Below are 114,498 nucleotides of genomic sequence, written 5' to 3'. Positions count from 1 at the left end.
CACGAACATCTGTTTTCCACCGCCTTCGCGTCGCGCACGACCGTGCTTGCACTGGATGAAGCACTGTCGCTGCTTGCATGAGGGCAACGGCAGCCTGACAGGGCCCGGCGCCGAGCGCCGGGCCTGCCCTCATTCAATATCCGGATGGCGGTCCGCCAAGCGTTGGCGTCGCACCCGCAGCGCCTCCAGCTTTTCTTCCAGCGCAGCGATCTCGGCATCGACGTCCTGCACGCTTTGTTCGATGTGCTCGTAGGCCTGTTGCAGCAGCACCTTGGCCTCGCGCCGGCTGGAGGCCGTGGGCGTTTCGCCGCGCAGCGGCCGGTTGGCAGTCTCGGGCAGGAACATCGACGTGACAAGGCCGATGACCGACGCCCCCATCAGGTAGTACGCCGGCATCATCAGGTTTTCGGTTTCTTCCACCAGCCACGCGGCCACTGTCGGCGTAAGCCCCGCGAAGATGATGGCCACGTTGAACGAGCTGGCCAGCGCGCTGTAGCGGATGCGCGTGGGAAACAGCGCGGGCAGCGTGGACGCCATGATGCCGATCAGGCAGTTCAGGAAAATGGCGATCAGCAGCAGCCCCAGGAAGATCAGCGCCGTGTTGTCGCTGGCGATGAGGAAGAACGCGGGGATGGCCGACACCAGCAGACCCAGGCTGCCCACCAGCAGGAACGGCTTGCGACCGATCTTGTCGCTGAAAAAACCCACCACCGGCTGCACGAACAACATGCCCACCATCACGACCACGATGATGAGTACGCCGTGGCCCTCGGTGTAACCCAGGCTGCCCGACAGATAGGTGGGCATGTACGTCAACAGCATGTAGTAGGTGATGTTGGTCACCAGCACCACGCCAATGCTGACGAGCAGCGCGCGGCGGTATTTGGAAAAGATTTCGCGTATGGAGACGGTCGGCTTTTCCTGCAGGGCGTCGCGGTCTTCCTTTTCCATCCGTTCAAGCTGTTGCGTGAACGCCGGCGTTTCCTCGGCCGCATGGCGCAGGTACAGGCCCAGCAGGCCCAGCGGCCCGGCCACGAAGAACGGAATGCGCCAGCCCCAGTCCAGGAAGGTCTGGTCGCCCAACATCGTCTGCAGCAGCACGACCATGCCCGCGCCCACCACGAAGCCCGCGATGGACCCGAAATCCAGCCAGCTGCCCAGGAAGCCGCGCTGCCGGTCGGGCGCGTATTCGGCCACGAAGACCGCGGCGCCGGTGTATTCGCCACCCACGGAAAAGCCCTGCGCCAGCTTGCACGCCAGCAGCAGAATCGGCGCCCACAGGCCGATCGTGGCATAGGAAGGGATCAGCCCGATGCAGAACGTGCTGATGGCCATGATGATGATGGTGAGCGACAGGACCTTTTGCCGCCCGAAACGGTCGCCCATCACGCCAAAGAAGATGCCGCCCAGCGGCCTTACCAGGAACGGCACGGAAAACGTGCCCAATGCGGCGATGGTCTGCACGGCGGGCGAGGCGTCGGGGAAGAACACCTTGCCCAGCGCAAACGCGACAAAGCCATAGACCCCGAAATCGAACCATTCCATCGCGTTGCCAAGCGCGGCGGCCGTGACGGCTTTTTTCAGCTTGGTGTTGTCGATGACGGTGATGTCGCCGATCTCCAGCGGCCGGATCTCCTGCGACGATGTGGTGGTTTCTGCCATGTTCGCTGTCCTCTGAAACTAGACATGCCGATTATGGACCCGATTTTGATGATGGTCACCGCCCCCTGCGCGGGCAGGTCCCGTCGCGGCCCACGTTGCACGGCCATGTGCGCGCGCACATAATCCTTGCTGGCAGACCCACGTCCGGAGCCCTGGAATGCAAGAGAACGCGAGCCCACCGCCCATTTACCTGGAAGACCTGTCCGTCGGCGATGTCTTCGTCAGCAAGACCCATGCCCTGGATGCGGCGCAGATCATTGCCTTCGCATCCCAGTTCGACCCCCAGCCATTTCACCTGGACGCCGACGCGGCGCGCGACACGCTTTTCCAGGGCCTGGCCGCAAGCGGCTGGCACACGGCAGCGCTGACCATGAAGCTGCTGGTTGAAAGCTTTCCCGTGGCGCGCGGCGTGATCGGGGCGGGCGCCGACATCGCCTGGCCGCAGCCCACCCGCCCCGACGACGTGGTCAAGGCCACCAGCACGGTGCTTGCCATTACGCCGTCGCGCTCCAAGCCCGACCGCGCCATTGTCGTCGTGGAAACCATCACGTCGAACCAGCGCGACGAGACGCTGCAAAAGCTGACCAGCAAGGTGGTGGTCTTCCGCAGGCCATAACCCGAACGCCCTGCGGCAAGCACGGCGTTGGGCGGGTCAGCCCACCGCGCGCTCGGGCAGCTTCGCGATGACCTTGATCTCGAACTGGAAGCCGTAGAGCCAGGTCACGCCCACCGCCGTGATGTTCGGATACGGCGCCGAGCCCCAGAATTCCGGCACCACCTCCCACATGGTCTCGAACTGCGATTGCGGGTCGACCATGAAGACGGTCACGTCGACGACGTCGTCGAACGAACCGCCGGCCGCCTCCAGGATCGCGTTCAGGTTCTGGAACGCCAGCCGGACCTGCTGCCGCAGATCGGGCTCGGGCGAGCCGTCTTCACGGCTGCCGACCTGGCCCGACACAAAAAGGAAGCCATTGGACCGGACGGCCGGCGAATAGCGGTTGCGCTCGTAAAGCGCATGACGGTTAGGGGGGAAAACAACGTCGCGGGTATTCATCAGCATCTCCGTTTGTGGGCTGGATCCGGCCCGTATTGACGATAGAGAGACTGTAAAGACGCCAGCCAGGCGGATAAACGGCCCAGTTCACCCATCACTATTTGTAGAATCCAAACAATCATCCGACCTACGGGAGCAGGCAATGGACCGTTTCGACGCAATGAACGCGTTCGCGCGCGTGGTGGAGACCGGCAGCTTCACCAAGGCGGCCGAGACCCTGCGCATGAGCAAGACCACCGTGACGCAGCTGGTCCAGCAACTGGAGGCGCGGCTGCGCGTGAGGCTGCTGAACCGGACCACCCGCAAGGTCAACGTCACCGCCGACGGCGCCGCCTACTACGACCGCGTGATCCGGTTGCTGGCCGACATGGACGACGCCGAGACCAGCCTGTCCAGCGCCTCCGAGGCGCCGCGGGGCCGCCTGCGCGTGGACGTTCCCAGTCCCTTGGCCCGCATGGTGCTGGTGCCCGCCCTGCCGGCGTTCCATGCTCGCTATCCGGACATCCAGCTCGACATGGGCGTCAGCGATCGCATCGTCGACCTGATCGGCGAAAACGTGGACTGCGTGGTGCGCGGCGGGGAACTTGCCGACCAGTCGCTGATGGCGCGCCGCGTCGGCGACCTTCAGTTGGGCGTCTACGCATCGCCCGCCTACCTGGAACGCGCGGGGACGCCCAAGCACCCGCGCGAACTGGAAGACTCGCACCACCGCATCGTGGGCTTTCTATGGGCGCGCACCGGCCGCGCCCTGCCCTACGCCATGCGCCGCGGCGACGAAAACGTCAACGTGCACGGCCGCTACATCCTGGCGGTGGACGACGGCAACGCCTATCTGGCGGCCGGCCTGGCGGGCATGGGCGTGATGTGGCTGCCCGACTACATGTCCGCGCCACACGTCGCGCAAGGCGACCTGGTTCCGATCTTCCAGGACTGGCGGCTGGACCCGATGCCGATGTACGTGGCGTTTCCGCCCAACCGCCACGTCAGCGCCAAGCTGCGGGCGTTCATCGACTGGATCGTCGAGCTGATGGGCGGCTACGCGCCGGCCAGCGGGAGGTAGCTGACGCGCGTAGCTGACGCGCGTAGCAGGAGGACGCCGGCGCCGCCCTCTCTGCGTCCGCTGCGCGCTTACCTCAGCCCGGCAAGCGCATCGCCTGCGTTCAGCGCGGCAACCGTTGCGGGAAGCTGCGTTCGAAAACCCCTTCCGCGATGCGGTTCTTCAGGATCTCGATGGATCCGCCTGCAATCATCCACCCGCGGCAGCGGCGCACGCAGTATTCGACCAGCGACTCGCGGCTGTAGCCCAGCCCTCCCAATACCTGCAAGGCATCGTTCGCCACGTCGAAACCCACCTGGTTGCAGTAGGCCTTGGCGATCGCCGTCTCGGTGGCCGACGGAAAGCCCGTGTCCGCGCCGATGGCGGCCCGATACAACAGGAGCTGCGCCGCGTCCAGCTTGATCCGCATGTCCGCGAACTTCCATTGCAGCCCCTGGAATTCGCACAGCAGTCGGCCGAACTGCTTGCGCTGCATCGCCCAGTTGCGCGCCTCTTCGTAGGCATAGCGTCCCAACGCGAGCGAGCGGGCCGTGTTGCCGATGCGCTCGACATTGAAGCCCGCGATCTGCTTCTTGAAGCCGCCCTCGCCCAGCACCACCATGTCGTCCGGCACGAAGACGTTGTCGAAGAAGATCTCGACCCATTCCTCGCCCGACATGAAGGCGGACCGCTTGCCCAGCTTGACGCCTTCGTCCCGCGTGCCGATCAGCACCGATCCAATGCCGGCCGTGCCGGGCCCGAAACGCACGTACGCCAGGATGACGCTGGCGTGCGGGCCGTGCGTGGTGAAGATCTTGGTGCCGTTGATGCGCCAGCCCCCGTCGGCGCGTGTCGCGCTGGTCTTGAGTTCGGTGACGGCCGAGCCGGCGTCCGGCTCGGTCATGCCCACCGAGATCAGCCCTTCGCCGGCCAGCAGGCCTGTCAGGTACTTCTGCTTCTGCAAGGGGCTGCCGTATTCGGCCAGCACGCGGATGGCGCCGAAGTTGCCCGCCTGCACCACATCGGCGCTGCGCGGACACACGGACGCCACCGTCTCGATGGCGATGACCGCGTCCATCAGCGATCCACCGACGCCGCCGTCCTCTTGCGCGACCGTGATGCCCAGCAGCCCCTGGCCCGACATCATCCGGGCGATATCCCACGGGTAGTCGTCCGAATGGGCACGCTCGACGGCGCCGCCGCGCAATTCGCGCTCGGCAAAGCGGCGCACGGCCGTCTGGAAATCCTGTTGTTCCGGGGTCAGTGTGAAGTCCATCTTGGGGTTCCTGAAGCAAGGGTGAAATGGGAACGGTGTGTCAGGCCAGGCGCACCAAGCCGTCCACGGCGACCACGCCATCGGCGCGGACGAACAAAGGGTTGATCTCGGCTTCCTCGACGTGCGCGCCAGCGGTCAACGCCAGCCGCGAAAAGGCGACGATCGTCGCGGCCAGGGCTTCGCAATCGCCTTCGGGCAGGCCGCGAAAGCCACGCACCAGCCGGGTCTGGCGCACCTCGAGGATCATGCGCCGCGCCTCATCCAGGCCGACCGGCGCCAGCCGCAGCGCATAGTCCGGCGCCAGCTCGGCGGCGATGCCGCCCGCGCCCAGCAACACGGTGGGGCCCACCAGCGGATCGTGGCGGTAGCCCAGGATCAGTTCGATAAGCCGGTGTTCCATGGGCTGCACCAGGACGCCGTCCACCGCGGCTTGCGGCGCGTGCTGCCGGACTGCATCCAGCATCTCGCGCACGGCCGTTTCAAAGGCCTGCGCGTCGCGGATGCCGACGCGCACCGCGCCCAGTTCGGTCTTGTGCGCCAGGTCGCGCGAGCATACCTTGGCGACAACCGGATACGGCACGTCGTGATCTAGCCGCCCGGGCGCCAGCAGCCGTCCCTGCACGACCGGCACGCCCAGGCTGCGGAACAGCGCGCCTGCCTGGTATTCGCTGAGCATGCCGCTGCGCGGCAAGCCATCGGGCCACGGCGCCGGTTCGCCCGGCGCAGGCGGCAAGCTTTCCGGGGCGAAGAACACCGCCAGCGCGTCGGCGCAGGCTTCGGGCGTTCGAAAGGCTGCAATCCCGCCCTGCTGCAACAGGGCCAGGGACTCCGGCGCCTCGGGCGCCAGGAAAACCGCCAGCGGCTTGCCGGCCGGCTTGCCGGCCTCCAGCAGCGGCTGGACGGCCAGCCCCGGGTGGAATTGCGCGGACGAGCCGACCACGCTCAGGACGGCATCGCACCAATCCGCTTGCAGCAGCGCTTCCAGCAGCATCTTGTACTGCGCGCTGGTGGCCGCCAGCGTCAGGTCGATGACGGGCGTTTCGCGGATCTTCAGCCCGTGTTCGGCGATTTCGCGGACGAATTCGGGCGGCGGCGCAACGGCTGCCAGGCCGCGCAAGCCCAGATTGTCGACCACCGTGGCGGCGCCGCCGCCGGTCGTGGTGATGACGGCGACGCGCGCAACGGCTTCGTCCGGCGCCACGGCCCTGCGCGGACCGCGCGCATAGCGCGCCGCCAGCGGCGCGATCTCGAACAGCGTCTCCAGATGCTGCACGCGCATGACGCCATGGGCCTGCATGAAGGCGTCGACCGCGGCGTCGTTGCCCGCCAGGGCGCCCGTGTGGGACTGCGCCAGCGCGTCGCCCAGTTCCGACCGGCCCAGCTTGTAGGCGATGACCGGCTTGCCGGCGGCGCGGGCCCGTCCCAGCGCGCGGGCCAGCGTGGGCGCCTGCCGCAGCGTCTCCAGGAACAGCAGGATGACCTTGGTGTCCGGATCATCCACCAGCGCGTCCAGCACCTCGCCCACCGAGATGTCGCTTTCGTTGCCGACCGAGACCGACTTGGCGAACCCGAAGCCGCGTGCAGCGGCGCGCGACAGCAGCGAGCCCATCATCGAACCGCTCTGGGACACCAGGCTGATGCTGCCGGGCAGCAAGGTATCGGCTTCGAAGGCCGCGTTGACGGACAGGATGCCGCCGCTGTGCAGGTCCGCCAGGCCGATGCTGTTGGGCCCCAGCAGGCGCAGGCCCAGCTCGTGCGCCTGGCGCACCAGTTCCGCCTGCCGGGCCAGGCCGTCAGGTCCGGTCTCGCCAAACCCGTCCGAATAGACCGTCACCACGCGCGCCCCAGCCTGCGCGCACTCGGGCAGCAAGGCGGCGACGCCGTCGCCCGGGATCATGATGAAGACATGGTCCACCGGCCCGGGCAGCGCGGCCAGCGACGGATAGGCGCGCTCGCCCAGGATGTCGGCGCGGACGGCGTTGATGGAATAGATGGCGCCGGTGTAGCCGTGCTTGCGCATGAACCGCAGCGGGCGCGCGGTGTTCTTGCGCGCATCGCCCGATGCGCCGACCAGCGCGATGGCGCGAGGCGACAGCAGCGCGTCGGCAAAGGAAGAAGAAGACATGGATGAGGCAGTCGTCATGGAGGCCAGGGAAAGTGGGAATTCAGGGTTGAGGCATGTCGGCGGCCAGGCGCAGCGCGCGCACGGGCATGTCGTCCAGCCGCCATACGGCGTCGCGCAATTCGCGCATGCGCGCGCCGCCCAGCACGGGACCGGCGAGCTCGGCGAATTTGTCGTTCAAGTCCGCGTCCGACAGCGGCGATTCGGGATCGCCCTTGCGGTATGGGGCGTGATGCGCCAGCACCCCGCCGCCATGCGTCGTCGCGGTCAACCGGGCGGCGCGCATTTTGGGAAACCCCGCGGTCAGTTCGGGATCGGCTCGCAGGTCCAGGCGCTGCATCAGGGCGCGCACGCGCGGATCGCGCAGGCGGTCTTCGCCAAAGGCATCCAACCGCACCGACCCGTGCACCAGCGCGTGGGCCACTACGTAAGGCAGGCTGAACTTGGCCTCGAACGCCGTCTCGGGCTGGAAGTTGCCCGTGACGTCCAGACTGGTCTGGTAGGCGTCCACGCGCAGCGACGCGATGTCCTCGGGCTTGAGTCCCTGGTCGCGCAAGGCCAGCGCGGCGTCGATGGCGGCGAACGTGTGGCCGCAGCAGCCGTGGTTCTTCTGCGTGATGGACAGGATGTTGTAGCGCTCGCCCAGCGCGTCCACCGCCGCTGACCAGTCCGGCTCGTCGGCCAGGGCCTTGCCGAAGCCGACCTCGCCCTCCAGGATGTCCGGCACGCCGGTGATGCCGTGCGAGGCGCCCTGCCCGGCCCGCACGCCGACCTCGGCCGCGTGGCCCGCGTGCAGCGCCTTGCTCATGGCGTCCGACCGGAACGCCTGCTGCAGGCCGCTGGCCAGGGTGCCGGCGGTGGCCAGCGCGTGCAGCATGACCCGCGAGTCCCCGGGCGCGCACAAGGCCGCCGCCGCCGCTGCGCCGCCGAAGCAGCCCACCGTGCCCGTCGTATGGAAATACCGGTAGTGCGCGGGCTGCACCGCCGCGCCTATGCGGGTGGAGATCTCGTACCCCACCACGATCGCCTGCAACATGGCCAGGCCGTCCGCATCGAGCTCTTCCGCCAGCGCCAGCCCCGCCGCAATCGTCGGACAGCCCGGGTGGTAGATCGCATCGCGGAAGATGTCGTCGAACTCCACCGCGTGCGACACGCTGCCGTTGATCCATGCCGCCGTTGCGGCAAACGCCGTGGTGGCGCAGCCCGGCAGGCTGGATGCGCCCGAGCCCAGTTCGGCCCCATGCGCGCCCAGCAGTTGCTGGCACGGCGCCGTCCGCGTGCCGGGATACAGCGCCGACAGCCAGTCCAGGAAGGCGCGCTTAGCGTAATGGATGACCTCATCCGGCAATCGGCCTAGTGCGTCTTTCGCGCCGTAGGCGGCGATGGTGTCCAGCAGCATTCGTCTCTCCGTGTGTTATTGCGACGCAGCACGCACGCCGATCCGTTCTGCCGTCCACTCTAGGCGGCCCCGCCGCGCGAGGATTGAAAAAAGGGAAAACGAGCGTTCTTGATCGGAAGGGGCCGGATTTGGAGAAAGTTGCTTTGCCAATTTTTCATACCGCCGCGCCGGCGCGGTCCGTAAGCTGCATGGCAAGACGAGAAAAACAACGCATGACCAAGGAGGAAGTAATGAGCGAGACCAAGACCCCGTTGGGCTTCATCGGCCTGGGAGTGATGGGAGAACCCATGTGCGCCAATCTGGTTCGTAAGTCCGGGCATCCGGTGTACGTGACGGATATCAGCGCCGACCCCGTGGCCCGCCTGGGCGAATTGGGCGCGCATGCCTGCGCGTCGGTGGTGGAAGTGGCGCAAAGCGCCGAAATCGTGTTCCTGTCGCTGCCCAGCATCGTGCAGGTGGAACAGGTATGCACCGGCCCCGGTGGCATCGTCGAAGCCGCGGGCCGCGTCCGCATCGTGGTGGACATGAGCACCAGCGACGTCACGCGCACCCGCCAGCTTGCCGAGGTGTTGCGCGGCCACGGCATCCTGCTGATCGATGCGCCCGTGGCGCGCATGCGCGAGGCCGCCCGGCTGGGCACCCTGATGATCACCGTGGGCGCCACCCAAAAGGACTACGACACCGTCCTGCCCTACCTGTCGTGCATGGGAACGGACGTGCTGCTGTGCGGCGGCGTCGGCAACGGCCAGGTGGTCAAGATCATGAACAACATGGTGGTCTTCATGACGGTCCATGCGCTGGCCGAGGCCGTCACCATCGGCCGCAGCGCCGGCGTCGACGGCGCCCTGCTGATGGACGCGCTGAGCAAGGGGTCGGCCGACAGCTTCGTGCTGCGCAACCCGGGCCAGAAGGCCCTGGCGCCGCAGAACTTCCCCGAAAAGACCTTCCCGACCGAATACGCCATCAAGGACATCCTGCTGGCGCTGGAACTGGCGAACCAGGGAGACGTGGACGCGCGCGCCGCCAAGCTGACGCACGACCTGCTGGAGCGCACGCGCGCCGCCGGCTACGTCAAGGAGTACTACCCGGTCATGGTCAAGCTGATCGAGCGCGGCTACGCCTGAGCGCGCCCCCCGGCGCGTTGCGCCGCCCCTCTTCCATTGCGAGACCAATCATGACTCCCATGCTGCGCAGGTGGGCATTGCCCCTGCTCGCCGCCGCGATCGGCTTTAACGCCGCCGCGGCGGACTATCCCGTCAAGCCCATCACGCTGGTGATCGGCTTCACCGCCGGCGGGCCCACGGACGCCGTCGGCCGCTACTTGGCGCGCCAGCTTGAAACCGAGCTGGGCCAGACCGTCGTCGTCGAAAACCGCGCCGGCGCCAACGGCGTCGTGGCCGTGCAGGCCGTCAAGCGCGCGCCCGCCGACGGCTACACCCTGATGCTGGGCAGCAGCGGCACGCTGTCCATCGAGCCCGTCTACAAGCAGAAGGTCGATTACCAGGTGCTCAAGGATTTCCAGCCGGTCGCCCTGGTGGCCAGCTACCCGTACCTGCTGGTCGTGCCGGCCGGCTCGCCGTTCAAGAGCGTGCAAGAACTGATCGCCGGGGCCCGCAACAAGCCCGGCGCGCTGACCTTCGCGTCGGCGGGCAGCGGCGCGGTCAACCACCTGGCCGGCGAATGGTTCAAGAGCGCGACCCGGGTCGACATCACGCATGTGCCCTACAAGGGCGATTCGGCGGCCATTGCCGACCTGGTGGCCGGGCGCGTGGACATGGCGTTCCTGAGCGCGATCGCCGCCATGCCGCAAGTGCAGGCCGGCAAACTGCGCGCGCTGGGCATTGCCGCCGCCCAGCCCTCTTCCGTGGCGCCCGGCGTGCCGACGGTGGCGCAGGCGGCGAACATCCCCGGCTTCACGGCCGAGCCCTGGAACGGCGTGCTGGCCCCGGCCGGCGTACCGCCCGCGGTGACGCAGCGCCTGAACGCCGCCATCAACAAAGTGATGAGCACGGGCGAGGCGCGCGACGCGCTGCTCAAGCTGGGCCAGTACCCGATGACAGGCAGCCCCGAGGACTTCGCGCGGCACATCGGGGCGCAGACCGAACGCTGGGCGCAAGTCATGCAGACCAGCCACATTGCAAAGGCGGACTAGATGGACTATCCCGAACTGACCCTGCTCATCGGCGGCCGCGCCGTGCCCGCCGGCCATCGTCCCGGCATCGAAGTGATCGACCCCGCGACCCAGGCGGTGCTGGGCCGCCTGCCGGTGGCGTCGACCGAAGACATCGACGAAGCCCTGGACGCCGCGCGCCGCAGCTTCCCGGGCTGGCGCGACACGCCGGCGGTGGAACGCGCGGCCATCCTGCGCCGCGCCGCGTCGCTGATGCGCGAACGCACGCCGCGGCTGGCGTGGCTGATCACACGGGAACTGGGCAAGCCCCTGGCCGAATCCGAAAAGGAAGTGGCGACAGCCGCCGAGATGTTCGAATGGGGCGCCGAGGAAGCGCGCCGCACCTACGGCCGCCTGATCCCCGGTCGCGTCGGCGGCATCCGGCAGATGGCGATACCCGAGCCCATCGGTCCGGTCGCCGCATTTTCGGGCTGGAATGCGCCGGCCATCACCCCATCGCGCAAGATCGCCGGCGCCCTGGCCGCGGGCTGCTCCATCGTGATCAAGCCGTCCGAGGAAACGCCCGCCATCGCCCTGGAGATCGGCCGCGCGCTCGCCGACGCCGGCCTGCCCGCGGGCGTCATGAACATGGTGTTCGGCGACCCCGGCGCCATCTCCGCCCGCCTGATCGAATCGCCGGCCATCCGCATGGTGACGTTCACCGGGTCCACGTCCATCGGGCGCGAACTTGCCGTGATGGCCGCCCGCGGACTGAAGCGCGCCACGCTCGAACTGGGCGGCCATGCGCCCGTCCTGGTGTTCGACGACGCCGATCCCGTCAGTGCGGCCGACGCGGTGCTGGCCGCCAAGCTGCGCAATTCCGGCCAGATCTGCACGTCGCCCACCCGCATGTACGTGCAGGAAGGCGTGTACGAACGTTTTGTCGACCGCCTTGCCGAGCGCGCGCGCGGCTGGCGCGTGGGCAACGGCCTGGACGCCGGCGTGCAGATGGGCCCGATGGCCAATCCGCGGCGCCTCGCCGCGATGGAATCCATGGTCGCGGACGCGCTCCAGCATGGCGCGCAGCTGGCGGCGGGCGGCCAGCGCCTGGACCTGCCCGGCTGGTTCTGGGCGCCCACCGTGCTGCGCGACGCGGGCCAGGAATGCCTGGCCGCCAACACGGAACCCTTTGGCCCGCTGGCGCTGGTGCAACCCTTTCGCGATGCCGACGAGGCGTTGGGGCTGGCCAACCGCCTGCCCTTCGGGCTGGCCTCATACGTGTTCACACGCGATGCCGCGACGGCGCGCATCGCGTCCGAACGCATCGAAAGCGGCGTCGTCTGCATCAACCACTGCCAGGCCTCGCTGCCCGAGACGCCGTTCGGCGGCTTCAAGGACAGCGGGCTGGGCAAGGAAGGCGGCGTGGAAGGCCTGCAGGAATTCATGCAGGTCAAGTACGTGAGCCAGATGTAGACCGCCGGCGGCCCGACCGGGCCGCCTTCGTCACGCGAGCGGCGTGGCGACAGACCGCGCCGCCATCCCATCCAAAGGAGAAGACCATGCATAAGACATTCACCGCCGCGATTGCGGCTGCCGCCCTGGCCGGCGCGGCGCACGCGTCCGACGGCATATCCGACGGCGTCGTGCGCATCGGCGTGCTGACCGACATGTCCGGCGCGTATTCCGGCAACGTCGGACCGGGGTCGGTCCTGGCGACGAAGCTTGCCATCGAGGAGTTCGGCGGCAAGGTGCTGGGCAAGCCGGTGGAGATGCTGTCGGCCGACCATCTGAACAAGACCGACGTGGCCGCCAGCCGCGCCCGCGAGTGGATAGACCGCGAGAAGGTGGACGTCGTGACGGAATTGGGCAACAGCGCCGTCGCCCTGGCCGTCATGAACATCGCCCGGGAAAAAGGCCGCATGACCATGGTGACCGGCGCGGGCGCCACGCGCATCACGGGGGAAGACTGCTCGCCCAACAACGTCCAGTGGGTCTACGACACCTACGCGCTTGCCAAGGTGGGCACCCTGCCGCTGGTCGAGGCCGGCGCGAAGAAATGGTTCTTCGTGACCGCGGACTACGCCTTCGGCCATTCCCTGGAAAGCGACGGCATGCGCTTCGTGAAGGAAGGCGGCGGCGCCGTGGCCGGATCCGCACGCTACCCGTTCCCCGGCAATGACTTCGCCTCATTCCTGCTGTCGGCGCAGTCCAGCAAGGCCGACGCCGTGGCGTTCGCGAGCGCGGGCGCCGATCTGCAGAACGAGATCAAGCAGGCGCGCGAATTCGGACTGGCCGGCCGCCAGAAGCTGGTGGCGATGCTGATGAGCATCACGGACGTGCATGGCGTGGGCCTGGACGCCGGGCAAGGCATGACCTTCGCCGAAACGTTCTATTGGGACATGGACGACGAAACACGGGCGTTCGCCCAGCGCTTCTTCAAGGCGTCCGGCAAGATGCCCACGGCCCTGCAGGCCGGCCAGTACTCCGCCGTGCTGAACTATCTGCGCGCGGTCGAGAAATCCGGTTCAGACAACGTGGATACCGTGATGAAGACACTGCGCGGCATGCCGATCCACGACGCCTTTGCCCGCAACGCCCGCCTGCGCGAAGATGGCAAGCTCATCCACGACACCTATGTCGTCGAGGTCAAGGCTCCCAAAGAATCCAAGGCCCCGTGGGATTACTACAAGATCGTGCGCACTGTGCCCGGCGACCAGGCCTTCATGCCCCTGTCCGAAAGCCAATGCAAGCTGGTCAAGCCCCTGTGACAAGGACAACCGATGCAAGAAGACGACTACCTGCTTGACCGCCTGGCCGATGCCGTGAACCGGCAGGAGCGCCTGGTGTGGCGCGGCCGGCACCTGAACACGGTGTTCCTCCTGGAATGCGGCGACACCGCCTATCTGATCGCCATCGAAGCCGGCCGCATCCAGTCCGTGCGCCGCGGCCCCTTCGTCATGCCCCGCTGGCAATTTGCGCTGCGTGCCGCGGCGGCGGACTGGGCGCAGTTCTGGAGCCCCAAGCCGCCGCCCGGATTCCACGATCTGATGGCGCTGGTGAAGTTCCGCCGCCTGCGCGCGGAAGGCGACCTCTATCCCCTGATGTCCAACCTGCTGTATTTCAAGGACGTGCTGGCCTGCCCGCGCGCCGAAGGAGCGCCCCTGTGAATCCCAGCCCAGCCGTCTTCGAGCCGATCGTCGGCCGCTACCTGCAATTGCCGCTGGGCGGCCGCCAGCACCGCGTATACGTCGAGGAGGCGGGCAGCGGCACGCCTTTGCTGTGCCTGCACACGGCGGGCGCGGACTCGCGGCAATACCGCGCCGTCATGAACGATCCCGCCATCCTGGAATCGTTCCGGGTCATTGCCTTCGACCTGCCCTGGCACGGCAAATCGTCCCCGCCGGAAGGCTGGCAACAGGAAACCTACCGGCTCACATCGCACGACTACGCCCAGGCGATCGTCGCGGTGGCCGACGCGCTGGAACTGGACCGGCCGCTGGTCATGGGTTGTTCCATCGGCGGACGCATCGTGCTGCACCTGGCGCTGGAACACGCGGACCGCTTTGGCGGCGCCATCGGATTGCAGTCGGGCGCGCACGTGGATCCGTACTACGACCTGGAATGGCTGAACCGGCCGGACGTGCACGGCGGCGAAGTCTGCGCCGGCATCGTCTCGGGGCTCGTCGGGCCGGGCAGCCCGGACAAGCACCGCTGGGAAACCCTGTGGCACTACATGCAAGGCGGCCCCGGCGTCTTCAAGGGCGACCTGCACTTCTATACGGCCGATGGCGACATCCGCGACCGCGTGGCCGCCATCGACACCCGGCGCTGCCCGCTGTGGCTGCTGACCGGCGAATACGACTATTCCTGCACGCCGGAGGACACCGAGTTCCTGGCGGGACGCATTGCAGGCTCGCACTGGCAGATCATGGAAGGCATGGGCCACTTCCCCATGAGCGAAGACCCGGAGCGGTTCCTGGCCTACCTGCGGCCGGTGCTGGACCAGGCGGCGCGAGCCCGGACCTTGCCGCCGGCCCGCTAGCTGCGTTGCGACGCCCGGGCCGCAATCACTCCGGTTGCGGCTCTGGCGCCGTCAACGCCTTCAGCAGTTCATCCACGGGCCGCGCAAGCTGGCTCGTGTCGCGCACGCACACATAGAACTGGCGCTCGGCCCAGTCGTCGCGCAAGCGCAGCAGCGCAAGCCCCATTGACGACAGGTAATGGCGCGCAATGCCTTCCGGCACCACGCCGATGCCCAGGCCCTCGCGGATCATGCGGCAACGCGTCTCGAAGTTCGACACCTGCAACTTGACGTTGGGCGGCCGCGACAGCGTCTGCCCCGCGTAGGCCAGGAACTGGTCCAGCGAATGCCGCGGGAAGTATCCCAGCAGGTCGTAGTCCAGCGCCTCTTCCAGGTACAGCTCGGACCGATCCGCCAGCGCATGCCCGACCGGCACCACCAGGCCCACGCGGTCGCGCCGGAACGGAAACGACGCGACGCCCGGCACGGGATGGTCCGCGTGATAGATGCCGATATCCACCGACGCCTCGGCGACCATGCGGGGGATGTCGTAGCTGTGCCCTTCCAGCAGATCCACGCTGACGTCGCTGCGGCCCGCCAGGAACCGGCCCATCACGCCGGGCAGGAATTGCAGCACCGTCGACGGATTGGACGCCAGGCGGATCTTCGCCTGGCCGTTCAGCGAATAGCCGTTGATCGCTTGCTCGGTAAGCTGGACGCTGCGCAGGATGGCCTTGGCGCGCTGATACAGCAACGCCCCGGCGGGCGTGGGCTCGACGCCGCGGCCGTGGCGATGCAGCAGCGTGCGCCCCAGGTGCCGCTCCAGCTCGGCCACGCGCTTGCTGGCCGCGGAAGTCACCAGGTTCTCTCGTTCGGCCGCTTTGGACAGGCTCTTTTCCTCGACGGCCGCGACGAAGATTTCCAGCGCTGGGATGTCTAGTTTTTTCATGCGGGCAATATACCGTGGCGGGCGTCGTCCGGACGGCAGGAGCATCGACAGCACGCCCGCCCGCCGCCCGCTTACCCTTTCGCCAATTCTCCGGCCAGCTCAAGCGCCCGCGCCAGGAACTCCGACGCGTCGTCCTTGCGATAGCTGACGATCACCGGCGACACGAACGCGTCGGCATCGATCCGCACGTGCGCCACGTCCTGCCGTTGCAGGCGTTGCACCGACGCCGGCACCACGGTCACCCCCAGCCCCGCCGCGACCAGTCCGATGGCGGTCTGCAGTTCGTTGGCTTCCTGCACCACCTGCAGCGAATGTCCCGCGGCGCGGAACAGGCCGATCACGTGGTCCGCATAGTTCGGCCGCGGCCGCGCTGGATAGAGAACAAAGGGTTCGCGGGCCAGCCGCTGGACCGAGACGCTGCCCTGGCCGGCCAGCGGATGGTGCAGCGGCACGGCGGCCAGCAAGGGTTCGGTCATCAGCACCCGGCGCTCGATGGCCGGATCGTCCAGCAGGATGCGTCCGATACCCAGGTCGATGCGTCCCGCCTTCAGGGCTTCGATCTGCGGGGACGTATTCATTTCCGTCAGGCCGACCTCCACCTGCGCATCGGCGCTGCGCAAGAGGCGGATCAGTTCGGGCACGAACCCATACAACGTGGAGGGCACGAAGCCGATGCCGAACCAGCGGCGTTGCGTCTGGCCCAGGCGGCGGGTGCCCTCAAGCACCTCTTCCAGCCGGGCCGTCAAGAGGCGCGATTGCTCCAGCAGGAAGCGCCCCGCCTCGGTCAGGCGCAGCGCCCGGGTGGTGCGTTCGAAAAGCACGACGCCCAGCTCGTCTTCCAGTTGCCGGATCTGGCGGCTGAGCGGCGGCTGGGCGATGTGCAGGCGAGAGGCGGCCAAGGTGAAGCTGCCCGCTTCGGCCACGGCCTGGAAATAGCGCAGATGCCGGAGTTCCATGACGTATTCAGACCTAATGGGTATCAATCGGAACCCATATGGTCTTGGACGCCCACAGAAAACGCAAGCGATACTGCAAACATTGTTCGAGCCCCGACAATCAAAGTATGAATCCGGCAGACGTTGCCCACGCAACGGACATGCCGGCGGCCTCGCCCGCCAAGAATGGAGACAACCATGCGCATGCGCCACGTAATCAAACCTTTTGCCCAAGCCCTGCTGGCCCTCTCGCTGCTGGGCGGCGCTGCCGCCGCGCAGGCCGACGCCTATCCCGATCATCCGGTGAAGTGGATCGTCCCCTTCCCGCCCGGCGGCGCCATGGACAGCATCGCCCGCACGCTGGGCGAATCCATGGGCAAGCAGCTCAATACGTCGTTCATCGTGGAGAACCGCGCGGGCGCGGGCGGCAACATCGGCGCGGCGGCGGTGGCGCGGTCCAAGCCCGACGGCTACACCATTCTGATCGTCGCCAACGGCATGGCGGTCAACCCCGCGCTGTATGCCGACTTGAACTACGACCCCATCAAGGATTTCGCCCCGATCTCGCTGCTGGCGGTGGTGCCCAACGTGCTGGTCACCAATCCGTCCCGCACCGGCGCAACCAGCGTTCAGGACGTGATCGCCAAGGCCAAGGCCCAACCCAATCACTACACCTACGCTTCGGCGGGCGTGGGCACGTCGATCCACCTGGCGGGCGAGCTGTTCGTTTCCATGACGGGCGTGGACATGCTGCACGTGCCCTACAAGGGCAGCGGCCCGGCCGTGGCCGACCTGCTGGGCGGCCAGGTGGACTACATGTTCGACAGCATCACGTCGGCCAAGCCGCACATCGCCACCGGCAAGCTGCGCGCGCTGGGCGTCACCACCGCCAAGCGCTCGGCCGCCCTGCCCGACGTGCCGACCATGCAGGAAGCGGGCGTACCCGGCTACGAGCTGATGCCGTGGTTCGCCGCGTTCGCGCCCGGGGGCACGCCGCCTGAAGTCGTGGCCAAGCTGAACGAAGTCATGCGCAACGCGCTGGCCGACGCCAAGGTCAAGGCCACGCTGGATTCGATCGGCGCCGAGCCCATCGGCAGCACGCCCGACGCCCTGCGCGACCATCTGGCCAAGGAGACGGCCCAATGGAAGGACCTGGTCAAGGAACGCGGCATCAAGATCAATTGAGGCCGCGTTGCATGGAGCCCGGATGAGGCATCGTCTGCTCATCCCCCCTTCGCGAAGGAAGCTCCATCATGGCCTTGAAACATGCGGATCCCGGGCAGGTCATCGACCTCACTCCCTACGGCGCCGCGCTTGCCCAGAAGCAATCGATCGCGCTCTTCAAGTCCGAAGACCTGGAGGTCATGCGGCTGGTGCTGCTGGCGGGCAGTGCCATGCCGTCCCATGACGTCGCCGGGGAAATCACCATCCAGTGTCTGGAAGGCAGCATCGAAATCAGCGCCGATGGCGCCACGCATGTCCTGTACCCCGGCCATTTGATGTATCTGGCGGGGCGCGCGCCGCACGCGCTGTTCGCGCTGGAAGATGCGTCGGTGCTGGTCACCGTGGCGCTGAAGCGAAGCTAGCGCCGCAGCGCATCATCACTTGCCCAGGCCCTGCAGCGCCTTGACGAATGCGCGGCTGAACGCCGGAATGTCGTCAGGCTTGCGGCTGGAAATCAGCGCGCCGTCGATCACCACTTCTTCGTCCACCCAGTTCACCCCGGCATTGCGCAGATCGTCCTGCAGCGATGGCCAACTGGTCATCTTGCGCCCTTTCACCCCGCCGGAAGAAATCAACAGCCACGCGCCGTGGCAGATGACTGCCACGGGCTTGCCCGCGTCAAGGAATGCACGCGCGATTTCCTGCGCCTTGGGCTGCATCCGGATTTCGTCGGCGTTCACCACCCCGCCGGGCAGCAGCAGCGCGTCGAACTTTTCCGTCTCGGACGCCGCCTGCAAGAACGTCAAATCCACCGGGAATCTGTCTCCCGGCTTGTCGTGGTGCATGCCCAGAATCGGATCCGTGCGCGCCGACACCAGCACCGTGCGCGCGCCTTCGTCCTGTAGCGCCTGACGTGGGCCGGTCAATTCCACCTGCTCGAATCCGTCCACCGCCAGAATCGCTACGTTCACATTTTCAAGTGTTGCCATGGTTGCTCCTGTTGCGCAGCCCTGACGTTGCGGCGCGCCGGGAATTGGGCTGCTGGCGCGCTTTGGCTGCGCAGCAAGTGTCATGCCGCCTCCAGGGCGGGGGACAGTAAGATAGCGCCCACGTCCGCTGCCATGCACCCGCCATCCCGGGGGACCAGGACCATCCCTTGCTTGCTTTTCAGGAAACGACGATGCGCTTATTGATGCTGGTGGCGATGATGCTTATTTCGGTGGCCGCCGCCGCGGCGAACACCCCTTGCTCAGGAAAGAAAGGCGGCATCGAGCGCTGCGTGGGCGAACAATTTTTATGCCGCGACGGTTCCATCAGCGCGTCCAAGCGCAGTTGCTCGGTGTCGGACGCCGGCGCGGCTTCCCTCGCGACAAAGCCCGCGGCCGCCCGTGGAAATGGCACATGCAACTGCCGCGACGGCTTTTTCTGCAGACCGCCGTCCCGGTGCAGCCCCTACCCTCTTTCAACGCTGTCCGCAAGCGCGCGCAGCAAGCCCGCGCCATCGCCGTGCCACGCGCTGCCGTGCATGCAGGCCAGCGTCGACGGCTGCAACGCCGCCAGGCGCTCCAGCATCGCACGGGCGTTGCGGGTGTGCGAAAAGTAGTCCATCTGGCGGCGGAACGCTTCGCTGGGTTCGAGGATGTCGCTCTCGGTAAGCGCGGGGTTGTCCGAGCCGCCCTGCGTGAACAGGTCGCCACATAGCAAGGTGGCCGATTTGGTCTCCATCAGGAACCCGCATTCCCACGCGTGCGGCAGATGCGGTGTGTCCAGCCAGAGCACCTGGTGCTGCCCCAACGACAGGGTCTCGCCGTCATTCAGCGCACGCGGCGGCCGATCGGCAAAATCGCCCACAGACACCATGGCTGCGACCTGCCCGCACAAGGCCTCCGCCTGCGGCGCGACAGCAAGAAAGTCGTTCAGCGCGCCGCACTCGTCGGATTCAAAATGCGAAAAGCCCACATAGCGCAGCCGCTCGATAGGCATCACCCGCGCGATGGCGGCGCTGACCGTCGGGAAGAGCTTGCGCAAACCGGTATGGAACAGCAGCGGTGCGTCGTCGTCGATGAGGTACTGGTTGAAAGAGAACCCGCCCCCGCCGGGAATCTCGACGGGCGTCGAGATTCGGTAAATGCGGTCTGCGATTTCCCCGATGGTTGTACCGCTTGAAAGGGTTTGAGTCGCCATGGCGCGCTCCTTTCCTGGGTCACTGACGGGGTCCGGAACCGGCCGGCGGCCGGGTGGACGTTCGACGATTGTCGAGCGTTGCGCCGTTTATGTCCATCAGGCCGACGGGCCGCGAAATGGCGCCCGAAAGGGTTCGTTCGTCCCGTCGCGATGGCGTGTTACGCCGTTTATGTCCATCAAGCTTTCGGGCCCCAAATGGCCCGCGAGATTCGTTCGTTCTGGCGCGATGCAACGCATGCGGGGTCGGCGAATGGCCCGCCAGCCAGTATTTCTGCACCGGCTACTTCGTGCCGACAATGGTTGCCGAGGTGCTCAGGCCCGCAGACCGTCATCGCTTCGCTTTCGACGTCAAGAAGTATCGCGAGCCACCTTCGGCTTCGCATCCTTTTGGCTCAAACGCCCGGCCGCCGCGGCCTTCAGCAGCCGCTGGAACGTCGGACATGCGGCGTGGTTTTCGACGGGGCATGCGGCGGCATGGCGCAGGCTCTGGCTCATGGCGCGCAGCCGCTTGATGGTTGCGTCGATCTCGTCCGCCTTGGACAGCAACAGCGCCCTGTCCACGCGCGGCGCGCCCTCGGGCGACAGCATGGCGTGGATCTCATCCAGCGACAGGCCGCCCGCCTGCCCCAGCGCGATCAGCGCCAGCTGATCCAGCACGCCGGGTGCAAACCGCCGCCGGCCGCCCGCTGCGCGCGTTGCGCATATCAGTCCTTTGCTTTCATAAAACCGTAGCGTCGAAGCGGGCACGCCCGTGCGCCGGGCGACTTCGGAAATGTCCATCACAGCCCTGTTGACTTAAAGTTGACTTCAACTTTTACCATGCCTTCGACATCAGCTGAACGCATCGATAAAAGGAGCCGACATGGCATGGATGGATGTAATACGAGTGGCGCTGGTCGGGGTGGGCGCTACGGCAATCATGGACGTGTGGTCGCTGACGCTGCGGCGCCTGGGCGTGCCCACGCTTGACTATGCACTGGTGGGTCGCTGGGCGGGACACCTCTGCCGGGGACGGTTCGCGCACGCCAGTATTGGCCGGGCGCCCCCGGTGCCCGGCGAGCGGCCGGTGGGTTGGGCGATTCACTACGGGACCGGGCTTGCCTTCGCCGGGCTGCTGATCGCCGTTCAAGGTGGGGCTTGGCTGCACGATCCCGCCTTCCTGCCCGCCGTGGCGGTGGGCGTGGCGACCGTCGTCGTACCGTGGTTCGTCATTCAGCCGGCGATGGGAGCGGGATTCATGTCGGCAAAGACGCCGACGCCGCTGAAGAACTGCCTGCGCAGTCTGGCGACTCACGGTGTCTTCGGGGCGGGCCTATATCTTTCCGCTGCGGCATTGCAACTATTGGAGGCTATGAAATGAATGAAATCCGCTTCAAGGATGGCGCCGGGTACGAGCGATACATGGGAAAGTGGAGCCAGCTTGCCGGCGACGTTTTCCTGGATTGGCTAGCGCCGCTCCCAGCGTGGGACTGGCTGGACGTCGGCTGCGGAAATGGCGCTTTCACCGACATGCTGATGCTGCGTTGCGCGCCGGCGTCGATGCACGGCGTGGATCCGTCGGACGAGCAGTTGGCCTACGCAAGCGCGCGCCCTGCATTGCGGGCGGCCCGCTTTCGCAAAGGCGACGCCATGGCCCTGCCCTATGCAGCCGCCGCGTTCGATGCCGCGGTGATGCCGCTGGTGCTTTTCTTTGTTCCGGACCCGGCCAAAGGCGTCGCCGAGATGGCGCGCGTCGTCCGCCCGGGCGGCGTCGTCGCGGCGTACGCCTGGGACATGCCGGGCGGAGGCTTTCCGTATGAGGCCTTGCTCGCCGAAATACGCGGGATGGGCATTACCGTTCCCTCGCCCCCCAGCCCGTGGGCATCCCGATTGGAGGCAATGCAGGAATTATGGGTCGGCGCCGGCCTCGGGGCGGTCGAAACGCGGGTGATCGAGGTGCAGCGCGCATTTGGTGATTTCGAGGACTACTGGTCGACAGCCCTGGGAGCGCCAAGCGTGGGATCGACGCTATCGGCCATGGCGGCCGATGATCTGGCACGGATCAAAATGCGGCTGCGCACCCTTCAGCCGGCCGATGCCCAAGGCCGCATTACGTACAGCGCCCGCGCCAATGCGGTGAAAGGCCGCGTATCCGAGTAGGGAGACCAGAAGGTCGAGCGCGTTGCTCCGCGGGTGCGTTGCGACGGGTCGAAGGCTGTTTTGCGCCGATATGAAAATGATCTGCTCGAGCCACGACTGCGCGCCCCCAGGCGCCCGCTCGCTCTCATGTGACGTAGTGTTACTACGTCCCCAATATACACTGTTAATAAAATCGGCGGCACGCTGCGCGGCGTCGGCACCGTCGGCGCGACCACGGTCCGCGCAGGCGGCGTCGTCGCCCCCGGGAACAGCATCGGCACCCTGAACGTGAACGGCGCCTACGTGCAGCAAAAAGGCGGTGTCTATCAAGTCGAAGTCGATCCCACCTCCTCCGCCTCGGATCGCATTGCCGTGATGGGTACGGCCACCATCGAGCAAGGCGCGATCCTCAATGTCACGAAGACCACGGCGGCGCCGTATGTCCTGGGCGCCAAGTACACGGTGCTGACGGCGACCGATGGCGTGACGGGGACTTTCGATGTCACCGGCGACTCGCAGCTTACGGCCTTCTACGGCCTGGCTTCGGCTTCCGACGGCAGCGACTCGTACCTGGAAGTCAAACAGACGAAGACGATCACCGACATTGCCGCGTCTGGCAATCAGCAAGCCGTCGCGCAGGGCCTGGAGTCGACCGGCGCCGGCAGCGCCGCCGCCACGCCCGTGCTGAACCAGCAGACCGCCGATGACGCCCGCATGGCGCTCAATCAGCTGTCCGGCGAACTTTACGCCTCGGTGCAAAGCGCAATGCTGGAAAGCAGCCGCGTCACCCGCGATGCGATGAGCGACCGCCTGACCGACACCTTGGCATGTTCGGCCTCCGATGCCGCCCCCGCGGGCAACGGCGCCTCGAACGGACAGGCGGCCTCTGGTTGCGGCGCCACGCGCGGCTGGGCTCGCTTCTTCGGCAACTGGGGCCACCTGGACGGCGACGGCAACGCCAGCCGACTGGACACCTCGCTGAGCGGCTTATTCATCGGCGCCGACATGCCCGTCTTCAACGACTGGCGCATGGGCGTGCTGGCCGGCTATAGCCATGGCCGGTACGACATGCGCGGCAGCAACGCGTCCGCCAAGAGCGATGACTGGAACCTGGGCGTGTATGGCGGCAAGCAATGGGGCGCGCTCGGTTTCCGTTCGGCCTGTCCTACACCTGGCACGACATCAAGGCCGATCGCAACCTGGCCGTGCCGGGCTTCTCAGATCGCATGAGCTCCAGCTACGACGCCGGCACCGCCCAGATCTTCGGAGAACTGGGCTACCGCTTCGACCTGGGCCGCTCGTCCGTCGAACCGTTCCTGAACCTCGCCTACGTCAACCAGCGTGCCGACGGCTTCAAGGAAAGCGGCGGCGCCGATGCGCTGCGCGTGCGCAGCCAGGACATGGACACCGCCTTCAGCACCCTGGGCCTGCGCGGCAAGACCAGCTTCACGGTGAACGGCATGGACATGGTCGCCAAGGGCACCCTTGGATGGCGCTACGCCGCGGGCGACGTGCGCCCCACCGTCACGCAGTCGTTCGCGGGCGGCTTGGCGTTCGATATCTCGGGCGCACCGATTGCCCGCAATCAAGCGGTGGTTGATCTGGGCATCGGCGCGCGCATCACCCGCAACACCACCATCAGCCTGTCGTACAACGGCCAGTTCGCCTCCAGCGCCACTGACCAGGGCGTGCTGGGCTCGGTGAACATCGCGTTCTGATCCGTAAGCGCAAACGGCGCCTCGCAATAGCCTGACGCCAAATGCAAAAAGCCCCGACCGGGATTCCGGGTCGGGGCTTTGATTTGTGCGCGCCACATTCAGCGTCAGACTTGGGCCGCGACTTTACGCCTGGATCTTTGGTCATCGTTCGTTCCATCGGTCCATAGGGCGGCGAATGTCGCAAAGTGCTAGATCTCGATCGAGCGGCAACGTTGGGATTCATCCGGAATAGTCGCGCCTGACGCAATGCCATCCACGCGGTACAGGCGTTCGGCTAGCGCCTTACGCACGTTCACCCTGTCCGAACGGCCCACAACGCCCCTGCCCGTTCTAAGCACGTAGGCGTCCGCCGCCTGCCGGATTTGCCGCGTGGCCTCCCTCGCCAACAATAAGCTCCATGACTGGTAGTAATTACGCATAGTCCCAACCTTCACGTTCGGAATATCGAGCGTGGAATGCGAGGAGGATTACGCATGACTTGCCACACCAGGTTATCGGATGTCATCGTCAAGCTGCCCGACCGTTCCACCTGCCGCGTGGAGCGCCGGCTTGTCGCAATGCCCAATCGCGGCGGCGCTTTGCATACCCAATTCATATGCACGCTGCCTACCGGCGAGCTCGTGACCTGGCTTGCCGGCAAGAAGTACCGTCTGCCGGACGGCACGGTTGGGATCGAGGTGGCGCACGGGTCTGCTCCATCCTGAAAGCGGCCCTGGGTAATCAGCGAATCAGCGAGTGGCGATGGATGCCGTACGCTCCGTCGGCAATGCGGATTGCGCCCTTCGCTTGCGCCGCCATACCGTAGCCGCGCCCCCTCGTCAGTGCTCTTCCCCCGCGACGGCTTGGTATTGACAGCCAACCGACCAACTAGTAGATTGGCTGCCACCCAACCGACCTGGACGGCGCTCCTTCCCAGTGCGTCTGTGCCGCGGTTCCCCTCGGCGACCATCAAGGTCACTGCTTTTCCAATGTCAGCCAATCAAGGTCCATCCCAATGAGTCTGGAGCTTTCCCCCAGAGCCGCCGAAATCGTCGAACAGGCCAAGCTGCTGCTGGCCGCCGGGGGGTATCACGGGTTCAGCTATGCCGACATATCCGAACGGGTTCGTATCGGCAAGCCCAGCATCCACCACCACTTTCCCACCAAGGCGGACCTGGTCCTGACCGTGGTTGCCCAGCATCGGGGTCAGTCGCGCGCAGGATTGGCGGCGCTGGACGAACAGGTGCAAGACCCGCTGGGCCGATTGACGGCGTACACCGACTACTGGGCCAACTGCGTCCGCGAGGGCTCGATGCCGATATGCATCTGCGCGATGCTGGCTGCGGAATTGCCCATGATTCCCCAGGCCATCGCGGACGAGGTGCGGGCGTACTTCGGCGAGCTGGCGGCCTGGATTGCGGCAGTGCTTGAAAGCGGCGCGGCCAAAGGGCAATTCCAGCTTCGTGATGACGTGAAGGCGGAAGCGCAGGCGTTTATGTCAACGGTGTACGGCGCGATGCTGACCGCGCGGGCTTGCGGAGATCCTCAGGCGTTCGCGTCGATTTCCCGGGCGGCTCTTCGCCAGTTGACCGGACCGGCCTGAAGCCGGCCTGCGCGCGCACGGCAGTGCGCTTTTTTTGACATTACCAACCGACCAACTAGTTGGTCGCACAAGTAACCAGACGATCCCATCTCGCTTACCCGCCCGCAGCGTCGCGATCCCCATTCGACCGAGGGCAATCTCAAGGAAACATCGCCATGCCACACCCTGTTTCCACCCTCCCGCAGCAGCACCGATAACGCGCACGGCGGTGATCCCCTGCGGGCTGCGAAAGCCGCGCCTCGATCCCCTAAAATGCGCTTCAGTCTTTCTCCTCCCGGCAGCCGCGGCTGACGCCATGAACATCGCAGAACGCCTCAAGCACTGGGCCAAGCAGATCAAGCGCGACGGAATGACCCTGTGGTTTGCCGGCAAGCATCCGCGCACGCCCTGGTATGCGAAGGCACTGGGCGTCTTCGTCGTCGCCTATGCGCTGAGCCCCATCGACCTGATTCCCGACTTCATCCCCGTGCTGGGTTTTGTCGATGACGTGCTGTTGTTGCCCGGTCTGATCTGGCTGGCCATCAAGCTCCTGCCGCCCGACGTGCTTCTGGAATGCCGGGGCCAGGCGGAAGCATGGATTGCCGCGCGGCATGCCAAGCCTCGCAGCCGAAGCGGCGCCGTGCTGATCGTGACGCTGTGGCTGGCGGTGGCGGCAGCCGCGGGGATGTGGTTGATATCCCGTTCGTGAATGGCCGGGTTTCGGCGCATGCGCAGGCGACGCAGCCAAGCCTGGTCAGCGCCGCGGCAAGCACGGCTTTGGCGGCCTCGGTCATGGACGGCTCGCCGCGTCCCGGTGGTGGGCAAGAAGGTTCACAGGTCGCGCGCCCAGTACTGTCCGACCAGGTCTTTGCCGAAGCTGTGATGCTTTTCCTCTTCGACAAGCTGAAAGCCCGCCATCTCGTAGATGCGACGGGCGTCCGTCAGCACACTGTTCGTCCACAGCACCATGCGTTGATACCCGGCCTGCCTGGCGAATCGCAGGCATTCGTCGACCAGACGCCGGCCGATGCCAAGCCCCCGCGCCGATGCATCGACATACAGCAGCCGAAGCTTTGCCGTGGTTTCGTCCTGGCGCACGACAAACACGGAACCCACCAGCTTGCCGTCCTTTTCCGCGATCCAGCAGCGTTCGCGCGCGGGGTCGAATTCCCGGATGAACTTGGCCACGATCTCGGCCGCCAGGGCTTCGTACTCGGCCGACCAGCCGAATTCGCGGGCATACACGACGGCCTGGTTGGCCACCACAAGACCCATGTCGCCCGGACGCGGATCGCGCAGCAGGTAGCCCACCGGAGCCTGATCGCCAAGCAGGTTCTGGATTTCATTCATGGCATTCCTGGATCGGCCCGCGGTTCTGCCCTAATCCGAATGCGGTTGAGGCGGCGGATCCTCGGACGGGTCCACCTCGGAAATGGCCTCGCCCGGGTACACGACCCGAGCCGCGGCGGCGGCGGCGTCGCGCGACGGATACATCCCGGGGTCTTCCTGGACGCCCAGCAACGCAATGCGCCGAAAGCTCCACATGCCGTCCCCGCGCTGAAAGACTTCAATGATCATTGTTCGGGCTCCTCGGGTGGCGGCGCCGGCCGGTTTTCACTGCTGCCGGACAGTGTGCCGCTGCGCGCCTCGGCCTCTTCTTCGGCAACGGCGCGGTCGAAACCGGGCTGGTCGTGGCTGCGCGCGGGCGGCGGATGATCGATGTCGGGCACCCTGTCTTCCGGCGACGGCGCCGCACCGGACGGGCGCAATGCGCCCGCATTGACGTCGGGCTGGCCGGGGATGGATGTCCTGGCGGTGTCGGGTTTAGGCTGCGGCATGGCGATGTTCCTTAACAACGGACAAGATGGGTTCCGAAAGGCGAGCAAACGGCGTTCCCGAAGGCTGCGGCCGTTCAAGGGAAACGACTTGCCGGTCGTCAGCGACTTTCCGACAACGTCTGCAGGAACGCCGCGATGTCCTGCGCGTCCTGTTCCGACACCCCAAGGTTCGGCATCGCGGTGCCGGGTTTGATCTCGTCCGGCGACATCAGCCACCGCTTCATGTTTTCGGGGGTATGGGGCAACGTCCCGGCGATCGCGGGGCGGTCCGCAATCCCGGCAAGCGACGGGCCGACATAGTTCCACGCGCCCGGGACGCCGGGAATGGCGTGACAGGCGACGCACATGTACTGATGCAGCGCGTCGCGTCCCGCGTTCGCGTTGCCGGCGCGCAGGTTGCCGCCGGGCGCCGGGGCGCGGGTCGCCGGAGCCTGCCCATCTTCGCCACGCCGGTATTCGTCGGCCGTCAACGCCGGCAGCACGCGCATGAAGGCCACCACGTCCCAGATTTCTTCGTCCGCCAGTCGATGCCGCCAAGCCGGCATGCCCGTCATCTTGATGCCCTGACGGGTGATCCAGAAGATCTCGGCAGCCGAGCGTGTCCGGGCGGTCCCCACCAGCGCGGCCGGCGTCGGATTCAAGCCCAGCGCATACGGCTGCGGGGCAACGCCCGGCCCGCCATGGCACTGCGCGCAATGGGCGCGGTACAGACGGGATCCATTCTGAATGCGTTCCGCGCCCTGAAGATCCGGCACCTCCACGTCCGCCGAGCGCATCTTCACTCCCCGGGACAGCGCGGTGTCCATCAGATGATGGACCGCGATGGTGTGCGGGGATGTGGCGCTGATGTCGTACCAGCCGAAATAGACGACGGCGCCGCCCGCAACACCGGCGGCGGCGCCTGTGACGGCAAGCGTTATCGCGGCGGTGCGCATCCAGCGCTTCATGGCGCGCTCCCCCGCGTGGCGGGCCCCAGCAGGAACGCGGCGATGTCCTCGGCCTGCGATCGTTGCAGGCCCGTGTCCGGCATGGCGGTCCGGGGATTGATGGCGGGTGGGTCCACCAGCCAGCGCACCAGGTTGTCGGGCGTGTTGGGCAGTAAACCAGCCACGTAAGCCTGCCGGCCCATGTTGTCCAGCCGCGGGCCGACGCGCGACGGCGGTGCGCTAACCCCAGGCACGACGTGGCAGGCAATGCACCCTCTTTCGGCGATCAGGGCGCGACCGCGAGCCGGGTCCGCCTGCTTGGGCAAGCCCCCGGCCGCATCCGCGGCAAAGAGCGGCGGCCTGTCGTCTCCGCACCCGGCCAGCAAGGCCAACACGGCAAGGGCCAGCGGCAGGCGGTTGGGTCGAGCGATCCGGCGCAAGGGCTGTCTCCTGAATCAAGCCCGGCCAGCAAGCAGCATGCCCGGCCCGCCGGCGACGCCGGCGGGCACGACACGTGCTGACGAGCCCGTTCGCGGGGACGGCGACTCCCGTCCGCCATCAAGCCGGATCGACCCAATCAAGAGATCGACCCTTACAACAAACAATATGGCGCCCTTCATCTCGTTCGTGCTCATCACCGCGACGCCGCTTGCGTCGTCGGCCCAGCCCCGGGCCATCACGCAGCCCAGCGGCGAAGAAGCCGCACGCATCGCGGAGATCGGCTGGGTGCTGTTCATCGGCGCGGCCGTGATCTTCGCGGCGGTGGCCGCCATGATGGCGCTGGCCCTGTTCGGGCCGGCGTCTGTGCGGCGGGCGCTGGCCAGGCCCATGACGATTGTGGGCGCCGGCATCGTTTTTCCTGTGCTGGCGCTGACGGCGCTGCTGCTCTATGTGCTGGGCCCCGCCTTCTCGGCCACACGCGAACCCGAGTCGCTGGCGGCGCGCATCGAAGTCACGGGCGAACTCTGGTGGTGGCGGGTGCGCTACCTGGACGCATCGGGCGAACTGCTGTTCGAAACCGCCAACGACATCCGCGTTCCGGCCGGCCAACCCGTGGAGTTCCTGCTCAAGTCCGACAATGTGATCCACAGTTTCTGGATCCCCGAGCTGGGGGGCAAGCTGGACATGATTCCCGGACGCGTGAACCGGATGCGCGCTTTGGCGCGCACGCCCGGCGTGTTCCGCGGCCAGTGCGCCGAGTTCTGCGGCGCACAGCATGCGCGGATGCTGTTCGATGTGCAGGCCCTTGAGCAGCAGGAATTCCAGGCCTGGGCGCAAGCGCAGCGTCAGCCGGCCCGCGTGGCCGGGCCAGCGTTGCGGGCCGGCGAGCAGTTGTTCCAGCGCGCCTGTGCGCAATGCCATGCCGTACGGGGCACGGCGGCCGGCGGCACGCTGGGCCCCGATCTGACTCATATAGGCAGCCGTCCTTCGCTGGCGGCCGGCGTGCTGCCCAATAACGTGGGCGCGCTGGGCGGCTGGATCGCCGGCAGCCAGCAGATCAAGCCCGGCAACGGCATGCCCTCTTTCAACGACTGGCCGGGCGAGGACGTGCGCGCCGTGGCCCGCTACCTGGAAAATCTGAAGTGACCGCCCAGACCGACGCGCCCTCCGTGCCGCCCGCGCTTCCCAACGGGTTGCCGCGCCCCGCCGGCGAGATCGAGCAGCTCGAGCGCGCCTGGAAGCGGCCGACAGGCTGGCGGGCGCTCACCGTGGTCAACAACACGTCCATCGGCCTTTTGTACATTGCCACCGCCCTGCTCTTTTTCATCCTGGCGGGCGTGCTGGCCCTGATGATGCGCACGCAGCTTGCCGCGCCCGAGGCCGGCCTGATCGGCCATGAACTGTACAACCAGCTTTTCACCATGCACGGCACGGTGATGATGTTCCTGTTTGCGGTGCCGGCGGTGGAAGCGGTGGCCGTGCTGTTGCTGCCCAACATGCTGGGCGCGCGCGACCTGCCGTTCCCGCGGCTGTCGGCCTATGCGTACTGGGCGTATGCGATCGGCGGGCTGGTGTTTTTCTGCAGCATTTTCGTGGGGCTGGCGCCCGACGGCGGCTGGTTCATGTATCCGCCGCTGACCGGAACCCGATATTCGCCCGCGGTGAACGCAGACCTGTGGCTGCTGGGTATCGGGTTCATCGAAATCTCGGCGATCGCCGGGGCCATCGAGCTTGCCGTGGGCATCCTGCGCACGCGCGCGCCCGGCATGACACTGGAAAAGATTCCCGTGTTCGCCTGGGTGATGCTGGTCTTCTGCGGCATGGTGATCATCGCCTTCCCGGCCGTCATCGTGGCTACGATGCTGCTTGAACTGGAACGCGCTTTCGACATGCCGTTCTTCATCGCGGATCGGGGCGGAGATCCGCTGCTGTGGCAGCACCTGTTCTGGTTCTTTGGCCACCCCGAGGTCTACATCATCTTCCTGCCGGCCGCCGGCATGGTGTCCATGATCATTCCGGCCATGGCGGGCAGGCCCCTGGTGGGCTATCGCCTGGTGGTGCTGGCGGTGGTGTCCACCGGTTTTCTCAGCTTCGGCCTGTGGGTGCACCACATGTTCGCCACCGGCATCCCGCAACTGTCGCTCAGTTTCGCGTCGGCGGCGAGCATGGCGGTCTCGGTGCCCACCGCCATCCAGATATTCGCCTGGATCGCGACCATCGCCGGGGCGGCGCGCTTGCGGCCGATCAAGACGCCCACCCTGTACATCCTGGGGTTCTTCTTCGTGTTCGTGATTGGCGGATTGACGGGTGTCATGGTCGCGGTGATCCCGTTCGATCTGCAGGCGCACGATACCTATTTCATCGTTGCGCACCTGCACTACGTGCTGTTCGGCGGCATGGTCTTTCCGCTATTCGCGGCGTTCTATTACTGGGCGCCGTTCATCAGTGCGCGCGCCCTGTCCGAACGACTGGGCCGATGGGCGTTCTGGTTGATGTTCGCCGGCTTCAACATCGCCTTCTTCCCGATGCACTTCACCGGCCTGGCGGGCATGCCGCGCCGCGTCTATACCTATGCGGAAAGCCAGGGGTTCGGGCCGCTGAACCTGGTGTCGACCGTCGGCGCGTATCTCATTGCAGCCGGGGTGTTGGTGTTCCTGGTCGACCTGGCGCGCAATTTCCGGCCCAGCGTGGAAAACAACGCCGGCAACGTCTGGCGCGCCGGCACCCTGGAATGGCTGCCCAGCGGCAGCTACGGGCTGCGCAGCGTGCCCGCAGTCACCAGCCGCGAACCCCTCTGGGACCAGCCGGGCATTGAGCAGGCAGTGGCCGATGGACAGCATTTTCTGCCCCACGCGCCGGCCGGCCTGCGCTCCACGCTGGTGACGAGCGCGCTGGACGCCCGCCCGGACTACGTGCTGGCCCTGCCCGGCCCGGGGTGGTCGCCCCTGCTGGCCGCGGTGGGCACCGCCGGATTCTTCTTGCTGCTGACATTCAAGCTGCTGCCGCTGGCGGCGGCGTTCGGCCTGCTGGCCGTCGTGGCGTTGTGGCGCTGGCTTTGGGACGCGGATACGGGCCCCGACCATCCGCCGGTGGATATCGGCGGCGGCGTGCGCCTGCCGATGATGTGCTCCGGCAGCGCCTCTCATTCGTCGTGGGCCATGGTGCTGCTGGTCATCGTCTGCGCCAGTATTTTCGGATCATTGATGTTCGCCTATCTTTTTTTGTGGACCACGGGCCCCGGAGAGTGGCCGCGGCCCGAGGCGCTGCCGTCTGTCACCCAGCCGCTCGTGTCCGCCGCCCTGCTGCTGGTCGCGGCGGCGTTGGCGGCGGGCTGCGCAGGCCCATTGGGCCAGGGCGGCCATCGGGCGCTGAGATGGGGTCTGCCCGTGGCGGCCGGGCTGGTGGCCCTGTCGGCGGGACACGACATCCACACGCACTGGCAAGCCGGCCTGTGTCCTCAGGCCAGCGCGTACGCCGCCGCCGTCTACGCGGTGGCGGGCTTGCAGGCCATCTTCGCGGGGTTGACTGCCTTGATGGCGACATTCACCGTCGCGCGGTCCGTGGCGGGAAGATTGCGCGCCACGCGGCGCGCGGCTTACGACACCACCAAGATGATGTTTCTCTACACGGCGGCGCAGGGCCTGCTTGCCCTGGCGCTGCTTCACGCATTTCCGCGGTTGACGGGATAAGCATGAGAGCGCCCTTCGGAATCGAACTGCTGTTCCTCATCGCCGGCCCGGGCATATGGCTGGTGCATTTCCTGTTCATCTATACGGTCAACGCCATCGCCTGCGCGCGGCCAGGGCTGACGGGCCCGTGGCTGGGATTGCCCGCATCGTCGTGGGTGATCGTCGCCGGCGGCGTGCTGGCGTTGGGCGGGATGGCAATGGCGGCCTGGCGCCAGCACGAGCGCGTGCGTGCAAGCGGCGCCCTCCCGTTTCGCGCCTGGCTCACCGCGGCGCTCTGCGCGCTGTCTGCACTGGCCGTCGTGTGGGAAACGCTGCCCGTCTTCCTGATGCCGTCCTGCCACTGAGCCGCGCCGATTCCGCATTGCGTCGCGTCGGCCGCCCTATTCAGCCCATTCGGTGTCCCCGGTGAAGACGATCGTCAACCATCGGTCCGGGCTGTCGGCGCCCAGCGCGACGCCGATTTCGTCTCGCAGCCGGTCCCATACCGCGATGGCGCGCGCCGGCATGTCGGGCGGCACGATGAAATTAAGCTCGATCTCGTGCGACCGGCCTACCCTGGCCACATAGGCGCGATAAGACTCAAATCCGTGGCGGTCGACAAAGGTCTGCGCCACCGTGTCCACGTGATGCTTCAGGTCCGCCGGCGTCACCAGCAGCATCTCGGACAGCGCCTGCCGGATCACCGACAGCGGCAAGGGGATGATCACCACGCACACCACCGCCAGCACGGCCGGGTCGATGTAGGGCGAGATCCACTCCCACGTCGTGCCCTGCACCGCGATGCCGATGCAAAAGGCCACCAGCAGCGCGGCCGTAATGCTGGCCGACATGATCCAACCCTTCAGGTCCATGTGCAGGAAGGCGGATCGGATTCGCCGGTTGGCGCGCGCCTCGGCAATCGCGATGGCCACGCAGGCGCTCAGGGTCAGCACGGCATAGATCAGCGCCAACCCGAATTCCAGTTCGCGGCCGCCTTGCAGCAAGCTGCTGACCGCGTTGATCAGCGCATAGATCGCCACGCCGCTCAACAGGATGCCGTTGAGCGCCAGCACCATGGGCTCCAGGTGCCAGAACCCCATCGTGAATCGGTCGCGGAGCTTGCGGGGCAACTGCCTGGCCATGGCGTACGACGTGATCAGCCTTACGACCACCAGGGAGAGCGCGCTCATGCTGGCGTCCACCAGCGAATACACGCCGTCGAACACGATCGAGAACGAGCCCGATGCCACGCCGAACCCGATTCCGATGGCGGCGATGCAGAGCGTGACCGCGATGGAAATCCTCAAGACGCCCTGCTCCGAGCGCAGATCGAACCATGCCGTGCGTGTAGTCATGTCGAATCCAAAGGGCCAGCCCTGGCGACACGATAACAAAGGCGCGGCTGCCGGACGTTGCTTACTTCGCCACGATCATGTGCGCCTGGATCTTGCCGGCCACGGGCCCGGCCCCGTGCCGCCGGGCAATGGCCTGGGCGGCGCAATGCGTGGCGCGCTGCAGCATGCCGGCCTCGCGCGCCTCGATCTCATTGCGCAGCGGCGTGCCCTGGCAGTAGGCAGCCGCGGCGTCATCGGGCGTCGCCGCTCGGCTGGTTTCCTCGCGAGTCTCGATCTCTACGTCGGCAAAGCCCGCCCGGCGCAGGTCTTCGCGTATGCGCGAGACGTCGTGATAGCCGTGCGGCGTGCGGGCCAGGAACCGCGGCGGATCCCGCGGAAACACCGTGGCCAGCGCATTGGTGACGTCTTCGGCAAATTCGTTCTCTTCGATGCGGTCCCACACGCTGAACACAAAGCGCCCGCCCGGCTTGAGGACGCGGCGCGCCTCCAGATAGCCGGCGACGCGGTCGGAAAAGAACATGGCGCCGAACTGACAGCACACGACGTCGAAGGAGTCGGTCTCGAACGGCAAATCCAACGCGTCCGCCCATCGCCATTCGACGCGGCAGCCCGGTCCCTGGCGGCGGGCGGCGTAATCCAGCATCGGCTGGTTCAGATCCGTCGCGACGTAGCGCGCATCGGGGTCCAGCCTGGGCGCAAGCGCGCGCGCCACCGCGCCGCTGCCCGCCGCGGTTTCCAGCACCGCGCCGGGCGAGAATCCCGCAACCCGTTCGGCCATGACGTCGGCATAGGCCTGGAAGATCAAAGGAACCATCAGCGTGTCATAGAGCTTGGGAATCGAGCCCGCGAACACTTTGTCGCTCTCAGCCATGGGGACTCTCCTTGAAATCGCCTGCTAGCCAGGTCCTGTCAATAGCTTAGCGCCGGCCGCGGCTGGTCGCCTACACTAGCCGCAATTCCCCCTTTCTCCTTGACCATGTCGTACTGCGACAACCAGGACGCCCAACCGCCAGGCGCTTTGCAGGACGTCGCGCTGCTGCGCCGCCTGCTGCGCGCCAAGGACCGCATGGACGCCGCGTCTCACGAGGCCTGGCCGGTGAGCCGCCTGGCCGAAATCAGCGGCGTCTCCCAGGCGTACTTCGCCCGTTCCTTCAAGCGCGCCTTTGGCCTGCCGCCCCATCGCTATCTGCTGACGCGGCGCATCGAACGCGCCATCGCCCTGCTGCGCGAAACCGACCTGGGCATCACGGATATCGCTTTTGCGACCGGCTGGGAAAGCCTGGGCACCTTCGGCCGGGTTTTTCGCGACGTGACCGGCGCAAGCCCCGGCGAGATGCGCGGCGAAACGCGCAACCAGACACCCGACGCAGCCGTCCCCGCCTGCGTGCTCAAGGCCGCCATGCGGCCCGATCTTGCCATGGCAGTTTTGGAGAAGCGGCGCCGCGAAGGCAAGGCTACAGTGCGGCCACCAACCAAGGAGGCATCATGAACGAAGGCATCAATGTGGCGGGCGTCTATGTGGAAAACCAGGACGAGGCGCTGGCGTTCTACGTGGACAAACTGGGATTCCGCGTCCACACCGACGTGCGCAACGGCCCGTACCGCTGGCTGACCATCCAGCATCCGGACCAGCCCTCATTTCAGCTTGGCCTGTTCAGACCCGGCCCGCCCGTCCACGACGAGGCCACCGCGCAGACCCTGCGCGCCATGGTCGCCAAGGGCGCTATGCCGCCGCTGGTCTTGTCGGTGGCTGACTGCCGCGCCAGCTACGCCCGGCTGAAAGCGCTGGGCGTGGAGTTCACTCAGGAGCCGGTGGATCGCTACGGCAGCGTGGATGCGGGCTTTCGCGATCCGGCCGGCAATGGGTGGAAGATGATCCAGGGGCCGAAAGGCGCGGCCTGACGGCGGCGCTTGCGGGCTCGGGCGGCGGGATCACCCGCGACCCGGTTTTTCGCAGCCGGTGACGGGCTGTCTCTGAACGACGTTCTCTTCCAGACGACCGCTCAAAGACATCTGTTCAGGGACCGTCGCCAATGACCGCCTCGGCTGCCCTACTCCACCTTCGCGCCTGACTTCTGCACCACCTCCGCCCAACGCGGGATTTCCGTGGCCATCAGGTCTCGCAACTGTTCGGGCGTGCTGCCCACCAGTTCCATGCCCATGGTCTTGCCCAGCTTTTCCTGCACGTCGGGCTCTTTGACTATCTGGGCGATCTCGGCGGCCAGCTTGTCCAGGATGGGCTTGGGCGTGCCCTTGGGCGCGTACACCGCCTGCCACGACGCCATCTGGAAGCCCGGCACGCCGGCCTCCTGCATGGTGGGCACGTCGGGCGCCAGGGCGATGCGGTCCTTGGTCGTCACGGCCAGCAGCTTGAGCTTGCCCGTTTGCAGCAGCGGCAAGGCGGCCGTCATCTGGTCGAACATGAACGTCACCGCGCCCGAGGACACGTCCACCATGGCGGGCGGCGTGCCCTTGTACGGCACGTGCGTAAGCGGCACGCCGATCATCCCCGAAAACAGCTCGCCGGCCAGATGCGTGGACGTGCCCGCGCCCGACGACGCGAATGTGCGCTTGGTGGGATCGCGCTTGAGCAGCGCGATCAGGTCGGCCACGGAATTGACGCCCAGGTTGGGATCGACCAGCAGCACGTTGGGCAGGTAGGCGATCAGCGATACCGGCTCGAAGTCCTTGACAGGGTCGTACTTCAGGTTCTTGTACAGGCTGGCGTTGATGGCGTGCGTGCTGATGGTGCCGCCGAACAGGGTATAGCCGTCCGGGGCCGCCTTGGCCACATAGGTCGCGCCGATGCCGCCGGCCGCGCCCGGCTTGTTCTCGACGATGACGTTCTGGTGCAGCCGGTCGCCCAGCTTCTGGGCCAGCACGCGGCCCACCACGTCGGTGGACCCGCCCACCGTGAACGGCACGACGTAGGAAATGGGTTTCTGCGTGGGCCAGTCGGCGGCGCTGGCCGGAAAGGCCAGTCCGCCCAGCACAGCGCCGGCCAATAGCGCGGCACAAGCGCCGCGTCGTTGCGTATTCATGTTTGTCTCCTGCCTTGTTTTATAGGTATGTGTGGGGGTCGCCGGCGGCGCCGGCGGCAAGGCTCAACGGCCCTGTTCTTTGCGCCACGCGGCGAATTTGTCCTTGGTGGCGGGATCCGTCGGCGGATACAGCCCCAGGATGGACGCGCCGCCCTGCACCTGGCTGGTCACGAAGTCCTCGAAAGCCGTCATTTCGACGGCCTCGATCGAGATCTCGTCGGCCAGATGGGCCGGGATGACCACTACGCCCTCGCGGTCGCCCACGACGATGTCGCCGGGCCACACCGCAACGTCGCCGCAGCCGATGGGCGCATTGATGTCCAGCGCCTGATGCAGCGTCAGGTTCGTCGGCGCCGACGGGCGCTGGTGATAGGCGGGAAAGCCCAGCTCGGAAATCTCGGGAGAATCCCGAAACCCGCCATCCGTCACCACGCCTGCAACGCCGCGCTTCATCAGGCGCGTCACCAGGATGGAGCCCGCCGACGCCGCGCGGGCGTCCTTGCGGCTGTCCATGACCAGCACCGCGCCTTCAGGGCAGGTTTCCACGGCGACGCGCTGGGGATGCGACCGGTCTTCGAACACCTTGATGGTGTTCAGGTCTTCACGCGCGGGGATGTACCGCAGCGTGAAGGCGGGTCCGACCATGTTGGGCAGGTTGGCGTTCAGCGGGCGCACGTCCTGGATGAACTGGTTGCGCAGGCCCCGCTTGAACAAGGCGGTGCACAGGGTGGCGGTGCTGATGCCGGCCAGCCGGGCGCGGGTTTCGGAATTCATTTGGGACACGATGGCTCCGGGTTCTTTGGATAGGCAAAGGAAAACGGCGATCAGAAGATGGCGGGCTCGGGCACGGGCGCGCCGAATTCCGTTTCCAGGAAGTCGAAATCGCAGCCGTCATTGGCCTGCAGGATGTGCTTGGAATACATCCAGCCATAGCCGCGTTCATAGCGCCGCGGCGGCGGCGTCCAGGCGGCGCGGCGCGCGGCCAGTTCTTCGTCGCTGACGTTCAGGTTGATGCTGCGGGCGTGCACGTCCACGGTGATCGTGTCGCCGGTCTTCACCAGCGCCAGCGGACCGCCGACGTAACTTTCGGGGGCCACGTGCAGGATGCATGCGCCATAGCTGGTGCCGCTCATGCGGGCGTCCGACAGGCGCAGCATGTCGCGCACGCCCTGCTTAACAAGCTTGGTCGGGATAGGCAGCATGCCCCACTCCGGCATGCCCGGGCCGCCCTGCGGGCCGGCGTTGCGCAGGATCATGATGTGGTCGGCGGTGACGTCCAGGTTCTCGTCCTCGACGGCGGCCTTCATGCTGGGATAGTCGTCGAACACCAGCGCCGGCCCGGTGTGCCGCAGGTACTGCGGGGCGCAGGCGCTGGGCTTGATCACGCAGCCGTCGGGCGCGATATTGCCGCGCAGCACGGCCAGCGCGCCCTCGTCGTAGATGGCGGTGTCCAGCTTGCGGATCACGTCGTCGTTGTAGACCTCGGCGCCGGCGATGTTTTCGCCCAGCGTCTTGCCGGTAACGGTCATGGCCGACGGATCCAGGTGGTCCTGCAGGCGCGACATCAGCGCCGGCAATCCGCCTGCGTAGTAGAAGTCTTCCATCAGATAGGTGTCGCCGCTGGGCCGGATGTTGGCGATGACGGGCACCTTGCGGCTGGCGGCGTCGAAGTCGTCCAGGCCCACCGCACAGCCGGCCCGGCGCGACATCGCAACCAGGTGGATGATGGCGTTCGTGGAACAGCCCATCGCCATGGCCACGTTGATGGCGTTCTTGAACGACGCCAGGCTCAAGATGCGCTGGGGCGTCAGGTCTTCCCACACCATTTCCACCACGCGACGGCCGCATTCGGCCGACATGCGCATATGGTTGACGTCGGCCGCCGGAATGGACGATGCGCCCGGCAGCGTCATGCCGATGGCTTCGGCGATGGCCGTCATGGTGCTGGCCGTGCCCATCGTCATGCAGGTGCCGTAGCTGCGGGCGATGCCGCCTTCCACCTCGGTCCATTGCTCTTGCGTGATCTTGCCGGCGCGCCGTTCGTCCCAGAGTTTCCAGGCGTCCGATCCGGAACCCAGGACCTTGCCTTTCCAGTTGCCGCGCAGCATGGGGCCGGCGGGCACATACACGCACGGCAGGCCGGCGCTGATGGCGCCCATGATGAGGCCGGGCGTGGTCTTGTCGCACCCGCCCATCAGCACGGCCCCGTCCACCGGGTGGCTGCGCAGCAGCTCCTCGGTTTCCATGGCCAGGAAGTTGCGGTACAGCATGGTGGTGGGCTTGACGAAGGATTCCGACACCGAGATGGCGGGCAGTTCCACCGGAAAGCCGCCCGCCTGGAAGACACCCCGCTTCACGTCTTCGACGCGCTGCTTGAAGTGGCTGTGACAGGGATTCAAGTCGGACCAGGTGTTGATGATGGCGATGACCGGGCGGCCGGCCCAGTCATCAGGGCCATAGCCCATTTGCATCATCCGGGAACGGTGGCCGAAGGAACGCAGATCGTCCTTGGCCATCCAGGCAGCGCTGCGCAGGCTTTCGTAGGTACGTTTCATGGGTTGCGAGAGGATGCATGGTGACGGTCAGAGCATTTAAACACTAATACATTAGTGCGTCAGCTAGGTGGAAACCCGCTACACTTCGGGTTCCGTCCCACCAGTGCCGGCCGGACCTCGACACCCCACTTGATGCAAAGCCCAAAGCTCAGACTGGACCGCTCACGCCACGCGGCGCCCCAGGTATTCGAACATCTGCGACTCCAGATCATTTCCCTGGAATTGGCGCCCGGTGCGCCGTTGTCGCGCGTGACGCTGGCCGACAGCTATGGCCTGAGCCAGACGCCGATCCGCGACGCGCTGATCCGCCTGGCCGAAGAAGCGCTGGTCGAGATCTACCCGCAGCACACCACCGTGGTCAGCCGCATCGACATCGCCGCCGCCCGGCAGGCCCACTTTTTGCGCCGCTCGCTGGAACTGGAAATCGTGCATGTCCTGGCGCAACGGCCCGATCCGATGCTGCTGAAGCGCCTGCAAGCCAGCATCGATCTCCAGCGCGCCAGCCACGCCAACGGCCAGTACCAGCAGTTCATCGACGCCGATCAGGCGTTCCACCGCGACATGCACGAAGCCGCCGGCGTCGCCAGCCTGTGGGAAATGGCGCAGCGCCACAGCGGCCACCTGGATCGCCTGCGCCGCCTGCACCTGCCGGAAGCCGGCAAGGCCGAACGCATCCTGGACGATCACCAGCGGCTGCTGGACGCGATCGCCGCGCAAGATCCCGCACGGGCGCAGCAGGTGCTGCGCGAGCACCTGTCCGGCACACTCAGCCAGGTCAGTGAAATCTGCAAGCGCTATCCTGAATACGTCATCGCCGACTAACGGCCGGCGCCGCCACGGACCTGCGCGGCCTCAGTCCAGCGGATAGCGCTGGATGATGGTCTTGCCGCCGCGTTCGACCAGCGACAGCAATCCGTCCCCGGTCTGGTCCAGCCCCAGCAGTCCGCGCTCCTGCTCATGCGATAGCTGGAACGGGACCCACGTCCGTCCCTGGTCGCGCGTGTAGAAATACGTCTTCGTGCTCTCGCTACCCCCAAACAAGTGGTGGGCGTAGGTCCTGATTACCCAGGCATTGCGGCCGAACCAGGCCTGACCGATCCGCGATCGCGCGCCGCGCACGTCGGGCGACGTCGACCGTTCCAGCCACGCCATATCGACTTTATCCAGCTCGAAGATGGCGCCGCCCTCCGTCTCGAAGACGCGTTGATCCCGCGTCAAGAGGGCCTGCGGGTCCTGCGCCGGCACGCGCGGCACGTCCGGCGTAATGCGGAACGCCGGCGATGCGCCTTCCTGGAACTGGACCTCGAAGCGCCGGGTCTCGATGACCTCGGGATCCTCCTGACCCTGCGGCCTGACCCGCGTGCGCCAGCTCCAGCCGACCGCGCGCCGGTCGTCCAGCGGGTACAGGGACCAGCCGTACCCAAGCTGTTCCTCGCCATAGGTACTACGGTCCCTTTCCGCCCTTTCGGCGAACTTGCGTTCGAACGCCGCCGAATCCGGCCATACCTGTTCCTTCAGCCGGGTGGCCGCCCAGCGGCGCGCGCCGTCGCAGCTATGCAGCAGGCGCACGCCGTCGTCGTGCCGTTCCAGCGCGATGGCCAGGTCCCGCGTAAGGAATGCAGTGTGCTGCTGCGGCACGCCCAGCGTGACGTCGGGATCGTAGGTCCAGGTCACGCCCAGGTCGTCGGACCGCAGGCTGTCCCAGGCGGCCGGCTGATCGCCTTCGGCAGGGGTGCGCAACGTGCTGGTGACAAGATAGAGGGGCTGTCCGTCCGGGGCGCCAATCAGGGTGACGCCGGTGTCGCCGCTGATGGATCCCAGCAGTTCGAACACGCCCGTGCCCCGTCCCCCATAAATGAGGTTGCGCGCATCGGTCGTGGATCGCCCGGTCTGCAGCATGGCCAGGGCAAGATCGTCGTAACCATGCGCCAATGCGGTAATCGCGCCGGCCTGAGCCAGCTGCATGCGCTGCCTTTGCAGGCGCTCTTTCAGGGCAGGAACCTGCGTATCCAGCACCGGCGCCTGGGCCAGGCCATCCACATCCTTGCCCGTGACCAGCAATTGCCCGGTGAGCAACTGGCGCTCGCCAAACCGCTGGATGGCGACCCGCGAATACGACGCCAGCGCCGGCCCGTTGAGTTCGCCCACGATCTCGCTACGCGAAAGGGGCTCGCCCATCGGGATGATCTGATAGATGCCCCGAGCCAGCACGGCCGCAACGGCAATCGCCAGGCCTCCGGCCAGCAGTCTGATGGTCATCGATCCAGGCACCCCGGCGCGTAACGCCAGCACCCAATGCCAGCCGTTTATAGAACGGACGGAACTATAGCGCGTTGCGCCCGGTTCTCTATACTGGCGTAACGCATGCTCACGTCTCAGCGGACGCGCAGCTCCTCGCAGACTCCACGGAATTCGCCCATGACCGCAAGGCCTCCCACCGCCCTACTCACCCTGGCCCTGTTTTTGTGGGCAAGCGGCGGCGCGATGGCGCAAACCCCCGCCGACAAAGCCATGAACTGGGTGCCGGTGGATCCGCAGGCAATGCCGGGCGTGTTCTACGACAGCAATTCCATTCAGGCAGTGTCCGAACGCCCGACGGTGATGGCGGTGACGGTCGCCTGGTTCTACGCGCAGCCCCGGGTATCCGAGGCCAACGGGCAGCCCTACGGCTCGGTCACCCAGCCCATCATGCTGAACTGCGGCAACAACACCTACACCGTCACCGAAGTCCGGCACCACGCGGGCAATAACGCCACGGGCGCGATCGTCGAATCGATACCCGTGGCCGGCATCCTCAACGCGCCCGTCACGCGCGATCCGGTGCAACGACGGCTTCGGGACCTGGTCTGCGACGCAAACGGAAAAAGCGCTCGTAAGTAGGCGGCGCCACCCCAGGCGCCGCTTGCCTCTGGCGCTGGTTATGCCTGCTCCAGCGCCTGCTCCAGGTCGGCGATCAGGTCGTCGATGTGCTCGATGCCAATGGACAGGCGCACGGTTTCCTCGCGCACGCCGGCCTTCTGCAACTCTTCGGCATTCAGCTGACGGTGCGTGGTCGACGCCGGATGCGTCGCCAAGGACTTGGAATCGCCGATATTGACCAGGCGCGTGAAGAGCTGCAGCGCGTCCTGGAAGCGCGCGCCGGCTTCGCGCCCGCCCTTCACGCCAAACGTGAACAGGCCCGGCACCTTGCCGCCCAGGTACTTCTTGGCCAGCGCGTGGTCCGGATGATTCGGCAGGCCCGCGTAATTCACCCACTCCACCTTGCGATGCTCGCGCAGGTAGCTCGCGACCTTGACCGCGTTCTCCACGATGCGGTCCACGCGCAGCGCCAGGGTTTCGATGCCCTGCAGGATCTGGAACGAGTTGAACGGCGAGATTGCGGCGCCGGTATTGCGCAGCGGCACCACGCGCGCGCGGCCGATGTAGGCGGCCGGGCCGAAGGCTTCGGTGTAGACGACGCCGTGGTAGCTGACATCGGGCTCGTTCAGGCGCTTGAAACGCGCCTTGTGTTCCGCCCACGGGAACTTGCCCGAATCGATGATGGCGCCGCCCAGGCTGGTGCCGTGGCCGCCCAGGTACTTGGTCAGCGACTGCACCACGATGTCGGCGCCGTGCTCGATGGGGCGCAGCAGATACGGCGACGGCACGGTGTTGTCGACGATCAGCGGCAGGCCGTGGCGATGCGCCAGGTCGGCCAGCGCGGCGATGTCGGTGATGTTGCCAAGCGGGTTGCCGACGGACTCGGCGAAGATGGCCTTCGTGCGGTCGTCGATCTGCGCCTCGAAGGCCGCCAGGTCGGACGGATCGGCAAAGCGCGTGGTGATGCCGTACTGCGGCAGCGTATGCGCAAAAAGGTTGTAGGTGCCGCCGTACAGCGTGCTGGACGAAATGATGTTGTCGCCGGCTTCGGCGATCGTCAGGATGGCATACGTGACGGCCGACTGACCCGACGCCAGCGCCAGCGCGGCGATGCCGCCTTCAAGCGCAGCCACGCGCTGTTCCAGCACGTCGGTCGTGGGATTCATGATGCGGGTGTAGATGTTGCCCGCGACCTTCAGGTCGAAGAGGTCCGCGCCGTGCTGCGTGTCGTCGAACGCGTAGGCCACCGTCTGATAGATGGGCACCGCCACCGCGCGCGTAGTGGGATCGGGGCGGTAGCCGCCATGAACGGCCACGGTTTCAAGGCGCCAGTTGGGCTTCTTCGCTTCAGTCATGCGTCTCTCCAGGTAATGCGTTATTGAAAATCCAGATCAGGCGGCAAACGCGCGCGCGGCGCGCAGGATGCGTTCGATGTCTGCATGGTTGTTATAGGCGCCTACCGACAGGCGCACGTAACCATACTCCACGATGCTGGCCACCACGCCTTCGTTGGCCAAATGGGCCAGCGCAGCCGCAGGGTCGGCGACGCGCAGCGCGGTGGTCGTGCTGCGCGCGTCGTCGCCGGGCGGCGACACCACCTGCGCGCCCAACGCGCGCAGCCCGTCGCTCAGCGCTTGCGACAGTTCCAGCACCCAGGGTTCGATGCGCTCGGGGCCGGCTTGTTCGATCAGGTCCAGCGCCCCGGCCCAGCCCGCGATGCCGGGATAGTTCAGGTTGCCGGTCTCGAGCCGGCGCGCATCGCCCTCGTCGGTCACGCCCACCTGCCATTGCAGGCCGGACTTGTCCAATGTGGTCACGCCCGACGGCCCGATGTGCAGCGGGTCAAGCGCCGCCAGCAGCCTGGGCGACACATGCAACAGGCCCACGCCCAGCGGCCCCAGCATGCCTTTGTGCGCGCCGCACGCGAACGCGTCGACCTTCCATTCATCGACCTTGGCGCGCAGCAGGCCCGCGCCCTGGATACCGTCGACAACCAGCCAGATGCCGCGCTCCGCGCAGCGTCGGCCGAGCTCCTGGATATCCGTGCGCAGGCCCGTGCCGTACTGCACCCACGACACCGCGATCAGGCGAGTGCGCGCATCCACGTGCTGCCACAGATCGTCCACCGTATAGCGATGATTGCGCGCCTGCGCCACGCGCACCTGCACGCCGCGGCGGCGCAGATTCAGCCAGGGCAAGGCGTTGGTGGGATGCTCCTGATCATCGACGATCAGGTTGTCGCCTTCCGCCCATGCCAGGCCGTGCGCAACGGTATTTAAGCCTTCCGTCGTGTTCTTGGTGAAGGCCAGCCGGCGGGCGTCTCCGCCGATCAGGCGCGCCAGCCGCACGCGCAACGCATCGGCGTCGCGCAGCCATTGTGGCTTGTCGCTGCGCGCATGCGTGATGCCATCGAAGAAGTCCGCAACCGCGCCAGACACGCGAGGCGACAGCGGACTGGTGTACGCAATGTTGGCGTACGCCTTTTCGCGCGTGATGGGAAAAAACTGCCTGAATTCGTCCTGCCAGCTCATGCGCAACCTTGTTCGCCAGACCATCTGGTATGCGGGCATTCTAGGTATATGACGCCTATCTGGATAAGGCTTAGTTTTTATATTGATATGACCATATAGTCGCTCGTGAACCCGCGCATGACCCATAGAATTCGTGCCTCTTCTGGCCTACAACGAATACGGGAACAGCATGCGTTTGACTCATCTACTCAAGGCCGCGGGCGTGGCCGTTGCGCTGTCCGCCAGCGTGGCGCACGCCGGCACGGTCGACACCATCAAGAAGCGCGGTGAACTGGTGTGCGGCGTCAGCCAGGGCTCCGCGGGCCTGTCGATCGCCGACAAGCAAGGCCGCTGGACCGGCCTGGACGCGGACCTGTGCCGCGCGCTGGCCGCGGCCGTGCTGGGCGATCCCGACAAGACGCGTTTCGTGCCGCTCAGCTCGCAACAGCGCTTTCCGGCGTTGCAGTCCGGCGAGATCGACGTGCTCAACCGCAACACCACCATCACGTCGGGCCGTGACGCGGGACTTGGCATCGTGTCGGCGGGCATCGTGTTCTATGACGGCCAGGGCTTCCTCGTGCCGCGCAAACTGGGCGTGAAGAGCGCCACGGAACTGGACGGCGCGCAGGTGTGCGTGCAGCCGGGCACGGTCAATGAGCAGAACCTGGTCGACTACTTCAAGAAGAACAAGCTCAGCTACCGGCCTGTCGTCATCGAAAACCTGGTGGAACTGGAACAGGCCTTCTATGCCGGTCGCTGCGACGTCTATCTGTCGGACGCGTCCACGCTGGCGGCCAGCCGCGCCGCCCGCGCCAGCCAGCCCGACGATTTCGTGATCCTGCCGGAACGCATCAACAAGTCGCCGCTGGGCCCCTTCGTGCGCCAGGACGATGCCAACTGGACCGCCATCGTGCGCTGGACCGTCAATGCGCTGGTCGCCGCCGAGGAACTGGGCATCACGTCCAAGAACGCCGACAGCCAGACGCAAAGCACGGACGCGCAGGTGCGCCGGCTGCTGGGCGTGGACCCCGGCATCGGCAAGAGCTTCGGCCTGGACGAGGGTTGGGCGAAGAACGCCATCAAGGCGGTAGGCAACTACGGCGAAGTCTGGGATCGCAACCTGGGCGCGGCCACGCCGCTCAAGCTGGAACGCGGACTGAACGCGCAATGGAACCAGGGCGGTCTGCTGTATTCGCCGCCGTTCCAGTGATGCAGCTTGTCTGAGCGCGACGGGCGGGCCATCGGCCCGCCTTTTTCGCTTCTTGCCCGTGAGTTTCTGGCGCCACCCCATGATGACTGCAACGACCCTACCCTTCCCGCCCACAGGCCTGTGGCGCCGCTGGCTGCCCACACTGGCATGGGCGCTTGCCCTGGGCGGCATGGCCACGATCCTGGTGCTGCACGTCGAATCCGTCCAGGCCGCGCGCGGCATCCAGGGCGGGTTCGACTTTCTGTTCCACCCAGCGGGCTTTCGCATTTCGGAAAGCCTGCTCAATGTCACGCCCGAAGACCCATACTGGATGTCGATTGCGGCGGGCCTGGTCAACACGCTGACCGTCGCGTTCGTGGCGATTCCGCTTGCCACCGCGCTGGGCATCGTCCTGGGGTTGGTGGGACTGTCTTCCAATGTGCTGGCGGCCCGGTGCGCGGCGCTGGTCATCGCGCCGTTGCGCAACACGCCCGTGCTGCTCCAGCTCTTCGTCTGGTATGGCCTGATGCTGCGTCTGCCCGACATGCGGCAGGCATGGTCGCCGCTGCCGTCCGTGCTGCTGTCCAACCGCGGGCTGGCCTTGCCGGCCCTGCATGGCTGGCTGCCTTATGCCGCGGTGGCGGTAGCCGCGCTGGTAATGGGTTGGCGTGCCCGCCGCCGCTTCGGCAATGCGGCGCCCGCCGTAGCGCTTGCGGTCGCCGCGCTTGCCTGGACGGTGCTGCCCGCCGTGCAGGTCGATCTGCCCATCAAGCGCGGCCTTGGCTTGCAGGGCGGCTGGCAACCCAGCATTGAATTTGCGGCGCTGACCATCGGCCTGGTCGTCTTTCATGCGGCCTACATCGCCGACATCGTTCGCGCCGCCTTACGCGCGGTGCCCGTCGGTCTCGTCGAGGCAGGACAGGCGATGGGCCTCACGCCCGGTAAAGTGCTGCGCCTGGTGATCGCGCCCTACGCCATGCGCGTCGCCTTGCCTCCCTATGCCAATCAGTGCCTGGCGCTGGTCAAAAACAGCACGCTGGCGATCGCGATTGGCTACCAGGAACTGATGGCCGTCATCAACACGGCCATCACCCAGACAGGCCTGGCGCTCGAGGGCATTGCGCTGGCGGTGGCCGTCTACCTGACGTTGGCGCTATGCCTGGGCGGCGGCCTGTCCGCATGGAATGCGCGCCATGCCCGGCATGGCCCGGGAGACACCCACGGCGCGCGCCTGGGTGATCGGGCGTTGTGGAATGCGGCGGGTCACGACGCGCGCCCTTGGCGCGCCAAACTGCTATCGGCCGTCTTGACCCTGCTGCTTGCGGTCGTGGCATGGATGCTGCTGGACTGGGCCGTGATACGTGCGGTGTGGCAAGGAGATCCGGCGGCCTGCGCCGATGTGGCGGGGGCCTGCTGGGCCGCGGTCGGCGAAAACCTGCCGCTGCTCTTCTTCGGCGCCATGGCCCAGGCAGACCGAGGGCCCGCCCTGATCGCGTGCGTGAGTCTTGTGGCGGGCATCGCGGTGGTGCTGGGCGCCTGGCGCGCGCAGCCGCGCACGCGGGCCGCCTTGGTTGCCGGCCTTCTTGCCATCACGGTCGCCGCGCTGTCCGGCTGGCCCTGGGGCGGCGCGGTCATCGGCCCGCAACGCTGGGGCGGTTTACTGGTGACGCTGATCCTGGCGATCGCCGCCCTCGCTGCCGCCGTTCCATTGGCGTTCGCGCTTGCGCTGCTGCGCCGCTCTTCCAGCCGCGCCGGTTCGCTGGCGGCGGCAGGCCTGATCGAAGCGGTGCGCGGCGTCCCACTCGTAACGCAGCTTCTGTTCGCGTCCTTCGTCCTGCCCATCCTGCTGGGCGGCGGCGTGTCCAAGTTCAGCATGGCGTTGGCAGCACTGACCTTGCATACGGCATGCCTCCTGGCGGAAGTGCTGCGCGGCGCGCTGCAGGCCATCCCGCCGGGGCAGATGATGGCCGCGCGCGCCCTCGGGATGCCGCCTGCCCTTGCCTACGCCTGCGTCATCTGGCCACAGGCCCGCCGCATTGCCGCGCCTGCCGCGCTTGGCGTGTTCGTGGGCGCCGTCAAGGACACGTCGTTGGTCAGCATCATCGGCGTGTTCGACGTGCTGGGCGCCGCCAAGGCCGTGGTGGCCGGCACGGCCTGGCGGCCGTACCACGTTGAGATCTATTTAGCCGTGGCGCTGTTGTACATGGCCGCCAGCCTTGCGCTGTCGCGCGTCGCGCGCCGCATGGAAGGCCGGCGCGCATAAGGTTGGATGGAAGGTCAACCCATCCCGCGTCCCACCCCGCCATTTAGACCGCTGCTCAAGCGCTGCAGCCAGGCGGGCCGGGGCGACGCGTCAAGCCAGTTCTTGACGATCAGGCCCAGTTCCGTGTCGCCCGATATCCGCAAGCGGCGCTGGAAGAACAGGGTATCGGCGTCGGTTTCGGCGCGCATCAGCGCCAGGAAATCCGCCAGCTTTGCGCCAAGCTCGAGTTCGGCTGCCCCGCCTTCCCTACCGCTGTTCCAGAGCGGGCGGAAGGCGCCGTTTTTCACCAAGAAGCTGCTGCGCAGTCCCAGATCTTCAACGGTGATCGCAAAGCTTCGTCCATCCAGCTCCTGGGGCGGCTCAAGCCACTTGAGGCGTCGCGCCAGTTCCAATCCGGCAACGAAGTGCAGCGAAACAAATGGCGTCGGCACGCGGCGGCCAAGTTTGGCGAGCATCGGAGGAAGATTCAGAGCGGCGCTCATGCGGCGGCCTCCTGGAGGCCGATGCCGGCCTGTCCGTAGTAATAGCCGTTGCAACGGCCGATGCCTTCGGGCGGCGAGACGGCGTCGGGCTTGGCCCCGCGGCGCGTGGCGTCCAGCGCGGCAATGGCTTCAAGTGTGCCCGAAGATTGCGGGCTGACGCGCAGCACCTCGACCCCCATCGTGGCCAGCTCGCGCGCTTCGGCCAGCAAGTCCAGGCAGGCGGCCGATTGCACCTGAATGCCGTTGATGCCCAGGAACTCGCGCGATTCGCGCGTGCGCATGTCCAGGCCGTCCGGATGCTCGATGCAACGGAAGCCGCAGTCGTCCTTCTTCAGGCGGAAGTGCCGCGCGGTGAAGCAGCGCGCGGAGAAGGCCAATGCCATCCTGCCCCACACCATGACTTCGGCCTGCATGCCGGCGGGGCGCTCACGCAGCAAGCGGGACAGCGTGGCGCCGTCCATTTCCAGGGGCGCCACGAATCGGGCGGCGCCCCGGCTTGCCAGCCAGGCCAGCGTGCCGCCGTGGTACGCATTGATGTGGGGCCCGGCCACGAAGCAGCGGCCGCTCAGGTGGCGCACCGCGCCCAGTTCGCCGGCTTCGACCATGAAGTCTTGCTGTTCGCACAGCTTTTTCAAGGCGCTGGCTTCGGCGCCTGTTTCTATCAATGTGCGGCCGGACAGCACGACCGTCTTGCCCATGGCGCTGAGGTCGCGGGCAAGCTCTAGCCAGTCGTCGGCGCGCAGTTCATGGCGGCGGCTACAGACCGTTTCGCCCACGTAGATGATGTCCGCCGGGCTTTCCGCCAGGGACGCGTAAAAATCCATCGTGCGCTGGCGCGGCCAGTAATACAGCAAGGGGCCGACTGAGATCTGGAATGGGATGGGGGTCATTTCCATGGACGTTCGAAAGCGCCTTGAGTGACTTGGGAACCCTCGGCATGGCGCGCCAGCATGGCGTTCCATTCGGGGCGCGGAGAAAAGCGCGCGGCATCCGCGTGCACGCTGTCCAGGGCAGCGCGCAAGGTGGCCACCACCTGGGCGACGTACGCCGGACTGCGCTGGCGTCCTTCGATCTTGATCGCGGACACGCCCATTTCGGCCAGGCGGGGCAAAAGGCCGATGGCGTTCAGGCTGGTGGGCTCTTCCAGCGCGTGGTCGGCCTGGCCATCGACTTCGAAGCGGCCCTTGCACAGCGTGGGATACGCGGCGGGCTCGCCGGGTTCGTAGCGGTCGATGAGAATGCCGGACAGGCGCGCGTCCATGCGGCCGTCTTTTTCATCCCAGCGCACGGCGTGCGCGGGCGAACAGACGCCCTTGTTGTTGGGGGAATCGCCGGTGGCGTACGAGGACAGCAGGCAGCGCCCTTCGGCCATGACGCACAGGCTGCCGAAGCCAAACACTTCGACTTCGACGCTGACGTTGGCGCAGATGCGGGCGACTTCGTTCAGGGTCAGCACGCGCGGCAGCACCACGCGCTTGATGCCGAACTGTTCCTTCATCAGTTCGATGGCGTCCGCGTGGGTGGCTGATCCTTGCACCGACAGGTGCAAACGCAGATCGGGGTAGCGATCACTGGCATAAGCCAGAAGGCCGGGATCGGCCATGATGACGGCGTCGGCGCCCAGGTCATGCGCCGCGTCCACCGCGGCCTGCCATTCCGCCACTCTGCCCGCCTGCACGAACGTGTTGATGGCGAAGAGCACGTGCCTGTTATGGCGGTGAGCGAGTTCCACGCCTGCGCGGATGTCTGCTTCGGTGAAATTGAGTCCCGCGAAATTGCGGGCGTTGGTGGCGTTCTTGAGCCCGAGATAGACGGTGTCGGCGCCGGCTTCTATTGCTGCTTTCAGGGCGGCAAGGCTGCCCGCCGGGGCCACGAGCTCGATGGGAGAGGTTCGAGTTTGCATGACGGCCAGTCTATGAGCCGCCCGCACCGCAAGCTTTGTCGAAGATCAAACGGGCCGGCGCGCGCCGGCGCCGTCGTGTTCGACAGCCCTATTCTTCCGTGTAGAGACCGCGTTCCACCGCATAGACGGCGACCTGCACGCGGCTGGTCAGGTTCAGTTTTTTCAGCACGTTCTGCACGTGGATCTTGACGGTGCTTTCGCTTACGTCGAGTTCACGCGCGATGACCTTATTGCTGGCGCCGCGCGCCAGCCATTGCACGATCTGGGTCTCGCGCGCGGTCAGCCGGTGTCGTTCGGCACTGCCGGGCGGCGGCGGCGTATGGTTTGCCTGCCCGCGGAATTGCTCCACCAGCTTGGCCGTCATGCTGTCGGCGATCACGGCCTCGCCGCCCGCGGCGCGGCGTATGGCCGACACCAGGGCCTCGGCGTCGATGTTCTTGACCAGGTAGCCGCGGGCGCCGTCGCGCAGCGCCTGTCCCAGTTCGTCGGCTTCTTCGGAAACCGTCAGGATGATGACCGCGCAGTCCGGGAGGTCTTGTGTCAGCAGCTGCAACGTTTCCAGGCCGGACAGCCCGGGCAGGTTCAGGTCCAGCAGCACCACGTCGGGCCGCAGTTCCTTCGCGCGCTTCAGGCCTTCGACCCCATCGCCGGCCTCGGCCACTACCTCGAAGTCTGGCTGGCGCTGAAGCAGCAGTCGGACGCCCGAGCGGAACAGGGTATGGTCGTCGATGAGCAGGATACGGATGGTCATGATGGCAAGGATGTCAGGCGGCCTGGCGCTCTGCGCCGGGCAAGGTGAGGGCCACGCGCGTGCCGGCGCCAGGCTGCGAGTCGAGTTTTATCACGGCGCGCATGCGCGCGGCGCGTTCGCGCATGATGTGCAAGCCCACGTGGGATTCGCCGCGCTCGGCGATGTCGGCGGGATCATAGCCCTGGCCATCATCGGAAATCAGCAACGTGAAGTCGCGCCCATTGCCCACCGAGATCCTGACGTGGCTGGCCTCGGAGTGCTTGCGCACGTTGGACAGCGCCTCCTGCAGGATGAACAGTACCTGCAGTTGTTGCTCCGGCTGCAACGGCGCGCCTTCGCCCTGGTTGAATTCCAGTTCGGTATCGATACTGGTCTGCCGGCGGAAACGCGCCACGGTATCTTCGATGGCGGCCTGCAAGTCGCCCTGCGACAACTTGCTGCGGAAATTGGTCAGCAGCTCGCGCACGTCCTGGTAGCTTTCGTCCACGCCAGTACGCAGCAGCGGCATGATCTCGCTGATCTCGTCCTCGTCGCCGCGCTTGATCGCGGCGTCAAGCATCTGCAACTGCAGGTTCAGGAAGTTCAAGCCTTGGGCCAGGCTGTCGTGCAGCCCCTGCGCCACCAGCCCGCGTTCCTGTACCACCGCCAGTTGCCGCGCCTGCGCGCTCAGGCGCCGGTTATCCAGCGCCACGCCCAGATGCTGGCCCAAGGTCTCCAGCAACTGCGAATCCGACGCCATCAGGCGGCGCTGGTGCCGGAAATGCAGCGAGTACGAGCCCAGAACTTCGTCGCGGGTGACGATGCGGAATACAGCCACGCTGGCAAAGCCGTCGCGTTGGCAATTCAAGTCCAGCCCCGGCGGCGATTGCCGGAAGTCCTGGATGACGATGACCCCAGCCTGGCGCGTGGCGACGCCGCAATAGCAGTCGTCCACCTTCATGCAGTGCTCGGATTCGACAAGCTCGTCGGACAAGCCAACCGACACCACCAGGTTGAGCTTTTCATTGTTGGGATCCAGCGCGCGGATGCTGCCGGCGTCGGCATCGAACTGCAACATGACGCGACGCAGGAAGCCGTCGCACATCGCCTCGATTTCGTTGGGCTGGTTCAGGAAAGCCGCCATGTCGTACAGCGCGCCGATGTCGCGGTTCTGCGCGGCAAGCTGCGCGGTCTTGTGTTCCACCCGCTGCTCCAGGCTGGTGTACAGATCCTGCAGTTCGTCCGCCATGCGGTTATAGCCGCGCGCCAGCACGCCGAACTCGTCCTGGCTTTCCACGGGCAACCGGGTGCTGAATTCGCGGTCGGCCATGCGTTGCAACCCATCGCGCAACCGCAGCACTGGCGAAATTATCCATAGGTACAACAGGTAGATCATCGCCAGCGTGCCCGCGCTGGCGATGGCCGCCAGCACGCCCTGCGAAAGCCGCAGCGACGTGGTCTTGCCGGCGTTGTCCTGCTCGATCATGCGCACCAGCGTGTCCGCGCGGGACACGAATTCGGGCAGCGTTTCAAGGTAAGTGGCGGCATCCGGCTGCTTGATCGCGCGCAACGCCGCGGGCCTCATGATGTCGCGCCAATAGGCGGACACATCGTGCCACTGGGCACGGATGGCATCGTCGTTGGGAATGAAAAGCGGACGCGCGGGATTGCCCCGCGCCAGTCTTGCGATGGTCTCGTCCAGCACCATGATCTGCTCGGTGGTGCGGACTTCGCGGCCAGCCTGAGGCCGCATCAGTTCGACCGCCACGCGGTTGGCCCGCATGCGCAGGCTGCCGGTGTCATTGATGGCCGCGCCCGCCCCTTCCAGCTGCCACGACAGCCAGAGCGTCCAGCTCACCATGGACAGCACCACCACCAGCGCCAGCAGCGAGCTGGCCACGATGCGCGTGGACAGGCGGTGCCGGGGCGACGGCAGCGCGTTGGACTCGGCGGTGGATTGTGCGGACGTCATGACTTTCGTTGGGGTGCGGGCATATCGGGTGTCAGTGTAGTCGCTTCCCGCTGGCGCCCTGCCCGCGCGGCCGGCGTCCCGCCTTGCATACGATCAGGCCAGCCCCAGGGCGTTGCACAGGAACTCCGCGACCTTGGCGGGATCATTCAGCGGCAGGCAGGGCAAATCGATGTTCAGTGGCGCGTCGGTCACGACTGCCAGAAATCCGGGGTCTTCAGCGTGCAGCGGCGGTTTGCCCAAAGCGGGACGATAGACCTCGATGCGCGGGATGGCCGCCTGCTTGAAGCCTTCCACCAGGACAAGGTCGGCCGGAGACAGGCGCGCCAGTTGATCGTCGAGCGACGGCTCGGGCGCGTCGCGCAGTTCGTGAACGATGGCGTAACGGTACGGCGACGCAACCATGACCTCTTGGGCGCCCGCCAGCCGGAAGCGCGCGCTGTCCTTTCCGGGCGGTTCCATCTGGAAGTCGTGATGGCTGTGCTTGATGACATTGACGCGCAGGCCGCGCGCGCCCAGCAGCGGCAGCATGGCCTCGATCAGCGTGGTCTTGCCGCTGCCGGAGCGGCCGGCGATACCGAATACGGGGGTCATATGAGGGCGGGCTCCGTCAGCAGGGGGCATACGATGGGCAGGAAAGTGTCCGCCCGCGGGGAGTATGCCAGCAAAGCGCCCGCCACCAGGTCGAAATACCAGCCATGCAGCGTCAGGCTGCCTGCATCGACCGCCCGACGCACGAACGGGAGGTCTTCAAGATTGCGCAGCGAGATCAGGATCGAGGCCTGCTCGCAGGCCCGGCGACGCTCTTCCTTGGACGCGTCGGGCATCTGCCGCAACACGCGCTCGCGCGCCGGCTCGGCGATGTCCATCCAGCGGCCCAGGTAGTCGGTTTCGCCGTCGCGGCGAATGCCCCGCTCCATCAGGGCGCGGATGCCGCCGCATTGGGCATGGCCCAGCACGATGATGCGGCTGATCTGGAGCTGCTCGACGGCGAACTGGATCGCCGCCAGCACGCCCTGCAAGCCCCGGTCCTTGCTGGCCGGCGGCACCAGGTTGGCGACGTTGCGCACGGTGAAGATGTCGCCCGGATCGCAATCCAGCAACATGGCGGGGTCGACCCGGGAATCGCAGCAGCCGATCAGCAACGTGCTGGGATGCTGCCCTTCGGACAGGTTGCGGTACAGCGACGGCGCATCTTCGTAGTACTGCTGCTGGAATCGCTGGAATCCGCCCACTAGGCGTTCGATATCCCGCATGTCAGCCTCCCGTCTGCGCCATGAAGCGCACGATGCGTTCGGGCCGGGCGACGAAATCATGGCGTTCTGGCTTGGCGGCGATGCCCGCGTGGATCGCCCGGATGAGCTCGGCGTCGCTGGCGCCAGCGCGCGACAGGCGTCCAAGCGGCACCTGGTCTTCCTGGCCCAGGCAAAGATACAGTGTTCCGTCCACGCCCAGCCGAACGCGATTGCAGCTGGCGCAGAAATGGCGCGACATGGGCGTGATGACGCCCAGCACGGGCGCCCCGTGGCCGGCGGTCCAGTAGCGCGCCGGGCCGTTGCCCGACCCCGCCAGCGACGGCACCAGCCCGGCGTCGGCGGCCAGCCGCGCACCCATCGCGTTCAGGTCGGTGTGCGCGTACCCTCGGCCGCATTCGCCCATGGGCATGGGTTCGATCAGGCGCAGCACGAAGCCCTGGTCCACCGCGTAGGCAAGCAGCCGGCGGACTTCGGCCTCGGGCGTGGCGGCATGCACGACGCTGTTGAGCTTGATCGGCGAAAAGCCCGCCTGCCGGGCCGCCGCCAGCCCGGCCAGCACCGAGTCCAGGCAGTCACGGCCGGTAATCTGCGAGAACGCGGCGGCGTCCAGCGTGTCCAGGCTGATGTTCAGGCGGTTGACTCCCGCATCGCGCAGCCCCTGCGCATGCCGCGCAAGCTGCGTGGCATTGGTGGACACGGACAGGTCACGCAGGCCGGGCATGGCGGCAATGGTGGAAGCCAGCCCCGCCACGCCCCGGCGCAACAGCGGTTCTCCGCCCGTCAGCCTGACCTTGCCCACGCCCAGCCCGACGAACAATCCCACCAGCCGGGCCATTTCGTCATGGGACATCCAGTTGGCCGGAGTCTCGAACCCCTTGAAGTCCTTGGGCAGGCAGTAGCTGCACCGCAGGTCGCAACGGTCCGTGACGGAAACTCGCAGATAGTCGATGCGACGGCCGAAGCCGTCGGTGAGTGTGGCGGCGGCAGGCTCGTCCATCATGCGGCGCTCCCAGCGAAGACGCGTTCGGGCTCGCCATCGTCCAGGTCGATGCCGGAGATCTTGGCCCGCCCCACCAGCAGTTTGGTGTATTGGCGCCAGGCCGTATCGCGGCTCATGGATGTCAGGGCCATGGCGACTTGCTGGGCCACGTGCTCGTAAGGCAGCAGCCGGCCCTCGATGCGACGCGTGACGCGCACGATGTGCAGGCCATGCCGCGTCTCCAGCAATTGCGGCAAAAGCCCCCCGGCGGGCAGCGCGAACACCGCCCGCTCGAACTCCGGGACGGTGTCGCCGCGCCCGAGCTGCCCCAGGTTGCCGCCCACCGTGGCCGACGGGCAGTTCGACTGTTCGCGCGCGACTTCGGCAAACCGCGAGGGGTCGGCCATCAGTTCCGCGAGAACCACGTTGGCATGCGCCTTCAGCATGTCCAGGTTTACGCCCGGCGTAACCTGGAACAGGATGTGGTCGGCCTCTACCAGCTCGCCGACCATGAAGCGTTCGGGGTGCATCTGGTAGAAGCGGCGGCAGGCCTGCTCGTCGGCTTCGGGCGCGGGGGCCTGAGCGGCCAGCAAGGCGCCGATGGCGCTTTCCTCGTCCGATGCGTCCAGGCCCTGCCGGGCGGCTTCGTCCAGCAGCACGCGACGCAACACCAGCGCCGTGACGGCATGGCGCATGGGGTTGCTGGCCTCGGCATGCAGGGGCAGCTCACGTTCCAGATCCGCGTCGTTCAGCTCGACGCCGTTGACGATGACAGGCATGTTCGGCTCCTAAGACAAGGGATCAACGCGGACGGACGAGCTGCCAGGCGCGGCCGAGGTATCCCACGGACGCGAAGCCGCTCCATACGTGCACCAGGCGGGTGAACGGGAAGATCACGAAGAGCGTCAGGCCCATGAACAGGTGCGCCTTGAACAGCAGCGGCACGCCGGCGATGTAGCTGGCGGCGTCGCCCTGGAAGGTGACGATGTGCTGCGCCCAGGTCATCAGGTGCACCATCATCTCGCCATCCATGTGGCCGGCCGACAGCACGATCGTGGACAGGCCCAGCAGCAAGGTGACCAGGATCCACAGCAACAGAAGCTTGTCGCCCGGACGCGTGGCGTGACGGATGCGCGGGTCGCTCAGGCGGCGATGGATCAGGATCAGGAGGCCGATCAGGCACAGCCCGCCCATCACGCCGCCGGCCGCCATCGCGACCATCTGCTTCAGGGAGTGCGATACGCCCAGGGTGTCCCAGACGATGACGGGCGTAAGCAGCCCGACCAGATGCCCGAAGAACAGGCCCAGGATGCCCACGTGGAACAGGATGTTCCCCAGCCGCAGCTGGCCGCGGTGCAGCAGTTGCGAGCTGTCGGTCTTCCAGGTGTACTGCTCGCGCTCAAAGCGCGCCAGGCTTCCCAGCAGGAATATCGTCAGTGCGATGTAGGGATAGATGCCGAAGAGAAACTGATTCAGGGAATTCATGATGCGTCGTCCTGAGCATTAGTGAGTCGCGGGCGAACGGGGGTAAAAGCGCACGGTCTGCGCCCCGTCTCCGGAGAACGGGCGCAGCAGCGGCTCCACCCCGTCCGGACCCGAACCGAAGATCTCCATGGCCTCGTCCATGTCGCGCACCGGCGCCTCGGTCTGCACGCGCGGAATCACGCGCGACTGTGCGCGCAGCACCGCAAAGATGCAGGCGTAGGGGCTTTCGCCCTTGGCCAACCGCGCGCCGATGGCGGCGAGCACGTGGATGGCTTCGTCCAGTAGTTCCTGGGCGCTGTCCGGGTGGATGACTCCCAGGAACTCCAGGAACAGCGGCACGTGGTCCGGCAGTTCCGAGACTATCGGCTCGAAGCCGTGTTCGCGGTAGGTCTCCAGCAGGTCGACCATCGCCTGGCCGCGATCGCGGCTTTCGCCGTGCACGTGTTCGAACAGGTGCAGCGAATGCGAGCGGTTGCGGTCGAAGGTGGCTACGTAGTTTTCCTGCAGCGGGATCAGGTCGTTGGAGGCCAGGTAGCCAACCAGCGGCTGCAGGGTCTCCTCGGCGTCCGGGTAGGCCGCCAGGGCCTCCTCCAGTTCACCGAGGTAATCCAGCAGCTCGGGCTCGGGATAGCACAGCATGGCGGAAAGCAAACGGTACAGGCTCATGGTGTTCTCCTATCCTCAGGCCGAAACGGCCTTCTTGCGCGACTTGGGCATTTCGATGAAGATTTCGCTGCCTTGCGGCTTGCGGCCGAACAAGGTGCCTTCGGAAACCCCGCCGGAGCAGCCGTTTCCGAACGTGAAGCCACAACTGCCCTTTTCATTGAAGCTGTCTTCGACGACTTCCTTGTGGCTGCTGGGCACCACGAAGCGGTCTTCGTAGTTGGCGATGGCCATGATCCGATACATGTCCTGCACGGTTTCTTCCGACAGGCCGACCTGCTCCAGCAGGGCCGTGTCGCGTTCGCCGTGGACGGTCTCGGACCGCTTGTAGGCACGCATGGCCAGCATGCGTTCCAGGGCTTGCAGCACCGGCGCTTCCTTGCCGGCGGTCAGCAGGTTGGCCAGGTAGCGCACGGGAATGCGCAGGCTGGAGACGTCGGGGATCATGCCGCTCTTGCCCACCGTGCGTTGCGGCATCTTGCCGGATTCGGCGGCCGTCTGGATGGGCGACAGCGGCGGGATGTACCAGACCATCGGCAGCGTGCGGTATTCCGGGTGCAGCGGGAACGCGACCTTCCACTGGACGGCCATCTTGTAGACGGGCGAGTTGCGGGCGGCTTCGAGCCACGATTCCGGAATGCCCTGCTCGCGCGCCGCGGCGATCACCTCGGGCGAATGCGGGTCCAGGAACAGGCCAAGCTGTTCTTCGTACAGGTCCTGTTCGCTGGCGGTGGACGCGGCGTTTTCGATCTGGTCGGCGTCGTACAGCAGGACGCCCAGGTAGCGAATGCGGCCCACGCACGTTTCCGAGCACACGGTCGGCTGGCCGGCTTCGATGCGCGGATAGCAGAACGTGCACTTCTCGGCCTTGCCGCTGCTCCAGTTGTAGTAGATCTTCTTGTAGGGGCAACCCGAGATGCACATGCGCCAGCCGCGGCACTTGTCCTGATCGACCAGGACGATGCCGTCGTCTTCACGCTTGTAGATGGAGCCCGACGGGCAGCTGGCGACACAGGCCGGATTCAGGCAGTGTTCGCACAGGCGCGGCAGGTACATCATGAAGGTGTTCTCGAACGTCGAGTACATCTCTTTCTGGACGCCTTCGAACAGCGCGTCTCGGCTGCGGGCGCTGAACTCGCCGCCCAGGTCGTCTTCCCAGTTCGGACCCCAGTTGATCTTCTCCATCTTCTTGCCGGTCAACACCGACACGGGGCGTGCCGTCGGCGGTGTCTGCGACAGCGGCGCGTTCTGCAGGTGCTCGTAGTCGTATGTGAACGGCTCGTAGTAGTCGTCGATGGCGGGCAGGTTCGGGTTGGCGAACAGGTTGGCCAGGATGCGCAGCTTGCCGCCCTGGCGCGGTTCCAGCTTGCCGGCGGCCGTGCGGTTCCAACCGCCCTTCCACTTGTCCTGGTTCTCCCATTCCTTCGGATAACCGATGCCGGGCTTGGTTTCAACGTTGTTGAACCAGGCGTACTCGACACCGTCGCGGCTGGTCCAGACGTTCTTGCAGGTGACCGAGCAAGTGTGGCAGCCGATGCACTTGTCCAGGTTCAGCACCATGCCGATTTGGGCGCGTATCCTCATGATTGCTTCTCTTCTTGTTGCAGTTCTTCGACGAGCGGGCCTTCCAGCCAGTCCACCTTTTTCATCTTGCGCACCACCACGAATTCATCGCGGTTGGCGCCCACGGTGCCGTAGTAGTTGAAGCCGTAGGCCTGCTGGGCGTATCCCCCGATCATGTGCGTGGGCTTGAGCACCGTGCGCGTCACCGAGTTGTGGATGCCGCCGCGCTTGCCGCTGGTTTCGGCGCCCGGCACGTTCACGATCTTTTCCTGGGCGTGGTACATCAGGCACATGCCGACCGGCACGCGCTGGCTTACCACCACCCGGGCCGTCAGCGTGCCGTTCACGTTGAAGACCTCGACCCAGTCGTTGTCGACCAGCCCGGCCTGCTTGGCCTCCGCTTCGGAGACCCACACGTGGGGGCCGCCGCGGCTGAGCGTGAGCATGCGCAGGTTGTCCGAGTACGTGCTGTGGATGCCCCACTTCTGGTGCGGCGTGATCCAGTTCAGGACCAGTTCCTTTTCACCGTTGGGGTACTTGCCCAGCATGGGTGCGACCGTCTTGGTGTCGATGGCGGGCTTGTACACGCACGAACCTTCGCCGAAGTCCAGCATCCAGCGGTGGTCTTGATAGAACTGCTGGCGGCCGGTCAGGGTGCGCCATGGGATCAGTTCATGGACGTTGGTATAGCCGGCGTTGTAGCTGACCTCTTCGCTTTCCAGGCCGGACCAGGTAGGCGCCGAAATGATCTTGCGCGGCTGTGCCTGGATGTCGCGGAAGCGGATCTTGTCGTGCTCGCGGCCGACGGCCAGATGGGTATGGTCGCGTCCGGTGATCTTGCCCAGGGCTTCCCATGCCTTGACCGACACGTGGCCGTTGGTCTCGGGCGCGAAGGTCAGGATCATCTCGGCCGCGTCGATGGCGGTGTCCAGGCGCGGACGGCCCTGGCTGACACCGGATTCGGTCACGCTGTCGTTGATGCCCGCGAGTTCGTGGACTTCGTGTTCCGTGTTCCAGTTGATGCCCTTGCCGCCGTTGCCCAGCTTGTCCAGCAACGGCCCCACCGACGTGAACTTGCGGTAGATGTCGTTGTAGTCGCGCTCGACCACCGTCATGGACGGCGCGGTCTTGCCCGGGACGAGGTCGCATTCGCCCAGCTTCCAGTCCTTGGGTTCGAAGGCCTGGCCCAGTTCCCCCGGGGTGTCGTGCATCAGCGGGGTCAGCACCAGGTCGCGGCGCTTGCCCAGGTACGGGCCGCCGATGTCGGTGAACTTCTTGGCCAGCAGCTTGTAGATTTCCCAGTCGGTCTTGCTTTCCCAGAGCGGCTGCACGGCTTCGCTGAGCGGGTGGATGAAGGGGTGCATGTCGGACGTGTTGAGGTCGTCCTTTTCGTACCAGGTGGCGGTCGGCAGCACGATGTCGCCGTACAGGCACGTGGTGCTCATGCGGAAGTCCAGCACCGTCAGCAGGTCCAGCTTGCCTTCGGCCGCGTCTTCCTCGTATGTGACTTCAGACGGCTTGATCGCGGCGGCTTCGTCGCCGAACACCGCGTTCTGCGTGCCCAGCAGGTATTTCAGGAAGTACTCGTGGCCCTTGCCGCTGGAGCCCAAGATGTTCGAGCGCCACACAAACATGTTGCGCGGGAAGTTGGCCGGATCGTCGGGGTTTTCGCAGGACATGCGCAGTTCGCCGGACTTCATCTGTTCCACGGCGTGGGCGATGGGATCCTTGCCCAGGCTTTCGGCCTGCGCCACCACGTCCAGCGGATTCGTCCGCAGTTGCGGCGCGGACGGCAGCCAGCCCATGCGCTCGGCGCGGGCGTTCAGGTCAATCATGCTGAGCTCGCCATACTTGGCGCGATCGGCGGTGGGGCCAAGGACTTCCTGCACGTTCAGCTTTTCATGGCGCCACTGGCTGGTGTGCGCGTAGAAGAAGGACGTGCCGTTCATCTGGCGCGGCGGGCGGACCCAGTCGGAGGCAAACGCCAGCGGCGCCCAGCCGAACTGCGGGCGCAGCTTTTCCTGGCCCACGTAGTGCGCCCAGCCGCCACCGCTCTTGCCCACGCAGCCGCACATCATCAGCATGTTGATGATGCCGCGGTAGATCATGTCCATGTGGTACCAGTGGTTCAGGCCGGCGCCGACGATGACCATGGACTTGCCTTCGGTGTCGTGCGCGTTCTGGGCGAATTCTCGCGCCACCTGGATGACCTGCGCGCGCGGCACGCTGGTGTGCTTTTCCTGCCAGGCGGGCGTGTAGGGAACGTCGTCGTCGTACGAGGTGGCGACGTTGCCGCCGCCCAGGCCGCGGTCCAGGCCGTAGTTGGCCATCTGCAGGTCATACACCGTGGCGACCAGGGCCTCGGTGCCGTCCGCCAGGCGGATCCGGCGGGCCGGCACGTTGCGCACGAGCACTTCGTCGTGCTCGCTGCCGAAGTACGGGAAGCCCACGCCGACGACGTCATCCGACTGGCCCACCAGGGTCAGGGTCGGCGAGATCTCGCGGCCGGAGCCGCCGTCCTTCGATTCCAGGTTCCAACGGCCGACCTTTTCGCCGCCGTTGACCGCGCCTTCGCCCCAGCGAAAACCGATGCTGCCGTTGGGAGCGACCAGGTCGCCCGTGGTTTCGTCCAGGACCAGCGTCTTCCAGTCGGGGTTGTTCTGTTCGCCCAGCGCGTTGTCCAGCTGCGAGGCGCGCAGGAAGTGATCAGGGGCGTAGAAGCCGTCGCGCTCTTTGAGCTGCACCAGCATGGGCATGTCGGTGTAGCGGCGCACGTAGTCCTTGAAGTACGCCGACTTGCCCGACAGGTGGAATTCCTTGAGGATGACGTGGCCCATGGCCATGGCCAGGGCGGCGTCGGTGCCCTGCTTGGGGGCAAGCCAGATGTCGCCGAACTTGACCATTTCGCCGAAGTCGCTGGACACGGCCACCGTCTTGGTGCCCTTGTAGCGGACTTCGGTGTAGAAGTGCGCGTCGGGCGTGCGGGTCTGGGGCACGTTGGAGCCCCACACCATCAGGTAGGTGGAGTTGTACCAGTCGGCCGATTCCGGAACGTCGGTCTGTTCGCCCCAGATCTGGGGACTGGCGGGAGGAAGGTCGCAGTACCAGTCGTAGAAGCTGAGGCAGGCGCCGCCCAGCAGGCTGAGGTAACGCGCACCCGCGGCGTAGCTGACCATGGACATCGCGGGGATGGGCGAAAAGCCGATCACGCGGTCGGGGCCGTACTTCTTGATGGTGAGAGCGTTTGCCGCGGCGATGATTTCCGTGGCGGTGTCCCAGTCGGCGCGGACGAAGCCGCCCAGGCCGCGCACCGACTTGTAGCGCTTGGCGCGCTTGGGATCCTGGCTGATCCATTCCCAGGCCGCGATGGGGTCCATGGTCTTGCGAGCTTCGCGCCACATTTCGATCAGGCGGCCGCGAATCATCGGGTATTTCACGCGCTGCGCCGAATACACATACCAGCTGTACGAGGCGCCCCGCGGACAGCCGCGCGGCTCATGATTGGGCAGGTCGGGCCGGGTGCGCGGGTAATCGGTCTGCTGCGTTTCCCAGGTGATCAGGCCGTTCTTGACATACACCTTCCAGGAGCAGGAGCCGGTGCAGTTCACGCCGTGCGTGGAACGCACCACCTTGTCGTGCTGCCAGCGGGCGCGGTAGGCGTTTTCCCACTTGCGATCCTCGTTGACGGTTTCGCCGTGACCGTTCGCGAAGGTGGACTTCACCCGCGACATGAACTTCAACCGGTCCAGAAAATGACTCATTGTGTTTCTCCAAGAACGCCGGCCTGGCCGGCGCGTACTGCGATCAATGCTGTGAAACCACTTTAGGGCCAGGCTGCGTATCGGACTATTCGCCGGTGGCACAACCGGGGTTCGGCAGAGTGACTAGACACCTGGACTAACCGAACTGGTCGCGCCGCTCAGGCCTTGCCTGGGCGGCGCGGTATGCGCAATCAGCAAGGCACGGGTGCGTTGCGGCGCGCGTAGTACCACCACGTGATCAGCATGCAGGTGGCATAGAAGGCGATGAAGCAATACAGCGCGGTCTGGACGCTGCCCGTCATTTCGAGCGAAGTGCCGAAGCTGCGCGGGATGAAGAAGCCGCCATACGCGCCGATGGCGCCCGAGAAGCCCAGCACGGCGGCCGATTCCTTGGCCGCGTCGGCGGTGGCCTGCTTCAGGGCGGCCGGGCTGTTGTCACGCGCGGCCTGCGTGCGTTCGCGCAGGAAGATCACGGGAATCATGCGGAACGTGGAACCGTTGCCCAGGCCGGTCAAGGCGAACAGCACGATGAACATGGCCAGGAAACCGTTGAAGTCGCCAGGACGGCCGTCGCCGGGCAGGAAGGCCACGACGCCCACGACCGCGGCGATCATGGCCGCGAAGGTGAACAACGTGACCTTCGCGCCGCCCAGCTTGTCCGACACCCAGCCGCCCACGGGACGCGTCAGCGAACCCACCAGCGGGCCGAGGAAGGCATAGGCCATGGGATTGACGGTGGGGAACAGGGTCTTGGTCAGCATGGCGAAACCCGCCGAGAAACCGATGAACGACCCGAACGTGCCGACGTACAGCCAGCACATCAGCCAGTTGTGCTTGCGCTTGAAGATGACTGCCTGATCGGCGAACGAAGCGCGGGCATCGGCGATGTCGTTCATGCCGAACCACGCCGCAATCGACGCGAGCGCGATCGGGATCACCCAGATGAAGCCCGCGTTCTGCAGCCACAGGTTCTGTTGCGCGCCGTTTGCAGTCACTACCTGGGGATCGCCGGCGGCCACGCCGAAGACGCCCACCGAGATCACGACCGGCACCACGAACTGCACCAGCGACACGCCCAGGTTGCCGATGCCGGCGTTCAGGCCCGTGGCAAGACCCTTCTTTTCCTTGGGAAAGAAGAAGCTGATGTTGGCCATGCTGGAGCTGAAGTTGCCGCCGCCCAGGCCGCACAGCAGGGCCAGGATCAGCAGCGTGGGGAACGACGTGGTCGGGTCGCGCAGCGCAAAGCCCATGCCCAGGGCGGGGATCAGCAGCGATGCCGTGGAGATGGCCGTCCACTTGCGCCCGCCGAAGACGGGCACGAGGAACGAGTAGAAGATGCGCAGCGTGGCGCCCGACAGCGCGGGCAGCGCCGTCAACCAGAACAGCTGGTTCTTGGACAGCATGAAGCCGGCGCGGTCCAGGTTGACCACCACGACGCTCCACAGCATCCAGATGCTGAACGCCAGCATCAGCGCCGGGATGGAAATCCAGAGATTCCGGTTGGCGACGCGCGCGCCAGTCTGTTTCCAGAAGCCGGGATTATCCGGCTCCCAGCGCGCAAGGACTTGAGTAGACATGAGTTTCTCTCAGGATGATGGGTGGGTCAGGCGGCTTGCTGCCGGGCGATGGCCGCGCTTTCGGGCCGGAAACTGAAATGCATGAAGATGAGCGATACGCAGACGGTGCCGTACAGCAACATGAAGGCGCTGGAGCGCACGCCGGTCAGGTCCAGCAGCACGCCGAACATGATGGGGAGCACGAAGCCGCCCAGGCCGCCAGCCAGGCCGACGATGCCGGAGACCGCGCCGATGTTGTCGCTGAACTCATCGGAGATGAACTTGAAGACAGAGGCCTTGCCGATGGCCATGGCGATGCCGACGATGAAGAGCAGGATCGTGAAGGCGACGGGGCCCAGGGCGATGCCGAACGAACGGGGGCCGCCGGCCGTCATGACGGTGAATTCGGTCTGGGGATAGCTGAGCAGGAAGAACGCGACCCAGCACACCCACATCACCCACCACGTGGTCTTGTAGGCGCCGTAGCGGTCGGAGATCCAGCCGCCCACCGCGCGCAGCACGCCGCCGGGCAGCGAGAAGCAGGCCGCCAGCAGTGCGGCCAGCTTCATGTCGAAACCGTATTCGCCGATGTAGTACTTGGTCATCCAGAGCGCCAGCGCCACATAGCCGCCGAACACCACCGAGTAGTACTGGCAATAACGCCAGACGCGGGGGTCCTTCAGCATGGCGAACTGGGCTGACAGCGACGCGCCGCCCGCCACGCGGTGCGAGGGATCGGACGACGAGAACAGCCAGAACACGATTGCGGTGACCAGCAACGCCACGGCGTACACCTGGGGCACGATGACCCAGGCGCCGCCAGCCGCCGTGATCAGCGCGGGGGCCACGAACTTGGTGATGGCCGAGCCGGAGTTGCCCGCGCCGAAAACGCCCATTGCCAGGCCCTGCTTGCTACGCGGGAACCAGCGCGCCACGTAGGGCGTGCCGACCGAGAAAGAGCCGCCGGTCAGGCCGACGAACAGCGCCAACACCAGGAATTGCCAGTACTCGGTGGCGTAGGACAGCAGCCAGATCGGCACCACCGCCAGCAGCATCAGCACGAAAAAGACGGGACGGCCGCCGTAGCGGTCGGTCCAGATGCCCAGGGGCACCCGCACAAGGGAACCGGTCAGGACCGGCATGGCGGCCAAAAGGCCGAACTGGGTTTCCGACAGGCCCAGCTGGGTCTTGATGGGAATGCCCAGCACCGCGAAAATCATCCACACCGCAAAACAGATGGTGAAGGCAAACGTACTGGATATCAGGACCCGCATCGGCGCGCCGGCCGAGGAATGATTTGCTGCCATGGTTAGTCTCGCTTTTGCTGAGAAATGCACTACGGGTAAGCCTAAGGAGGCCTCCCTCCGCGCACCATTCCCCACCCGACCAAAGGGGCTTTCCGATGTGCCTAGTCATGCGGGTGTTCCGGGCAGTCTTGCGTTGGATCAAATGCGCCGGGCTCGACGCACATCCCGCAGGGTTAATATGTATTTGAAATACACGTTTAACCCCGCGCTTGCACCGCGCCAGGCCCTTACCATGACGACGCTGCTTTCCATCGACGAACCCGAACGGCCCTCGCGCCGCCCGCCGCCCACCTGGGGCGCCTTCACCGAAATGGGATTTCGCCCGCTGTACCTGGCGGGCTGTTTCTGGGCATTGTTTTCCGTGCTGTTGTGGGTGCACGCGCCCGCCCGGCTGACCGGCGTGCTGAACGGCATGTTCTGGCACGCCCATGAAATGCTGTGGGGGTTCGTGGCCACCATCGCCGTGGGCTTCCTGCTGACGGCTGGCGCCAACTGGACGGGCAAGAATCCGCTGCGCGGCAATCCGCTGGCCGCGCTGTGCGGGCTGTGGATCGTGGCGCGCGTGGGTTACCTGGTGCCCGGGCGCCTGGCCTTCGTGGTCGCGGCGGCGGCCGACCTGGCGTTCTTCCTGTGGGCGGCCGGCGCGCTGGGACGCGCCGTCGCCGTCACGCGGAATCAACGCAACTACGGTGTGCCCTTTTTGCTGCTGGCGCTGGGGGTCACCAATGCGCTCTATCTGTGGGCCACCGTCCACGGCGACTACCTGACGCTGATGCGCTACTTCAATGCCGGGCTGCTGAGCATGGCCGTCCTGACGCTGCTGATCGCGCGCCGGGTCATGCCGTTCTTCGCCAAGCGCGCCGTCGCGGGGCTGGACATTCCGCCCCACACCAAAAGCGGCCACTGGCAGCTTGGCGCAGGCATTGTCGCCATCGCCTGCCTGCTGGCCGGCGCGCAGCAGGTGGCCGCGCTGGCGCTTGCTGCAACCGGCGTCATTGCACTGGTGCAGTGGGTGTCCTGGAAGCCGTGGGCCGTGCGCCGCGTTCCGCTGCTGTGGATTCTCTACGCCGGCTACTTGGGTCTGGGCATTGGCCTGCTGGTGGGCGCGGCCCAGTTAGGCGGTTACGTAGTCAGGCAGGCCTGGCCCGCCCACGTCATCGGCGTGGCGGGCTTCTCGGTGCTGATCCTGGGAATGGTCACACGCACCGCGCTGGGCCATCTTGGACGTCCGCTGCTCACGGACCGCAGCATGGTCGTCAGCTACGCCCTGATGATCCTGGCAGCGCTGCTGCGGCTGGCCGCCCTGCTGCCGACGGCCGCCACGCTTGGGCTGCTGCACGCATCCGCCACCGCGTGGGCGTTGGCGCTGGCGCTGTACTTGTGGCGCTTCTTCCCGATGATGATCCGGCCACGCGCGGACGCCGCGGCCAAAGCGGCGGCGCCGGTCATGCGTGTGATGCCGGTGTCGCGGCCCAAGGGATGACGCCTGGCGTCGCCGGGCGGCGCCGGAATCGTCAGCTCCGCCCTTCCCGCCGTTCGATCGCCGCCACCTCACGGCGCATGGCCTTGAGCCAGGCCTTGAGCAGGGATTCATCCGAAAACTGCATCACCTCGTGCTCGAGTTCTCGGATGTATTCCTGAATGTCCACGATGTCCGCGTCCAGCTCCTCGATCACGGTGTCCGGATCGAAGGTCGCGAACGGGTCCAGTTCATAGCGCAGCTTGAAGCCTTCTTCCGCGTAGTTGAGCTGGGCCAGGACTTCGTCGAGCTGCTTGGCAAGGACGGCGTTCGCCTTGTCCAGCGCGTCGCCGGTCAGCCCGTCGCCGCCCGCCACACCAGCCTTCAGCGCCGGATCCTGCGCGGACTCGGCCAGGCGCTCGCGTTCTGCGTCCTGAAACGCCTGCCACGCCTGGGCGTTCGTCACGGGCGAGCGCAGGGCCTGCCGCGCCTCTTCCAGCAGTTCCTCGGCCTCTTCGTCTTCAAACTGGTCCTGGATGAGCTGGAGCAGCCGGATCGGCGTGTAGGCGTCCAGTTCGCCGGCATCAAGTTCCAGCGCCTCGGCCAGGTATTCCTTCGCCTGCTCGGTGTCTTCGGCCACGTCCGCATCGTAGTCGGAGCCGCAGTGCTTCTTGTACAGGGTCTTGAGCCGCGCAACGTCGCAACCGGCCGGCAGGTCGCTCTTGGCCGCCAGCCCCAGCAGTTCTTCTGAAAACTCCGTGACCAGCTCGGACACGAATTCGCGTTCTGCCTTGGACAGGCCCATGTTCTTGCAGGCGTGGTCGAAGCACAGCACCAGCTTGTAGCGCAACAGGTTCAGCTTTTCCTCGAGCGGGCGCAGATCCTGCGTGTACTTGCGCTGATATTCGGCCTCGATCGCCTGCCAGCTCGCCAGCCGGGCGCGTTCTGCCCCGATCCTTTCCTGCAGCCGCTCGAACAATTCCCGCGGACTTTCCAGGGAAGATTCACCCATGACCCACTCCTTGCTAAACCAGTTTTGAAAACAGCCGCCACTCTAAACGATACGCGCGCCGAATCGCACCGCGATGCGCGCAAACCCTGCTTGAAATTCCCGCTTAATAACGCTAATCATTATTATTAATATAGAATCTCGGCTGTCCGCTATCCCCTCGCCTGGCAGCCCCGATGTTCCTGCGCTCCCTTGCGGGCCCCACCCCTACACGCAAATGCCTGATTCCGATCGCCGCCGCCCTGGTGCTGGCCCTGCTGATCGGCGCGGCAATCTGGCTGACGGGAAATAAAGGCCCTGCCGCTCCGCCTCCACCGAACTACGGAAAGCTGCCTGTCGCCGTGAGCGTCGCGGCGGCGCGCACTGGGCCGTTGCAACGCGATCTGCACGCATTGGGCACGATCACGCCGCTGGCGCAGGTGACCCTGCGCAGCCGTGTCGACGGCGAATTGGTGAAGCTGCACTTTACAGAAGGCCAGGCCGTGGACCGCGGCCAATTGCTGGCGCAGATCGATCCGCGTCCCTTCCTTGCCGCGCTGGCCTCGGCGGAAGGCGAGTTAGCGCAAACGCAGGCGCTGCTGGACAACGCGCAGACGGACCTGCTGCGCTATCGCAAGCTGGCGCGCCAGGAAGCGGTGGCGGGCCAGCAGCTCGATGCCGCGGAGGCGCAGGTGCGAGCCTATTCCGCGCAGCGCCAGACAAACCTGGCGCAGGTAGCCGACGCCAAGCGCCTGCTTGACCATACGCGCATCGTGGCGCCGCATGCCGGCCGCATCGGATTGCGGCGCGTCGACGCCGGCAATCACGTTCGCGCCAGCGACGCCGACGGGCTGACGACGCTGGTGCAGATGGCGCCGATCTCCGCGCTTTTCAGCATTTCCGAAAGCCGCCTGGACATCCTGCGCCAGGCGCAGGCCAAGACGCCCGTGTTACGCGTGCAGGCATGGGATGCCGAGGATCGCCGCATCCTGGCCGAAGGCACGCTGGAGGCGCTGGACAACCGCATCCAGGCCGCGAGCGGGACAGTCCGGCTGCGCGCCCGCTTCGACAACGCCGACGAAGCGCTGTTTCCCAATCAGTTCGTGAACATCCGGTTGGCCGTGGTGCAACAGGCCAACGCGGTGACCATCCCGGCCGCCGCCGTGCAGTACGGCTCGGAGGGCGCGTTCGTCTTCGTCATCGGAGACGATTCGAAGGCGACCCGCCGTGTGTTGGAACTGGGACCGGCCAACGCCGGCCGCATCGTGGTGCGGGCGGGACTGGCGGAGGACGAACGCGTGGTCGTCGAAGGCGTGGACCGCCTGCACGACGGCCGCGACGTGCAGATCGTCGAACAGCAAAGCTAGGCCGGCATCGCCAAGGAAAACCGCATGAGCCTGTCACGCCCCTTCATCCTGCGTCCGGTCGCCACGTCGTTCCTGATGATCGCCCTGCTGCTGTCCGGCATCCTGGCCTGGCGCATGCTGCCCGTGGCCGCTCTGCCGCAGGTGGACTACCCCATCATCCAGGTGACGACGCAATACCCGGGGGCCAGCCCCAATGTCACCGCGCGCGCCGTCACCGCCCCGCTGGAACGGCGCTTCGGCCAGATCCCGGGCTTGAAGCAGATGTCTTCCACCAGCGGCAGCGGCATCTCGGTCATCACGCTGCAGTTCGGACTGGACGTGCCGCTGGGCGTGGCAGAACAAGAGGTCCAGGCGGCCATCAGCGCCAGCGATTCGCTGCTGCCCAATGACCTGCCCACGCCGCCGGTCTACCGCAAGGTCAATCCTGCGGACGTGCCCATCCTGACGCTGGCCGTGACGTCGGACTCGCTGCCCTTGCCCAAGGTCTACGATCTGGTCGACACGCGCATGACGCAACGGCTGTCGCAACTGTCCGGCGTGGGCATGGTCAGCCTGGCGGGCGGCCAGCGCCCGGCCGTGCGCGTGCAGGTCAACCCGATGGCGCTGGCGGCGCGCGGACTGCAGATGTCCGACGTGCAGGAGGCCATCACCAAGGCCAACTCCAACCAGCCCAAGGGCAGCTTCGACGGCCCCGTGCGGTCCGTCATCATGGACGCCAACGACCAGCTTCAAAGCGCCGCGGAGTACCGCGAGCTGATCGTCGCCTGGAAGAACGGCGCGCCGGTGCGGCTGGGCCAGGTGGCGACGGTGGAAGACGGCGCCGAGGACCGCTATCTGGCGGCCTGGGTGGACAAGCAGCCGGCCGTGCTGGTGAACATCCAGCGCCAGCCCGGCGCCAACGTGATCGCGGTGGCCGACCAGGTCAAGGCGCTGCTGCCGCAGCTGACGGCCAGCCTGCCCGCCGCCGCGCAGGTGCGCATCCTGACCGATCGCACCGAGAGCATCCGCGCGTCGGTGCGCGGCGTGCAGTTCGAGCTGGCGTTCGCCGTGGGTCTGGTGGTGCTGGTGACGTTTCTCTTCCTGCGCAACCTGCCCGCAACGCTGATTCCCAGCCTGGCCGTGCCGCTGTCCCTGATCGGCACCTTCGGCTTCATGCACCTGGCGGGCTTTTCCACCAACAACCTCACGCTGATGGCGCTGACGATCGGCGCCGGCTTCGTCGTGGACGACGCCATCGTCATGCTGGAGAACATTGCGCGCTACCGGGAACAGGGCCACAGCCCCATGGCGGCGGCGCTCAAGGGCGCGGGGCAGATCGGTTTCACCCTTGTCTCATTGACCCTGTCGCTGATCGCGGTGCTGATCCCGTTGCTTTTCATGGAAGACGTGGTGGGCAGGCTGTTTCGCGAATTCGCCATCACGCTGACCGTCGCCATCCTGATATCGCTGGCCGTGTCGCTCACCCTTACGCCAATGATGTGCGCGCGGCTGCTGCCGGCTCACGCGCCCACGAAACCCGGCCTGCTGGATCGCGTCCAGGCCCGCTACGCCGGCTGGCTGGACGTCACCTTGCGCCATCAGCGCCTGACTCTCGCGGCGATGCTGGCGACCGTGGTCCTGACAGGACTGCTATACCTTGCCGTGCCCAAGGGCTTCTTCCCGGCGCAGGACGGCGGCGTACTGCAAGGGGTGACGCAGTCGTCGCAGAGCACGTCGTTCGACGCCATGTCGCGCCGCCAGCAGGCCGTGGCCGAACGCCTGCTTGCCGACCCCGACGTAGCCAGCCTGTCGTCGTTCATCGGCATCGACGGCATGAACGCCACGCTGAACACCGGCCGCATGCTGATCAACCTGAAACCGTGGAGCGAACGCAGCGCTCCGCTGGCGGACATCATGGCGCGGCTGGACGCGAGCGCCCGAGAAGTCCAAGGCATAGCGCTGTACCTGCAGCCCGTGCAGGAACTGAATATTGAAGACCGCGTCAGCCGCGGCCAGTATCAGTTCAGCCTGACTTCGCCCGACAGCGCCCTGCTGACCCGCTGGACTGGCGCGCTGATGCAGCGCCTGTCGCAGGCGCCGGAACTGGCCGACCTATCGTCCGACCTGCAGGGCGGCGGCCGCCAAGCCTACCTGGAAGTGTCGCGCGACGCCGCCGCGCGTCTGGGCATCACCATGGACGACGTGGCGCAGACGCTGTACAACGCGTTCGGCCAGCGACAGGTCGCCACGCTGTTCACGCAGTCCAACCAGTACCGTGTGGTGCTGGAAGTGGACCGGACGATGGCCACGAGCCCCGACGCGCTGGAGCGCATCCACCTTCAGACCGAAGACGGGCAAGCCATTCCGCTGTCGGCGCTGGCGACGGTCAGCGAGCGCGCCGCGCCGCTGGCGGTCAATCACCTGTCGCAGTTTCCGGCCGTGAATCTGTCGTTCAACCTGCCGCCAGGCGGGTCCCTGGGCGAGGCCATCGCCGCCATCGAATCGGCCAGGCACGAGATCGGCATGCCCGAAAGCGTGGAGCTGCGCCTGCAAGGCGCGGCATCGGCCTTCCAGGCCTCGCTGTCCAATACCCTGTGGCTGATGCTGGCCGCCGTGGTCACCATGTACCTGGTGCTGGGCATGCTCTATGAAAGCGCCATCCATCCCGTCACGATCCTGTCCACGCTGCCCTCCGCCACAGTCGGCGCGCTGCTGGCGCTGCTGCTTACGGGCCGTCCGCTGGACCTGATCGCGGTCATCGGCATCATCCTGCTGATCGGGCTGGTCAAGAAGAACGGCATCATGATGGTGGATTTCGCGCTGGAGGCCGAGCGCACGCGCGGGCTTGCCCCGCGGGACGCAATCCGTGAAGCGGCGCTGCTGCGCCTGCGGCCGATCCTGATGACGACGCTTGCCGCCCTGTTCGGCGCCCTGCCGCTGATGCTGGCGACCGGCTCCGGCGCGGAACTGCGCCAGCCGCTGGGCTGGGTCATGGTGGGCGGGCTTCTGGTCAGCCAGGTGCTGACGCTTTTCACCACGCCCGCCGTCTACCTGTTCTTCCATCGCCTGGGCCACCGCCGTCCCGAGACCGCACCGGCGCCTGACGCAGAAGGCCCCGCGCGATGATCCGGGCGCTGCTGCACCGGCCTGTTGCGTGCATCTTCCTTGCGGTGGCGCTGACCCTGCTGGGCGCCGTCGCGTGGCGCCTGCTGCCGGTGGCGCCCCTGCCCCAGGTCGACTTTCCCACCATCGAGGTGCGCGCCGACCTGCCGGGCGCCAGCCCCGAGAGCATGGCCAGCACCGTGGCCGCGCCGCTGGAACGCGCTCTGGGCAGTATCGCGGGCGTCAGTTCCATGACCTCGTCCAGCAACCAGGGGTCCACCCGGGTGCAGTTGCAGTTCGACCTGGACCGCGACATCAACGAAGCCGCCCGCGACGTGCAGGCCGCCATCAACGCCTCGCGCGCGGAGCTTCCGGCGGGAATGCCGGGCAATCCCAGCTACCGCAAGGTCAACCCGTCCCAAGCGCCCATCATGGCGCTGGCGCTCAGTTCCGGAACGCGGCCCGCCGGCCAGCTCTATGACCTGGGATCGACGGTGCTGGCGCAGAAGATTTCGCAGATCAGCGGCGTCGGCGAAGTGACGATGGGCGGCAGTTCCCTGCCCGCGGTGCGGGTGCAGGTCAATCCCAACGCATTAGCGCACTATGGCGTGGCGCTGGACGACGTGCGCGAGGCGATTTCCGACGCCGCCCCCATGGGACCGCAGGGCCAGCTGGATTCGGCGGGCCGGCGCTGGGAGGTCGGCACGCCGGAGCAGCCACGCAGCGCGCAGGACTACGAAAGCCTGATCGTGCGCCACAAGGACGGCGCGGTGATCCGCCTTTCGCACGTGGCGCGGGTCAGCGATTCCGTCGAAAACCGCTACAGCAGCGGATTCCACAACCGCAATCCGGCGGTGGTGCTGACCATCAGCCGCCAGCCGGGTTCGAACATCATCGAAACGATCCAGGCCATCAACGAGGCCTTGCCGGGCCTGCGCGCGCTGATGCCCGCCGACGTGGACCTGACCGTGGCGCTGGACCGTTCTCCCGGCATCAAGGCCACGCTGCGCGAGGCGCACATCACGCTGGCGCTGGCCGCCGGCCTGGTGATCCTGGTCGTCTGGCTGTTCCTGGGCAACGCCCGGGCCGCGGCTATCCCCAGCGTTGCCATCCCGGTATGCCTGATCGCCACCTTTGCCGTGATGTACGCGTGGGGCTTCTCGCTCAACAACCTGTCGCTGATGGCGTTGATCGTCGCGGCCGGCCTGGTGGTGGACGACGCCATCGTCGTGCTGGAAAACATCTCGCGCCACATCGAACGCGGGCTAACGCCGGTCAAGGCCGCGCTGCGCGGTGTGCGGGAGGTTGGCTTCACCCTGGTCGCCATGACCGTCGCGCTGAGCGTGGTCTTCGTGTCGATCCTGTTCATGGGCGGGCTGGTGGAGCGGTTGTTCCGGGAATTCTCGATCACGCTCGTGGCCGCCACCGTGATATCGCTGGTGGTCTCGATCGCCATCATCCCCGCGTTGTGCGCGCGCTGGCTCCGCCCCGCCGGACCCGCCGCCCACGCCGCGCCTCGGCCCTCGCGCATGCAGGCCGCCTTTGCCCGCGTGCACGACTGGTACGGCGCATCGCTGTCGCGCGTGCTGGGCCATGCCCGCCTGACGCTATTGCTGCTGGCCGGCGTGGTGGGCCTGAACGTGTATCTGTACGTGCAGGCGCCCAAGGGTTTCCTGCCGGTGCAGGACACCGGCCAGTTGATGGGATTCGTCCGCGGCGACGACGGTTTCTCGTTCCAGGTCATGCAACCCAAGATCGACCAATACCGGCAACTGGTCCTGAAGCATCCGGCCGTGCAGGACGTGATCGGCTACAACGGCGGCGGGCTGGGCATCAGCAATTCGCTCTTCCTGATCCGCCTGAAGCCCGCATCCGAACGGCGGATGTCCTCGACCGAGGTCATCAACTGGTTGCGCACGAACGCGCCGGCGGTGCCCGGCGGCATGTTCTTCCTGAACGTGGATCAGGATCTACGCATGCCCGGCGGCTTCGGCAATTCCGGCGACCACGAACTGGCCATCATGGCGAGCGACGTGCCCGCATTGCGGGAATGGTCACGCAAGATTTCCAAGGCCATGCAGGACATCCCCGAACTGCGGGACGTGGACGCGCAAGGCGACGGCGCGACGCAGCAGGTCGTGATCGATATCGACCGCAGCGCCGCGCAGCGCCTGGGCGTAGACATGCAGACCGTCAGCAGCGTGCTGAGCAACTCCTTCAGTCAACGCCAGGTCGCCACCTTGTACGACGCCATGAACCAGTACCGCGTCGTGCTGGAACTGGACCCCCGCTACACCGAGGATCCGGAGGTGCTGGAACAGGTGCACGTGGTGGCCGCCGACGGCAACCGCGTGCCGCTGACCGCGTTCGCCACCTACAGCCACGGCCTGGTCAATGACCGCGTCTTCCACGACGGCCTTTTCGCGGCCGTGGGAGTCGGCTTTTCCCTGGCGCCGGGCGTCTCGCTGGAACAGGGCCTGGCCGCCATCGACGCCGCCATGGCCAAGCTGATGGTGCCCTCGACCATCCAGACGCGGTTGGGCGGCGATGCGCGCAACTTCCAGCAGAGCCTGCAGGACCAACCGTGGCTGATCCTGGCGGTGCTGGTCGCCATCTATCTGGTGCTGGGCATCCTGTACGAAAGCCCGCTGCATCCCCTGACGATTCTGTCCACGCTGCCCTCGGCGGGCGTGGGCGCGCTGCTGGCGCTGAAGCTGGCGGGCATCGAGTTCACCCTGATCGCGCTGCTGGGGTTGTTCCTGCTGGTGGGCATCGTCATGAAAAACGCCATCCTGATGATCGACTTCGCCATCAGCCTGGAGCGGCGCGAAAACCTGACGCCCGAACAGGCCATCCATCGCGCCGCCATGCTGCGCCTGCGCCCCATCGTGATGACCAACCTGGCGGGGCTGCTCGGCGCCCTGCCTTTGGTGCTGGGGATGGGAGAAGGATCCGAGCTGCGCCGCCCGCTGGGCATCGCCATCGTGGGCGGGCTGATGATCAGCCAGTTCCTGACGCTGTACACGACGCCTATCGTGTATCTGGCGCTGGAGCGGCTGCGCGTTCGGACGTTGGGCTGGCGGCGCGGCCGGGCGGCGTGAGCCCAAGGGGTACGCCCCTGGCGGTGAATAGTTGCGTTGCACCCCTGCAACTGAATGATCGAGCGACGTCGCGCCCCCGGTCACGGGCGCGGGAGAACCCCATATTCATTCCGCTGGCGGGAAGATAAAAAGCCCAATAGAATCGATTTGCACGTTCGAGCAAGCAGTTGTATCCGGCCCGCGCAACGCTGCGCGCTCCTGGTGAACCGCTGCTCGCGGTGTCGGCGCAGACGCGACAATCGCGTCGCCGCCGGGCTTTGGGGCGTTCACGGTGGGCGGCATTCATCGGGCCGCTGCCTGGACCATTGCGGTTAGGCTCTAGACACACCTGGTGCCCAATGCGGCCGATGACTGGTCTGAATCGACTGCTGCTGACCGGCGCGCTTTGCCTCAGCGGTTGCGTGCAGGTGGGGCCCGATTTCGAGCCCCAACGCGAAGCTTGGTCCGAACGGTGGGACACGCCGTCGTTGCAGCAAGCCACCCTATCGCGCGCCCAGCCGGACGCGCGCCAGTGGTGGCGTGTCTTCGACGACCCTATCCTTGAAGCCTTGATCGCCCAGGCCGACGCCCACAACCCGGGCGTGCAGCTTGCAGGGCTGCAGATCATGGAAGCCAGGGCGCAGTTGGGCATCGCCCGTAGCGGCGCCTACCCCCAATCCCAGGTCATCGGCGCGGACGCGCTGTATCAACACCGGTCTTCCCGGTCGTCGGAAGGCAATCCGCGGCCCAGCAGTTTCTGGCAGTACAGCGCGGGGTTCAACATCGGGTGGGAACTGGACTTCTGGGGCCGTTTCAGCCGCGCCATCGAATCCGCCGACGCGGCGTACTTCGCGGCCGAGGCCAATCGCGAGGACGTGCTGGTGCTGCTGCACGCCCAGATGGCCGATACCTATTACGCGCTGCGCACCGCCGAGGCCCGCCTGCGCATCGCGCGCGACAACGCCGTGATCCAGAAGCGCAGCTACGAAATCACCGAACGCCTGTTCAATAGCGGCGAGACCGACGAACTGGACTTGCAACAGGCCCGCACCCAATACCTGGGCACGCTGAGCACGATTCCCGAATTCGAAAGCCAGATCGCCCGAACGCGCAACGCGTTGGCCGTCCTGATCGGAAGGCCGCCCGGCCCCCTGCCGGAATTGCCGGACCTGAATACCAAAGAAGCGGTCATCCCGCTGATCGACCGGGCCGTGCTGCAGGACGTGCCCGCCAACCTGCTGCTGCGGCGTCCCGACATCCGCGCCGCGGAGTTGCGGATCGCCGCGCAGTCGGCGCAGGTCGGGGTGGCCGAGGCGGATCTCTATCCTTCGCTGACCCTGCTGGGCAGCATCGTCTGGACCGCTACCTCGCTGACCGGAACGTCGGGCGGCGCGGCTCTGCTTGCCGGTCCCACCCTGAACTGGAACGTATTCGACCACGGGCGGCTGACCAACGCGGTGCGCGTGCAGGATGCGCGGCTGCAGCAACTGATCGTGGTCTACCAGGACGCCGTGCGCCAGGCGGCGCGCGAGGCCGACGACGCCGCCACCGGACTGATCAAGGCCCTGGAACGCGACGGCATCCTGCATGACTCCGCGTTGGCCGCCAAGCGTTCGCTGACGTTGGCCAACGCGCTGTACCGCGAGGGATATTCGGATTTCCAGCGTGTGCTTGACGCGCAGCGCGCGCTGGCCCAGCAGCAGGACTCCTATGTGGTGAATCGGGGCAACGCCGTAAGCGACCTGATCGCCCTGTACAAAGCGCTGGGCGGCGGCTGGTACAGCCACGAACCCGTGCTGGACCCCGCCACGATCGAACAGATGCGGCAGCGCACCAACTGGGGCGACCTGCTTTCCGACGCCGGGCGGCCTTCCCCGGTTACCTCGACTCCCAGGCAGAAGGGACGTACCGATGAATAGTTCCAGGCCCGCGGCCCCCGCCCCCAAGCCGGCCGCGCCTCCGCCGCCTCTTCCGCCTCCGCCCCCGCCGCCCGCTGCGGACCCCGCCAAGAAGGGCGTGCGGTGGGTCGTCGTGGTGATCGTGCTGAGCCTGGTGTGGTATCTGTTGGCGGATCGCTTTACCCCATACACACAGCAGGCCCGTGTGGAGGCCTTCGTCGTGCCCGTAGCCTCGGAAGTGTCTGGCCGCGTCACCAAGGTACACGTCCGCAACAACCAGGATGTCCAGGCGGGCGCCGTGCTGTTCGACGTGGATCCCGAGCATTACCGGATCGCGCTCGACCGCGCGCGCGCGGACCTGGATGCCATGCGTCGCCAGATCGGCGCCAGCACCGCCGGCATCGATTCGGCGCAGGCTTCCCTGCGCGCCGCCCAAGCCAACGAAGTGCGCGCCCGCCAGGACAGCACCCGGCTCGAGCGCCTGTACCGCGAAGACCGCGGCACGATATCGCTGCGCAGGCTGGAAATTGCCCGCGCAAATCTGGCGCAGGCCGTCAGCCAGGTTGCCGCGGCGCGCGCCGAAGTGCAGCGCGCGCGCGAACAGGAAGGCGGTAGCGAGGAAGACAACGCCAAGCTGCGCAGCGCCGCGGCGGCTGTGGAGAAGGCGGAACTCGATCTGGCCAACACGCAGGTGCGCGCGCGCTCGGCGGGACTGGTCACGGACCTGCGCACCGACGCAGGCCAGTTTGCCGCCGCCGGCAAACCGGTGATGACGCTGATCGCGATCCATGACGTCTGGATCAACGCGGACATGACCGAAAACAACCTCGGCCACGTCGAACCCGGCACGCCGGTGTCCATCGTCCTGGACGCACTGCCCGGCCGTGTCTTCGAAGGCCGCGTGCGCAGCGTGGGCTACGGCGTCAACGTGGGCCCACCCACCGCGCCCGGCAGCCTGCCGTCCGTGCAGAACAGCCGCGACTGGCTGCGCCCCGCTCAGCGCTTTCCGGTAGCCATTGAAATAAACCCGGGCGAATTGCCGTCCCTGCGCGGCGTGCGCGTGGGCGGCCAGGCCGAAGTCATGGCCTTTCCCAGCCCGGGCAATCCGCTCAATCCGCTGGGCCGCGTGTACCTGCGCGTGATGAGCTGGCTGTCCTATGCCTACTGACGCCCCGGCCCCCGTGCGCGATCCCCGCGGCCAGCGCGCCCTGCGCCTGGGGACCGGCACCGCCTTGTGCCTGGCGATCAGCTTCGGGCTGGACATGCCCATTCCGATGGTGGCGCCGGTCCTGGCGGTGTTCCTGCTGGCGTCGATGAACCGCCCCCTGTCCTTGAAAGCGGGTGTGGGACTGGCGCTGGTCGCGCTCTTCACCACCGGCATCGGCCTGCTGCTGATTCCCCCGTTGCGCTACTACCCGGCCGCTGGGGTCCTCTTGATAAGCGTGTGCCTGTTCCTGGCGTTCCGGCACGGCCTGCGCGGCGGCAACAACCTCGTTTCCACGTTTCTCATCATCGGCCTCACCATGATTTCGGCGGCGGGGACCTTCGATTTCGGCCTGGCCGTCACCGTGATCGAAGCGCTGGTCAAGGGTTTGCTGCTGGCCGCGCTGGTGCTGGGCATCTGTCATTGGCTGTTCCCCGATCCTCCCGGCGCGCCGGCACAGCCCCCCGCCCCCGCCTTGCCCCCCGCCGAGGCCAGCCGCATGAGCCTGCGCGCCACCCTGGTGGTGATGCCCGCTTTCCTGCTGGCGCTGACGGATCCCCTTGGCTACATGCCCATCATCCTGAAAGCGGTCAGCCTCGGACGGCAAAGCTGCGTCACCGCGGCGCATGGGGCCGCACGCGAGATCGTGGGTTCCACGCTGCTGGCAGGCGTGCTGGCCGTGCTGTTCTGGTTTGCGCTCAGGCTGTTCCCCAGCCTGTGGATGTACTTTCTATGGATGCTGCTGTTCGGCCTGGTGGCAGCGCGCAAGCTGTATCGGCTTAGTCCCACGCCGCATCCGCCCAGCTTCTGGCTCAACACGCTGGTGACACTGATCATCCTGCTGGGCCAATCCGTGCAGGACAGCATCGCCGGCAAGGACGTCTACACCGCCTTCGCCGTGCGCATGGGGCTGTTCATGGCCGTCACACTCTACGCCTGCCTGATGTTGCAGTTGCTCGAGCCCCGGCCACGCGCTCCGCGCAAAACCGGATTCCTGTCCCGCCATCCGTTCACACGCCTTAAAAGGAGCCCGCCATGACCGCCCAAGACATGCATACCCCACCCGCGCCAGCAATGGGCTGGCGCTTCAAATGCGGAATCGGGATCTTCATCCTTGCATTTGCGCTGTGGTTCCTGATCCCGATCGGCGCCGCCCTGGACATCCCCGGATCCCGCATCGCCGCGCTTACCGGCGCCATCTTCATCGCCAACAAGGTTCTATTGATCACCTGCATCGCCGTCATGGGCAAAGAGGGCTTCCAGCAGCTCAAGGCCATTATCGGCGGGCATGCCAAACGGCTTGCGCCCGTGCAGAAGGTCGGCCCGGTCCGCCATGCCATTGGCATGGTGATGTTCGTCCTGCCGCTGCTGACTTCGATGCTGGAACCGTACGTCGACCAGATCTGGCCCGGTCTGCGGCCCAGGATGTGGCAGGCGCAATTCCTGGGCGACGTCATGCTGGTCGCCAGTTTCTTCGTCCTGGGCGGAGACTTCTGGAACAAGCTGCGCGCCCTGTTCGTGCGATCGGTGTAGGCGAGGCAGCGATGCCTTCATGCGCCGGCCCTTTCCAAGTCCGGCGTCCACGGCGCGGCGGTGAGCCGCCGCGCAGCGAATTCCTGGATTGCCTGGCCAGCGGCGGCTCCGTCCGTCGCTGGCGGGTCACTGCCTGGTTGCGGCGGTGAAGAAGCCTAATTCAAATCCATGCGGCTGATCTTCGACCCTTCCAATCCCATCCCCGCCATCAGCCCCTGTTCTCCGAAAGGAACGGCATAGACGTCCTGCGTCACCGTGGTCGTGGTGATGCTGGCGGCATAGCCTTGGTCAACGACGACCAGGCTGGGGCCAGCGCCCAGCGACCAGCCGTCGCTCTGGTCCAGGTAGGCCATGGCCGGTTCGTTCATGAAGAAGAGCGCGTAGCTGAACTGCTGGGCGCCAGCCTGGAATCCGAAGGACAGCGCGGAAATCGAGTAGAACGCCTCTACCTTGCCCCTGCGGATGAGGGCGCCGTCGCCCCGTTCTCCGCCCACCAGCAGCCCGCCCTTGATGATGCTGGGAAACACCAGGACCCCAACCGCCTTGCGGCCGAGTTCCCGCATTCGCGGCTCCTGGGCGTATAGCTGTTCCAGCGCCGCCATCGCATCGGTGCTGAGTTCCGACGCCGACGCCGCCCGCGCGGGCGGCGTCAGACAAAGCAGCGCGGATACCGACAAAAGGCTGGCGCAAAGCCAGCTGAGGAAACTCACAGGCAACACGGACGCGCGGCTCATTCGGCCTCCCATGGGTAAGGATGGCAAGCGCGGTTTGCGCTCGCCCGACCTGCCAGGGGAGTATTCGCAGCCGCCCCATCAGTGTCAATGGTGTTTCCTTACCCTTGCGGCCGCGCCTCTCATACCTTGGGGGGAGTGGTTTCCCGCTCTGGATGCCGGTGCTTTGCCAGCGCCTGGATGAATGCCTGCGCGTCCTCGCCACCGAGCAGCAAGCCGCCGTCATTCGGGTCCGCGTCGATGCCGGCGGCGGCGAAAACCTGTACGCCTTCACCCAGGCCCAACAGCGTCTTGCCATGGCGATAGGCGTCGCGCAGGAACTCCAGCGCCCGGCCGTCCGCCGCAAGCTGCTCGGCGGCTGCCGCGCCGCCCAAGACCACCGCGCCGTCGAACAGACCGGAGGGATGGTTATCCAGCGACGCGTCCGCATCCAGCGCCGCGCCGTCGGCCGCCATCAACGGGCCAATGTGCTGGCCAACCAACCGGACGACCACGCCGGCCTGCATCAGGGCGTCGGCCACGGCAGACAACGCCGCGCCGTCCACGCCGTCGGCCGCCACGATGGCGACCTTGCGCGTGGCCACCCCGCCGTCTCCAGGCCGGGCAGTCAGCGACAGCGTCGGCGACACCTGCACCTCGGGCTTGGGCGGATTCTGGATCGCGCGCGGCATGGGATCAGGCAAGGCCTTCATTCCGATTTGCTGCGCGACGCCTTGCGCCAGTTCGTCGGACACGTTGCGCAAGGACGACACCATTCGTTCCCGGATCTGGGGCACTGTCACCTTGCTCAGTTCGAACGCGAAGGCATCGATGATGTGCCGCCGTTCCCAGGCGGTCTGGCTGTCGTAGAACAGCGTGGCCTGGTTGTAATGCTCCGCGAACTTCTCGGGATGCCCCCGCAGCTCGTCGCTGGTCACCGGTTCCGGGAACGACACGAAACCGTCCATCCCCGCCTGGAACGGACAGCCGCCGGCCAACGAGTTGGGCTCGTAGGCAACGCGCCCGCGGTGGATGGCCTGCCGGTGCATGCCGTCGCGCTGGTTGTTGTGTACGGGCGCCAGCGGCGAGTTGATCGGAATCTCATGAAAGTTGGGTCCGCCCAGGCGGGAGATCTGCGTGTCGACGTAGGAATGGATGCGGCCCGCCAGCAACGGATCATTGGTGAAGTCCACGCCGGGCACGACGTGCGCGGCGCAAAACGCCACCTGCTCGGTTTCGGCAAAGAAGTTGTCGGGATTGCGATCCAGCACCATGCGCCCGATGGGCACCACCGGCACCAGCTCCTCGGGCACGATCTTGGTGGCGTCCAGCACGTCAAAGCTGAAGCCCTCGGCCTGATCGTCCGTGAACACCTGCACGCCCAACTCCCACTCCGGGCCGTGGCCGGCGTCAATGGCTTCCCAGAGATCGCGGCGGTGGTAATCGGGATCGGCGCCCGAGACCTTGACCGCTTCATTCCAGACCTGCGAATGCGTGCCCAGGATGGGGTTCCAGTGGAACTTCACCAGGCGCGACTCTCCCTGGGCGTTCACGAAGCGGAAGGTATGCACGCCAAAGCCCTGCATCATCCGATAGCTGCGCGGAATGGCGCGATCCGACATGACCCACATCAGCATGTGGGTGGACTCGGGCATCAGCGACACGAAATCCCAGAACGTATCGTGGGCGGACGCCGCCTGAGGCATGCCATGGTGAGGTTCCGGCTTGACGGCGTGGACCAGGTCGGGAAACTTCATCGCGTCCTGGATGAAGAACACGGGCATGTTGTTGCCCACCAGATCGAAGTTGCCTTCGTCGGTGTAGAACTTCACCGCGAAGCCTCGCACGTCCCGCGCCGTGTCCTTGGACCCTCGTTCGCCAGCCACCGTGGAGAAGCGCACGAAGACGGGCGTGCGCTTGCCTGCTTCAGCGAACAACGATGCGCACGTCAGGTCGGTAAGCGGCTTGTAGCATTCGAAATAGCCATGGGCGGCGGAGCCCCGCGCATGCACGATGCGCTCGGGGATCCGCTCGTGGTCGAAGTGCGTGATCTTTTCGCGGAGGATGAAGTCTTTCAGCAGCGCAGGGCCGCGCAACCCCGCCTTCAGCGAGTGCTGGTTGTCGCTGACGCGAACGCCCTGGTTCGTGGTCAGCTCCTGCCCCCCGCCGTCCGCGCGCACGCGCGGCAGCCGTCCGTCGACCTGGTTCACACCGGGAGTGGCCGGATCGCCCGTCTTGGGCGTGGTCTCGGTCTCGGAAAGCGAGCTTGCCCCCACGGTGGGATCCACGGCGCCGACGTGCGCGCCCGCATAGGGACATCGCGCGGCCTCTTCGCCGTACTCCGCCGCCTTGTTCGCATTATGGGGAATGGCGCCGGTCGTGGCGCCCACCGCCACCGCGCGCTGAAGCGCGGGATGGGTGGGCTTGCCGGCCGGCCCGCTGGCCGGGCCGCTATCGGTATTCATGTATGCGGTGTCCAGCGCGCCGCCGGAACCCGTCTTTCCTGGCTTCTTGCTTGCCATGAGTGTCTCTCCTTAATGAGCCAGCATCGAGTCACGCGACTGCTCGGCGCGGGAGGCGCCGATGGCGGTCTCGACCTTCTTGACCTCTTCGGGCGGCGGCAGCACCGCCGGAAAGCCCAGCGATTCAATCCACAGCTCACGCGACCAGCCCTGGGTGTGATAGAGGTGGTGGTCTTCGTCCGTGGCCACCGCGTCGTAAGCCTGCTTGAGAATCTTGGCCTCGGCGCCCGAATGCTGCTCGGCGATCATGCCGATCAACGCCCAGTTCGAGTGGTCCTTCGTTTCGGCCAGCACCACGCATTCGGTTGCAACCAGTTGCGCGGCTTCCGGGCCGCCCGCCGTGATCGCCATCTTCATCGCCTTGACCAGCGATTCGCCCAGATGCCGCACCACCTCGCGGCCCGGCGATTTCTCCTGCGGATCCAGCTTCAATTGCTCGAAGACCGTGAGCAGAACGCGACGATGGGTGCGCGTTTCTTCCAGGTACCCCAGCCATTCCTTCTTCAAGTCCTCATTGATCGCGCAACTGACGGCGGTCTCGTAGATGGCGAGTCCTCCGATCTCGGTCTCCAGGGCCTGATACAGCAATTCTTTGATTTGTTGAGCGTTTCCGGCTTTGCGTTTCATGGTTAGGCTCCTTGTCGTAGGTCATCGACGTTGTGCGCGGCGGGCAATCCCGCGGCAATCATTCGGGATTGAGGCGCGTGCCCAGCAAGTGCCGTGCCATGCCGGCGCGGTCGGTGGGAGCACCCGACGCCCCGCGCGCAGCATCGAGCGACGCAGCGGCGTCGGCACGGAGTCGTCCGCGCGGCCCGTGGAAAAAAATACAAAGCGCGTCCCACGCCGATCGCGCCCCCGATTCCCTTAGAATCGGGGGCATCAACCACAACAGCGCTTGGGCCACGCGCCAACCGGCAGGCACGTCGACCCGCGCAAGATTGCAGCTGCATGACCCTGAACGACATTTTTGCCATCGCCATGGCGTGGCTGCTGACCTATGCCGGCATGGCCTGCCTGGGCCTCGCGGCGCCCCGCCACTACCATCAGGTCTGGGGCCGCAATCCCCGCGCGGGCCACACGCGCGTGCTGCGCGGAGCCGGCGCGCTGCTGCTGGGGCTGTCCATCCTTCCCTGCGTCGGCCTGTGGGGCGACACGTTGGGCATGGTGGTCTGGCTGGGTTGGCTATGCGCCGGCGCCCTGCTTTGGTTCGGCATGCTGTCCTGGGCGCCGCGTCCCGCAGCGGGCACGGCGGCGTTGGCGGTCGCCATCACCCTGTTGGGCGTCGGCATCGGGTTTTAAGCGCCCCTCGCGGGCCGTTCACGGGGCCGCATTGCGCGTTTTCGCAGGCCTCGGCGGCCATTTGATGCGCATCAAGCAGGGCCGACATCCATCTTCGGTGGGCCGCGATCAGCACCATATGTGGTGGTAGAGTTTCCGAACTCCACTACATATGGTGCCACCAATGGAAATCCAACACATCCTCAAGCGCGACGGCCGCGTCGTTGCATTCGATAGCGAGAAGATCGCTCAAGCCATGGCGGCGGCGGGCCAAAGCACCGGAGAGTTGGACCTGACCGGCGCCCGCGAACTCACGGGCGCCGTCATCGCTGCCCTGGACGGCAACGTGTGTCCCGGCGTCGAAACCATTCAGAACCGCGTGGAAGAATCCCTGGTCCGGGCAGGCCACTGGCGCACGGCGCGCGCCTACATCGTCCACCGTGAACAGCACGCCCGCCTGCGTTCCCTGCGCCACACGCTGGTCGACGTGGAAAGCGCCATGGAGGAATACCTCGAGCAGCGCGACTGGCGCGTCAATGCCAACGCCAACCAGGGTTACAGCCTGGGCGGCCTGATCCTCAACGTGGCGGGCAAGGTCACCGCCAACTACTGGCTGTCCAACGTCTTCACGCCCGAAGCCGGACACGCCCATCGCGAAGGCGACATCCACATCCATGACCTGGACATGCTCAGCGGCTACTGCGCCGGCTGGTCGTTGCGCCAGCTGCTCACCGAAGGTTTCAACGGCATTCCCGGCAAGGTCGAATCCACGCCGCCCAAGCACATGTCGGCCGCCATCGGCCAGATCGTCAACTTCCTGGGCACGCTGCAGAACGAATGGGCAGGCGCGCAGGCGTTCAGCTCGTTCGACACTTACATGGCGCCCCTCATCCGTCGCGACGCCATGACGTACGCGGACGTGAAGCAATCCATCCAGGAACTGATCTTCAACCTGAACGTCCCCAGCCGCTGGGGCACGCAGACGCCGTTCACCAACCTCACGTTCGACTGGACGTGCCCGGCCGACCTGAAAGACCAGATCCCCTACGTGGGCGGCGAGGAAATGCCCTTCTCCTACGGCGACCTGCAAGCCGAGATGGACATGATCAACCGCGCCTACATCGAAGTCATGATGGCGGGCGACGCGAAGGGGCGCGTATTCACGTTCCCGATCCCCACCTACAACATCACCCCCGATTTCAACTGGGACCATCCCAACACCGAACGCCTGTTCGAGATGACGGCTCGCTACGGCCTGCCCTACTTCCAGAACTTCCTGAATTCCGACCTGGAGCCGCACATGGTGCGTTCCATGTGCTGCCGCCTGCAGCTGGACTTGCGCGAATTGCTCAAGCGCGGCAACGGCCTGTTCGGCTCGGCGGAGCAGACCGGTTCCGTTGGCGTGGTCACCGTGAACTGCGCGCGGCTGGGCCACACGTGCCGCGGCGACGAAGCCCGCTTGATGGAACGCCTGGATTACCTGCTGGAGCTCGGCCGCGACGTTCTGGAAACCAAGCGCAAGGTGGTCCAGCGCTACATCGACCAGGGCCTTTACCCCTACACCCGGCGCTACCTGGGCACGCTGCGCAACCACTTCAGCACCCTGGGCGTGAACGGCATCAACGAGATGATCCGCAACTTCACTGACGACGCCGAAGACGTCACCACGCCCGAGGGCCACGCGTTCGCCGTGCGCCTCCTGGACCGCGTGCGCCAGCGCATGACCGAATTCCAGGAAGAAACCGGCCACCTGTACAACCTGGAAGCCACGCCGGCCGAAGGCACCACCTATCGCTTCGCCCGCGAAGACCGCAAGCGCTATCCCGGCATCCTGCAGGCGGGAACCGACGCGCAGCCCTACTACACCAACTCCAGCCAGCTTCCGGTGGGCTATACCGACGATCCTTTCCACGCGCTGGAACTGCAGGAAACGCTGCAAAGCAAGTACACGGGCGGCACGGTGCTGCACCTGTACATGAACGAAGCCGTCTCGTCCGCCGAGGCCTGCAAGCAACTCGTGCGCCGCGCGCTGACGAACTTCCGCCTGCCCTACATCACGGTCACGCCCACGTTCTCCATCTGCCCCAACCACGGCTACCTGGCCGGACACCACGAGTTCTGCCCCAAATGCGACGCCGAACTGCTGGCCAAGCAGTCCGCGTGCTGCACCCCGGCATAGCACCGCCGGGACCCGGGCCCGCGCGCGGCGTTCCGTCGCGCAGGCCTTCACTCCCCGCCGGGCAGCCGTCCGGCACCCACTACCTAGGAAAACCTATGCAAACCTTGATCGCTCCCGTCGCCACCGCCGCTCCCGCCGTCCAACTGGATGACAGCCAGCGCGTGCGCTGCGAAGTCTGGACCCGGGTGATGGGCTACCACCGCCCGGTTTCTTCCTTCAACACCGGCAAACAAGGCGAATTCAATGAACGCCGCTTCTTCGTCGAACACAGTGCCTGAAGGCACACCGTCCAAGGGCACATCGGCGGCCGGCACGCCGGCCGGCGCTCCCGCCAGCCACGCGGTGCGCAGGCTGGCCGACCGCCAGGCCTACGCCGCGCCGCCGCAGCCCGTCAACCAGCCCATGCCCCGGCATGCGCCAGCGGTCGGCGGGCTGGTGCCCTTCTCCACCGTGGATTGGCCCGGGCAGCTTGCGGCGGTGATCTTCATCGCCGGCTGCCCGTGGCGCTGCCACTACTGCCACAACACCGAACTGCAAACCCGCGCCGCCCGCTACGATTGGCGCGAGGTTCGCGAATTTCTCGAGACCCGCAAGGGCCTGCTGGATGCGGTGGTGTTCTCCGGCGGCGAGCCTCTCAGCGAACCGCGCCTGCCCTCCATGATCCGCGACGTCAAGCGCATGGGCTACCGCGTCGGGCTGCATACGGCGGGCATCTACCCGCTGCGCCTGGCCGACGTGCTGCGCCACCTGGACTGGGTAGGCATGGACATCAAGGCCGACGCCAAAGGCTATGACGACATCACGGGGCGCCGCGATTCCCAACGCCCCGCAATGGCCTGCCTGACGCAGCTTCTGTCGACCGGCCCTGACTTTGAATGCCGGATCACCTGGCACCCGGACTGGCTGGACGAACCGCGGCTGTTGACGCTGGCGCGCGAACTCGCGCGTCGAGGCGTGCGGCGTTTCGCCGTGCAGGCGGCGCGCTCGGGCCCGGCCGCGCCGGTAGCGCGTGCCCTCAGCACGCAAGCGCAGGCTGAAATGCGCCAGGCCTTCGAGGAATTCGCCTATCGCTGATCCAGCTTCGCCTTCAGGGTCGCCAGGAAGCGCGGCGACCCCACCGCGCCCACATTGCAGCGCGACCACGGCGACACGGCCGTCGGATCCACGCTGAACACGCGTCCCGGCGCCATGATGACCTTTTCGGGCATCAGCGCCGCGGCAAGCGTCAACGAATCGTCCACGCCCGGAAAAGTCGACCACAGGTACAGCGAGCTCGTCGGACGGGTGAAAACCTTGGCCCCCAGCTCGTCCAGCACCTGCAGGGCCTGCCCGGTGGCCGATTCCAGGCGCTGGCGCAGGCGCACCAGATGCCGCTCGTAATGGCCTTCGCGCAGCATCACGTCCACCATGCGCTCGCAGTATTCAGAACTGCTGACGTGCACCAGCGCCTTCAGGTCGGCAAGGTCACTGGCCAACGCCGCATTGCAGGCGATGAAGCCCACCCGCAGCGCCGCGGAAAACGATTTGGAAAAGCTGCCGATATAGATGGTGCGCTCAAGCTGGTCCAGCGCGGACAGGCGCACGGCGGACGTGGGCTTGAAATCGGCCAGCGGATCGTTCTCGACCACCATCAGGTTGTAGCGTTCCGACAGTTGCAGGACCTTGTAGGCCTTGGCCGGCGAAATGTCCGATCCGGTCGGGTTGTGCGCCAGCGACTGCGTAAAAAACAGCCTCGGCTTCTCGCGCTGCAGCAATGCCTCCAGCGCCGCCAGATCGGGGCCATCTGGCAGACGCGGAACGCCGAGCATCCGCACCCCCGCCAGCTTCAGCTTGCCGAACAGCGGGTAATAGCCCGGGTTGTCCACCAGCACCGTCGAGCCCGGCGGCAGGAAGTAACGGATCACCAGGTCCATGGCTTCGTTCGCGCCGTGCGTCAGCACCAGTTGCGACGGCGCGGCGCTGATGCCCACGTCGCCCAGCTTGCGCACCAGGCTTTCGCGCAGCGGCGCGTAGCCGAAGCGGCTGCCATAGCGGAACAAGGCGCCCAGGCCGGTGCGCACCACCTTCTGGTGATAGCGGTCCATGCGCATGTCGGCCAGCCATTCAACCGGGGGAAAGCCATCGCCCACCGCGACCGCGTCGGGCTGCGTCTTGAGCTGTTCGCGCATGAGCCACACGATGTCCATCGCGCGGCTCAACTGCCCGGGTTCCTCGTCGGCGGGCGCGCGCGCGTGCTCGACGTCCAGCACATAGAATCCGGAACCGCGGCGCGGCTCCACCAGCCCGCGGGCCACCAGCATCTCGAAAGCCACCACCACCGTGTTCTTCGCGTAGCGATGCAACTGCGCCAGTTCGCGCAAGGAAGGCAGCTTGTCGCCCGCGCGATAGACGCCGTCCGCGATCTGCTGGCCGATCAGGTTGGCCAGGCTTTCGGCGATGGGCGCGGCGCGCTGCGGGCGGCCGGGCGGATTGGCTTCATCCATGCGGGGATCCCAGTTAAATCATTGCCAAAATTGGTGCAGTGCAATGGTACTGTTTGCCCAAACTGTACCTCTGAATAGCGGTACAGTTTACCTAGAATCAGGCCACTCGATTCTTATACGGAGACACGCCATCGTGGCCGATTCACGCCTGCCCAACTTCCGCGCCCTTACCCCTGCCCAACGCCTGGCCGCCATCGCGGACGCGACTGAGCTTACGTCCGAAGAACGCCAATTGCTGGCCGAACCCGGCGCCCTGGGCCTTGCCCGCGCCGACGGCATGATCGAAAACGTCATCGGCTCGTTCGAGCTGCCGCTGGGCGTTGCCGGCAATTTTCAGGTCAACGGCCGCGACTTCCTGGTGCCCATGGCAGTGGAAGAACCGTCCGTGGTGGCCGCCGCTTCCTTCATGGCCAAGCTGGCGCGCGAATGCGGCGGATTCGAAACCTCCAGCACCCGGCCGCTGATGCGCGCGCAAGTGCAGGTGCTGGGCATCACCGACCCCCACGGCGCCCGCCTGGCCTTGCTGCGCGAGCGTGACCGCATCCTGACGCTGGCAAACAGCCGCGACAAGGTGCTGATCGACCTGGGCGGCGGCTGCCAGGACATCGAGGTCCACGTGTTCCCGGACACGCCGCGCGGCCCGATGATCGTGATGCACCTGATCGTGGACGTGCGCGACGCCATGGGCGCCAACACCGTCAACACCATGGCCGAGGCCGTGGCGCCGCTGGTCGAAGAGATCGTCGGCGGCTCCGTGCGCTTGCGCATCTTGTCCAATCTGGCCGACCTGCGCCTGGCGCGGGCCCGCGTGCGCCTGACGCCGCAAGTGCTGGACACCAAGGATCGCAGCGGCGTCGAAATCATCGAAGGCGTGCTGGACGCCTATACGTTTGCCGCCATCGACCCCTACCGCGCCGCGACGCACAACAAGGGCATCATGAACGGCATCGACCCCGTCATCGTGGCCACCGGCAACGACTGGCGCGCGGTCGAGGCTGGCGCTCACGCCTACGCCAGCCGGTCCGGCCGGTACACCTCGCTGACCCATTGGGAAAAAGACACGTCGGGCGCGCTGGTCGGCACGATCGAAATGCCCATGCCCGTGGGCCTGGTGGGCGGCGCGACCAAGACCCACCCGCTGGCGCGCCTGGCGCTGAAGATCATGGACGTGCGGTCCGCGCAGGAACTGGGCGAAGTCGCCGTGGCCGTCGGCCTGGCGCAGAATCTGGGCGCGCTGCGCGCGCTGGCCACCGAAGGCATCCAGCGCGGCCACATGGCGCTGCACGCCCGCAACATTGCATTGGTGGCCGGCGCAACCGGCGCGGAGATCGATGTGATCGCCAAGCGCATGGCGGCGGAAAAGGACGTCCGCACCGACCGCGCGCTGGCCCTCTTGGAGGAACTGCGCGCCGCCTGATCCTGCTGTACGCATAACAACACAGAGGCGGCGCCCGGCATCCCCGCGCGCCGCCCGCTCACTAAGGAGAGAGACATGAAACACAGCCCCCCGGCGCCCTCCACGCGCCTGGCTGAAGTCTGGAGCGACACGGTGGACCTGCGGCATCTTGCGTGGGCCATCGTCATCGGCATCGCCATCAGCGTGGCAGGGTTCTTTGCAGCCAGCCGCTGGCTGCGCGGCGTGGTCGCGTCACCCGAGCTGGCGCATGCGTACGCCATGCTGGCCGGACTGGCCGGCTGCGTGCTGGCCGGCATCATCTGCGCCCGCCTGTTCCCGCCCAAGCGCGAAGTCATCGAACGCAGCGCCACGCACGATCCCGCCTGGCGCGCGGAAGTCCTGGCCGAACTGGCCGAACAGCCCGGCGGGCTGGGCACGCTGGCGGACCTGCCGGAAGCGGTCGTGCGCGAACTGAAGGAACTGGGCCTGTACGACCTGTTCGCCGAACCGGCGGGCAAGCCCGCCGCCGCTACGGCATCCGTGGACGTGCGGCCCGGCGCCGGCAAGGAGGCGCTGGCATGAGCGATCCCATTCTGCTTGAACAAATCATGGTGGCCGCCGGCATGGGCTTGCTGGGCGCGGTGGTGTTCGCGGCGATCGGCCTGGTGTCGGGCACCGACGAGACCACCACGCTGGCCCCGCTGACCTTGCTGGTGGTGCTGCTGGGCGTGCCGCCCGCGGGCGTCTTCACCTTCTTCCTGGCGGGCGCGGTGGCCAAACACATGACGCATGCCGTGCCCACCGCGCTGCTGGGCATCCCCGGCGACACGCTGGCCACGCCGCTTCTGCAGGACGCGAACATGCTGCGCAAGTTGGGCGTGCCCCACATAGCGCTGCGCAAGATGGTGTCCGGCGCCATCGTCGCCGCCTTCGTGGCGGTGCCGCTGGCCGTGCTGTTCGCCGTCCTGCTGGCGCCGTTCGGCGCGGCCATCACCAAGTCCGCCCCGTGGATCTTCCTGGCCGCGGCGGTGCTGATCGCCTACTTCTCGGCGGGCCGCTGGGCCGCCGTGGCGCTGCTGGTGCCCTTCGTGATGGTCATCATCGCCCTGCAAAGCCTGACGGCCAAGTACGGCGTCAAGCTCAGCATCAGCTACTTCCTGGGCATCGCCATCGGACCGCTGATCGCCGACCTGTTCACGGTGATCTCGCCGCAGGGCCGCAGCAAGATGCTGCGCGACAAGGTGCGCACGTTCTCGCTGGCGCCCGACGTCAAGGGCTGGTCGGGCTACTTCCCGAATCCGCTCAAGGTCATGGACCGCGTGCAGACCCGCTGGACCCTGGCCACGGCGGCGGTGTCCAGCGCCACGTTCGTGTTCAGCCCGGTCGCGATGACCGTGGTGCTGGGCGAACTGGTCGGGTCGCGCATCAAGCACGCCTACCATCGCCTGACCACCGTGCTTAGCGCGCGCAACGGCGTCACCGAGGCCACCTACATCGCCGAGGCCCTGATCCCGCTGATCGCCTTCGGGCTGCCGCTGAGCCCGGTGGCGGCCGGCCCCGCGGCGCCGCTCTTCAACGCGCCTCCGCGTTTCACGGTGGACGCCGCCACGGGCCAGACGCACAACCTGCACAACCTGCTGAACCACTGGGAATTCCTGGGCTACGGCATGCTGGCGGTGCTGCTGGCCGCGGTGGTGTCCTACCCCTTCGCCATGAACTTTGCGCGCCGCGCCGCCCTGTTCGTGTCGCGCCGGGTCAGCCACGAAGCCATCATCGCCACCTTCGTCGGCCTGATCATCGTGATCAGCGTCTGGGAAGGTCAGTTCCTGGGCCTGCTCGTCATCCTGACCATGGGCCTCATCGGCGGCCTGCTGTCGCGCCTGTTCGGCTTCAACACCGGCGTGCAGTTCATGGGCTACTACACCGCCGTGCTGTCCGTGCCGGCGATCGTCAAGCTGCTCGCGTAAACCGTGACGCATGGGCGGGGCCGTGCGCCCCGTCCGCCATTGCCGCGCCACTTGATTCATCGCAAGGCAGTGCTCCCCCCCTTGCTCTAGCCTCTGGTCTCTTGACCAGAGGAAAGACTCATATCATGACGTGGTTCAAATCACTCACCCTCGCCGGACGCGAGTTGCTGCCCATCGTTCAGGGCGGCATGGGCGTCGGCGTATCCGCCCATCGCCTGGCCGGCGCGGTTGCCAGCCAGAACGCCGTGGGCACCATCGCCAGCGTCGATTTGCGCCATCACCACGCCGATCTCGTGGAAAAAACCGAAAAATGCAATGACCGCGACACGATCGACACCGCCAACCGCGAGGCCCTGCACCGCGAAGTGCGCGCCGCGCTGGACACGGCCCAGGGCCGGGGCTTGGTGGCGGTAAACGTCATGAAGGCCGTGCGCGATCATCACGCCCTGGTTCGCCAGGCATGCGAAAGCGGCGCCGAAGCCATCGTCATGGGCGCAGGCCTGCCGCTGGACCTGCCCGAAATGACAGCCGACTTCCCCAAGGTAGCCCTCGTGCCCATTCTCTCCGAAGCGCGCGGCGTGGCCGCCGTGCTGAAAAAGTGGATGAAGAAAGGCCGACTGGCCGAAGCCGTCGTCATCGAACACCCCGGCTACGCCGGCGGCCACCTGGGCGCAGCGCGCCTGGACGACCTGCACAGCGAACGTTTCGACTTCAAGCGCGTGCTGGCCGATTGCCACTCGCTCTTCAGCGAACTGCAATTGGGCCGCGATGCCCCGCGCCTTATCGTGGCGGGCGGCGTCGGCAGCCACGAACAAGTGCGCCACTGGCTCAGCAACGGCGCCGACGGTGTCCAGGTAGGCACCGCATTCGCCGTCACCCACGAAGGCGACGCCCACGAAAACTTCAAGCGCGTGCTGATCGACGCCGATCCCTCCCAGCTTGCCGAATTCACCAGCGTGGCCGGCCTGCCCGCGCGCGCTGTCGCCACGCCGTGGCTCACGCGCTACCTGCGCCAGGAAGGCACACTGCAGGCCAACACCCGCGCCGACCCGCGTCGCTGCAGCCAGCGCATGGACTGCCTCACGCAATGCGGCCTGCGTGACGGCATCGCAAAGTTCGGCCAGTTCTGCATCGACCTGAAACTGGCGGCCGCCATGCGTGGCGAGGTCAGCCGTGGGCTCTTCTTCCGCGGCGCGTCCAAGCTGCCGTTCGGCAACGCCATGCGCTCCGTACGCGAACTGATGGATTACCTGCTCCACGGGGAAATGCCGGCCACGGCATAGTCCACCCGACACCCAGGGCGCGGCCCAACAAAATTGGACGACGTATAATAATTTACGTCGTCCAATTTTTTTTGCCGGTCATGCCTGCCTTCTCCGCGCCCGCTTTTGACGCCCCCAACCCCGACGTTGGCCGCCGCGAACGCAAGCGGCAGCAAACGCTGGACCACCTTGCCCAGACCGCCTGGCGCCTCTTTGAAGCGCTGGGCTACGACGCAGTGACGATGGAGCAGATCGCCGCGCAGGCGGACGTATCCAAGGGCACGCTGTACAACCACTTTCCCGTCAAAGAGGCCCTGCTGGCCCACCGTTTCCATGGGGACCTTGCCGCGTCGATGGTCGACCTGACGCCAGCGCTGCGAACCCTGCCGGACATTGCCGGCAGGCTCACCCGGCTGCTGCACGCCTCGGCGCACTGGTCCGAATCACACCGCGCCTATCTGGGCCCTTACCTGCGGTATCGCCTGGCCACATTGCAGGCCGTCGGCCGCGACGATGAACGGTACCCGCGCAGCGGCATGCAGGCCGTGTTCGGCGCGCTGATCCAGGACGCGCAGGCGGCGGGCCAGGTGCGTGCCGACCTGTCCGCAGACCTCCTGGCCCATCACCTGCAGTTCCTGTATCTGGGCGCCCTGCTGCGCTGGCTGGACCAGCCGGGCGCGAGCCTTCGGTCGGAATTCGACGCGGCCATCAGCCTCTTTGTGCAGGGCGCGGCCGGGAGCGCGGCATGACTGCCCCGGTGCTGGACTGGGCGGCGGCTGCGGACGCGGGCGCGCGCGTGGCCGGCGGCAAGGGCTGGCAACTGGGCCGCATGGCGCAATTCGGCGTGCCGGTGCCCGACGGCTTCGTGCTGGCGGCGCACGCCAGCCTGAACCATCGTCCTGGCCAGGACGTTCCCCCCGACGTGGCGCAGGCCTTGCGCAACGCGCTGCACGCCCGCGGGTGGCTGGACCTGCCGCTGGCCCTGCGCTCGTCCGCGCCCCAGGAAGACTCCGCTGACGCGTCGTTCGCCGGCATCCATCTATCCTGCCTGCAGGTTCGCGGCCCCGACGCCGCGTTGCAGGCGGTGAAGCGCATCTGGGATTCACTTTGGACGCCGCAGGCGCAGGCCTACCGGCAACGCCTGAACATTGCCGCCGACGGCGGCATGGCCGTGGTGGTCATGCCCATGATCGACGCCGAGTCCTCGGGTATCGCCTTCACCATCGACCCCGCCACCGGACGCCACGACGAAATGCTGGTCCACGCCAATTGGGGCTTGGGCGAATCCCTGGTGGACGGCGACGCCGAGGGCGACGAATACCGCCTGCGCGAAGACTATCGCCACCAGGCCTGGCCGCTGGTCGAGCGACGCATCGGCGCCAAGCGCCACGCAACGCTGCCCGCGACCGACGGCCAGGGCACGCAACTGATTCAAACGCCCGCCCCTCGCGCAACCCAAGCGGTTCTGACGGCTGCCCAGGCCGAAGCCCTGGGCGAGATCGTGCGCGACGCCGCCCGCGCGCTGGACTACGCCGGCGCCGGCTACGACGTCGAATGGGCGTGGGACGGGCAGCGGTTCTGGATCCTGCAGGCCCGGCCGATCACCGCCTCCGCCCGCCACACCTATCCCGCGCTGCGATCCCAGCCCGATTACTGGTCGCGCGGCAACACCCGCGAAGTCCTGCCTCAGCCGATGTCGGCCCTGGAATGGGACGCGGGCCGCGTCATGGCGCAGCGCATGCTGACCCGCGGCTTCGAACTCAGCGGATACGCAACGCTGCCCGGGGTGCGCCTGGCGGCGTTGTTCCAGGGGCGCGCGTACCTGAACGCCTCGGTCATCCAGTGGATGGGCTACGACGCGCTGGGCGTCAAGCCTGGCGACATGAATGCGCTGCTCGGCGGCCCGCAGCCCGCCATCGACGTGCAGCCCCTGACCGCCGCACAGCGGCTGCGGCACGGCTTGCGCATGGTGCGCTACCTGCGCCGAGCCGCACCGCTGCGCCGGCAAGCGGCCGACGATCTCCCCATGCTGCTGGCTCGTGCGCAGGAATGGCTGGACGCCCCCTTGCCCGACTCGAATGCGCAGCTTGGCGCCCGCCTGCGCGAACAATTCCAGACCGTGCTGGCCGCGGACGTGCTGTTCTTTCTTCAGGGCTCGGGCGGCGGCGCGCTGTCCAAGTTGCTGGAAATGGTCGAAAAGGCCCTCCCCGGCGAAGGCCATGCGCTGACCGCCGCCTTGATGGCGGGCGGCGAACCCAGCGTGACCGCCGCGCAAGGTTATGCGCTCATGGACCTGGCGCGACTCGCCCGGCAGGACGCTCAGGTGCTGGCTTGGCTGCAGTCCCCGGACCGCGACAGCGAGGCCTGGGCCGAAACGCTGCCGGACGGCAGCGCCTTCCAGCAGGCTTTCGCGCAATTCCTCCACCGCTACGGCCACCGCGCCGTCTATGAAACCTATCTGCGCAATCCGCGATGGCGCGAAGCGCCCGGCTACCTGCTGGACAGCGTGCTGAACCTGATCGGCACCGACGCCGCCGCGCTACGCGCACGGCAGGACGCCGCGGCGCAGGACGCATGGCGTCGCGTACGCCGCGCGCTGCCCTTCTGGCAACGGCCTTTGGCAGCCAAGCTGCTGGGCGCGTCCTGCATCGAGGGCAACCAGCGCGAAGCCGCCCGCAGCGTGCTCGTCGCGTACCTGGCTGTGGCGCGCAAGAGCGCGCTGGAACTGGGCCGCCGTAACTGCGGCGCCTCCGGCCTCGCGGCCCCCGAAGACATCTTCCACCTGAACGCGGCCGAGATCTTCGCGCTGGCGGACGGCCGCATGAATGCCGCCGCACTGGGCCGCCGCGCGGCGGCCAGACGCGCCCAACTGGAAGCGTGGGCCGACCTGCCCGACCTGGATGTCATCACCGAGCACGCGGCGGATGGCGCGCCGGCGGCCGCATACCAGCCGCCCGCCTGCAGTTCGGCCCTGGATTCATGGCGCGGTACGCCCGTGGCAGGCGGCCGCGCCCGCGGCCGCGCGTTCGTCGCCCGCACGCCGGACGAAGGGTTGGCCATGCCCGCGGGCGGGATCCTGGTCGCGGCCTCGTCCGATCCCGCCTGGACCCCGCTGTTCCTGCGCGCTGGCGCCGTGGTGATGGAGGCCGGCGGCTACCTGTCGCACGCAGCCATCGTGGCGCGGGAGTTCGGCATTCCGGCCGTGGTGAATGCACAGGGCATCCTGCAGGGCGTCGTCACCGGCGACATGCTGGACGTGGATGCGGCCCGGGGCATCGTCAGCCGCGTGCCTGGCAACGCCCAGGACTGATCGCCGCGCGGGCTCGCGCGGTCGCACACGCTGCAAATCCTGTCCGGTGCGATTGGACATGCGCGGCGAATCAGCCCTATCGTCGTTGCGTGGGCCCTCGCACCCGCACCGACCGCTGACAATCAAAGGAGACATCCCATGCCCAAGTTCATCACGATCGGCTATGGAGACCAGGCAGGCTACGACCGCACTCCCGCAGGCATCCGCGATGCCGCGCACGCGCACGACGCCAAGCTGCGCCAGGATGGCGCATTGATGGGCATTGCCGGCGCCCCCGTGCAGGTGCGCAATACCCAGGCGAAAGGAATTGAGACAACCAACGCCCCTTTCATGAAAGCGGACCTGCCGGTGGCCGGATTCGCGGTGATCGAAGCCGCCGACTTGGCGCAAGCGATAGAGATGGTGTCGCGCACCCCTTGCGCGGTGGCATATGGGGTGGTGGAGGTCTGGCCATTGCAACAGCCATAGGCGCCCATTCCAAGAGCCTCGTTTCGGACAACTACGCAGCGGCATCGCCAGCGGCAGGCTTGGCGGCATCGCGCCTGCCCTCCGCTTCCTTCGCGGCGAGCTGAAGCGGCACAGGCAGTGCTTTGAGGCTTTCCCTGAAAAATCGTCGTTGCCCCCAGTTCAAACCGCGCACGACGTCCGCAAACCGCTCTATCGCCGCGAAAGCCTGGCGGTTGAGCCCTCGGGCATGAGTGCTGAACCAAACGAATTCGAGAAGCAAATTCGCGATTTGAGGGGCTCCGTAAGACACTCGGCCGGCGTCGTGCTCGTCAAGCGTGTAGGCGGCGACAGACGACCAGTCATCGTATCCCTTGGCCCGTGAGAACGCCGCCTGGAAGGGTTTTGCCGCATCCAACAACTCGTGCACGGGAAGCGGCGACTGGGCTTGAAAGCGCTTCAAGTCGCCGCTCATATCGTCACAGTTGCCTCGAGCGATGCGCAGCACAAATACCGTATTCCACGCAGAGCTGCCGCCAACGCCGAAACGGTCGCAGATCCATTCTGACAATCCCAGCCAGCGCAGCGACAACCCTTGCACCGTACGAGCGTCGTGATCGTTGAAGAGGGCCAGCAGCCGCTGTTGCCAACATAGCCACAAGGTCCATCCGATGTTGGCCGCCACATCCTGGGCGGCCTCCACGGAATCGGCCTCGTAGGCGGCCTGAAGCGCTTCGGACAACGAAGAAACCGCCTTTTCCGCCTCGCTCATTCTCAATGCGAGATCAGCGTTCTTGTCTTCAAAGGCGGTACCTTTGTGCAGCAGGGCGCGCAGATTCAGATACTCGAAGCGCACGCGCGGGTTGTAGCGGATGACAGGTCCCAGGACAGGGTCCGAGGACAGGCGGTCCAGTCGTGCATGGGATTGCCGGACATCCCCCCGCGCATAGCTGTTCCAGGCCGAGGCGACCGAGGCCATTGCCGACAATGTGGGCATGGAGGGTCCGACGGATTCGGATTGAAGTATTTCCTCCAGTCTATTCAGGGCATCCTCACTGCGCTTCACATTGCCGTGTCGACGCCATGCCAGGCTTTCCTTGAGTATGGCCAACGCGCGCTGAAAGTCGTCCAGCGCCGACCGATCCGCGGCTCGGTAGCTTGCAGCCCAATTCATGCCGGCCAGCCCCATTCCGTCCCGCGCGAGCCGCATGCCCTGGGTGAGGTGATTCCAGTAGGCCCCGTCCTGCGTCACGTATTGCAGAGGGTCGGCGCGGACGGACGCATTCTCTTCCAGCCCCAGGAAACTCGCCACCACCTCATCGCTTGCGGACTTTGCCCCAAGGCGACACCGCAATCTGTCCGCCTGAGTTTGCGTCATCCAGAACGGCCCCTGACTGCGACGCGACGTGTTCAGCAAGGCAACCGACACGCCTATGGAGTTTCCCCACCCCACCTCGACACCCCACGCTGCGAAATCCCGGAAGGCGCGGGAAACCAGCATGCGAAGGTTTGCACTGCCAGGGTATCGGGCTTGGACGCAGGACGCCGGCACCGGGCCCTGGCCTTTCTTTTGCGCGTGGCAAATCCTCAACAAAAGCCACACCGACTGATGCCGCGCCGGCAGGCCGTCGACGACGAGCGGACGATCCAAATTGATTGTTATTTTTCGAGCCATGAACCCATGTTACAGCGGTTACGGCTGCTCGATTGGCTCTCTACGGACGCCCGCATATTCTTGCCGCGGCATGCATACCGCATGACGTACATGGAGATATTATGAATTCGCTTTTTCGTCTGTTTGCCCACGCCACCCTGCCATTGATGACGTTGCTGGGGTCGTCGAACGCCCATGCCGAGTTGCCCCAAATCGACATCGGCGCAAAGTTTCGAGAACAGCAGGTAGTGGGCACGTTTGTCCTGCTGGATGGGCGCACCGGAGAGTACCTGCGCCATGACGAGAAGCGGGCCGCGCAGCGATACCTGCCCGCCTCCACCTACAAAATTCCCAATTCCCTCATTGCGTTGGAAACGGGTGTCGCACAGGACAAGAACTTTGAGCTCGAATGGGACAAGACGCGCGTGCCCCGCCAGCCATGGTGGCCGGCGGCCTGGGCGCAAAACCATACGCTGGAATCAGCGCTGCAAAACTCGGCGGTCTGGTATTACCAGGAAATAGCCCGGCGCATTGGGCCCGAGCGCATGCAGACATACGTCGACCGATTCAATTATGGCAACCGGGACATTTCCGGGGGCATCGACCAATTCTGGCTGACCGGAGGCCTCAGGGTTTCCGCCAACGAGCAAGTGGAGTTCCTGCGCCGGTTCTACATGAATCAATTCGGTTTGGCCGACCGTACTGTGCGCATCACCAAAGAGATTCTGGTATTGGAGGAGACCGCGAACTACCGCCTGAGCGGCAAATCCGGGTGGGCGGGCCTTGGTGAGGAAGGAGTGCCGCAGACGGGATGGCTCGTCGGTTACCTGGAGCGTCAAGGGGACGTCTATTACTTCGCGCTCAATGTCGACATCCGGAAGAGCCAGGATTCCGCGGCTCGCATGAAACTGGTGCGCGGCATCCTGGAAGATCTGGGGCTGATGGCGGACTCGCCGGATGATGCCCGCTAGGTATCGCTTTCGGCATGCTCGCCCGATGAACGTCATCGGGCGCTTGGCGCGCAAACGGGCAGGCAAAGGGCACTCGCGCCGTCTCCCCCGCAAAGGGCCTTCATCATCTACAATTAGCAATCATTCCCATTAGCATCTTCTTTGTAGATCCTCGTGCAGCCCGCCCCCTACGCATCCTCCGCCGAATTCGCCAGCCTCTATAGAGACCACCACGGCTGGCTTGTGCAGATGCTGCGCCGCCGGCTCAGCGGCAATTCCGAAAACGCCGCCGACCTCGCGCATGACACATTCGAGCGCGTCATGCGCAGCGAATCGCGGGCGGCGTTCGCCGAGCCCCGCGGGTTCCTCACCACGGTGGCCAAGCGACTTCTGATCGACCAGTCTCGCCGCAGGGTGATCGAGCAGGCCTATCTGGAGACGCTGGCTTCGCGCAGCGAGGACGTCGAGCCCGGCCCGGAAACACATGCGCTGGTCGTGGAAGCCCTGGACGCCGTATGCCGCATGATGGAACAACTGCCGTCGCGGGTGCGGCGCGTGTTCGTGCTGGCGCAGGTGGAAGGCCAGCCTTACCTGGAGATCGCGCGGCAGCTCGATATCTCGGTGGCCGCCGTGCAACGCGACATGATCAAGGCGTGGGAACACTGCTACACGGTGCTGTACGCATGAGCGCCGCCCACGCGGAACGCGTGCATCCCGACATCATCCGGCAGGCCGCGCAGTGGATGATGCGCACCGGGGATGCGCCCGACGCGGCCACGGTAGCGGCCTGTACGCAATGGCGCCAGGCGGATGCCCGACATGAGCTTGCCTGGCAGCGCTTGCAGGGGATCAGCCAGGACCTGAAATCCGCCAGCGGCGGGTACGTGTCCGCGCCGACGGCCGGCCAAACCATTCTGCGCTATTGCGACCAGCGCTCCCGCCGCAGCGCGATCAAGTGGATGGCGGGCGGCCTCGCGCTGGGCACACTGGGATGGATGGGCGCGCGCGAGGGACTGTGGGATGGCTCCACGGTCTATCGCACGGCCACGGGCGAGCAACGCGTGGTCCATCTGCCGGATGGCACGGTCATGACCATGAATACGGATTCCGCGGTGGCGCTGCGCTTTGACGAGCGGCAGCGCCGGGTCGACCTGCGCAGCGGCGAGATCCTGATATCCACGGCTTCGGATGCGGCCGGGCGTCCCTTCCGGGTCAAGACCCCGAACGGTTTGCTGACGCCGCTGGGCACGCGCTTTGTCGTCCGACAGCTGGACGACAGCCGCGGGGCGACGCGGCTGGCGGTGTTCGAAGGGGCCGTGCGCGTGGATCCGTCCGCGCGGGCGCTCGCCGCCCGCGTCGTGCACGCCGGCGAACAGGCGGAATTCGATGGCCGAGCGCTGCCGCCCCCTGCCCCGTCGGAAGAAAAAGGCCCCGCATGGAGCGAAGGCATGCTGGTCGCCAACCGGATGCGGCTGGATCAGTTCCTGGCCGAACTGGGCCGCTACCGCCCCGGCATCCTGCGCTGCGATGCGGACGTGGCCAGCCGCGAAGTCACCGGCGCGTTCCGCATCGACGACACCGACAAGGCGTTGGAAGTGCTGGCGGGCGTGCTGGATCTGACGCTGCGGTATCGCACGCGCTATTGGGTCAGCGTGGGCCGGGCGTAAGGTCACGGCCTGCAACGGGCCGGCCGGCCCCCGCCATCGGCGGGCCCGCTAACAAAATTGTAACGACGCCGCAGATTTCGATTTCTGGTTCGTTAGACATAGAGACAGACCCCGAGGCGCCCGGGATCTGGCCACCTACCTCGACGAACCAGGAACTCCAGTCATGGCACGACGCCAGTCCCCTTCCCCTTCCGCCTTGCCCTCCACCCCGTGGATGCGGCCCGCTCGCCTGCGCCTTGCGGTTCATCTTGCCCTGGCGGCCTTGGCGCCGCTTGCGGCGCCCGCCGCGTCATGGGCGCAGGCCGCTACCGCCGGCCACATCGCATTCGCCATCGCGCCTTCGACGCTGGATGCGGCGCTGGGCCAGTTCGGCGTTGCGGCCAAGGTGACGGTGGCTGCATCACCCGCCCTGACGCGCGGCGTGATGACGCAGGGTCTGTCCGGCCGCTACACGGCCGAACAGGGGCTGGCTGTGCTGCTTTCGGGCACGGGGCTGCAGGCGGTCGCAAACGCCAACGGCGAGGGCTATCACTTGCGCCGCGCGCCGCAAGACGCCCCCGGCGTGTCGACGCTGGCGCCAGTGACGGTCACGGGCCGTGCCGACGACCCCGTCACCGAAGGCACCGGCAGCTATACGAGCCGCGTCGTGACCATCGGCAAAGGCCGGCAGACGCTGAAGGAGATTCCGCAGTCCGTCAGCGTGATGACCCGCCAGCGCATGGACGACCAGAACGCCAACACGCTGGACGAAGTGCTGGCCAATAGCACCGGCATGACGCTGTACAAGAGCCCGATGGGCGGCAGCTACGTGTATTCGCGCGGCTTCCGGGTGGACAGCTACCAGTTCGACGGCGTCACCCGCGCGTTCTATTACCCCCAGGCCAATAGTTTCACCAGCAACACGGTGATCCTGGACCGCGTTGAAATCATCCGCGGCGCCACCGGCCTGATGCAGGGCGCGGGGTCGCCCAGCGCGGCCGTTAACCTGGTGCGCAAGCGTCCGCTGGCCGAAACCCAGGTGCAGATGCTGGCCAGCGGCGGCTCCTGGAACAACTACCGGGCCGACGTCGACGCGACCGGCCCCTTGAACGAAACCGGCACGCTGCGCGGGCGCGCGGTGGCCAGCTACAACGACCGCGACTATTTCTACGACGTCGCCAAAAGCCGCACCGGCGTGCTGTATGGCGTGCTGTCCTACGACCTGGGTCCGGACACCACCCTGACCGGTGGCGTCAGCTACGAAGAACTGCGGTCGACGCCCTTCTTCCACGGCCTGCCCCACTATTCCAACGGCGACGACATCGGGCTGAAGCGATCGACGTCGCTGGCCCAGGACTGGAACCGCTGGAACGGCAAGCAGACCACCGTGTTCGCCGAACTGGCGCACCGCTTCGGCAAAGACTGGTCGCTGCGGCTGACGGGGACGTCCACGCAGGAATCCAACGATTCCAAGTACGCCTTCACGGAGGGCGCGGTGAATCCGGTCACGGGACTCGGACCCACGATGTATGCCGGCCTGTTTGACATGTCCACGCACAACAAGGCGCTGAACCTGGACGTGGACGGCGCATTCGAGACGCTGGGCCGCAAGCATTCGGTGAGTTTCGGCGCCAACATCAGCGAGCTCACCAGCAAGAACGATTTTGCGCTGAATCGCCTGAACCGGGCGGTGAACGTGTGGGATCCGGACCACAATGTGCCGGAGCCTTCCGAAGACTGGATGCGCGTAAACGCCTACCGCAGCGCTGCAACCATCGTGAAGATCAAGCAGACCGGCGTCTACGGCGTCGGCCGCTTCAGCCTGGCGGATCCCCTGACGCTGGTGGCGGGCGCGCGCGTGAGCTGGTACGAGAACACCAGCCGCTACCGCGACAGCGGCGAGCAGTACAGCGATCCGTACAGGGACAATGGCGTCGTCACGCCGTACGGCGGCCTGATTTACGCGTTCAATCCGCAGTGGTCCGGCTATGTCAGCTACGCGCAGATCTTCGAACCGCAGAACGCCCTGGACGCGTCCGGCAAGATGCTGGATCCCATCGTGGGCTCGAACTACGAGATCGGCCTCAAAGGCGAACTGATGGACGGCCGCGTCAACACGTCGGTGGCGTTGTTCCGCGTGGACCAGAAGAACCGCGCGCAGCAGGACCTGGTCGGCAACTGCACGGTCGGCGACATCTGCTACATGTCCAGCGGCAAGGTGCGCAGCCAGGGCCTGGACGCCGAGATCAGCGGCGAAGTCGCCAACGGCTGGCAACTGTTCGCGGGCTACACCTTCAACACGCTCAAGTTCCTGGACGACACGGAAGTGTCCACCACCAACTTCGGCCGCACCGTCACGCCCAAGCACATCCTTCGCCTGTGGTCCGACTACCGCCTGCCGGGCGACTTGTCGGCATGGTCGCTAGGCGCCGGGGTGAACTACCAGACGGGCAGCCATACCGAAACGCGCGGCGTCAAGGTATCGCAAGGCTCGTACGCCGTCTGGAATGCGCGCGTCGGCTACCAGATCAACAAGAACTGGTCGGCGGCGTTGAACGTGAACAACATCTTCGACAAGACGTACTACCAGACCATCGGCGCGCCGGGCTGGGGCAGCTTCTACGGCGATCCGCGCAATGCGACGCTGACGGTGCGCGGGACTTTCTGATACGCAATGACCGGGCGGCAAGCGCCGCCCGGGACTGGCGCCAGCGGGCATCAGTCCCGGCGGCGTCCCGCCTAGGCTCAAGCAGAATTCCAGGACCATGCGGGCGCCCTGAAGGCCGGGCCCCTGGCGTCGAATCAAGCAAGCGGCCGATTCAATATGCGCTCGTAGTGAAGAAGATCTTCTGGCGAGAAACAGCAGAAGATCACCTCTTGAATGGCCGAGTCCCGCCCCAGGCTTTCGCGCACGCTTTTGACGGCGACCTCCGCCGCCAATTCGATGGGATAGCCGTATATGCCGGTGCTGATGCTTGGAAACGCAATCGAAGCAACAGCCCTTTCTTCCGCCAGCTCGATGCAACGGCGATAACAGCTGGCAAGCAGAGCGGGCTCCCCGTTTTCTCCTCCCCGCCATACCGGGCCAACGGTGTGAATGATGTACTGCGCGGACAGCCGATAGGCTTTGGTCACCTTCGCATCGCCCCTCTTGCAGCCGCCCAGCAGCCTGCATTCGTGCAAAAGATCCGGGCCGGCGGCGCGATGAATTGCGCCATCGACTCCGCCGCCGCCCAGCAGGGACGAGTTCGCTGCGTTGACGATAGCTTCCACTTGAAGCTTGGTAATGTCCGAGCGGACCGCGCGCAAATTTGTGGACATGGTTCTGCTCCTTGCATGTGTGAACGCAGCCGCCGCTATTGGCGACACGCCAAAAAGGTTATTCCGCGCGCAGCAATCTTGCCCTACTAAACTGCGCGCCCTCAGCAAAAACGAACACGGGGGGCGCGAGAATGTCGCAACACACACATCAGCCGAAGGTCCATAAGAAGCGTCTGCGCCCTGAGACATTAGCGGTTCTGGTGGCAAGTGCAATCACTGCTGTGGTTGCGGCCCCCGCGGCGCGAGCCGATGGCGGATATGGAAGTCCGGTTGGCGCGGGTCCGACGCTGGTCGGCGGCGGATTGGGCGGGGTCGATGGCACGCTGGCTGAGGCCACGGGTCAGCAGGGCGGCATGGGCGTCGGCAGCAATTTCGGTTCTGCCGGCGGCGGTGGCGCGGTGAATCTGGACACCGGCAATGGCGCAGCGGGTGGCGCACGCGGTGCGGGCGATACCGGCGCTGGCCTGGGGCAGGCGCCGGGCGCGGCCGGCGCAACCGGCAGCACGGGTCAGACCGTCACCAGTGCCGCAACTATCGCCACCAACGTGACCGGCGGCGTGGGCGCCGCAGGCGCAAATGCGGTGAACAACGTCAGCACGGCGGGCGGAGGCGGTGGCGGAGGCGTTGGCGTGTCGGCCTCGGCCGACGTGACCGTGATGGGCGGAGTCACGGTGCGCGGCGGCGCTGGGCGCTCCCAAGCCAACGCCGGCAGCGGCGGCGGAGGCGCCGGCATCTTTTCATCTGCGCAGGTCAATGTGGAGACCGGCGCGACCGTGGCCGGCGGCGCCGGCGGCGCTGCACAGATCGCTGGCGGCGCCGGAGGCGGTGGCGCGATGGGCGTGCTGCTCAAGTCGGGGGCCGGCCTGGTCAACGCAGGCGCCATTGTGGGTGGCGTAGGCGGAGCCGGCAGCACCGTTACCGCCAACGGCGGTGGCGGCGGCGGCGCCGGCGTGCAATTGACGCACGGCGGCACGGTCGTGAACCTGGCTGGCGCCTCCATTACCGGCGGTGTAGGAGGCTCGGGCCGCGTGGTCGGCGGCCAGACCGGCGCTGGCGGCGCGGGCATCAAGGGCGTCGATGTCACGGTCATCAACGCGGGCACCATCACCGGCGCATTGAGCGGCGCGTGGACGGGCGCCGGGGCCACTGCCCGCGTGCAGGCGGCCGCCGTGGAATTCACCGGCGGCGTCAACACGCTTGAGATTCAAGCCGGGTCCGTGCTCAACGGCAACGCCGTGGCGTTCAGCCGCGCCGACACCTTGCGCCTGGGCGGCGACACGGATGCCGGCTTCAACGTCGCGGACCTTGGCGCAGCCGGCAGCGCGGCCAGCTATCAGGGCTTCGGCGTTTTCGAGAAGCGCGGCGACAGCACCTGGACGCTGACGGGCGCCACGACCGAAACGACAAACTGGACCATCCGGGATGGCGCGCTGTCCATCGCCAGCGATGCCAGCCTGGGCGCCAGCGATGGCAAGGTGACGCTGGATGGCGGCGCCTTGCACACGACTACGGCCATCAGCACCGACCGGGCAATCGAACTGGGGCTCGGCGGCGGCGCCCTGCAGGCCGATGCCGACCTGGAAAGCACCGGCACGATCAGCGGCGTGGGCAAGCTGACAAAGACCGGCGCGGGAACGCTCACCCTGACGGGCGCCAACACCTATTCCGGCGGCACCGATATCGCCGGCGGAACGGTGGTGGCGTCGATCGCCAGCCTGGGCGCGGGCGACATCCGCAATGATGGCGCACTGGTGCTGGCGCAGGACACGGATGCCGTTGACGGCCGCGTCATCGACGGCAGCGGCACGCTGACCAAGCAAGGCGGCGGCCGCCTCGTGCTCAACGGCGGCGGCGCCATGTCGGGCGCCACCGACGTGCAAGCCGGCGCACTGATCATCAACGGGGCGTTCGCCAACTCGGCGATCACCGTGGCGACGGGCGCGACACTGGGTGGCAGTGGCGCCGTGGGCGCGACCACCGTGCAGACCGGCGGCACTATCGCCCCCGGCAATTCCGTGGGCACGTTGCGGGTCAACGGCGATTACGTGCAGCAGGCCGGTTCCACCTATGTCGTGGAAATCGGCGGCGCGTCGGCGGACCAGATCGCGGTCGACGGGACGGCCACGCTGGCCGCCGGAGCGGCCATGTCCGTGGTCAGGACAGGATCGGATCTCTACAGGCCGGGCGCGTCCTACCTGGTGCTGGGCACCACGGGCGGACTGACCGGCGCCTACGCCGTCAGTGGCGATACAGTGCTCACGCCGTTCCTCAGCCTGGCCGAACGCTACGACGCGAACAACGCCTACCTGACGGTAACGCAGACCGGCAACGTGGAAGACGCTGCCGAGACCCCCAACCAGGTCGCCACCGCCGGCGGCGCCCAAGGCAGCGTGGTCTCCGACGCCCTGCTCAATTCCCCCACCTTCGATGCGGCGCGCAATGCGCTGGACCAGTTGTCGGGCTCGGCCCTGGCCTCGGCCAAGGGCGCGATGCTGTACGACAGCCGCTATTCGCGCGACCTGGCCATCGATCGGTTGCGCAACGCGTTCTGCGCGGAAGGCGCCGGCCAGCCGCGCGAACGCGACGGCCGGACGAACGGCGACACGTGCGGCAACGGCCGCGTGGCCTGGGGCCAGACATGGGGTGGGTGGGGCCATACCAATGGCAACGGCAACGCCAGCGGCATCGACCGCGATTCCGCGGGCTTCGTGGTGGGCGTGGACGCCCCGGCCGGCGCGTGGCGCGTGGGCGTCCTGGCGGGCTATAGCCGCGGTCGCTACAAGGTTGACGACCAGAACGCCCGCAGCGACACCGACGACTACCATCTGGGCGTCTACGGCGGCACGCAATGGGACCGGCTCGCCTTGCGGCTGGGCGGCGTCTACACGTGGCATGACATCGATTCCGCGCGGGACGTGAACGTCGCGGCGGTGGGCGGGCGCATGAAGGCGGATTACCGCGCCAGCACCGCGCAGGCGTTCACCGAACTGGGCTACCGCCTGGGAGACGGGCCGGTCATGATGGAGCCCTTCGTCAACCTGGCTTACGTCAACCTGCACACCGACGGCTTCACCGAAAGCGGCGGCCTGGCCGCCTTGCGCAGCCGTGGCGGCGACACCTCCACGACATTCTCCACGGTGGGATTGCGCGGATCGTCGCGATTCGGCGCGGGCCCCGTCGATGCGACGGTGCGCGGGCTGGTGGGATGGCGCCGCGCATACGGCGACATCACGCCGCAGTCCGTCGTGTCCTTCCAGGGCGGCGACGTCTTTACCGTCAGCGGTGTGCCGCTGGCCAAGGACGCCGTGGTGGTCGGCGCGGGGCTGGATGTGCATGTCACGGCGCGCGTCACGGCAAGCGTCGCGTTCGACGGACAGTTCGGCAGCGGCGCAACCGACCGCGCGGTAAGCGCCTCGCTGCGCGTCCTCTTCTAGGGCGATAGCGGATAACGCCTGCCGGCACGCGTTCGTCCCGGGCAATCGGAAGCGGCACGGAAAAGCGGCCCTGCCTGTCATGGCGGGGCTGCCAGATCGATCAGTGCGTTTATGTATAATGAGATCAATTCTCATTGCATACAGGCTCCCCGCTGTTCTGTCCTCATGCCCGCCCAGGATCCCCCTATTACCGATGATTTGGCCGGGCTGTACGTTGAGCACAACACGTGGCTTCAGGGCTGGCTGCGCAGGCGCGTAGGCGACACGTTCGCCGCGGCCGATCTGGCGCAGGACACTTTTCTAAGCCTGCTTGACCGCAAGACCGCAGCGGTCGACATCCGCAAGCCACGTCCGTTCCTGGCGACGGTCGCCGGTCGGCTTCTTGCACACCGGCATCGCCGGCTGTTGCTCGAAACCGCTTACCTGGAGGCCTTGGCCTGCCTGCCCGAGGAAGTGGCGCCCCCGCCGGAAGCGCGGCTGATGGCCATCGAGAGCCTGCAGCAGATCGACCGCGTGCTCGATGGTCTGCCTCCCAAGGTGCGAGAAGCCTTCCTGTTGGCACACCTGGTCGAACTGAGCTACGCCGAAATCGCCGAGCGACTGGGGGCCTCGACCAGTTCGGTAAAGCAATATCTGACCCGGGCCAACCGCGAATGCATGTTCGCGCTGGCTGCCTGACGTCATGACCTCCCGCATAGACACGCTGACCCTGCCCAGCGGTCGGGTCATCAGCCGGGCCACCGCGAATGCTGCCGCGGACTGGCTCACCCTGCTGATGTCCGGAGAGGCTGGCGACGAACAGCAACACCAATGGCGCCAATGGCGCCAGGCGCATGTCGACCATGAAGCGGCCTGGCAGCACGTCGAGGCCGTCACGGGCCGGATGAAATCGTTGGAGCGCGCACCGGCTTACGCGGCACTGTCGTCTGTCGGGGCAAGCGGCCAGCCGTCCTCCGTCGCCCGCCGACGGGCCACCCGAATGCTGCTATGGGGCGGTATCGCTACCGGCGTCGGGCTTCTCGTTTCCCGCACCGGCACCTGGCAGGCCAGCATGGCCGACCATCGCACCGGCACCGGTGAGCGCCGCGACGTCACACTGGATGACGGCACCCGGCTGACGCTCAACACGGACAGCGCGGTGAATCTGCGTTTCGATGCGAATCAGCGCCGCATCCTGCTGGTGGCGGGCGAGATCATGATCGCCACTCGCCATGGGCCAGGGCGGACCGATCCGCGGCCGCTGCGGGTGGCAACCGCCGAAGGCAGCATCCGTTCGCTGGGCACCCGATTCACCGTAAGGCAGCGCGCCGAGCGAACCAGTGTGGCGGTTCTGGAAAGCGCAGTGGAAGTCTCGCCCTGGGCCGGGTCCGGAAGCGCGCGCGTGCTGCACGCCGGCGAGCAGACCCAGTTCAGCCGCGACGCGATCGAGCCGCCGCGCTCGGCCGATGAGCACGCCGATGCATGGGCGCGAGGTCAGTTGGTGGCCGACGAGCAGCGGCTGGACGATTTCCTGGCCGAACTGGATCGCTACCGGCCGGGCGTGCTGCGCGTCGATCCGAGGATCGCGGGTCTGCGACTTTCAGGCGTATTTCCCTTGGCCGACACCGACCGCATCCTGGCCACGCTGCCCAGCGTGCTGCCGGTGCGGGTGCAGCGGCGCACCCGTTTCTGGGCGACGGTCGTGCCGGCCAACTAGGACGACGGCAAATTTTTTTTTCGCATCGACTGCCCGATCGGCGTTTTCGCGGCACCTACCTCATGAGGACCGGAATTTTCGGAGGTCCAATCAAGAGGAAGAACATGCTGAACCCGCACCGCGCCCAAGATTCGGGGCGCCCTCGTTTAACGCCTATAGCGCTTGCTGTCCTGGCAGTGTCCCTTGCCCTTGCGGTCGGCGCGCCGGACTCCGCGCGTGCTCAAGGCGCCGCAGCTACTACCGGGACCACCGTGGCTGACTTCAGGATTGCAGCCGGGCCCCTGGCTCCCGCCTTGCGCCAGTTAGCCAGCACGGCCGGCATCATGCTGACCTTCACCGCCGCGCAGACCGAGGGCAAACACACCGCCGGCGTGAATGGCCAACATTCGGCCACGGGCGCGCTGGCCCTGCTGCTCGCCGGCAGCGGCCTTCAGGCCGTGCAACTGGACAATGGCGCGTTCGTGCTGCGGGTCGACGACACGCTCGCACCCGGATCGCCCGCCGCCGCCACGCTGCCCCTGGTCACCGTGATCGGCGCAGCGGCGGTCGACGGCACCACCGAGGGCACCCAGTCCTACACCACCAGCAGCATGAGCACGGCGACCCGGCTCAACCTGTCCATGCGCGAGACCCCGCAGTCGGTCACCGTCGTCACCCGCCAACGCATCCAGGATCAGAACCTGGCGACGGTCAACGACGTGGTGCAGACCGCGACCGGCCTGACCTTCCGACGCTTCGGTCCAGAGCGCGCGTCCTTCTACTCGCGCGGCATGTACGTGGACAACATCATGTACGACGGCCTGCCCGTGGGCCTGGACAGCTCGAACCTGTCGCAGGACCTGCTGGCCACCGACATGGCGATCTACGACCGCGTGGAGATCGTGCGCGGCGCCACCGGGCTGGTGCAGGGAGCGGGTAACCCGTCGGCCGCCATCAACCTGGTGCGCAAGCGGCCGACCGAAACGCCGCAGGTGTCCCTCAGCGCCAACGCCGGCAGCTGGGATCGCTACCGAACAGAGCTGGACGCCTCGGGCCCGCTATCCGAGGACGGCAGTCTGCGCGGCCGCGCGGTGGTCGCGGCCCAGGACTACGGAAGCTACAAGCGCGGCGAAAGCAGCGACGGCCAGACGTTCTACGGCATCCTGGAAAAAGACCTGGGCGCCAACACCATGCTGACCCTCAGCGCGTTGCACCAGGAAAACCGGCTGCACGGCAACGGCTTCACCGGCCTTCCCGTGGGCCGTGACGGCAGCGATCTGGGTCTGCCCCGGTCCACGTCCTACGCCAATGACTGGGAGCATTGGAACAAGACCACCAACTCGGCCTTCGCGGGGCTCGACCACCGATTCGGCAATGGCTGGCGCATGCACCTCTCGGCCTATTACGCGCAGGCCGATGTCGACATGGAGGGCCATTACCTCAGCTACAGCGTCGCCACGGGCAGATACAGCCAACTGGGTGCGCGCAACGCTCACAAAGAAAAGCAAAGCAGCATGGACCTGTATGCCAACGGGCCCTTCAACCTGCTGGGCCGCACCCACGAACTGGTACTGGGCGCCAGTTACCGTGACGTGGATTTCGACGGCAACAGCCGCCAGGGCCTGGTTCTCAACAGCAATCTTGACCTTCACAACTTCAATCCCAGCGCCGTTCCCAATCCCAACATCCCTCTGCGGGACTGGATGGACGCCAAGGTCGCCCAGCAAAGCATCTACGCCACGACGCGCCTGAATCTGGCCGACCGGCTGAAGCTGATCCTCGGCGGCCGACTGGACTGGTTCGACTACAACGACACCGTCAACACCTATCCGAACTTCGCCGCCAACACGCCTTCCGTCAGTGCGCACAACCGCTACAGCATCAGCAACCAGCTGACGAAGTACGCCGGCCTGATCTACGACCTGAACGACCAACACTCGCTCTACGCCAGCTACACCGACATCTTCAAGCCCCAGAACTACCTGGACGCCAGCAACAATCTGCTGGATCCGGTGTTGGGCCAGAACTACGAAATCGGTATCAAGGGCGAATACTTCGACGGGGCGCTGAATGCTTCGGCTGCCGTTTTCCGCATGGACCAGAAGAACCGCGCATTCCGCAGCACCGACCAGACGCAATGCGCCGGCTACCCCACCGTCAGCTGCTATTCCGCCGCTGGCGAAGTGCGCAGCCAGGGCGTGGAGTTCGAGGTACAGGGCGCCATCACGCCCAACTGGCAAGTGAGTCTTGGCTACACGGTGGCCATCGCGCGCTACCGCAAGGATGCGAATCCCGCCAATGTGGGTGCGCTCTTCGACACCGACACCCCGCGGCACCTGTTCAAGTTGTCCACCATGTACCGGCTGCCCGGCGCCATGCAGGGCTGGCGCGTCGGCGGCTCGATCTACCACCAGGACTCCATCTACAACGAGGGCGCCACGAGCGGTGTGCCATTCCGCATCGCGCAGGGCGGCTATACCATCACCGACCTGGTGGTGGGCTGGCAGGCCACGCCAAAGCTGGACATGCAACTGAACATCAACAACGTCTTCGACAAGAAGTACTACAACGCGCTGTCCGGCAGCGTAAGCTTTCCCAGCAACGTCTATGGCGATCCGCGCAACATGATGCTGACTGCGCGCTATCAGTTCTGATGCGCGTCGGATCCTCTTGAGAGCTCCCGAGCCGTCGTTGTTGCTATCGGGCAATGCGGCCGTCACTTTTGGTTCGGGGGCGCCACTACCCGCGGCAACGCATCGTTGCCCGGCCGGCCGCCGCTTTTCCCCGCCAGGGGGGCGGCCCGGCAGGCGCCAACGGTGGCGATTCCGTCCGCCCCACGCCAGGAGTATGCCCGGGCATTAGGCTAAAGTGCTGTACCGCCGCAATGGCAGCCCGCAGGCGCGCGGCTGCGCGCGCACGCATCCAGGAGCAGTAAAGCAGTGAATGACGCCCACCAGCCCGACACCGGTATCGCCGAAGAACGCAAGGAACAGGAAGCCAGGCTTTGGCGTGACGACGGGTGGACCGCCCGGATCATCAAGAACGAGGACGACGACGGCTGGGCCGTCGAGATGACCCTGGACGGGCAGGCCGAGCCGGCGCTGGTGGGCCCGTGGACCATGGGCCGCGACAAGAAAAACCCCAAGCCGATGGACGCGCCCGCCTTCTCCACACTGGTCAAGACCGCGAATGAAGTGCTTCGCCGCCACGAACAGCAATTGCACGCCATGCTGCACAAGAGCGTGAAGATCGATGCCGCCGAGGGCCGCCTGACCATCAAGCTGGACATCGTTCCCGACGAGGACGAGCCCTACGCCACGCTCAGCGCCTACGACGAATTCGGGGATCAGCTCGCGCAGATCCGCGTGCCGCCGACGTACAAGCTGAACGTGCAGCGGGCGTCGGACTGGGCGGCGGGCGGTTTCGCCAAGCACAGCTGACACCCGCCGCCCGTGCACGCGCGACGGCGTGCACGGGCGGACGGCTGCCGAGATGTGCGCTGCCTCCACGCCGCGCCACGCAGCTAGAGCCCAAGATGGTCCCGTTCATCCGCGGACAAGGCCGACAATTGCGCGGCGGACAAGTCCCCACGGCCGACGATCTGCACCATGTGATCGGGCCGATAGCTGACTTCTTCCCCTGCGCCGTTTGAACGGCTTCCCGTTGCGCCCGGCGCACTGGGTGCGGCGCCACCGTCCATCCCTTCACCGCCAAAGCCCAGGATCTGCACGCTGAAGATCGACGGCTGATTCGCGCGCGCCTCGTTGCGCGACCGGGACACCGCGTCCTGCGCAGCCGTGGAAGCCGTGGCCGACGCGGCGCTGGCGGACGTCATTGCGCCCGAGTTGACCGTTGCGACGACCGGAATCCCCGCCGAATCCCCCTGCACCTGGATGTTGGCGGCGTTAACCACCTGCAATGCGGCGATGTTGATGTTGCCCGAAACCCGGATGCCGGCCTCGCCCGCGTCAATGGTGCCCAGCGGCGCCACCAGGTAGATATCGCCCGGTTCCACTTCCGCAATCGGGTTCAACGTGGCTTTGGCG

General features: G+C 66.5%; 100 protein-coding genes and 1 pseudogene (1 of these 101 cut by a window edge). 54 read left to right on the top strand and 47 right to left on the bottom strand.

Annotated features, from left to right (window positions below; translation table 11 throughout):
• Positions 1-81 carry the final stretch of an isochorismatase family cysteine hydrolase gene (locus tag RT614_RS03410; RefSeq protein ID WP_313620275.1) on the top strand. It extends 522 nt beyond the left edge of the window, so only the last 81 of its 603 coding nucleotides appear in the window; its start codon lies off the left edge, out of view; it ends in the stop codon at positions 79-81.
• Between the two features lie 48 nt (positions 82-129).
• Here the strand turns inward: RT614_RS03410 and proP are convergent, their stop codons facing one another.
• Positions 130-1,662, bottom strand: a complete 1,533-nt coding sequence (gene proP, locus RT614_RS03405) for a glycine betaine/L-proline transporter ProP (RefSeq protein WP_313620274.1) — start codon at positions 1,660-1,662, stop codon at positions 130-132.
• Between the two features lie 157 nt (positions 1,663-1,819).
• On the opposite strand from proP, the gene RT614_RS03400 reads away from it, so the two are divergent.
• Positions 1,820-2,278 carry a MaoC family dehydratase gene (locus RT614_RS03400; RefSeq protein ID WP_313620272.1) on the top strand — a complete coding sequence of 153 codons (459 nt, stop codon included), beginning with the start codon at positions 1,820-1,822 and terminating at the stop codon, positions 2,276-2,278.
• A gap of 36 nt (positions 2,279-2,314) precedes the next feature.
• Here RT614_RS03400 and RT614_RS03395 read toward each other — a convergent pair whose 3' ends face one another.
• Positions 2,315-2,719, bottom strand: coding sequence for a RidA family protein (locus tag RT614_RS03395; protein WP_313620270.1), 405 nt, complete (start codon positions 2,717-2,719; stop codon positions 2,315-2,317).
• A gap of 142 nt (positions 2,720-2,861) precedes the next feature.
• Here RT614_RS03395 and RT614_RS03390 point away from each other — a divergent pair, with 142 nt between their 5' ends.
• Complete coding sequence (locus tag RT614_RS03390) at positions 2,862-3,779, top strand: LysR substrate-binding domain-containing protein (RefSeq protein ID WP_313620269.1); 918 nt, start codon at positions 2,862-2,864, stop codon at positions 3,777-3,779.
• A 100-nt stretch (positions 3,780-3,879) separates the two neighbouring features.
• Here RT614_RS03390 and RT614_RS03385 read toward each other — a convergent pair whose 3' ends face one another.
• The 3 genes from RT614_RS03385 to RT614_RS03375 are packed head-to-tail and all read right to left on the bottom strand — an operon-like array spanning position 3,880 to position 8,552.
• Positions 3,880-5,031, bottom strand: coding sequence for an acyl-CoA dehydrogenase family protein (locus tag RT614_RS03385; RefSeq protein ID WP_313620268.1), 1,152 nt, complete (start codon positions 5,029-5,031; stop codon positions 3,880-3,882).
• 40 nt (positions 5,032-5,071) lie between these two features.
• Complete coding sequence (locus RT614_RS03380; protein WP_313620267.1) at positions 5,072-7,156, bottom strand: acetate--CoA ligase family protein; 2,085 nt, start codon at positions 7,154-7,156, stop codon at positions 5,072-5,074.
• Between the two features lie 40 nt (positions 7,157-7,196).
• Positions 7,197-8,552 carry an MmgE/PrpD family protein gene (locus tag RT614_RS03375; RefSeq protein ID WP_313620266.1) on the bottom strand — a complete coding sequence of 452 codons (1,356 nt, stop codon included), beginning with the start codon at positions 8,550-8,552 and terminating at the stop codon, positions 7,197-7,199.
• A gap of 230 nt (positions 8,553-8,782) precedes the next feature.
• On the opposite strand from RT614_RS03375, the gene RT614_RS03370 reads away from it, so the two are divergent.
• The 6 genes from RT614_RS03370 to RT614_RS03345 all read left to right on the top strand — a co-directional run bounded on the left by RT614_RS03370 (position 8,783) and on the right by RT614_RS03345 (position 14,704).
• On the top strand, positions 8,783-9,676 hold the full coding sequence (locus tag RT614_RS03370) for an NAD(P)-dependent oxidoreductase (protein ID WP_313620264.1): 894 nt from the start codon (positions 8,783-8,785) through the stop codon (positions 9,674-9,676).
• 50 nt (positions 9,677-9,726) lie between these two features.
• Positions 9,727-10,704, top strand: a complete 978-nt coding sequence (locus RT614_RS03365) for a tripartite tricarboxylate transporter substrate binding protein (protein WP_313620262.1) — start codon at positions 9,727-9,729, stop codon at positions 10,702-10,704.
• Positions 10,705-12,135 (top strand): NAD-dependent succinate-semialdehyde dehydrogenase, encoded by a 1,431-nt coding sequence (locus RT614_RS03360; protein WP_313620260.1) that lies wholly within the window; start codon positions 10,705-10,707, stop codon positions 12,133-12,135.
• 86 nt (positions 12,136-12,221) lie between these two features.
• Positions 12,222-13,430, top strand: coding sequence for an ABC transporter substrate-binding protein (locus RT614_RS03355; RefSeq protein ID WP_313620259.1), 1,209 nt, complete (start codon positions 12,222-12,224; stop codon positions 13,428-13,430).
• Positions 13,431-13,442: 12 nt separating this feature from the next.
• Positions 13,443-13,829: a hypothetical protein gene (locus RT614_RS03350; RefSeq protein ID WP_313620258.1), complete on the top strand. Its 387-nt coding sequence runs from the start codon at positions 13,443-13,445 to the stop codon at positions 13,827-13,829.
• Positions 13,826-14,704 (top strand): alpha/beta hydrolase, encoded by an 879-nt coding sequence (locus RT614_RS03345; protein ID WP_313620256.1) that lies wholly within the window; start codon positions 13,826-13,828, stop codon positions 14,702-14,704. Before RT614_RS03350 ends, RT614_RS03345 begins: the two co-directional genes overlap by 4 nt.
• Before the next feature lie 25 nt (positions 14,705-14,729).
• On the opposite strand, the gene RT614_RS03340 is transcribed toward RT614_RS03345, so the two are convergent.
• Together RT614_RS03340 and RT614_RS03335 are read right to left on the bottom strand one after the other, a co-directional pair.
• Positions 14,730-15,632: a LysR family transcriptional regulator gene (locus RT614_RS03340; RefSeq protein ID WP_313620255.1), complete on the bottom strand. Its 903-nt coding sequence runs from the start codon at positions 15,630-15,632 to the stop codon at positions 14,730-14,732.
• A 71-nt stretch (positions 15,633-15,703) separates the two neighbouring features.
• Positions 15,704-16,588, bottom strand: a complete 885-nt coding sequence (locus RT614_RS03335; protein WP_313620253.1) for a LysR family transcriptional regulator — start codon at positions 16,586-16,588, stop codon at positions 15,704-15,706.
• Positions 16,589-16,765: 177 nt separating this feature from the next.
• On the opposite strand from RT614_RS03335, the gene RT614_RS03330 reads away from it, so the two are divergent.
• Complete coding sequence (locus tag RT614_RS03330; protein WP_313620251.1) at positions 16,766-17,752, top strand: tripartite tricarboxylate transporter substrate binding protein; 987 nt, start codon at positions 16,766-16,768, stop codon at positions 17,750-17,752.
• A gap of 68 nt (positions 17,753-17,820) precedes the next feature.
• Positions 17,821-18,153: a cupin domain-containing protein gene (locus RT614_RS03325; RefSeq protein WP_313620250.1), complete on the top strand. Its 333-nt coding sequence runs from the start codon at positions 17,821-17,823 to the stop codon at positions 18,151-18,153.
• Between the two features lie 15 nt (positions 18,154-18,168).
• Here the strand turns inward: RT614_RS03325 and RT614_RS03320 are convergent, their stop codons facing one another.
• The 4 genes from RT614_RS03320 to RT614_RS03305 form a co-directional block, all read right to left on the bottom strand.
• A complete protein-coding gene (locus RT614_RS03320; protein ID WP_313620248.1) occupies positions 18,169-18,720 on the bottom strand; it encodes a type 1 glutamine amidotransferase domain-containing protein in 552 nt (183 codons plus the stop codon).
• Positions 18,721-18,898: 178 nt separating this feature from the next.
• Positions 18,899-19,057 (bottom strand): hypothetical protein, encoded by a 159-nt coding sequence (locus tag RT614_RS03315; protein ID WP_313620247.1) that lies wholly within the window; start codon positions 19,055-19,057, stop codon positions 18,899-18,901.
• 126 nt (positions 19,058-19,183) lie between these two features.
• A complete protein-coding gene (locus tag RT614_RS03310; protein ID WP_313620246.1) occupies positions 19,184-19,915 on the bottom strand; it encodes an MBL fold metallo-hydrolase in 732 nt (243 codons plus the stop codon).
• A gap of 348 nt (positions 19,916-20,263) precedes the next feature.
• The gene (locus RT614_RS03305; protein ID WP_313620245.1) at positions 20,264-20,695 is read right to left on the bottom strand and encodes a helix-turn-helix domain-containing protein; all 432 of its coding nucleotides are present in this window, start codon (positions 20,693-20,695) and stop codon (positions 20,264-20,266) included.
• An 82-nt stretch (positions 20,696-20,777) separates the two neighbouring features.
• On the opposite strand from RT614_RS03305, the gene RT614_RS03300 reads away from it, so the two are divergent.
• The 6 genes and pseudogenes from RT614_RS03300 to RT614_RS03275 all read left to right on the top strand — a co-directional run bounded on the left by RT614_RS03300 (position 20,778) and on the right by RT614_RS03275 (position 26,021).
• Positions 20,778-21,275: a DUF2938 domain-containing protein gene (locus tag RT614_RS03300; RefSeq protein WP_313620244.1), complete on the top strand. Its 498-nt coding sequence runs from the start codon at positions 20,778-20,780 to the stop codon at positions 21,273-21,275.
• Positions 21,272-22,054, top strand: coding sequence for a class I SAM-dependent methyltransferase (locus RT614_RS03295; RefSeq protein ID WP_313620243.1), 783 nt, complete (start codon positions 21,272-21,274; stop codon positions 22,052-22,054). Before RT614_RS03300 ends, RT614_RS03295 begins: the two co-directional genes overlap by 4 nt.
• Positions 22,055-22,207: 153 nt before the next feature.
• A pseudogene (locus RT614_RS03290) lies at positions 22,208-23,734 on the top strand (autotransporter domain-containing protein); the annotation flags it as partial.
• Positions 23,735-24,224: 490 nt separating this feature from the next.
• Positions 24,225-24,455 (top strand): hypothetical protein, encoded by a 231-nt coding sequence (locus tag RT614_RS03285; RefSeq protein WP_313620241.1) that lies wholly within the window; start codon positions 24,225-24,227, stop codon positions 24,453-24,455.
• Positions 24,456-24,745: 290 nt separating this feature from the next.
• Entirely contained in the window at positions 24,746-25,333 is a 588-nt protein-coding gene (locus tag RT614_RS03280; protein WP_313620239.1) for a TetR/AcrR family transcriptional regulator, read from the top strand.
• A 295-nt stretch (positions 25,334-25,628) separates the two neighbouring features.
• Positions 25,629-26,021, top strand: coding sequence for a YkvA family protein (locus RT614_RS03275; RefSeq protein WP_313620238.1), 393 nt, complete (start codon positions 25,629-25,631; stop codon positions 26,019-26,021).
• Positions 26,022-26,143: 122 nt separating this feature from the next.
• On the opposite strand, the gene RT614_RS03270 is transcribed toward RT614_RS03275, so the two are convergent.
• The 5 genes from RT614_RS03270 to RT614_RS03250 form a co-directional block, all read right to left on the bottom strand.
• Complete coding sequence (locus tag RT614_RS03270) at positions 26,144-26,662, bottom strand: GNAT family N-acetyltransferase (RefSeq protein WP_313620236.1); 519 nt, start codon at positions 26,660-26,662, stop codon at positions 26,144-26,146.
• A 30-nt stretch (positions 26,663-26,692) separates the two neighbouring features.
• Positions 26,693-26,890: a hypothetical protein gene (locus tag RT614_RS03265; protein ID WP_313620235.1), complete on the bottom strand. Its 198-nt coding sequence runs from the start codon at positions 26,888-26,890 to the stop codon at positions 26,693-26,695.
• A complete protein-coding gene (locus RT614_RS03260; protein ID WP_313620234.1) occupies positions 26,887-27,150 on the bottom strand; it encodes a hypothetical protein in 264 nt (87 codons plus the stop codon). Before RT614_RS03260 ends, RT614_RS03265 begins: the two co-directional genes overlap by 4 nt.
• 98 nt (positions 27,151-27,248) lie before the next feature.
• Entirely contained in the window at positions 27,249-28,097 is an 849-nt protein-coding gene (locus tag RT614_RS03255; protein WP_313620233.1) for a c-type cytochrome, read from the bottom strand.
• A complete protein-coding gene (locus RT614_RS03250; protein ID WP_313620232.1) occupies positions 28,094-28,516 on the bottom strand; it encodes a c-type cytochrome in 423 nt (140 codons plus the stop codon). Before RT614_RS03250 ends, RT614_RS03255 begins: the two co-directional genes overlap by 4 nt.
• Before the next feature lie 166 nt (positions 28,517-28,682).
• Here RT614_RS03250 and RT614_RS03245 point away from each other — a divergent pair, with 166 nt between their 5' ends.
• The 3 genes from RT614_RS03245 to RT614_RS03235 are packed head-to-tail and all read left to right on the top strand — an operon-like array spanning position 28,683 to position 32,550.
• Entirely contained in the window at positions 28,683-29,663 is a 981-nt protein-coding gene (locus RT614_RS03245; RefSeq protein WP_313620230.1) for a c-type cytochrome, read from the top strand.
• Positions 29,660-32,206, top strand: coding sequence for a cbb3-type cytochrome c oxidase subunit I (locus tag RT614_RS03240; RefSeq protein WP_313620229.1), 2,547 nt, complete (start codon positions 29,660-29,662; stop codon positions 32,204-32,206). Before RT614_RS03245 ends, RT614_RS03240 begins: the two co-directional genes overlap by 4 nt.
• A gap of 2 nt (positions 32,207-32,208) precedes the next feature.
• Positions 32,209-32,550, top strand: coding sequence for a hypothetical protein (locus RT614_RS03235; protein WP_313620227.1), 342 nt, complete (start codon positions 32,209-32,211; stop codon positions 32,548-32,550).
• A 36-nt stretch (positions 32,551-32,586) separates the two neighbouring features.
• Here RT614_RS03235 and RT614_RS03230 read toward each other — a convergent pair whose 3' ends face one another.
• Positions 32,587-33,540: a cation transporter gene (locus tag RT614_RS03230; RefSeq protein ID WP_313620225.1), complete on the bottom strand. Its 954-nt coding sequence runs from the start codon at positions 33,538-33,540 to the stop codon at positions 32,587-32,589.
• Between the two features lie 61 nt (positions 33,541-33,601).
• Entirely contained in the window at positions 33,602-34,411 is an 810-nt protein-coding gene (locus tag RT614_RS03225) for a methyltransferase domain-containing protein (RefSeq protein ID WP_313620224.1), read from the bottom strand.
• A 105-nt stretch (positions 34,412-34,516) separates the two neighbouring features.
• On the opposite strand from RT614_RS03225, the gene RT614_RS03220 reads away from it, so the two are divergent.
• Both RT614_RS03220 and RT614_RS03215 read left to right on the top strand, forming a co-directional pair.
• A complete protein-coding gene (locus tag RT614_RS03220) occupies positions 34,517-35,029 on the top strand; it encodes an AraC family transcriptional regulator (protein ID WP_313620223.1) in 513 nt (170 codons plus the stop codon).
• The gene (locus RT614_RS03215; RefSeq protein ID WP_313620222.1) at positions 35,026-35,442 is read left to right on the top strand and encodes a VOC family protein; all 417 of its coding nucleotides are present in this window, start codon (positions 35,026-35,028) and stop codon (positions 35,440-35,442) included. Before RT614_RS03220 ends, RT614_RS03215 begins: the two co-directional genes overlap by 4 nt.
• A gap of 149 nt (positions 35,443-35,591) precedes the next feature.
• Here RT614_RS03215 and RT614_RS03210 read toward each other — a convergent pair whose 3' ends face one another.
• The 3 genes from RT614_RS03210 to araD form a co-directional block, all read right to left on the bottom strand.
• Positions 35,592-36,581 carry a tripartite tricarboxylate transporter substrate binding protein gene (locus tag RT614_RS03210; protein ID WP_313620221.1) on the bottom strand — a complete coding sequence of 330 codons (990 nt, stop codon included), beginning with the start codon at positions 36,579-36,581 and terminating at the stop codon, positions 35,592-35,594.
• A 63-nt stretch (positions 36,582-36,644) separates the two neighbouring features.
• Entirely contained in the window at positions 36,645-37,355 is a 711-nt protein-coding gene (locus RT614_RS03205; RefSeq protein WP_313620656.1) for a ribonuclease activity regulator RraA, read from the bottom strand.
• A 50-nt stretch (positions 37,356-37,405) separates the two neighbouring features.
• Positions 37,406-39,136, bottom strand: coding sequence for an L-arabinonate dehydratase (gene araD / locus RT614_RS03200; RefSeq protein WP_313620220.1), 1,731 nt, complete (start codon positions 39,134-39,136; stop codon positions 37,406-37,408).
• A 132-nt stretch (positions 39,137-39,268) separates the two neighbouring features.
• Between araD and RT614_RS03195 the strand changes: the two genes are divergently transcribed.
• A complete protein-coding gene (locus tag RT614_RS03195; protein WP_313620655.1) occupies positions 39,269-39,958 on the top strand; it encodes a GntR family transcriptional regulator in 690 nt (229 codons plus the stop codon).
• A 30-nt stretch (positions 39,959-39,988) separates the two neighbouring features.
• Here RT614_RS03195 and RT614_RS03190 read toward each other — a convergent pair whose 3' ends face one another.
• A complete protein-coding gene (locus tag RT614_RS03190) occupies positions 39,989-41,395 on the bottom strand; it encodes a hypothetical protein (RefSeq protein ID WP_313620219.1) in 1,407 nt (468 codons plus the stop codon).
• Between the two features lie 159 nt (positions 41,396-41,554).
• Between RT614_RS03190 and RT614_RS03185 the strand changes: the two genes are divergently transcribed.
• The gene (locus RT614_RS03185; protein ID WP_313620217.1) at positions 41,555-42,016 is read left to right on the top strand and encodes a surface-adhesin E family protein; all 462 of its coding nucleotides are present in this window, start codon (positions 41,555-41,557) and stop codon (positions 42,014-42,016) included.
• Positions 42,017-42,054: 38 nt separating this feature from the next.
• On the opposite strand, the gene RT614_RS03180 is transcribed toward RT614_RS03185, so the two are convergent.
• Positions 42,055-43,350: an O-acetylhomoserine aminocarboxypropyltransferase/cysteine synthase family protein gene (locus tag RT614_RS03180; protein WP_313620216.1), complete on the bottom strand. Its 1,296-nt coding sequence runs from the start codon at positions 43,348-43,350 to the stop codon at positions 42,055-42,057.
• A gap of 36 nt (positions 43,351-43,386) precedes the next feature.
• Positions 43,387-44,526: an aminotransferase class V-fold PLP-dependent enzyme gene (locus tag RT614_RS03175; protein ID WP_313620214.1), complete on the bottom strand. Its 1,140-nt coding sequence runs from the start codon at positions 44,524-44,526 to the stop codon at positions 43,387-43,389.
• A 169-nt stretch (positions 44,527-44,695) separates the two neighbouring features.
• Here RT614_RS03175 and RT614_RS03170 point away from each other — a divergent pair, with 169 nt between their 5' ends.
• Both RT614_RS03170 and RT614_RS03165 read left to right on the top strand, forming a co-directional pair.
• The gene (locus RT614_RS03170; protein WP_313620213.1) at positions 44,696-45,715 is read left to right on the top strand and encodes an amino acid ABC transporter substrate-binding protein; all 1,020 of its coding nucleotides are present in this window, start codon (positions 44,696-44,698) and stop codon (positions 45,713-45,715) included.
• A 79-nt stretch (positions 45,716-45,794) separates the two neighbouring features.
• Positions 45,795-47,957, top strand: a complete 2,163-nt coding sequence (locus RT614_RS03165) for an ABC transporter permease subunit (RefSeq protein ID WP_313620212.1) — start codon at positions 45,795-45,797, stop codon at positions 47,955-47,957.
• A gap of 14 nt (positions 47,958-47,971) precedes the next feature.
• On the opposite strand, the gene RT614_RS03160 is transcribed toward RT614_RS03165, so the two are convergent.
• The 15 genes from RT614_RS03160 to RT614_RS03090 form a co-directional block, all read right to left on the bottom strand.
• Positions 47,972-48,439 carry an SCP2 sterol-binding domain-containing protein gene (locus RT614_RS03160; protein ID WP_313620211.1) on the bottom strand — a complete coding sequence of 156 codons (468 nt, stop codon included), beginning with the start codon at positions 48,437-48,439 and terminating at the stop codon, positions 47,972-47,974.
• Positions 48,436-49,329, bottom strand: a complete 894-nt coding sequence (locus tag RT614_RS03155; protein ID WP_313620653.1) for a U32 family peptidase — start codon at positions 49,327-49,329, stop codon at positions 48,436-48,438. Before RT614_RS03155 ends, RT614_RS03160 begins: the two co-directional genes overlap by 4 nt.
• Positions 49,326-50,342 carry a peptidase U32 family protein gene (locus tag RT614_RS03150; protein WP_313620209.1) on the bottom strand — a complete coding sequence of 339 codons (1,017 nt, stop codon included), beginning with the start codon at positions 50,340-50,342 and terminating at the stop codon, positions 49,326-49,328. The genes RT614_RS03155 and RT614_RS03150 overlap by 4 nt, the downstream gene beginning before the upstream one ends.
• Before the next feature lie 88 nt (positions 50,343-50,430).
• The gene (locus RT614_RS03145; protein ID WP_313620208.1) at positions 50,431-51,093 is read right to left on the bottom strand and encodes a response regulator transcription factor; all 663 of its coding nucleotides are present in this window, start codon (positions 51,091-51,093) and stop codon (positions 50,431-50,433) included.
• A gap of 13 nt (positions 51,094-51,106) precedes the next feature.
• Complete coding sequence (locus RT614_RS03140; RefSeq protein WP_313620207.1) at positions 51,107-53,044, bottom strand: type IV pili methyl-accepting chemotaxis transducer N-terminal domain-containing protein; 1,938 nt, start codon at positions 53,042-53,044, stop codon at positions 51,107-51,109.
• Positions 53,045-53,137: 93 nt separating this feature from the next.
• Complete coding sequence (gene mobB, locus RT614_RS03135) at positions 53,138-53,635, bottom strand: molybdopterin-guanine dinucleotide biosynthesis protein B (protein ID WP_313620205.1); 498 nt, start codon at positions 53,633-53,635, stop codon at positions 53,138-53,140.
• A complete protein-coding gene (locus tag RT614_RS03130; protein ID WP_313620204.1) occupies positions 53,632-54,297 on the bottom strand; it encodes a carbonic anhydrase in 666 nt (221 codons plus the stop codon). Before RT614_RS03130 ends, mobB begins: the two co-directional genes overlap by 4 nt.
• Before the next feature lies 1 nt (position 54,298).
• Entirely contained in the window at positions 54,299-55,297 is a 999-nt protein-coding gene (moaA, locus tag RT614_RS03125; RefSeq protein WP_313620203.1) for a GTP 3',8-cyclase MoaA, read from the bottom strand.
• On the bottom strand, positions 55,294-56,055 hold the full coding sequence (locus RT614_RS03120) for a peptidylprolyl isomerase (RefSeq protein WP_313620201.1): 762 nt from the start codon (positions 56,053-56,055) through the stop codon (positions 55,294-55,296). The genes moaA and RT614_RS03120 overlap by 4 nt, the downstream gene beginning before the upstream one ends.
• Positions 56,056-56,077: 22 nt before the next feature.
• On the bottom strand, positions 56,078-56,761 hold the full coding sequence (gene narI / locus RT614_RS03115; RefSeq protein ID WP_313620200.1) for a respiratory nitrate reductase subunit gamma: 684 nt from the start codon (positions 56,759-56,761) through the stop codon (positions 56,078-56,080).
• 18 nt (positions 56,762-56,779) lie between these two features.
• A complete protein-coding gene (narJ, locus tag RT614_RS03110) occupies positions 56,780-57,427 on the bottom strand; it encodes a nitrate reductase molybdenum cofactor assembly chaperone (RefSeq protein WP_313620198.1) in 648 nt (215 codons plus the stop codon).
• A 15-nt stretch (positions 57,428-57,442) separates the two neighbouring features.
• Positions 57,443-59,008, bottom strand: coding sequence for a nitrate reductase subunit beta (gene narH, locus RT614_RS03105; protein WP_313620196.1), 1,566 nt, complete (start codon positions 59,006-59,008; stop codon positions 57,443-57,445).
• Positions 59,005-62,748: a nitrate reductase subunit alpha gene (locus tag RT614_RS03100; RefSeq protein WP_313620194.1), complete on the bottom strand. Its 3,744-nt coding sequence runs from the start codon at positions 62,746-62,748 to the stop codon at positions 59,005-59,007. Before RT614_RS03100 ends, narH begins: the two co-directional genes overlap by 4 nt.
• Positions 62,749-62,939: 191 nt before the next feature.
• Positions 62,940-64,325, bottom strand: a complete 1,386-nt coding sequence (locus RT614_RS03095; RefSeq protein WP_313620193.1) for a NarK family nitrate/nitrite MFS transporter — start codon at positions 64,323-64,325, stop codon at positions 62,940-62,942.
• Positions 64,326-64,351: 26 nt separating this feature from the next.
• Positions 64,352-65,611, bottom strand: a complete 1,260-nt coding sequence (locus tag RT614_RS03090) for a nitrate/nitrite transporter (RefSeq protein ID WP_313620192.1) — start codon at positions 65,609-65,611, stop codon at positions 64,352-64,354.
• A 232-nt stretch (positions 65,612-65,843) separates the two neighbouring features.
• Between RT614_RS03090 and RT614_RS03085 the strand changes: the two genes are divergently transcribed.
• Positions 65,844-67,094, top strand: a complete 1,251-nt coding sequence (locus RT614_RS03085; protein WP_313620191.1) for an NnrS family protein — start codon at positions 65,844-65,846, stop codon at positions 67,092-67,094.
• A gap of 31 nt (positions 67,095-67,125) precedes the next feature.
• Here the strand turns inward: RT614_RS03085 and RT614_RS03080 are convergent, their stop codons facing one another.
• On the bottom strand, positions 67,126-68,082 hold the full coding sequence (locus RT614_RS03080) for a molecular chaperone DnaJ (RefSeq protein ID WP_313620190.1): 957 nt from the start codon (positions 68,080-68,082) through the stop codon (positions 67,126-67,128).
• A 173-nt stretch (positions 68,083-68,255) separates the two neighbouring features.
• On the opposite strand from RT614_RS03080, the gene RT614_RS03075 reads away from it, so the two are divergent.
• From RT614_RS03075 to RT614_RS03045, 7 genes are all read left to right on the top strand, one after another.
• Positions 68,256-69,425, top strand: coding sequence for an efflux RND transporter periplasmic adaptor subunit (locus tag RT614_RS03075; protein WP_313620189.1), 1,170 nt, complete (start codon positions 68,256-68,258; stop codon positions 69,423-69,425).
• Positions 69,426-69,449: 24 nt separating this feature from the next.
• The gene (locus RT614_RS03070; RefSeq protein WP_313620188.1) at positions 69,450-72,530 is read left to right on the top strand and encodes a multidrug efflux RND transporter permease subunit; all 3,081 of its coding nucleotides are present in this window, start codon (positions 69,450-69,452) and stop codon (positions 72,528-72,530) included.
• Entirely contained in the window at positions 72,527-75,607 is a 3,081-nt protein-coding gene (locus RT614_RS03065) for an efflux RND transporter permease subunit (protein WP_313620187.1), read from the top strand. The genes RT614_RS03070 and RT614_RS03065 overlap by 4 nt, the downstream gene beginning before the upstream one ends.
• 338 nt (positions 75,608-75,945) lie before the next feature.
• Entirely contained in the window at positions 75,946-77,505 is a 1,560-nt protein-coding gene (locus RT614_RS03060; protein WP_409558419.1) for an efflux transporter outer membrane subunit, read from the top strand.
• Positions 77,498-78,652 (top strand): HlyD family secretion protein, encoded by a 1,155-nt coding sequence (locus RT614_RS03055; RefSeq protein WP_409558418.1) that lies wholly within the window; start codon positions 77,498-77,500, stop codon positions 78,650-78,652. Before RT614_RS03060 ends, RT614_RS03055 begins: the two co-directional genes overlap by 8 nt.
• Positions 78,642-79,727 carry a DUF2955 domain-containing protein gene (locus RT614_RS03050; RefSeq protein ID WP_313620182.1) on the top strand — a complete coding sequence of 362 codons (1,086 nt, stop codon included), beginning with the start codon at positions 78,642-78,644 and terminating at the stop codon, positions 79,725-79,727. The genes RT614_RS03055 and RT614_RS03050 overlap by 11 nt, the downstream gene beginning before the upstream one ends.
• Entirely contained in the window at positions 79,724-80,221 is a 498-nt protein-coding gene (locus RT614_RS03045) for a transporter suffix domain-containing protein (RefSeq protein WP_313620181.1), read from the top strand. The genes RT614_RS03050 and RT614_RS03045 overlap by 4 nt, the downstream gene beginning before the upstream one ends.
• A gap of 155 nt (positions 80,222-80,376) precedes the next feature.
• Here the strand turns inward: RT614_RS03045 and RT614_RS03040 are convergent, their stop codons facing one another.
• The 3 genes from RT614_RS03040 to RT614_RS03030 all read right to left on the bottom strand — a co-directional run bounded on the left by RT614_RS03040 (position 80,377) and on the right by RT614_RS03030 (position 84,080).
• Complete coding sequence (locus RT614_RS03040) at positions 80,377-80,955, bottom strand: lipid-binding SYLF domain-containing protein (protein WP_313620179.1); 579 nt, start codon at positions 80,953-80,955, stop codon at positions 80,377-80,379.
• 119 nt (positions 80,956-81,074) lie between these two features.
• Entirely contained in the window at positions 81,075-83,453 is a 2,379-nt protein-coding gene (locus RT614_RS03035; RefSeq protein WP_313620178.1) for a catalase, read from the bottom strand.
• Between the two features lie 12 nt (positions 83,454-83,465).
• Positions 83,466-84,080: a hypothetical protein gene (locus RT614_RS03030; protein ID WP_313620177.1), complete on the bottom strand. Its 615-nt coding sequence runs from the start codon at positions 84,078-84,080 to the stop codon at positions 83,466-83,468.
• A 321-nt stretch (positions 84,081-84,401) separates the two neighbouring features.
• On the opposite strand from RT614_RS03030, the gene RT614_RS03025 reads away from it, so the two are divergent.
• The 4 genes from RT614_RS03025 to RT614_RS03010 all read left to right on the top strand — a co-directional run bounded on the left by RT614_RS03025 (position 84,402) and on the right by RT614_RS03010 (position 87,984).
• Complete coding sequence (locus RT614_RS03025; protein WP_313620175.1) at positions 84,402-84,752, top strand: DUF3325 domain-containing protein; 351 nt, start codon at positions 84,402-84,404, stop codon at positions 84,750-84,752.
• A 163-nt stretch (positions 84,753-84,915) separates the two neighbouring features.
• Positions 84,916-86,910: a ribonucleoside triphosphate reductase gene (locus tag RT614_RS03020; RefSeq protein ID WP_313620174.1), complete on the top strand. Its 1,995-nt coding sequence runs from the start codon at positions 84,916-84,918 to the stop codon at positions 86,908-86,910.
• 95 nt (positions 86,911-87,005) lie between these two features.
• Positions 87,006-87,188, top strand: coding sequence for an anaerobic ribonucleoside-triphosphate reductase (gene nrdD, locus RT614_RS03015; RefSeq protein WP_313620172.1), 183 nt, complete (start codon positions 87,006-87,008; stop codon positions 87,186-87,188).
• A complete protein-coding gene (locus RT614_RS03010; RefSeq protein ID WP_409558417.1) occupies positions 87,154-87,984 on the top strand; it encodes an anaerobic ribonucleoside-triphosphate reductase activating protein in 831 nt (276 codons plus the stop codon). The genes nrdD and RT614_RS03010 overlap by 35 nt, the downstream gene beginning before the upstream one ends.
• Here RT614_RS03010 and RT614_RS03005 read toward each other — a convergent pair.
• Positions 87,975-89,393, bottom strand: coding sequence for a PLP-dependent aminotransferase family protein (locus RT614_RS03005; protein WP_313620170.1), 1,419 nt, complete (start codon positions 89,391-89,393; stop codon positions 87,975-87,977). The two genes, RT614_RS03010 and RT614_RS03005, sit on opposite strands and share 10 nt — an antisense overlap.
• Positions 89,394-89,523: 130 nt before the next feature.
• On the opposite strand from RT614_RS03005, the gene RT614_RS03000 reads away from it, so the two are divergent.
• The 7 genes from RT614_RS03000 (at position 89,524) to RT614_RS02970 (ending at position 97,796) form a co-directional block, all read left to right on the top strand.
• The gene (locus RT614_RS03000) at positions 89,524-90,810 is read left to right on the top strand and encodes a hydroxymethylglutaryl-CoA reductase, degradative (RefSeq protein WP_313620650.1); all 1,287 of its coding nucleotides are present in this window, start codon (positions 89,524-89,526) and stop codon (positions 90,808-90,810) included.
• A gap of 75 nt (positions 90,811-90,885) precedes the next feature.
• Positions 90,886-91,371 carry a hypothetical protein gene (locus RT614_RS02995; protein ID WP_313620168.1) on the top strand — a complete coding sequence of 162 codons (486 nt, stop codon included), beginning with the start codon at positions 90,886-90,888 and terminating at the stop codon, positions 91,369-91,371.
• Positions 91,368-92,756 (top strand): tripartite tricarboxylate transporter permease, encoded by a 1,389-nt coding sequence (locus RT614_RS02990; RefSeq protein ID WP_313620166.1) that lies wholly within the window; start codon positions 91,368-91,370, stop codon positions 92,754-92,756. Before RT614_RS02995 ends, RT614_RS02990 begins: the two co-directional genes overlap by 4 nt.
• Before the next feature lie 125 nt (positions 92,757-92,881).
• On the top strand, positions 92,882-94,039 hold the full coding sequence (locus RT614_RS02985) for a nitronate monooxygenase family protein (protein WP_313620165.1): 1,158 nt from the start codon (positions 92,882-92,884) through the stop codon (positions 94,037-94,039).
• Between the two features lie 80 nt (positions 94,040-94,119).
• The gene (locus RT614_RS02980) at positions 94,120-94,767 is read left to right on the top strand and encodes a helix-turn-helix domain-containing protein (protein ID WP_313620163.1); all 648 of its coding nucleotides are present in this window, start codon (positions 94,120-94,122) and stop codon (positions 94,765-94,767) included.
• Positions 94,764-97,328 (top strand): PEP/pyruvate-binding domain-containing protein, encoded by a 2,565-nt coding sequence (locus RT614_RS02975; RefSeq protein WP_313620161.1) that lies wholly within the window; start codon positions 94,764-94,766, stop codon positions 97,326-97,328. The genes RT614_RS02980 and RT614_RS02975 overlap by 4 nt, the downstream gene beginning before the upstream one ends.
• Before the next feature lie 138 nt (positions 97,329-97,466).
• Entirely contained in the window at positions 97,467-97,796 is a 330-nt protein-coding gene (locus RT614_RS02970; protein ID WP_313620159.1) for a YciI family protein, read from the top strand.
• A gap of 31 nt (positions 97,797-97,827) precedes the next feature.
• Here RT614_RS02970 and RT614_RS02965 read toward each other — a convergent pair whose 3' ends face one another.
• On the bottom strand, positions 97,828-99,273 hold the full coding sequence (locus tag RT614_RS02965) for a hypothetical protein (protein ID WP_313620157.1): 1,446 nt from the start codon (positions 99,271-99,273) through the stop codon (positions 97,828-97,830).
• 275 nt (positions 99,274-99,548) lie between these two features.
• Here RT614_RS02965 and blaOXA point away from each other — a divergent pair, with 275 nt between their 5' ends.
• From blaOXA to RT614_RS02945, 4 genes are all read left to right on the top strand, one after another.
• Positions 99,549-100,397, top strand: coding sequence for a class D beta-lactamase (blaOXA, locus tag RT614_RS02960; protein WP_313620155.1), 849 nt, complete (start codon positions 99,549-99,551; stop codon positions 100,395-100,397).
• 153 nt (positions 100,398-100,550) lie between these two features.
• Entirely contained in the window at positions 100,551-101,063 is a 513-nt protein-coding gene (locus RT614_RS02955) for a sigma-70 family RNA polymerase sigma factor (RefSeq protein WP_313620153.1), read from the top strand.
• Positions 101,060-102,043, top strand: a complete 984-nt coding sequence (locus tag RT614_RS02950) for a FecR family protein (RefSeq protein ID WP_313620151.1) — start codon at positions 101,060-101,062, stop codon at positions 102,041-102,043. The genes RT614_RS02955 and RT614_RS02950 overlap by 4 nt, the downstream gene beginning before the upstream one ends.
• Before the next feature lie 163 nt (positions 102,044-102,206).
• Positions 102,207-104,690: a TonB-dependent siderophore receptor gene (locus tag RT614_RS02945; protein WP_313620150.1), complete on the top strand. Its 2,484-nt coding sequence runs from the start codon at positions 102,207-102,209 to the stop codon at positions 104,688-104,690.
• A 134-nt stretch (positions 104,691-104,824) separates the two neighbouring features.
• Here the strand turns inward: RT614_RS02945 and RT614_RS02940 are convergent, their stop codons facing one another.
• Positions 104,825-105,343 carry an O-acetyl-ADP-ribose deacetylase gene (locus RT614_RS02940; protein ID WP_313620149.1) on the bottom strand — a complete coding sequence of 173 codons (519 nt, stop codon included), beginning with the start codon at positions 105,341-105,343 and terminating at the stop codon, positions 104,825-104,827.
• Between the two features lie 221 nt (positions 105,344-105,564).
• Between RT614_RS02940 and RT614_RS02935 the strand changes: the two genes are divergently transcribed.
• The 5 genes from RT614_RS02935 (at position 105,565) to RT614_RS02915 (ending at position 113,892) form a co-directional block, all read left to right on the top strand.
• Positions 105,565-108,777 (top strand): autotransporter domain-containing protein, encoded by a 3,213-nt coding sequence (locus RT614_RS02935; RefSeq protein ID WP_313620147.1) that lies wholly within the window; start codon positions 105,565-105,567, stop codon positions 108,775-108,777.
• 165 nt (positions 108,778-108,942) lie between these two features.
• Positions 108,943-109,455: a sigma-70 family RNA polymerase sigma factor gene (locus RT614_RS02930; RefSeq protein WP_313620145.1), complete on the top strand. Its 513-nt coding sequence runs from the start codon at positions 108,943-108,945 to the stop codon at positions 109,453-109,455.
• A 4-nt stretch (positions 109,456-109,459) separates the two neighbouring features.
• Positions 109,460-110,473, top strand: coding sequence for a FecR domain-containing protein (locus RT614_RS02925; RefSeq protein ID WP_313620143.1), 1,014 nt, complete (start codon positions 109,460-109,462; stop codon positions 110,471-110,473).
• A gap of 293 nt (positions 110,474-110,766) precedes the next feature.
• Entirely contained in the window at positions 110,767-113,106 is a 2,340-nt protein-coding gene (locus RT614_RS02920) for a TonB-dependent siderophore receptor (RefSeq protein ID WP_313620141.1), read from the top strand.
• A 285-nt stretch (positions 113,107-113,391) separates the two neighbouring features.
• Positions 113,392-113,892 (top strand): hypothetical protein, encoded by a 501-nt coding sequence (locus tag RT614_RS02915; protein ID WP_313620140.1) that lies wholly within the window; start codon positions 113,392-113,394, stop codon positions 113,890-113,892.
• An 83-nt stretch (positions 113,893-113,975) separates the two neighbouring features.
• Here the strand turns inward: RT614_RS02915 and RT614_RS02910 are convergent, their stop codons facing one another.
• Positions 113,976-114,485, bottom strand: a complete 510-nt coding sequence (locus RT614_RS02910; protein ID WP_313620139.1) for a filamentous haemagglutinin family protein — start codon at positions 114,483-114,485, stop codon at positions 113,976-113,978.
• Positions 114,486-114,498: the final 13 nt, after the last annotated feature.

The sequence above is a fragment of the Achromobacter sp. genome (genome assembly GCF_032102605.1).
Classification (GTDB): domain Bacteria; phylum Pseudomonadota; class Gammaproteobacteria; order Burkholderiales; family Burkholderiaceae_B; genus Achromobacter.
This window is presented reverse-complemented; position numbering and strand designations above follow the sequence as displayed.

What these genes read in the sequence shown, in the direction of transcription:
- proP (WP_313620274.1), bottom strand. Translation starts at nt 1,662, where the DNA reads ATGGCAGAAACCACCACATCGTCGCAGGAGATCCGGCCGCTGGAGATC.
- RT614_RS03400 (WP_313620272.1), top strand. Translation starts at nt 1,820, where the DNA reads ATGCAAGAGAACGCGAGCCCACCGCCCATTTACCTGGAAGACCTGTCC.
- RT614_RS03395 (WP_313620270.1), bottom strand. Translation starts at nt 2,719, where the DNA reads ATGAATACCCGCGACGTTGTTTTCCCCCCTAACCGTCATGCGCTTTAC.
- RT614_RS03390 (WP_313620269.1), top strand. Translation starts at nt 2,862, where the DNA reads ATGGACCGTTTCGACGCAATGAACGCGTTCGCGCGCGTGGTGGAGACC.
- RT614_RS03385 (WP_313620268.1), bottom strand. Translation starts at nt 5,031, where the DNA reads ATGGACTTCACACTGACCCCGGAACAACAGGATTTCCAGACGGCCGTG.
- RT614_RS03380 (WP_313620267.1), bottom strand. Translation starts at nt 7,156, where the DNA reads ATGTCTTCTTCTTCCTTTGCCGACGCGCTGCTGTCGCCTCGCGCCATC.
- RT614_RS03375 (WP_313620266.1), bottom strand. Translation starts at nt 8,552, where the DNA reads ATGCTGCTGGACACCATCGCCGCCTACGGCGCGAAAGACGCACTAGGC.
- RT614_RS03370 (WP_313620264.1), top strand. Translation starts at nt 8,783, where the DNA reads ATGAGCGAGACCAAGACCCCGTTGGGCTTCATCGGCCTGGGAGTGATG.
- RT614_RS03365 (WP_313620262.1), top strand. Translation starts at nt 9,727, where the DNA reads ATGACTCCCATGCTGCGCAGGTGGGCATTGCCCCTGCTCGCCGCCGCG.
- RT614_RS03360 (WP_313620260.1), top strand. Translation starts at nt 10,705, where the DNA reads ATGGACTATCCCGAACTGACCCTGCTCATCGGCGGCCGCGCCGTGCCC.
- RT614_RS03355 (WP_313620259.1), top strand. Translation starts at nt 12,222, where the DNA reads ATGCATAAGACATTCACCGCCGCGATTGCGGCTGCCGCCCTGGCCGGC.
- RT614_RS03350 (WP_313620258.1), top strand. Translation starts at nt 13,443, where the DNA reads ATGCAAGAAGACGACTACCTGCTTGACCGCCTGGCCGATGCCGTGAAC.
- RT614_RS03340 (WP_313620255.1), bottom strand. Translation starts at nt 15,632, where the DNA reads ATGAAAAAACTAGACATCCCAGCGCTGGAAATCTTCGTCGCGGCCGTC.
- RT614_RS03335 (WP_313620253.1), bottom strand. Translation starts at nt 16,588, where the DNA reads ATGGAACTCCGGCATCTGCGCTATTTCCAGGCCGTGGCCGAAGCGGGC.
- RT614_RS03330 (WP_313620251.1), top strand. Translation starts at nt 16,766, where the DNA reads ATGCGCATGCGCCACGTAATCAAACCTTTTGCCCAAGCCCTGCTGGCC.
- RT614_RS03325 (WP_313620250.1), top strand. Translation starts at nt 17,821, where the DNA reads ATGGCCTTGAAACATGCGGATCCCGGGCAGGTCATCGACCTCACTCCC.
- RT614_RS03320 (WP_313620248.1), bottom strand. Translation starts at nt 18,720, where the DNA reads ATGGCAACACTTGAAAATGTGAACGTAGCGATTCTGGCGGTGGACGGA.
- RT614_RS03310 (WP_313620246.1), bottom strand. Translation starts at nt 19,915, where the DNA reads ATGGCGACTCAAACCCTTTCAAGCGGTACAACCATCGGGGAAATCGCA.
- RT614_RS03305 (WP_313620245.1), bottom strand. Translation starts at nt 20,695, where the DNA reads ATGGACATTTCCGAAGTCGCCCGGCGCACGGGCGTGCCCGCTTCGACG.
- RT614_RS03300 (WP_313620244.1), top strand. Translation starts at nt 20,778, where the DNA reads ATGGCATGGATGGATGTAATACGAGTGGCGCTGGTCGGGGTGGGCGCT.
- RT614_RS03295 (WP_313620243.1), top strand. Translation starts at nt 21,272, where the DNA reads ATGAATGAAATCCGCTTCAAGGATGGCGCCGGGTACGAGCGATACATG.
- RT614_RS03285 (WP_313620241.1), top strand. Translation starts at nt 24,225, where the DNA reads ATGACTTGCCACACCAGGTTATCGGATGTCATCGTCAAGCTGCCCGAC.
- RT614_RS03280 (WP_313620239.1), top strand. Translation starts at nt 24,746, where the DNA reads ATGAGTCTGGAGCTTTCCCCCAGAGCCGCCGAAATCGTCGAACAGGCC.
- RT614_RS03275 (WP_313620238.1), top strand. Translation starts at nt 25,629, where the DNA reads ATGAACATCGCAGAACGCCTCAAGCACTGGGCCAAGCAGATCAAGCGC.
- RT614_RS03270 (WP_313620236.1), bottom strand. Translation starts at nt 26,662, where the DNA reads ATGAATGAAATCCAGAACCTGCTTGGCGATCAGGCTCCGGTGGGCTAC.
- RT614_RS03265 (WP_313620235.1), bottom strand. Translation starts at nt 26,890, where the DNA reads ATGATCATTGAAGTCTTTCAGCGCGGGGACGGCATGTGGAGCTTTCGG.
- RT614_RS03260 (WP_313620234.1), bottom strand. Translation starts at nt 27,150, where the DNA reads ATGCCGCAGCCTAAACCCGACACCGCCAGGACATCCATCCCCGGCCAG.
- RT614_RS03255 (WP_313620233.1), bottom strand. Translation starts at nt 28,097, where the DNA reads ATGAAGCGCTGGATGCGCACCGCCGCGATAACGCTTGCCGTCACAGGC.
- RT614_RS03245 (WP_313620230.1), top strand. Translation starts at nt 28,683, where the DNA reads ATGGCGCCCTTCATCTCGTTCGTGCTCATCACCGCGACGCCGCTTGCG.
- RT614_RS03235 (WP_313620227.1), top strand. Translation starts at nt 32,209, where the DNA reads ATGAGAGCGCCCTTCGGAATCGAACTGCTGTTCCTCATCGCCGGCCCG.
- RT614_RS03230 (WP_313620225.1), bottom strand. Translation starts at nt 33,540, where the DNA reads ATGACTACACGCACGGCATGGTTCGATCTGCGCTCGGAGCAGGGCGTC.
- RT614_RS03225 (WP_313620224.1), bottom strand. Translation starts at nt 34,411, where the DNA reads ATGGCTGAGAGCGACAAAGTGTTCGCGGGCTCGATTCCCAAGCTCTAT.
- RT614_RS03220 (WP_313620223.1), top strand. Translation starts at nt 34,517, where the DNA reads ATGTCGTACTGCGACAACCAGGACGCCCAACCGCCAGGCGCTTTGCAG.
- RT614_RS03215 (WP_313620222.1), top strand. Translation starts at nt 35,026, where the DNA reads ATGAACGAAGGCATCAATGTGGCGGGCGTCTATGTGGAAAACCAGGAC.
- RT614_RS03210 (WP_313620221.1), bottom strand. Translation starts at nt 36,581, where the DNA reads ATGAATACGCAACGACGCGGCGCTTGTGCCGCGCTATTGGCCGGCGCT.
- RT614_RS03205 (WP_313620656.1), bottom strand. Translation starts at nt 37,355, where the DNA reads ATGAATTCCGAAACCCGCGCCCGGCTGGCCGGCATCAGCACCGCCACC.
- araD (WP_313620220.1), bottom strand. Translation starts at nt 39,136, where the DNA reads ATGAAACGTACCTACGAAAGCCTGCGCAGCGCTGCCTGGATGGCCAAG.
- RT614_RS03195 (WP_313620655.1), top strand. Translation starts at nt 39,269, where the DNA reads ATGCAAAGCCCAAAGCTCAGACTGGACCGCTCACGCCACGCGGCGCCC.
- RT614_RS03190 (WP_313620219.1), bottom strand. Translation starts at nt 41,395, where the DNA reads ATGACCATCAGACTGCTGGCCGGAGGCCTGGCGATTGCCGTTGCGGCC.
- RT614_RS03185 (WP_313620217.1), top strand. Translation starts at nt 41,555, where the DNA reads ATGACCGCAAGGCCTCCCACCGCCCTACTCACCCTGGCCCTGTTTTTG.
- RT614_RS03180 (WP_313620216.1), bottom strand. Translation starts at nt 43,350, where the DNA reads ATGACTGAAGCGAAGAAGCCCAACTGGCGCCTTGAAACCGTGGCCGTT.
- RT614_RS03175 (WP_313620214.1), bottom strand. Translation starts at nt 44,526, where the DNA reads ATGAGCTGGCAGGACGAATTCAGGCAGTTTTTTCCCATCACGCGCGAA.
- RT614_RS03170 (WP_313620213.1), top strand. Translation starts at nt 44,696, where the DNA reads ATGCGTTTGACTCATCTACTCAAGGCCGCGGGCGTGGCCGTTGCGCTG.
- RT614_RS03165 (WP_313620212.1), top strand. Translation starts at nt 45,795, where the DNA reads ATGATGACTGCAACGACCCTACCCTTCCCGCCCACAGGCCTGTGGCGC.
- RT614_RS03160 (WP_313620211.1), bottom strand. Translation starts at nt 48,439, where the DNA reads ATGAGCGCCGCTCTGAATCTTCCTCCGATGCTCGCCAAACTTGGCCGC.
- RT614_RS03155 (WP_313620653.1), bottom strand. Translation starts at nt 49,329, where the DNA reads ATGACCCCCATCCCATTCCAGATCTCAGTCGGCCCCTTGCTGTATTAC.
- RT614_RS03150 (WP_313620209.1), bottom strand. Translation starts at nt 50,342, where the DNA reads ATGCAAACTCGAACCTCTCCCATCGAGCTCGTGGCCCCGGCGGGCAGC.
- RT614_RS03145 (WP_313620208.1), bottom strand. Translation starts at nt 51,093, where the DNA reads ATGACCATCCGTATCCTGCTCATCGACGACCATACCCTGTTCCGCTCG.
- RT614_RS03140 (WP_313620207.1), bottom strand. Translation starts at nt 53,044, where the DNA reads ATGACGTCCGCACAATCCACCGCCGAGTCCAACGCGCTGCCGTCGCCC.
- mobB (WP_313620205.1), bottom strand. Translation starts at nt 53,635, where the DNA reads ATGACCCCCGTATTCGGTATCGCCGGCCGCTCCGGCAGCGGCAAGACC.
- RT614_RS03130 (WP_313620204.1), bottom strand. Translation starts at nt 54,297, where the DNA reads ATGCGGGATATCGAACGCCTAGTGGGCGGATTCCAGCGATTCCAGCAG.
- moaA (WP_313620203.1), bottom strand. Translation starts at nt 55,297, where the DNA reads ATGATGGACGAGCCTGCCGCCGCCACACTCACCGACGGCTTCGGCCGT.
- RT614_RS03120 (WP_313620201.1), bottom strand. Translation starts at nt 56,055, where the DNA reads ATGCCTGTCATCGTCAACGGCGTCGAGCTGAACGACGCGGATCTGGAA.
- narI (WP_313620200.1), bottom strand. Translation starts at nt 56,761, where the DNA reads ATGAATTCCCTGAATCAGTTTCTCTTCGGCATCTATCCCTACATCGCA.
- narJ (WP_313620198.1), bottom strand. Translation starts at nt 57,427, where the DNA reads ATGAGCCTGTACCGTTTGCTTTCCGCCATGCTGTGCTATCCCGAGCCC.
- narH (WP_313620196.1), bottom strand. Translation starts at nt 59,008, where the DNA reads ATGAGGATACGCGCCCAAATCGGCATGGTGCTGAACCTGGACAAGTGC.
- RT614_RS03100 (WP_313620194.1), bottom strand. Translation starts at nt 62,748, where the DNA reads ATGAGTCATTTTCTGGACCGGTTGAAGTTCATGTCGCGGGTGAAGTCC.
- RT614_RS03095 (WP_313620193.1), bottom strand. Translation starts at nt 64,325, where the DNA reads ATGTCTACTCAAGTCCTTGCGCGCTGGGAGCCGGATAATCCCGGCTTC.
- RT614_RS03090 (WP_313620192.1), bottom strand. Translation starts at nt 65,611, where the DNA reads ATGGCAGCAAATCATTCCTCGGCCGGCGCGCCGATGCGGGTCCTGATA.
- RT614_RS03085 (WP_313620191.1), top strand. Translation starts at nt 65,844, where the DNA reads ATGACGACGCTGCTTTCCATCGACGAACCCGAACGGCCCTCGCGCCGC.
- RT614_RS03080 (WP_313620190.1), bottom strand. Translation starts at nt 68,082, where the DNA reads ATGGGTGAATCTTCCCTGGAAAGTCCGCGGGAATTGTTCGAGCGGCTG.
- RT614_RS03075 (WP_313620189.1), top strand. Translation starts at nt 68,256, where the DNA reads ATGTTCCTGCGCTCCCTTGCGGGCCCCACCCCTACACGCAAATGCCTG.
- RT614_RS03070 (WP_313620188.1), top strand. Translation starts at nt 69,450, where the DNA reads ATGAGCCTGTCACGCCCCTTCATCCTGCGTCCGGTCGCCACGTCGTTC.
- RT614_RS03065 (WP_313620187.1), top strand. Translation starts at nt 72,527, where the DNA reads ATGATCCGGGCGCTGCTGCACCGGCCTGTTGCGTGCATCTTCCTTGCG.
- RT614_RS03060 (WP_409558419.1), top strand. Translation starts at nt 75,946, where the DNA reads ATGCGGCCGATGACTGGTCTGAATCGACTGCTGCTGACCGGCGCGCTT.
- RT614_RS03055 (WP_409558418.1), top strand. Translation starts at nt 77,498, where the DNA reads ATGAATAGTTCCAGGCCCGCGGCCCCCGCCCCCAAGCCGGCCGCGCCT.
- RT614_RS03050 (WP_313620182.1), top strand. Translation starts at nt 78,642, where the DNA reads ATGCCTACTGACGCCCCGGCCCCCGTGCGCGATCCCCGCGGCCAGCGC.
- RT614_RS03045 (WP_313620181.1), top strand. Translation starts at nt 79,724, where the DNA reads ATGACCGCCCAAGACATGCATACCCCACCCGCGCCAGCAATGGGCTGG.
- RT614_RS03040 (WP_313620179.1), bottom strand. Translation starts at nt 80,955, where the DNA reads ATGAGCCGCGCGTCCGTGTTGCCTGTGAGTTTCCTCAGCTGGCTTTGC.
- RT614_RS03035 (WP_313620178.1), bottom strand. Translation starts at nt 83,453, where the DNA reads ATGGCAAGCAAGAAGCCAGGAAAGACGGGTTCCGGCGGCGCGCTGGAC.
- RT614_RS03030 (WP_313620177.1), bottom strand. Translation starts at nt 84,080, where the DNA reads ATGAAACGCAAAGCCGGAAACGCTCAACAAATCAAAGAATTGCTGTAT.
- RT614_RS03025 (WP_313620175.1), top strand. Translation starts at nt 84,402, where the DNA reads ATGACCCTGAACGACATTTTTGCCATCGCCATGGCGTGGCTGCTGACC.
- RT614_RS03020 (WP_313620174.1), top strand. Translation starts at nt 84,916, where the DNA reads ATGGAAATCCAACACATCCTCAAGCGCGACGGCCGCGTCGTTGCATTC.
- nrdD (WP_313620172.1), top strand. Translation starts at nt 87,006, where the DNA reads ATGCAAACCTTGATCGCTCCCGTCGCCACCGCCGCTCCCGCCGTCCAA.
- RT614_RS03010 (WP_409558417.1), top strand. Translation starts at nt 87,154, where the DNA reads ATGAACGCCGCTTCTTCGTCGAACACAGTGCCTGAAGGCACACCGTCC.
- RT614_RS03005 (WP_313620170.1), bottom strand. Translation starts at nt 89,393, where the DNA reads ATGGATGAAGCCAATCCGCCCGGCCGCCCGCAGCGCGCCGCGCCCATC.
- RT614_RS02995 (WP_313620168.1), top strand. Translation starts at nt 90,886, where the DNA reads ATGAAACACAGCCCCCCGGCGCCCTCCACGCGCCTGGCTGAAGTCTGG.
- RT614_RS02990 (WP_313620166.1), top strand. Translation starts at nt 91,368, where the DNA reads ATGAGCGATCCCATTCTGCTTGAACAAATCATGGTGGCCGCCGGCATG.
- RT614_RS02985 (WP_313620165.1), top strand. Translation starts at nt 92,882, where the DNA reads ATGACGTGGTTCAAATCACTCACCCTCGCCGGACGCGAGTTGCTGCCC.
- RT614_RS02980 (WP_313620163.1), top strand. Translation starts at nt 94,120, where the DNA reads ATGCCTGCCTTCTCCGCGCCCGCTTTTGACGCCCCCAACCCCGACGTT.
- RT614_RS02975 (WP_313620161.1), top strand. Translation starts at nt 94,764, where the DNA reads ATGACTGCCCCGGTGCTGGACTGGGCGGCGGCTGCGGACGCGGGCGCG.
- RT614_RS02970 (WP_313620159.1), top strand. Translation starts at nt 97,467, where the DNA reads ATGCCCAAGTTCATCACGATCGGCTATGGAGACCAGGCAGGCTACGAC.
- RT614_RS02965 (WP_313620157.1), bottom strand. Translation starts at nt 99,273, where the DNA reads ATGCTGGTTTCCCGCGCCTTCCGGGATTTCGCAGCGTGGGGTGTCGAG.
- blaOXA (WP_313620155.1), top strand. Translation starts at nt 99,549, where the DNA reads ATGAATTCGCTTTTTCGTCTGTTTGCCCACGCCACCCTGCCATTGATG.
- RT614_RS02950 (WP_313620151.1), top strand. Translation starts at nt 101,060, where the DNA reads ATGAGCGCCGCCCACGCGGAACGCGTGCATCCCGACATCATCCGGCAG.
- RT614_RS02945 (WP_313620150.1), top strand. Translation starts at nt 102,207, where the DNA reads ATGGCACGACGCCAGTCCCCTTCCCCTTCCGCCTTGCCCTCCACCCCG.
- RT614_RS02940 (WP_313620149.1), bottom strand. Translation starts at nt 105,343, where the DNA reads ATGTCCACAAATTTGCGCGCGGTCCGCTCGGACATTACCAAGCTTCAA.
- RT614_RS02930 (WP_313620145.1), top strand. Translation starts at nt 108,943, where the DNA reads ATGCCCGCCCAGGATCCCCCTATTACCGATGATTTGGCCGGGCTGTAC.
- RT614_RS02925 (WP_313620143.1), top strand. Translation starts at nt 109,460, where the DNA reads ATGACCTCCCGCATAGACACGCTGACCCTGCCCAGCGGTCGGGTCATC.